General features: G+C 45.6%; 114 protein-coding genes (1 of these 114 running past the window's edge). 47 read left to right on the forward strand and 67 right to left on the reverse strand.

Annotated features, from left to right (window positions below):
- Positions 1-86 precede the first annotated feature (86 nt).
- From EDC63_RS07955 to EDC63_RS07975, 5 genes are all read right to left on the reverse strand, one after another.
- On the reverse strand, positions 87-314 hold the full coding sequence (locus EDC63_RS07955; RefSeq protein WP_124948070.1) for a hypothetical protein: 228 nt from the start codon (positions 312-314) through the stop codon (positions 87-89).
- A gap of 192 nt (positions 315-506) precedes the next feature.
- A complete protein-coding gene (locus EDC63_RS07960) occupies positions 507-914 on the reverse strand; it encodes a hypothetical protein (protein WP_124948071.1) in 408 nt (135 codons plus the stop codon).
- Positions 915-1,040: 126 nt separating this feature from the next.
- Positions 1,041-7,370 carry a DUF4011 domain-containing protein gene (locus EDC63_RS07965; RefSeq protein WP_165922943.1) on the reverse strand — a complete coding sequence of 2,110 codons (6,330 nt, stop codon included), beginning with the start codon at positions 7,368-7,370 and terminating at the stop codon, positions 1,041-1,043.
- A 180-nt stretch (positions 7,371-7,550) separates the two neighbouring features.
- Positions 7,551-8,813: a hypothetical protein gene (locus tag EDC63_RS07970; RefSeq protein ID WP_124948073.1), complete on the reverse strand. Its 1,263-nt coding sequence runs from the start codon at positions 8,811-8,813 to the stop codon at positions 7,551-7,553.
- 254 nt (positions 8,814-9,067) lie between these two features.
- Positions 9,068-10,171, reverse strand: a complete 1,104-nt coding sequence (locus EDC63_RS07975; RefSeq protein ID WP_165922944.1) for a DUF3466 family protein — start codon at positions 10,169-10,171, stop codon at positions 9,068-9,070.
- A gap of 305 nt (positions 10,172-10,476) precedes the next feature.
- Here EDC63_RS07975 and EDC63_RS07980 point away from each other — a divergent pair, with 305 nt between their 5' ends.
- The 8 genes from EDC63_RS07980 (at position 10,477) to EDC63_RS08010 (ending at position 14,478) form a co-directional block, all read left to right on the forward strand.
- Complete coding sequence (locus tag EDC63_RS07980; RefSeq protein ID WP_124948075.1) at positions 10,477-10,785, forward strand: hypothetical protein; 309 nt, start codon at positions 10,477-10,479, stop codon at positions 10,783-10,785.
- 183 nt (positions 10,786-10,968) lie between these two features.
- Entirely contained in the window at positions 10,969-11,385 is a 417-nt protein-coding gene (locus tag EDC63_RS07985; RefSeq protein WP_124948076.1) for a hypothetical protein, read from the forward strand.
- Positions 11,386-11,510: 125 nt separating this feature from the next.
- The gene (locus tag EDC63_RS07990) at positions 11,511-11,711 is read left to right on the forward strand and encodes a hypothetical protein (protein ID WP_124948077.1); all 201 of its coding nucleotides are present in this window, start codon (positions 11,511-11,513) and stop codon (positions 11,709-11,711) included.
- Between the two features lie 97 nt (positions 11,712-11,808).
- Positions 11,809-12,429 carry a hypothetical protein gene (locus EDC63_RS07995; protein ID WP_132920910.1) on the forward strand — a complete coding sequence of 207 codons (621 nt, stop codon included), beginning with the start codon at positions 11,809-11,811 and terminating at the stop codon, positions 12,427-12,429.
- Positions 12,430-12,811: 382 nt separating this feature from the next.
- Positions 12,812-12,967 (forward strand): hypothetical protein, encoded by a 156-nt coding sequence (locus EDC63_RS18540; RefSeq protein ID WP_165922945.1) that lies wholly within the window; start codon positions 12,812-12,814, stop codon positions 12,965-12,967.
- A gap of 196 nt (positions 12,968-13,163) precedes the next feature.
- The gene (locus tag EDC63_RS08000) at positions 13,164-13,595 is read left to right on the forward strand and encodes an antirestriction protein (protein WP_124948078.1); all 432 of its coding nucleotides are present in this window, start codon (positions 13,164-13,166) and stop codon (positions 13,593-13,595) included.
- A 157-nt stretch (positions 13,596-13,752) separates the two neighbouring features.
- On the forward strand, positions 13,753-14,061 hold the full coding sequence (locus EDC63_RS08005) for a phage holin family protein (RefSeq protein ID WP_124948079.1): 309 nt from the start codon (positions 13,753-13,755) through the stop codon (positions 14,059-14,061).
- Between the two features lie 135 nt (positions 14,062-14,196).
- Positions 14,197-14,478: a hypothetical protein gene (locus EDC63_RS08010; RefSeq protein ID WP_124948080.1), complete on the forward strand. Its 282-nt coding sequence runs from the start codon at positions 14,197-14,199 to the stop codon at positions 14,476-14,478.
- Positions 14,479-14,561: 83 nt separating this feature from the next.
- On the opposite strand, the gene EDC63_RS08015 is transcribed toward EDC63_RS08010, so the two are convergent.
- Positions 14,562-14,798, reverse strand: coding sequence for a hypothetical protein (locus tag EDC63_RS08015; RefSeq protein ID WP_124948081.1), 237 nt, complete (start codon positions 14,796-14,798; stop codon positions 14,562-14,564).
- A gap of 174 nt (positions 14,799-14,972) precedes the next feature.
- Here EDC63_RS08015 and EDC63_RS08020 point away from each other — a divergent pair, with 174 nt between their 5' ends.
- The 8 genes from EDC63_RS08020 (at position 14,973) to EDC63_RS08055 (ending at position 24,203) form a co-directional block, all read left to right on the forward strand.
- The gene (locus EDC63_RS08020) at positions 14,973-15,749 is read left to right on the forward strand and encodes a hypothetical protein (RefSeq protein ID WP_124948082.1); all 777 of its coding nucleotides are present in this window, start codon (positions 14,973-14,975) and stop codon (positions 15,747-15,749) included.
- Between the two features lie 90 nt (positions 15,750-15,839).
- A complete protein-coding gene (locus tag EDC63_RS08025; protein ID WP_124948083.1) occupies positions 15,840-17,039 on the forward strand; it encodes a hypothetical protein in 1,200 nt (399 codons plus the stop codon).
- On the forward strand, positions 17,036-18,640 hold the full coding sequence (locus tag EDC63_RS08030; RefSeq protein ID WP_124948084.1) for a DUF3631 domain-containing protein: 1,605 nt from the start codon (positions 17,036-17,038) through the stop codon (positions 18,638-18,640). Before EDC63_RS08025 ends, EDC63_RS08030 begins: the two co-directional genes overlap by 4 nt.
- A 110-nt stretch (positions 18,641-18,750) precedes the next feature.
- Positions 18,751-19,932, forward strand: a complete 1,182-nt coding sequence (locus EDC63_RS08035) for a site-specific integrase (RefSeq protein ID WP_124948085.1) — start codon at positions 18,751-18,753, stop codon at positions 19,930-19,932.
- Between the two features lie 344 nt (positions 19,933-20,276).
- A complete protein-coding gene (locus tag EDC63_RS08040) occupies positions 20,277-21,410 on the forward strand; it encodes a DUF3466 family protein (RefSeq protein ID WP_124948086.1) in 1,134 nt (377 codons plus the stop codon).
- Between the two features lie 158 nt (positions 21,411-21,568).
- Entirely contained in the window at positions 21,569-22,717 is a 1,149-nt protein-coding gene (locus EDC63_RS08045) for a hypothetical protein (protein ID WP_124948087.1), read from the forward strand.
- A 71-nt stretch (positions 22,718-22,788) separates the two neighbouring features.
- Positions 22,789-23,490, forward strand: coding sequence for a nuclease-related domain-containing protein (locus EDC63_RS08050; RefSeq protein WP_223248470.1), 702 nt, complete (start codon positions 22,789-22,791; stop codon positions 23,488-23,490).
- Positions 23,491-23,741: 251 nt separating this feature from the next.
- Entirely contained in the window at positions 23,742-24,203 is a 462-nt protein-coding gene (locus EDC63_RS08055; protein ID WP_124948089.1) for a hypothetical protein, read from the forward strand.
- Positions 24,204-24,310: 107 nt separating this feature from the next.
- Here EDC63_RS08055 and EDC63_RS08060 read toward each other — a convergent pair whose 3' ends face one another.
- A complete protein-coding gene (locus tag EDC63_RS08060) occupies positions 24,311-24,760 on the reverse strand; it encodes a hypothetical protein (protein ID WP_124948189.1) in 450 nt (149 codons plus the stop codon).
- Between the two features lie 750 nt (positions 24,761-25,510).
- Between EDC63_RS08060 and EDC63_RS08065 the strand changes: the two genes are divergently transcribed.
- The 10 genes from EDC63_RS08065 (at position 25,511) to EDC63_RS08110 (ending at position 33,002) form a co-directional block, all read left to right on the forward strand.
- On the forward strand, positions 25,511-25,849 hold the full coding sequence (locus EDC63_RS08065; RefSeq protein ID WP_124948090.1) for a zinc ribbon domain-containing protein YjdM: 339 nt from the start codon (positions 25,511-25,513) through the stop codon (positions 25,847-25,849).
- Positions 25,850-26,142: 293 nt separating this feature from the next.
- The gene (locus tag EDC63_RS08070; protein ID WP_124948091.1) at positions 26,143-26,418 is read left to right on the forward strand and encodes a hypothetical protein; all 276 of its coding nucleotides are present in this window, start codon (positions 26,143-26,145) and stop codon (positions 26,416-26,418) included.
- 186 nt (positions 26,419-26,604) lie between these two features.
- Positions 26,605-26,871, forward strand: coding sequence for a hypothetical protein (locus EDC63_RS08075; protein WP_124948092.1), 267 nt, complete (start codon positions 26,605-26,607; stop codon positions 26,869-26,871).
- A 128-nt stretch (positions 26,872-26,999) separates the two neighbouring features.
- Entirely contained in the window at positions 27,000-27,128 is a 129-nt protein-coding gene (locus tag EDC63_RS08080) for a PhnA domain-containing protein (protein ID WP_370685890.1), read from the forward strand.
- 472 nt (positions 27,129-27,600) lie between these two features.
- Positions 27,601-28,008, forward strand: coding sequence for a hypothetical protein (locus tag EDC63_RS08085; RefSeq protein ID WP_124948093.1), 408 nt, complete (start codon positions 27,601-27,603; stop codon positions 28,006-28,008).
- 99 nt (positions 28,009-28,107) lie between these two features.
- Positions 28,108-28,938: a class I SAM-dependent methyltransferase gene (locus EDC63_RS08090; protein ID WP_124948094.1), complete on the forward strand. Its 831-nt coding sequence runs from the start codon at positions 28,108-28,110 to the stop codon at positions 28,936-28,938.
- Positions 28,939-29,010: 72 nt separating this feature from the next.
- Positions 29,011-29,568 carry a YaeQ family protein gene (locus tag EDC63_RS08095; protein ID WP_124948095.1) on the forward strand — a complete coding sequence of 186 codons (558 nt, stop codon included), beginning with the start codon at positions 29,011-29,013 and terminating at the stop codon, positions 29,566-29,568.
- A 130-nt stretch (positions 29,569-29,698) separates the two neighbouring features.
- The gene (locus EDC63_RS08100; RefSeq protein WP_124948096.1) at positions 29,699-30,802 is read left to right on the forward strand and encodes an HD-GYP domain-containing protein; all 1,104 of its coding nucleotides are present in this window, start codon (positions 29,699-29,701) and stop codon (positions 30,800-30,802) included.
- A gap of 323 nt (positions 30,803-31,125) precedes the next feature.
- Positions 31,126-32,334, forward strand: a complete 1,209-nt coding sequence (locus EDC63_RS08105) for a GAF domain-containing sensor histidine kinase (protein WP_124948097.1) — start codon at positions 31,126-31,128, stop codon at positions 32,332-32,334.
- Positions 32,331-33,002, forward strand: coding sequence for a response regulator (locus EDC63_RS08110; RefSeq protein WP_124948098.1), 672 nt, complete (start codon positions 32,331-32,333; stop codon positions 33,000-33,002). Before EDC63_RS08105 ends, EDC63_RS08110 begins: the two co-directional genes overlap by 4 nt.
- Positions 33,003-33,025: 23 nt before the next feature.
- Here the strand turns inward: EDC63_RS08110 and cysG are convergent, their stop codons facing one another.
- The 16 genes from cysG to dsrA form a co-directional block, all read right to left on the reverse strand.
- Positions 33,026-34,456, reverse strand: a complete 1,431-nt coding sequence (gene cysG, locus EDC63_RS08115; RefSeq protein ID WP_124948099.1) for a siroheme synthase CysG — start codon at positions 34,454-34,456, stop codon at positions 33,026-33,028.
- Between the two features lie 33 nt (positions 34,457-34,489).
- Positions 34,490-35,947, reverse strand: coding sequence for a dihydrolipoyl dehydrogenase family protein (locus EDC63_RS08120; RefSeq protein ID WP_124948100.1), 1,458 nt, complete (start codon positions 35,945-35,947; stop codon positions 34,490-34,492).
- 33 nt (positions 35,948-35,980) lie between these two features.
- Positions 35,981-36,370 carry a HesB/IscA family protein gene (locus EDC63_RS08125; protein ID WP_124948101.1) on the reverse strand — a complete coding sequence of 130 codons (390 nt, stop codon included), beginning with the start codon at positions 36,368-36,370 and terminating at the stop codon, positions 35,981-35,983.
- A gap of 23 nt (positions 36,371-36,393) precedes the next feature.
- On the reverse strand, positions 36,394-37,800 hold the full coding sequence (locus EDC63_RS08130; RefSeq protein WP_124948102.1) for a cobyrinate a,c-diamide synthase: 1,407 nt from the start codon (positions 37,798-37,800) through the stop codon (positions 36,394-36,396).
- Between the two features lie 191 nt (positions 37,801-37,991).
- Entirely contained in the window at positions 37,992-39,215 is a 1,224-nt protein-coding gene (gene nrfD / locus EDC63_RS08135) for an NrfD/PsrC family molybdoenzyme membrane anchor subunit (protein ID WP_124948103.1), read from the reverse strand.
- Between the two features lie 5 nt (positions 39,216-39,220).
- Positions 39,221-39,955, reverse strand: a complete 735-nt coding sequence (gene dsrO, locus EDC63_RS08140; protein ID WP_132920911.1) for a sulfate reduction electron transfer complex DsrMKJOP subunit DsrO — start codon at positions 39,953-39,955, stop codon at positions 39,221-39,223.
- On the reverse strand, positions 39,952-40,512 hold the full coding sequence (locus EDC63_RS08145) for a hypothetical protein (protein ID WP_124948104.1): 561 nt from the start codon (positions 40,510-40,512) through the stop codon (positions 39,952-39,954). Before EDC63_RS08145 ends, dsrO begins: the two co-directional genes overlap by 4 nt.
- The gene (locus tag EDC63_RS08150) at positions 40,513-42,465 is read right to left on the reverse strand and encodes an NAD(P)-binding protein (RefSeq protein ID WP_124948105.1); all 1,953 of its coding nucleotides are present in this window, start codon (positions 42,463-42,465) and stop codon (positions 40,513-40,515) included.
- A gap of 48 nt (positions 42,466-42,513) precedes the next feature.
- The gene (gene dsrK, locus EDC63_RS08155; protein ID WP_124948106.1) at positions 42,514-44,052 is read right to left on the reverse strand and encodes a sulfate reduction electron transfer complex DsrMKJOP subunit DsrK; all 1,539 of its coding nucleotides are present in this window, start codon (positions 44,050-44,052) and stop codon (positions 42,514-42,516) included.
- Between the two features lie 17 nt (positions 44,053-44,069).
- Positions 44,070-44,798: a respiratory nitrate reductase subunit gamma gene (locus EDC63_RS08160; protein WP_124948107.1), complete on the reverse strand. Its 729-nt coding sequence runs from the start codon at positions 44,796-44,798 to the stop codon at positions 44,070-44,072.
- A 121-nt stretch (positions 44,799-44,919) separates the two neighbouring features.
- Complete coding sequence (locus EDC63_RS08165) at positions 44,920-45,252, reverse strand: TusE/DsrC/DsvC family sulfur relay protein (RefSeq protein ID WP_124948108.1); 333 nt, start codon at positions 45,250-45,252, stop codon at positions 44,920-44,922.
- A 34-nt stretch (positions 45,253-45,286) separates the two neighbouring features.
- Positions 45,287-45,592, reverse strand: a complete 306-nt coding sequence (gene tusB / locus EDC63_RS08170; RefSeq protein WP_124948109.1) for a sulfurtransferase complex subunit TusB — start codon at positions 45,590-45,592, stop codon at positions 45,287-45,289.
- Between the two features lie 15 nt (positions 45,593-45,607).
- Positions 45,608-46,015 (reverse strand): sulfurtransferase complex subunit TusC, encoded by a 408-nt coding sequence (gene tusC / locus EDC63_RS08175; protein WP_124948110.1) that lies wholly within the window; start codon positions 46,013-46,015, stop codon positions 45,608-45,610.
- 12 nt (positions 46,016-46,027) lie between these two features.
- Complete coding sequence (tusD, locus tag EDC63_RS08180) at positions 46,028-46,387, reverse strand: sulfurtransferase complex subunit TusD (RefSeq protein ID WP_124948111.1); 360 nt, start codon at positions 46,385-46,387, stop codon at positions 46,028-46,030.
- A gap of 80 nt (positions 46,388-46,467) precedes the next feature.
- Entirely contained in the window at positions 46,468-47,538 is a 1,071-nt protein-coding gene (dsrB, locus tag EDC63_RS08185) for a dissimilatory-type sulfite reductase subunit beta (protein WP_124948112.1), read from the reverse strand.
- 37 nt (positions 47,539-47,575) lie between these two features.
- On the reverse strand, positions 47,576-48,877 hold the full coding sequence (gene dsrA / locus EDC63_RS08190) for a dissimilatory-type sulfite reductase subunit alpha (RefSeq protein ID WP_124948113.1): 1,302 nt from the start codon (positions 48,875-48,877) through the stop codon (positions 47,576-47,578).
- 398 nt (positions 48,878-49,275) lie between these two features.
- On the opposite strand from dsrA, the gene EDC63_RS08195 reads away from it, so the two are divergent.
- From EDC63_RS08195 to EDC63_RS08235, 9 genes are all read left to right on the forward strand, one after another.
- Positions 49,276-49,500, forward strand: coding sequence for a DUF6967 family protein (locus EDC63_RS08195; RefSeq protein ID WP_124948114.1), 225 nt, complete (start codon positions 49,276-49,278; stop codon positions 49,498-49,500).
- Complete coding sequence (gene cas6, locus EDC63_RS08200) at positions 49,461-50,138, forward strand: type I-MYXAN CRISPR-associated protein Cas6/Cmx6 (RefSeq protein WP_124948115.1); 678 nt, start codon at positions 49,461-49,463, stop codon at positions 50,136-50,138. The genes EDC63_RS08195 and cas6 overlap by 40 nt, the downstream gene beginning before the upstream one ends.
- Positions 50,139-50,218: 80 nt before the next feature.
- Positions 50,219-50,548, forward strand: a complete 330-nt coding sequence (locus tag EDC63_RS08205; RefSeq protein WP_124948116.1) for a TusE/DsrC/DsvC family sulfur relay protein — start codon at positions 50,219-50,221, stop codon at positions 50,546-50,548.
- A gap of 87 nt (positions 50,549-50,635) precedes the next feature.
- Positions 50,636-51,481, forward strand: coding sequence for a sulfurtransferase (locus EDC63_RS08210; RefSeq protein WP_124948117.1), 846 nt, complete (start codon positions 50,636-50,638; stop codon positions 51,479-51,481).
- A gap of 3 nt (positions 51,482-51,484) precedes the next feature.
- A complete protein-coding gene (locus EDC63_RS08215) occupies positions 51,485-52,045 on the forward strand; it encodes a hypothetical protein (RefSeq protein ID WP_124948118.1) in 561 nt (186 codons plus the stop codon).
- A gap of 31 nt (positions 52,046-52,076) precedes the next feature.
- The gene (locus tag EDC63_RS08220; protein ID WP_223248473.1) at positions 52,077-53,003 is read left to right on the forward strand and encodes a TauD/TfdA family dioxygenase; all 927 of its coding nucleotides are present in this window, start codon (positions 52,077-52,079) and stop codon (positions 53,001-53,003) included.
- 39 nt (positions 53,004-53,042) lie between these two features.
- Positions 53,043-53,588 carry a hemerythrin domain-containing protein gene (locus tag EDC63_RS08225; RefSeq protein ID WP_124948119.1) on the forward strand — a complete coding sequence of 182 codons (546 nt, stop codon included), beginning with the start codon at positions 53,043-53,045 and terminating at the stop codon, positions 53,586-53,588.
- Between the two features lie 12 nt (positions 53,589-53,600).
- Positions 53,601-54,098, forward strand: a complete 498-nt coding sequence (locus EDC63_RS08230) for a hypothetical protein (protein ID WP_124948120.1) — start codon at positions 53,601-53,603, stop codon at positions 54,096-54,098.
- Between the two features lie 138 nt (positions 54,099-54,236).
- Positions 54,237-54,701 carry a YbhB/YbcL family Raf kinase inhibitor-like protein gene (locus EDC63_RS08235; RefSeq protein WP_124948121.1) on the forward strand — a complete coding sequence of 155 codons (465 nt, stop codon included), beginning with the start codon at positions 54,237-54,239 and terminating at the stop codon, positions 54,699-54,701.
- 12 nt (positions 54,702-54,713) lie between these two features.
- Here the strand turns inward: EDC63_RS08235 and EDC63_RS08240 are convergent, their stop codons facing one another.
- On the reverse strand, positions 54,714-55,145 hold the full coding sequence (locus tag EDC63_RS08240; RefSeq protein WP_124948122.1) for a GNAT family N-acetyltransferase: 432 nt from the start codon (positions 55,143-55,145) through the stop codon (positions 54,714-54,716).
- A gap of 145 nt (positions 55,146-55,290) precedes the next feature.
- Here EDC63_RS08240 and EDC63_RS08245 point away from each other — a divergent pair, with 145 nt between their 5' ends.
- The 3 genes from EDC63_RS08245 to EDC63_RS08255 are packed head-to-tail and all read left to right on the forward strand — an operon-like array spanning position 55,291 to position 58,138.
- Positions 55,291-55,743 (forward strand): hypothetical protein, encoded by a 453-nt coding sequence (locus EDC63_RS08245; protein WP_165922947.1) that lies wholly within the window; start codon positions 55,291-55,293, stop codon positions 55,741-55,743.
- Positions 55,740-57,416, forward strand: coding sequence for a response regulator (locus tag EDC63_RS08250; RefSeq protein WP_124948124.1), 1,677 nt, complete (start codon positions 55,740-55,742; stop codon positions 57,414-57,416). Before EDC63_RS08245 ends, EDC63_RS08250 begins: the two co-directional genes overlap by 4 nt.
- Positions 57,413-58,138: a sensor histidine kinase gene (locus EDC63_RS08255; protein WP_124948125.1), complete on the forward strand. Its 726-nt coding sequence runs from the start codon at positions 57,413-57,415 to the stop codon at positions 58,136-58,138. The genes EDC63_RS08250 and EDC63_RS08255 overlap by 4 nt, the downstream gene beginning before the upstream one ends.
- Before the next feature lie 32 nt (positions 58,139-58,170).
- Here the strand turns inward: EDC63_RS08255 and EDC63_RS08260 are convergent, their stop codons facing one another.
- From EDC63_RS08260 to guaB, 4 genes are all read right to left on the reverse strand, one after another.
- The gene (locus EDC63_RS08260; RefSeq protein ID WP_124948126.1) at positions 58,171-58,656 is read right to left on the reverse strand and encodes a L,D-transpeptidase; all 486 of its coding nucleotides are present in this window, start codon (positions 58,654-58,656) and stop codon (positions 58,171-58,173) included.
- Positions 58,637-59,122: a tRNA adenosine(34) deaminase TadA gene (gene tadA / locus EDC63_RS08265; RefSeq protein WP_124948127.1), complete on the reverse strand. Its 486-nt coding sequence runs from the start codon at positions 59,120-59,122 to the stop codon at positions 58,637-58,639. The genes EDC63_RS08260 and tadA overlap by 20 nt, the downstream gene beginning before the upstream one ends.
- Positions 59,123-59,164: 42 nt before the next feature.
- Complete coding sequence (guaA, locus tag EDC63_RS08270; protein ID WP_124948128.1) at positions 59,165-60,730, reverse strand: glutamine-hydrolyzing GMP synthase; 1,566 nt, start codon at positions 60,728-60,730, stop codon at positions 59,165-59,167.
- Between the two features lie 71 nt (positions 60,731-60,801).
- Positions 60,802-62,262 carry an IMP dehydrogenase gene (gene guaB / locus EDC63_RS08275; RefSeq protein WP_124948129.1) on the reverse strand — a complete coding sequence of 487 codons (1,461 nt, stop codon included), beginning with the start codon at positions 62,260-62,262 and terminating at the stop codon, positions 60,802-60,804.
- A 268-nt stretch (positions 62,263-62,530) separates the two neighbouring features.
- Between guaB and EDC63_RS08280 the strand changes: the two genes are divergently transcribed.
- The 5 genes from EDC63_RS08280 to EDC63_RS08300 are packed head-to-tail and all read left to right on the forward strand — an operon-like array spanning position 62,531 to position 65,433.
- Positions 62,531-63,298 (forward strand): hypothetical protein, encoded by a 768-nt coding sequence (locus tag EDC63_RS08280; protein WP_124948130.1) that lies wholly within the window; start codon positions 62,531-62,533, stop codon positions 63,296-63,298.
- Positions 63,299-63,315: 17 nt separating this feature from the next.
- On the forward strand, positions 63,316-63,921 hold the full coding sequence (locus EDC63_RS08285) for a septation protein A (protein ID WP_124948131.1): 606 nt from the start codon (positions 63,316-63,318) through the stop codon (positions 63,919-63,921).
- Between the two features lies 1 nt (position 63,922).
- Positions 63,923-64,225 (forward strand): YciI family protein, encoded by a 303-nt coding sequence (locus EDC63_RS08290; protein WP_124948132.1) that lies wholly within the window; start codon positions 63,923-63,925, stop codon positions 64,223-64,225.
- A complete protein-coding gene (locus EDC63_RS08295) occupies positions 64,222-64,494 on the forward strand; it encodes a BolA family protein (protein WP_124948133.1) in 273 nt (90 codons plus the stop codon). The genes EDC63_RS08290 and EDC63_RS08295 overlap by 4 nt, the downstream gene beginning before the upstream one ends.
- 39 nt (positions 64,495-64,533) lie before the next feature.
- Positions 64,534-65,433, forward strand: a complete 900-nt coding sequence (locus EDC63_RS08300; RefSeq protein ID WP_124948134.1) for a peptidylprolyl isomerase — start codon at positions 64,534-64,536, stop codon at positions 65,431-65,433.
- A 75-nt stretch (positions 65,434-65,508) separates the two neighbouring features.
- Here the strand turns inward: EDC63_RS08300 and EDC63_RS08305 are convergent, their stop codons facing one another.
- From EDC63_RS08305 to EDC63_RS08335, 7 genes are all read right to left on the reverse strand, one after another.
- Entirely contained in the window at positions 65,509-66,447 is a 939-nt protein-coding gene (locus tag EDC63_RS08305; protein ID WP_124948135.1) for a DnaJ C-terminal domain-containing protein, read from the reverse strand.
- A 110-nt stretch (positions 66,448-66,557) separates the two neighbouring features.
- Positions 66,558-66,767 carry a SlyX family protein gene (locus EDC63_RS08310; RefSeq protein ID WP_124948136.1) on the reverse strand — a complete coding sequence of 70 codons (210 nt, stop codon included), beginning with the start codon at positions 66,765-66,767 and terminating at the stop codon, positions 66,558-66,560.
- A gap of 204 nt (positions 66,768-66,971) precedes the next feature.
- Complete coding sequence (locus tag EDC63_RS08315) at positions 66,972-67,898, reverse strand: flagellar brake protein (protein ID WP_124948137.1); 927 nt, start codon at positions 67,896-67,898, stop codon at positions 66,972-66,974.
- A gap of 110 nt (positions 67,899-68,008) precedes the next feature.
- Positions 68,009-68,716: a tRNA (N6-threonylcarbamoyladenosine(37)-N6)-methyltransferase TrmO gene (gene tsaA / locus EDC63_RS08320; RefSeq protein ID WP_124948138.1), complete on the reverse strand. Its 708-nt coding sequence runs from the start codon at positions 68,714-68,716 to the stop codon at positions 68,009-68,011.
- Positions 68,717-68,721: 5 nt separating this feature from the next.
- Positions 68,722-69,195 (reverse strand): NifU family protein, encoded by a 474-nt coding sequence (locus tag EDC63_RS08325; RefSeq protein WP_223248474.1) that lies wholly within the window; start codon positions 69,193-69,195, stop codon positions 68,722-68,724.
- Between the two features lie 33 nt (positions 69,196-69,228).
- Entirely contained in the window at positions 69,229-73,206 is a 3,978-nt protein-coding gene (gene purL, locus EDC63_RS08330) for a phosphoribosylformylglycinamidine synthase (protein WP_124948139.1), read from the reverse strand.
- A 186-nt stretch (positions 73,207-73,392) separates the two neighbouring features.
- Positions 73,393-73,602, reverse strand: a complete 210-nt coding sequence (locus EDC63_RS08335) for a DUF3330 domain-containing protein (RefSeq protein ID WP_124948140.1) — start codon at positions 73,600-73,602, stop codon at positions 73,393-73,395.
- An 88-nt stretch (positions 73,603-73,690) separates the two neighbouring features.
- On the opposite strand from EDC63_RS08335, the gene EDC63_RS08340 reads away from it, so the two are divergent.
- Entirely contained in the window at positions 73,691-75,202 is a 1,512-nt protein-coding gene (locus EDC63_RS08340) for an NAD(P)H-hydrate dehydratase (RefSeq protein ID WP_124948141.1), read from the forward strand.
- Positions 75,203-75,227: 25 nt separating this feature from the next.
- Here EDC63_RS08340 and EDC63_RS08345 read toward each other — a convergent pair whose 3' ends face one another.
- From EDC63_RS08345 to EDC63_RS08365, 5 genes are all read right to left on the reverse strand, one after another.
- Positions 75,228-75,983 carry a sulfite exporter TauE/SafE family protein gene (locus EDC63_RS08345; protein WP_189836567.1) on the reverse strand — a complete coding sequence of 252 codons (756 nt, stop codon included), beginning with the start codon at positions 75,981-75,983 and terminating at the stop codon, positions 75,228-75,230.
- 78 nt (positions 75,984-76,061) lie between these two features.
- Complete coding sequence (locus EDC63_RS08350; RefSeq protein WP_124948142.1) at positions 76,062-76,379, reverse strand: DUF190 domain-containing protein; 318 nt, start codon at positions 76,377-76,379, stop codon at positions 76,062-76,064.
- 9 nt (positions 76,380-76,388) lie between these two features.
- The gene (crcB, locus tag EDC63_RS08355; RefSeq protein ID WP_124948143.1) at positions 76,389-76,772 is read right to left on the reverse strand and encodes a fluoride efflux transporter CrcB; all 384 of its coding nucleotides are present in this window, start codon (positions 76,770-76,772) and stop codon (positions 76,389-76,391) included.
- Positions 76,773-76,888: 116 nt separating this feature from the next.
- Positions 76,889-78,949, reverse strand: a complete 2,061-nt coding sequence (locus tag EDC63_RS08360) for an HD domain-containing phosphohydrolase (RefSeq protein ID WP_124948144.1) — start codon at positions 78,947-78,949, stop codon at positions 76,889-76,891.
- Positions 78,950-79,080: 131 nt separating this feature from the next.
- Positions 79,081-79,707 (reverse strand): transglutaminase-like cysteine peptidase, encoded by a 627-nt coding sequence (locus EDC63_RS08365; protein ID WP_223248475.1) that lies wholly within the window; start codon positions 79,705-79,707, stop codon positions 79,081-79,083.
- 430 nt (positions 79,708-80,137) lie between these two features.
- Between EDC63_RS08365 and EDC63_RS08370 the strand changes: the two genes are divergently transcribed.
- Entirely contained in the window at positions 80,138-81,526 is a 1,389-nt protein-coding gene (locus EDC63_RS08370) for a tetratricopeptide repeat protein (protein WP_124948146.1), read from the forward strand.
- Positions 81,527-81,627: 101 nt separating this feature from the next.
- On the opposite strand, the gene EDC63_RS08375 is transcribed toward EDC63_RS08370, so the two are convergent.
- Both EDC63_RS08375 and EDC63_RS18750 read right to left on the reverse strand, forming a co-directional pair.
- Positions 81,628-81,969, reverse strand: a complete 342-nt coding sequence (locus EDC63_RS08375; RefSeq protein WP_124948147.1) for a hypothetical protein — start codon at positions 81,967-81,969, stop codon at positions 81,628-81,630.
- 346 nt (positions 81,970-82,315) lie between these two features.
- Positions 82,316-82,972, reverse strand: a complete 657-nt coding sequence (locus EDC63_RS18750) for a VPLPA-CTERM sorting domain-containing protein (protein ID WP_223248476.1) — start codon at positions 82,970-82,972, stop codon at positions 82,316-82,318.
- 559 nt (positions 82,973-83,531) lie between these two features.
- Here EDC63_RS18750 and EDC63_RS08385 point away from each other — a divergent pair.
- Positions 83,532-84,671, forward strand: a complete 1,140-nt coding sequence (locus EDC63_RS08385) for a transferrin-binding protein-like solute binding protein (protein ID WP_124948148.1) — start codon at positions 83,532-83,534, stop codon at positions 84,669-84,671.
- A gap of 136 nt (positions 84,672-84,807) precedes the next feature.
- Here EDC63_RS08385 and EDC63_RS08390 read toward each other — a convergent pair whose 3' ends face one another.
- From EDC63_RS08390 to mobB, 9 genes are read right to left on the reverse strand one after another with little or no spacing between them, the layout of a single operon-like run.
- Positions 84,808-85,287, reverse strand: coding sequence for a DUF302 domain-containing protein (locus tag EDC63_RS08390; protein ID WP_124948149.1), 480 nt, complete (start codon positions 85,285-85,287; stop codon positions 84,808-84,810).
- A 52-nt stretch (positions 85,288-85,339) separates the two neighbouring features.
- A complete protein-coding gene (modC, locus tag EDC63_RS08395) occupies positions 85,340-86,416 on the reverse strand; it encodes a molybdenum ABC transporter ATP-binding protein (protein ID WP_124948150.1) in 1,077 nt (358 codons plus the stop codon).
- Complete coding sequence (gene modB, locus EDC63_RS08400) at positions 86,413-87,096, reverse strand: molybdate ABC transporter permease subunit (RefSeq protein WP_124948151.1); 684 nt, start codon at positions 87,094-87,096, stop codon at positions 86,413-86,415. The genes modC and modB overlap by 4 nt, the downstream gene beginning before the upstream one ends.
- On the reverse strand, positions 87,096-87,857 hold the full coding sequence (gene modA / locus EDC63_RS08405) for a molybdate ABC transporter substrate-binding protein (protein ID WP_223248477.1): 762 nt from the start codon (positions 87,855-87,857) through the stop codon (positions 87,096-87,098). The genes modB and modA overlap by 1 nt, the downstream gene beginning before the upstream one ends.
- A complete protein-coding gene (locus EDC63_RS08410; RefSeq protein ID WP_124948152.1) occupies positions 87,854-88,228 on the reverse strand; it encodes a winged helix-turn-helix domain-containing protein in 375 nt (124 codons plus the stop codon). Before EDC63_RS08410 ends, modA begins: the two co-directional genes overlap by 4 nt.
- Positions 88,229-88,696 (reverse strand): molybdopterin synthase catalytic subunit MoaE, encoded by a 468-nt coding sequence (moaE, locus tag EDC63_RS08415; protein ID WP_124948153.1) that lies wholly within the window; start codon positions 88,694-88,696, stop codon positions 88,229-88,231.
- Positions 88,697-88,701: 5 nt separating this feature from the next.
- Entirely contained in the window at positions 88,702-88,956 is a 255-nt protein-coding gene (gene moaD, locus EDC63_RS08420; protein ID WP_124948154.1) for a molybdopterin converting factor subunit 1, read from the reverse strand.
- Positions 88,956-90,197, reverse strand: coding sequence for a molybdopterin molybdotransferase MoeA (locus EDC63_RS08425; protein WP_262982243.1), 1,242 nt, complete (start codon positions 90,195-90,197; stop codon positions 88,956-88,958). Before EDC63_RS08425 ends, moaD begins: the two co-directional genes overlap by 1 nt.
- The gene (mobB, locus tag EDC63_RS08430; protein ID WP_124948155.1) at positions 90,194-90,688 is read right to left on the reverse strand and encodes a molybdopterin-guanine dinucleotide biosynthesis protein B; all 495 of its coding nucleotides are present in this window, start codon (positions 90,686-90,688) and stop codon (positions 90,194-90,196) included. Before mobB ends, EDC63_RS08425 begins: the two co-directional genes overlap by 4 nt.
- 349 nt (positions 90,689-91,037) lie before the next feature.
- Between mobB and moaA the strand changes: the two genes are divergently transcribed.
- Positions 91,038-92,027 carry a GTP 3',8-cyclase MoaA gene (gene moaA, locus EDC63_RS08435; protein ID WP_189836568.1) on the forward strand — a complete coding sequence of 330 codons (990 nt, stop codon included), beginning with the start codon at positions 91,038-91,040 and terminating at the stop codon, positions 92,025-92,027.
- A gap of 9 nt (positions 92,028-92,036) precedes the next feature.
- On the opposite strand, the gene EDC63_RS08440 is transcribed toward moaA, so the two are convergent.
- The 16 genes from EDC63_RS08440 to EDC63_RS18755 form a co-directional block, all read right to left on the reverse strand.
- Positions 92,037-93,062, reverse strand: a complete 1,026-nt coding sequence (locus EDC63_RS08440) for a glucokinase (RefSeq protein ID WP_124948156.1) — start codon at positions 93,060-93,062, stop codon at positions 92,037-92,039.
- Between the two features lie 66 nt (positions 93,063-93,128).
- The gene (locus tag EDC63_RS08445; protein ID WP_124948157.1) at positions 93,129-94,544 is read right to left on the reverse strand and encodes a DUF6519 domain-containing protein; all 1,416 of its coding nucleotides are present in this window, start codon (positions 94,542-94,544) and stop codon (positions 93,129-93,131) included.
- A 10-nt stretch (positions 94,545-94,554) separates the two neighbouring features.
- Positions 94,555-96,603, reverse strand: coding sequence for a hypothetical protein (locus EDC63_RS08450; protein ID WP_223248478.1), 2,049 nt, complete (start codon positions 96,601-96,603; stop codon positions 94,555-94,557).
- 278 nt (positions 96,604-96,881) lie between these two features.
- Positions 96,882-100,382, reverse strand: a complete 3,501-nt coding sequence (locus EDC63_RS08455) for a putative baseplate assembly protein (protein ID WP_124948159.1) — start codon at positions 100,380-100,382, stop codon at positions 96,882-96,884.
- 119 nt (positions 100,383-100,501) lie between these two features.
- Positions 100,502-103,159 carry a putative baseplate assembly protein gene (locus tag EDC63_RS08460; protein ID WP_223272280.1) on the reverse strand — a complete coding sequence of 886 codons (2,658 nt, stop codon included), beginning with the start codon at positions 103,157-103,159 and terminating at the stop codon, positions 100,502-100,504.
- On the reverse strand, positions 103,156-103,515 hold the full coding sequence (locus EDC63_RS08465; protein WP_124948160.1) for a GPW/gp25 family protein: 360 nt from the start codon (positions 103,513-103,515) through the stop codon (positions 103,156-103,158). The genes EDC63_RS08460 and EDC63_RS08465 overlap by 4 nt, the downstream gene beginning before the upstream one ends.
- A gap of 376 nt (positions 103,516-103,891) precedes the next feature.
- Positions 103,892-104,437: a phage baseplate assembly protein V gene (locus tag EDC63_RS08475; protein WP_124948162.1), complete on the reverse strand. Its 546-nt coding sequence runs from the start codon at positions 104,435-104,437 to the stop codon at positions 103,892-103,894.
- A complete protein-coding gene (locus EDC63_RS08480) occupies positions 104,434-105,558 on the reverse strand; it encodes a hypothetical protein (RefSeq protein ID WP_124948163.1) in 1,125 nt (374 codons plus the stop codon). The genes EDC63_RS08475 and EDC63_RS08480 overlap by 4 nt, the downstream gene beginning before the upstream one ends.
- Positions 105,551-105,874, reverse strand: a complete 324-nt coding sequence (locus EDC63_RS08485) for a LysM domain-containing protein (protein ID WP_124948164.1) — start codon at positions 105,872-105,874, stop codon at positions 105,551-105,553. The genes EDC63_RS08480 and EDC63_RS08485 overlap by 8 nt, the downstream gene beginning before the upstream one ends.
- Positions 105,871-106,527, reverse strand: a complete 657-nt coding sequence (locus EDC63_RS08490) for a hypothetical protein (RefSeq protein ID WP_124948165.1) — start codon at positions 106,525-106,527, stop codon at positions 105,871-105,873. The genes EDC63_RS08485 and EDC63_RS08490 overlap by 4 nt, the downstream gene beginning before the upstream one ends.
- A gap of 115 nt (positions 106,528-106,642) precedes the next feature.
- A complete protein-coding gene (locus EDC63_RS08495) occupies positions 106,643-108,817 on the reverse strand; it encodes an eCIS core domain-containing protein (RefSeq protein WP_223248481.1) in 2,175 nt (724 codons plus the stop codon).
- A gap of 215 nt (positions 108,818-109,032) precedes the next feature.
- Positions 109,033-110,799, reverse strand: coding sequence for an eCIS core domain-containing protein (locus tag EDC63_RS08500; protein WP_124948166.1), 1,767 nt, complete (start codon positions 110,797-110,799; stop codon positions 109,033-109,035).
- A gap of 102 nt (positions 110,800-110,901) precedes the next feature.
- Positions 110,902-112,827, reverse strand: coding sequence for an eCIS core domain-containing protein (locus tag EDC63_RS08505; protein ID WP_223248482.1), 1,926 nt, complete (start codon positions 112,825-112,827; stop codon positions 110,902-110,904).
- A gap of 461 nt (positions 112,828-113,288) precedes the next feature.
- Positions 113,289-114,920, reverse strand: a complete 1,632-nt coding sequence (locus EDC63_RS08510; RefSeq protein WP_223248483.1) for an eCIS core domain-containing protein — start codon at positions 114,918-114,920, stop codon at positions 113,289-113,291.
- Positions 114,917-115,180, reverse strand: coding sequence for a hypothetical protein (locus EDC63_RS08515; protein ID WP_124948167.1), 264 nt, complete (start codon positions 115,178-115,180; stop codon positions 114,917-114,919). Before EDC63_RS08515 ends, EDC63_RS08510 begins: the two co-directional genes overlap by 4 nt.
- Positions 115,177-115,343: the final stretch of an ATP-binding protein gene (locus EDC63_RS18755; protein WP_223272281.1), read on the reverse strand. It continues 1,060 nt past the right edge of the window; 167 of the gene's 1,227 nt are visible here — the last part of the coding sequence; its start codon lies beyond the right edge, outside the window — the gene reads right to left on this strand; its stop codon occupies positions 115,177-115,179. Before EDC63_RS18755 ends, EDC63_RS08515 begins: the two co-directional genes overlap by 4 nt.

Here is a 115,343-nt window from a genome sequence, read left to right on the forward strand (position 1 = left end):
AGCTTCGCTGATTCGAGAACGGCAATAATATCTATTTTTATTAATCATCTTAGGAAGTTAGCACACTTTAAAACGTGCTTAACTTCCTAAGACCCTAAGCTATTAACCTGTGAGCGACGCTGATCAGTCGATGCTATTCGAATTTTGAATTGTATTTCATCAGTAGTATGTTTTTTTGATTTTGGCTCCTGTTCTTGAATACACAGTTCTCTGAGCTTTTGAGGAGTCTCGAATGAAATGATGGAATTAGTCAAAGCATCATCCGCTCTTTGCCTCAATATATTCGCTTCATTTTTTTCTTCATCATTGCTCATGATGGACTTCCCCATAATATCGTAGCCATGTAGCAACCTCTGAATCTGCTTTTACCGGTTTCTAAACTCTGTGGTACTTCAAAGCAATATTGTGCGCTAATTTACGGCATTAATTAAATAACCTGTGATGCTGCTTAAACATAACTAAGTTTGGACCATGCGACTATTCAATTTGATAGATAGGCTGAAACTTTAGTTTTGAGCTTCAGCTGTTACCCAATATTCAAGTGCACAGTTTTTATTGTATGGAATAAGAGCTGTATCCTGAAGTACTGCTGTGCGGTACATATTCTCTTTTGCCATAGCAGCAACCGTCATTTGATAACCAGTTCCGGATATGCCTGAAAAATAAATACGCATAAGAATAGAACTTTGTGCCGCGTATTGGCTTTGACCTTGCCACTGCGTTCCAAGAACATTCATGCCTAGAAAGCGCGCTGACTTGTGGTAGCACTTAAGTGTTTCTCTTGCGAAATCAGCAGCACTGCTTTGCATTTGTTCCACCTTTATTTCCCCAGGCGTAGAAAAATTCTTTAAAGTGTCACTTGTTACTTGTGGATTCTTTAATGCAAGAGTCAATATCATTGTTATTGGATCCATATTCATCCTTATTTTTTTTGGGGCTATGCATTCAGAAAAACCACTATCCGATAGTATTTCAAGTATGTCTCCCTGTTCCGTTATTGGGGGGGGATATTCTAATTTTCCCGATATAAATGACATCAATTAGGTGGCAATTTCTATCTGGCGCTGTATTTTGATAACGCGAACCTTGTGACCTGCATTTCCAACCATCTCCTCTTCACCAACAGGTAAGTCGAGAAGAGCTTTTGCAAGAGCGGTCTCTTGATTAACGAGATGCAGCTTCGGGTTGCTTTCAGTATCAACAATCATCACAGTATGTCGCTCATCCGGCTTATCAACCAAGCAGTAGGTCACCAGGTCACCGACTTCAACACAAAGCTCGTCTCCGTATATAGGTGAGGAAACATTTGAAGATAAATCAACTTGGTTTTCCTTGCCAACTTCCTCACCCTCTGATTCAGCCCCAATACCTTCATAATCGTATTCGGGTGCAGGCTCCACTTGAGCAATTTTTCTTCGCTGCTCCAGAAAAGATAACAGCCTGTCTATTTCATTCCTAGCATTGTAGAACCAGTCTGTCGACCAAATTCTCCAAATACGATTCTCCCAGCCCAAAGATTCAAGGATTGACTGTCTAATCCTGTCACGATCTCTCGCTGAATTACTGGAGTGGTAGGTAGCCCCATCGCATTCCACTGCCGCAAGAAACTCACCTGGACGGTCCGGATTCCTAACTGCCAAATCAATAAAAAATCCTGCAACGCCCAGTTGCGGAACAACTTCGTACCCGTGATTTCTCAGTAAGTTGCCGACCGAAACTTCAAAGTCACTATCTGGGTCACGTCCAGTGAAATTAGTTGTCGTCAGAACACCACGACTGGCAAAATCCAGATAGTCCTTTAATGCCCTTGTACCAGCCGGTGTTTTCTCATCTGTCACGATGTCATCCGACTGCATTGAGGTGAAGAGTTCAACTTTTCTACGGGCGCGAGTAAAAAGAACATTCAATCGCCTCCACCCACCTTGGCGACTAATTGGCCCAAAATTCTGGCGGGGTTTCTCGGTACCTGGAGCTTTACCAAAAGTCGTCGAAATAAAGATTACGTCTCGCTCATCACCTTGAACATTCTCAAGGTTCTTAACAAAGAACGGCCAGCCATCTGCTTCCCATTTGGATATAAACTCATCAGCTTCATCGATATTGCGAAGACTTTTTTCAAGTAGGTCTTCAATGAGGTCCCGTTGTGTCTGATTGAGTGTAACAACACCCAAAGATTCTTCGGGATATTTCATCATATGCTCTAATACAGCAGCGACGACCCGTTGTGCTTCCGGCAAGTTTTGACGGTCTTTATAAATACCATCTTTTACATATCGATATCTGACACCTAATCGATTATTACGGCTATAGGGAGAGGGGAATACAACCAACCTACTTTCATAAAAATGATAGTTCGAGAACGCAATCAGGGATTCATGTTGAGAGCGGTAATGCCATCTCAAACTTCGAACTGGATGGAACAACTGCTGACAAATATCCAGAATACTTTCGGAACCAGACAAAACAGCTGGAGATTCATCTTCGTCATCATCGTCACCACCATCGACCAGACGATCAAAGAAGTTCGTCGGGGGCAGTTGTTTAGGATCGCCAACAACAACAAGTTGCGTACCTCTTGTAATCGCACCGAGAGCTTCCTCTGGCCGAAGCTGCGACGCTTCATCCATAACAATAATATCAAACTCGATGGCACCGTGCGCAAGGTATTGAGCAACTGAAAGTGGGCCCATCATGAAGCAAGGCTTAAGAGCCTGTATCGCACCACCAGCCCTTCTAATAAGCTGACGTATGGGCAAGTGCCTACGTGTCTTCCCTAATTCATGGCGAATCAGTTGCATTTCTGTTTTCTGTGAGGCCGTTATACCAGAGTCTCCAGGAGGTACTTTCTTTACCCTATCAATTTCATAAGCAAAGCTTTTTCCAGTAAGACTGATGATTTCCTCATCGAGAGTTACGAACTCATTACGCATCTTTTGGTGCTTTAGGCCAGAAAATCTTTCCAGTTCCGGATGGCTGCGATAAATACTCTTGCCAATAGAGCGGTATGCCACATATTCAAAAATCTCAGCGACAGCGGCGGCGGGAAATTTCTTGGCTTCCGCTCCGTTTATGAACTCCTTCAAGCCCGAACTTTCGCAATCTTTACGCTCTTGCATGTACTTGGACCAAGGGAGAACCTCGTTTAGATTTGCGCTGGCATTCTTAAGTCTGGCCAAGAGCTTGCCAGCATACTTGGTGTTTAATTCGGAAAGATTCCAAACCTCCCATTTATAAGCACCAAAATCTCGCAATTTTTCTAGGGCTGACTCCAAAGCTTCCCTTTGAAATGCAACATTTGCCAGTAACCCTTTGGCAGATTTTAATTTAAACGGAGCTTCTTCAGAAAGCAGGAGAGACCTAATTGGCATGCCCACTAACTGACGATCCTCCATGATCTTGGAGCACCATTCTGTGGTTGCCTGCAAAGTATCCAGGTCAGTTTTCAGTCCATCGAAATGTCCCTGTAGAATTGAAATTGCATCTTCATCGTTTTCCACAGAACTAATGAATCTATCCGCGCTATCGCGTGCTTCTAATCCTTCAATGACATTTTTGGCGGTTGATCCAGGCTTGCCCGCGGAAAGCAGTGTCGAAGTGAATTGCTCAGTTAGCACGACTTTTTCCCTGATGTTAGAAATATAACTGACCCAACTATCGAAAACAGCCTGATCCGGTATGGCTGAGAATTGCTCCAAGGCATTATCCAACTTGAATTTAGCTTCAAGCAAATCTTTGGTTTCAGCTGGTTTGATCTCGTCCCCTCCACAGGCAGAAACAATTTCAGCTAAGGCCGTAGTGGCGAGAACAAATACATCCAATTGATCAAGAAAACTTCCCCAGGAATTACAAGAAACTTGGGAAATACCGGGAAGAATATGCTCGGTATGCTCTTGAATGTATGCGACGCCTTGATTAAGTGCCGTAAAATCATCCTGTGCTGAATGTAGCTCGAGCTTGGCATTTAGAACATCAACAGCTCGTCGTGGTGATATGTCTGCAGTGACAAATCGCTCGAGATAGAGAATTGCCTTACCAATACCGTTTTTGATTTGTTGTAGCTTCTGATTAAACTCACCCCATCCGGTATTATTGACTGTTGATTCTAAATACTGCCCAACAGGTCCCACTAATTCTTTAGATTCGCCTAAGATTTGAGTCAGGGCAGTCGAATAGGCATGCAATTTTTCAACTGATGAGGCAAGCTTCGAAATTTTCCTTTCGTCAAAGGTAGATAGGTCAATAGTTTCACTCAGAGTGGTATGGTGAAGCAGCTCAGAGTTACTAGTAGAGTACCACTCCTGCAAGCGCCTGATTTTTGAAAAATCAGTATCGATGCCCCTAAACAGAGAACCAAATGAAGTCTTGTATTCCTCATTGTTGATAAATGCTGCAAGATGCTCCATCCAACTGATGAGATCTGAAATTTGTTCCGCATACCCAGCTGCTTTTAACTTCTGCTTATTTTTTGCCATACCAGAGAATAGCTTCTTGGCACGATGCCAATCTCCATTCAAAAAATTAAAGAAATTATCGCCCCGCCTAAATACTCTTAGGGCATTTTTTAGCTCTTCGGCAGTAGGTAGTGAGTCAAGATAGAACTTCGAATCGAGTTCGCTACGCATTTTCTCTTCGTGGATAAATGCGTTTTCTGAAGCTTCAATCAGCTCGAGTGCACGAGGGTGCCCAAAGGAGGAACTTCTATAATCGAGCAAATCTGTCGGCGCTCGGTTGAAAATGTTGCTCAACACTTCCAAATTTTCCAGCCCTTTTACGGAACCGTCAAAAACAATTCCACCTTGCTGTGCGATTTCGTTTACTTCGTCGAGTAGTTGCGTGGATTTTTGTAAGACTATGACCAACTTTGCATGTCGCAGACTCAATTCCTGCAAAGATTGTTCTGGCAGCAATAAGTCATTCGATTGACTTGCCCTGGCAATTTTCCCAATAGGCATGTCGAATAGCAAATACTCAGCAGTTTTTCTGGCGTTCGCGATAATTTCAGCGTCAACAGTCGTACCTTTCACAACCCCAGTAACACCATCTGGTTGTCCTAACAAGGAAACTGCAGATGGAGATCCATCAAACTCAATTCCACGGATTTTGGCAATATCTCTTACGCGGCCATAAGAAACACGTAGTCGTAAAACCTCTGAAGCAAGTACTTCAGCTCCAACTTTCAATGCATTGAGCGGCTGACCAAGTAGCTTCAGCGGCGCTGCTTCTTCGAGTCTACGATTCAAATTTTCTAGCATTGATACCCTTGCCTGAAAATATTGGCAGGGAGTGGAAGTAGCAGTTTTTTCCAATTCACTAAGAGCAATTTCAGCTGCTGAGATGCATTCCTTGATGGATTCAAGAGGCGAGGTGAAAAAAGCAGGCTTCAGCTCGGACGAACAACGCCTTGCCATCGGTGCAACTTGTGTAAGCGTTACATTGTTATCCGGCAAAAGTAATGAACAAGCTTTATCGTCAAGAATTTGTGCCTGCCTTAACTTTCCGAAGGCAGCCTCAAGCGTTCTAATGGGGTAATCAACACGCACTTCTGCGGCTAGCATCTTAGGAAGAAGCAAACTATCCAGATTTTCCGGAGGATCAGGCAAGAGGCGAATAGCTTTCTCTAAACTGAGAACTGTAGCAATTTCCGGCTCTTCAATAACACCCAGAAATTCAAAACAATTAACGACAGAATCAAATAGATCCTTTGCGATTTCAATTGCATTAGAGACTATTGTGTCGATAGCCTCCTCATCTCCTGGAATCAACGGACGCGGAAAAAATCCCCACCATGGATGACTTGTATCGTATGTACCGATAGCTAAATACATTTGCCCGAAAGCATCCAACTTGGATCGTCTCGACTCAATATCAGCGTAATTCCAGGACTCAACATTGGGTAACTCAATAGATTGGACTGATTGGGCCAAGTCGCCAATTTGTTGCCTTAGCCTTTCAGTCTTCCAGAAAATGTCGTAGACGGTGAGTTCAAGCTCATTACCAACTTTACTCCCCATGATGGTGGCGTAGCGGTTGAGTTCCTTCTTTCTTAGCTTAAGAGAGTCAATCTTGCTTTCAAGTTGATGTGGCGCATGAAACCTCTCTTGAATACGAGCTTCAATATCCTCTAACAGTTTCTTTTTCTGTGTCTTGTGACTGTGAAGTTCAAGGCAAAAATGACCAAGACTGGCTTTATTGAGCCGATACCTGACCACCTCAAGAGCAGCTAGTTTGTCTGATACAAACAAAACTTTTTTACCAGCTTTAAGTCCTGCAGCAATGATGTTGGTAATTGTTTGGGACTTGCCTGTGCCAGGAGGCCCATTAATAACCATATTCTTACCATTGAGTACGTCAATAATCGCGCTATGTTGAGAAGAATCCGCATCGTAAATCAGCGGAGTTTCTCCCATTGGATGACTATCAATGTCGTAATCAACGGGGAATAGTGCACCACCGTCCCCTGAGCCACCAGAAAATATCTGATTGAGGAGTGGGTGCTCAAGCAATCCTGGCCATTTTTCCGGGTCTAGGCCCTCCCATAGAGCTAGTTTTCCGAAAGATAGGAAACCCAAAGTGAGTTGGTGCCGGACTCTCCAGCGCTTCTGATTTTTAAACGCCTCTGCCAATTTATCAAAATAGGTTCCCGGCTCGTCATCCTCATCAAATGTCGGAAGTTGAAGAAGGAAATCTCGACTCAATTTTTCACGAAGAGTCTGATTCTCATGAATATCCTCATCCGAGTAATGGATGTTATATTGATAGGTTCTGGTTTTGTTGTCAGTTCCAGCACGCTCAAGTCTTATCGGCACGGATAGCAGCGGTGCTAACAACGGTTTATTAGAAGCGGGGTTTTCGTAGAATTCCAGGAATCCAAACACTAGATACAACATGTTGGTTCCGGTTTCTTCAATGACTGTACGAGCCTCAGAGGCAAGTTTGCGGCAAAGTTTATCCAACTCAGCAGGATAGTTTAGGGCCTGCAATTTCGGTGTGTGCTTATTAGCAGTCTCTCCGCATGCCAATGGAGAAAACTCAACGTCAGTATCAATCCCTTGGCTTTGTGCGTAAGTTTTTACATCTGGACGTCTTAGCTCATACGAGTCCGGAGGCGGATCAGAAACATAGATAATTTGTATGGATTTGCCATCAACTAGGCGATTGAACACCAGATTAAGATTTGGTTTATCAACAAACTGTATTGACCTACCTTTAGGGTGGCGGTAATTCAGTAGCCTATTTCTGGCTGAGAGGTCTAATAGGCGTGTTCTTAGCTTTTGCAGAGCCTGCTCAAGTGATAGTTTTCCTGAAAACAACTCGTTTACAGTACCTTCAACATTTTCCGCCTTGTACTGGTCTTGATTTTGATGTGCCACGATTTCCCCTGTGAAACGCAACATATGGCCGGTTATTTATTTCAGGCCAATAAATTAGTTCGTAATTCTCGCTAAACGGCATGAGCTAATTCAAACAGTACATATGCGAAACTTAATTACATGTTGCTTACGTTTCTTTCTAGTGATTTGTTTTCCTAGATATAGGAGTAAAGCCGACTCTTAGTTCAAGTCCCTTGTTTTAGCTAATAAAGGTATATCGGCGATTTTTCTAGCTATAATATCAATTAAATCTTGCCGCAGTTTTTCAACACCGCCATTATTCTGATTACTTCCAGAACACTTTGCCCTAACATCGTCATTAGCATAAAATTTTGCGCCTTGGACGCCGCCGAAAACATTCTGTACACGCATATTGCTACAAGAGTGATAGGTATTAGATAGCTTGTCTCGAATAAGCTCATCCGCCAGAACACCTCCTTTACGCGAAGCTTTTATTGCATACCCATATTCTAGGTTTGCGCCACCAGAAGTATAGTCATACAGATATGAAGCATTTCGTGGCATCAAAAGTGCAGCTTTAAGCAAATCAACTTCAGTATCTGAAACCGTAACAGTTTGCGTTCTCTCCGGGATTGCTCGTTCATCATGACGTAACTTCTCGACAACCACATCCACAGTATCTGAATCCAACTCCGGAACAATTATAAAGTTATTAGATAAACCTTTGAGCTTAGCTGCGATATCTTCCTGCAACAATCTATCCTGTGGTTGACAATGAAGTTTAATCTTTAGAGACAAGTTAGCTAACCTTTCTTGTGTAAAAGCCGGGAATATTCGGGAAAACTCATCAGTCAATTCACTTCGTTTAATGTTTAGCTGAGGTAGCGCATTAAAAACTTCTGTAAACTGCGACGAATTGCGCCCCTTTGATTCAACGAACTTTAATAATGCGTTAACCTGTCTGGGCACTCGTTTTGTGTCTTTTAAAATATTAAGTGTACGATGAAATATTAAGTCCTCTCCTTCAGTTGAGGAAAGCGAGGTGAATTTTGAATAGTCATCGCCGAGCATCCAGTCCAATGAATTGGTGACGTTGCTTTTCGAAATGCTTGCATTAAGCTCAGATACAATCGCATTGGACGAAGATGACCTCCAAATACCAGCATCCGATATTTCTCGAGTAGTATTTAGAACATCAAATGCTTCATATTTTGATGTCAGTGCACGTGCTCTATTAAGTAGCGAGTCCTCAAGTTGTTTGACATATATAGGATTTTTTGCCAAAAAGCTTTTAATTTGTGCTTTCCCGGATGGTTGAGCCAATGCAGAAGTCATGTTCAAACAGGCATCCAGTGGATTCCCACTTTTATATTGTTGTTCGATCTTATCTGCATAGTACATAGCCTGATCGTCAGGTGATTTAGGGAATGTTGCACATCCTGCTAGAGTCGATATCAATAACGCAAGAAACCAATTTTTCATTCGATCTTCCCTTAATTTTTTATTTATATTTAAGAACAATTCAGAACATGCAATAACGCATATCAACTATCGCCGACACTTTCACTATTTTTCCGATTATTCACCGTTCGCCTATCAGATGTTTTCCTACGATCGGAAAAAATCAAACCACCCATTACACCCCTTGCAAGCCATGGTGGCTTATTACCAAAAGGAAGTCCCGTTCGACGTTCCTTATTAAGTCTTATATCCATTACCTATATCCACTTATCTTATTATTTTCTAGTTTCCAAGCGTGTTGTACATTTTCTTACGAACCCAGCCATACCTAATAGACCAGAACCGAACAACCACGCAGCGGCAGGCACCGGAACGGCAGTCGGTGTCATGAGATAAGCGTGGCTCTGACCATTAATCGTCCCCATACCAACAATCTGGCCTAGGTCGTTGATGCCATTGGCTTCTAACAATGTCCAACCTGAACCCTGGTTCAGCAAGCTATTAAGGTCGCTCATCGCACCATTGCTGTAAAGGAAGGCGGTTCGAGCGGAATTGCCTACAGTGTCGGATTCACCCACCACCTGGCCATTGTTGTTGATGCTTATAGCAAAGCTGTTCGTGCCGCCCAATGTGCCAAGATTACTCATCGTACCGTTGCTGTAAAGAAAGGCATGATAAGCAGTATTATCCAAAGATTGTGCAATACCCACCACCTGACCGTTACTGTTAATACCAAAGGCTTCGCTACGCGTGCCGCCGAAGGTGCCGAGATCGCTCATTGCACCGTTGCTAAAGAGGAAAGCATGATAAGCAGTATTATCCGCAGTGAAGGCGCCGCCAACAATCTGACCGCTGTTGTTGATGCCAAAAGCGCGACTGTCGCTGCCGCCAAAAGTACCAAGATCGGTCATCACATTGTTGCTATAAAGGAAAGCGTGGGAAGTAAAACTGCAACAACTGTTGTAGACCGCAGTGTTAGCTTCACCGACCACCTGGCCATTGTTGTTGATGGAATAAGCAGCGCTGTTCGTGCCGCCCAATGTGCCAAGACTGCTCATTGTACCGTTACTGTATAGAAAGGCGGTTCGAGCGGCATTGCCTGCTGTGTAGGCTCCACCCACCACTTGACCACTTCCATTAATGCCATAGGCATCACTGTAGCCACCACCGAGGGTTCCAAGATCGCCTATCGATCCATTGCTGTAAAGGAATGCATGCGAAGCGTAATTGTGACCTACCACTTGGCCATTTTGGTTGATGCCAGAAGCCCAACTGAGAGTGCCATCGCCAATGGCACCGAGATCTTTGATCGTGTAAAAATTACCGACAGCGTATGCAGGCGTATGAGTTAGACAGGCAAGAGTAGCGACCAGAGCCATGATCGAGGTGATTTTGATACTCATTGTGCACCCCTCCCCGGGGCAATAATTATTATTTTTTGTATATTTCTTATTTATTTCCATTCACAAAGCAATAACTATACCGATATAAGATATATTTCTTAATCAATTGATAACAATAGAAAATATTAATAATAAATTTTAAGTAGCTAATGGCATGTAAAAAATTCCGACAAAATTGGATCAATAGTTGGCAATCTCTTAACTGCCACAACCCCATCCTTTATCTGCATTAAGTTCCTCGTAGCAGCCCAAGTAACCACAACACTAAAGGGAAATACAAAATGGCAAAACAAAATGGAAAGTTTGGTAACAAAGGAATACACAATCTGCGGTCGGCTGGATGGCAAGCTGCCAAGCTCACCGGACGAGCTACAGACAAAACAGCAACAAGCCTATTCCGCTGGGTGACCACCGATCACTCAGGCATAGGCAAAGCACTGCAGAACATGCCCTCAATGGGATTTTTCAATACCCTCCGGTACATCCTCATGAAATCCCTGATCGCCTTGACCTGTGCCGTTTTAACGGGAGTATTGGTATTTCTACTTATAGCTTATGGAATACCGTACCTTATTATGGGGCACTTTTAATAACCGCCCTGCCCCTGCCTCCCCCTACCACCTCATTTACCCCCATAAATCCCCCTTAGCTGTTTCACCCGTAATCATCCTCACCCATTAGTAACTAGCCTCACTCGAAATCTGCAACATCCTGTGCCTGCCAATCTTTTGATGCGTTGGCATTTTTTTTCGTCCATTAAAAAGGAGATATCTATGATTGTCCTACGCGGTCCCACTTTAGCAAGCAACATTCCCGATCCTGAAATTCGTAGTCTGGTCGAGCGACGCTTTACCGAAATCTGTGCAGGCGAAGAATATAACTACGATCTGCATGGATACATGATCGTTGTCGAACCTGGCGACAGTGTGGAATCGCTGGAGAAGGAAAGCAGTTGTCCTATCCTGAGTGACCTCTTCGATGATACCTGCTTCGGAGGCCCTGATTTCTCGCCTTCCTATGAAGCTCTGGAGGAACACTCAGGGTGCTACGAAATGGTCTTCATTCTGAATGATGACGGATTCGGTATCGATATCTTCATTCCCAAAACATCGGGAATCGATGCTGATCTACTGGCGATGTGTGCCATTTATGCAGTACCAGCACCTGACTTCACTGCTCAGGCAACATAGCCCCTCACCATCCACCCACTTCTTCCTAATATCTACCCAACCATCATTTCACTCCACCATCACTAGACCTATTTAAGGCTGGTTTGCGTGGTTTCCCCTTTGAAGTACCACTTCTGGAGACTGATATGAATATAACTTATCCAATCCCCCTGGATGCACTCGTTGCTGAAATGGTCACCCTGCTGGATGAAAGACAGCGTGAGGAATTTGAGGAGCGAGCCGGAATCATTGAGTACGACGCAAAGATTCCCCGCGCCCATGCCGAATGCCTTGCGCTACTGAATGTTCTTTATCGCCAGCCTGAGATTTTTACTGCGATCAAGTAACAAATGCTGTTGCGGCTTTTTAACCATCTTATATGAAACAGATGTTTGTCATTAACCCAACCACTAAACAAACCCATCACTACAAAGGAGTCCCATCATGAAAAAAGTTACAGCAATCAAGTCAGATGCTGCCATCCAAAAACCGGCAACTTCTGGAACTACAACTTCTGAAACTGTCATGCGTATCCTGAAGACTGGCACATGCCCTTCCTGCTCCGGGAAATCTAATCTGACCTACCACATCGGATGTGCAGTAAATGGTGAAAGTAATTGCACAGATGAATCCTCAATCCAGTTCCGTGTTTTTTCCAATACTGGGAATGGCTTTTTCAGTAAGGAATGGATACCGCTAGAAGTGATCCTGCAGGTGCTTTCCAAGGTACCCAGCGACAAGCCACTCATATCGTATGTTCTCTATCCGCTCTTTCGTGGCAAATCAATAAACACACCTGCCTTTCTGCTGGCTGCAATGAAACAAGAAGGATTGGTACAGCAGTCAACAGAGAAGCGTCGATGCTATGAACTCTTGGACCCAACTGAGTTTATGGCCGAAATCAGAAAGTTGATGGCGTCACCTGATACTGCTTCCAATGCTGCTGTGAAGGCCAAGGATAAACCTATGCGGAGCACAACTGGTAAAGAAGCAGTACCAACCAAGCAGGACAAGTCGGCATTACCCCCTAAAGGTAAAAAGCAGGCTGAATCTTCTCCGACGTAGTTGAAGTCCGCAGTTCTCTCAATATTCACACGCCTAACTCTAAGAAACCTAAGGAGTTTTCAGCTTCGCAATGAAGCACAGGCGCAATACCGACCTTATTCCGACCCTAATCAACCTTTTTCACTCAGTAAATGCATCTTTAGCAAATCCATTTACTTCTTTAACCAACCTGGAGCCTTGATGATCACCATTGCCATTACCTTGTTTTTTATCTCACTTATATGCCTCGCATTTGCCTCCACCCGATGGATCGGAGTTGTTAGTTTGGCATTGCTGTTCTTCTTATATCCCCTCGTATTCACGGTACTGCTTGTACTTGCAGGAATCGTTTTTTATTTCATTCACGTTCACAAAACCAAACACAACCAAAGGAGCAAACACCATGTACAACCAAAACTGCCTTCTAGCCGCGATTGATGTAGTGCTTACCTGGGATCTGCCAGATGAAGCCTTTACGGATGCAGTCAATGACCAAGTCAGGTTGATGGCTGCCATCGATCATGAAGATACCTGGGAATTCCATACTGACTTTTCTTAGTTTCATCTATCCCCTTCCCTCCCCCTAATTCCTTTTCTTAGCTTTATTTTTCCAGCTTCATGTTAATCAGGCAGACAGAACATCTATGTCATTGCAAAGGGTTGCGTTCGTCTGGAGGAAATAGGCATAGATAAAGGTTTGGGGGATTTTTACATACCTACACAACCGGTCATGCGACCATAACTGGAGTACAGAAATGATTACAACTATCACCCGCCAGCAAGTAACCAATCAACAACGCATCCACCATACCGCTGATTTATTCGGCATTCACTTCCCACTGCTACTTGAACCGCATGTGTATGCAATCACGGATAGCATAGCCCGTGAATACAACGGCGGTTACTGGGAGTTTTACACATTAAGCAACGGTGGTTTCTATATGGCTCCCGCTATAGCATCTACCACAGCAATTGACCATCAATACCATGTAGTCTGCGAGAACGGCTTTGAGGGCAGCCTATCAGCGGATGCCTTAGGTATTACTGCTTGCCTGTATACATATAGTCATATGTCGTTCAGCAACAATCAGAAGTTTGCAGCAACATGTGCCCAGCATTACCACTGGCTGCGGGAATACATGTTGGGACATCCTGAGGCTCAGCAAGTTTTGAGGGCAATCGACTGAGTCAGGGGTGGGGAGGGGGAAGCAAAAACTGAAATCCTGGATGAGGACATACAGGTTTGTTGATGCCAGTTAAAAATTTACCATATATACCGGTTAAGCGTTGACCAGGCGATAACACATTACAAGTTAGTTGTTGTTTATTGCTTTCGCTTAGTTCATGCTCAACCGTCAAATGGAAAAAAAAAAGTTCATTTTGTTGAATTTCCTCTACTGGCATCAAAATTTATCACTTTCACAGGAGAAGAAAATGAAGAACAAATTGTTTTGGCTGGCAATTGTTGCAGTTTCGATGCTTCCATTGCAGGCATTTGCGGTAAATAGTTATTACTATGTGGTTATGTCATCAACTGGTACTGCCACCTGGGGTCCGTTTCCAAGTTTGGGAGAATGCCAAGAAGCGTTGGCTAAGATGCAAGGCAAAGGACTCAGGAAGGATGCGAGCGCTTCAAGTTGTTTTGCCAAATAGAAAGCAGGATGGCGAAAGAATCAAAATGCAGCTAATCAAAGCACATGTAGCCTCGGCTCACCTTCCGCATGTTGGCTGAGCCGTTTGAAGGTTACTCTGAATGATTCGCTTTTTACTTCTACAATGGAGAAATGCATGAAACTTTTAGGTTATGTTCTACCCATAATATTACTTTCCGCTTGCGCCTCAACCTCTGGAGTCATTCCTATGGGGAGCGATACTTATATGATTTCAAGAACAAAGAAAGGATTTGAAACAGGATCAAAAGTGAAAGCTGATGCGATTAAAGAGGCTAACGAATTTTGTTCGTCAAAAGGCAAAGTAATTGAAATCGTAAAATCAACAGACAAGGATATGGTCCCATTTAGAACTGACGCACAAGCTGAAATTGAATTTAAGTGTGTTCCTGATAAATAAGTTTCAAAATGATCACCTCATGAGCACCTAATAAAGTTTTCCAAAAATTCTGTCGGGTCGCGCATCTGTTAGACCCAAGAAATTTACCGCACATCCACAACGATACGCCGAAAGCCAATAACTACGAAGTATGGCGCGTTGCAGGTAAAACGCAACACTTCCGCATCCATTTTCCACGTGGTATGCCTGTTCGGAGGCGTTTCGCAACCACATTTTATCCACATCGATTCCGCAACGCGCGAGAGCCATACCAGTACTTGAATGTTGCGTCGTTGCGGATAAAATGCCAACTTTTGGGGGCTGCTGCGCAATGAAGTCATCTCACTACTGCCAGAGTGGTGGCTGAAGCCCGTGTACCCCCAAAGCTGCAACCGTAGATAATTAACTTCGGCTTCTGGCCTTAAATCTACCTATCACCGCAAATTGGGATCTGTATAATTCCAGAGAAATTCCTTTTCTTGTTTCATAAATCAATAAGACGGAGCATAAATGTCATGATTAACCCTGATGATAAAAAGCATGACAATTATGTATCGGCACCCATCGTGCAAACAGAACATGCAGTAGCCAAAATGATAGGCTGGGAGTCTCCACTGTTGTCTTCGTCGGCGCCATCTCTAATGGAGCAACTGATGCAACATAAAGACGCAGCCATTCTAGAATTTATCCAAGCTGAATCAGTCAGGGATGCAGCTAAGAATACCGTAGAAACTGATGCCACAATAAAGGCGCTCGCTGAAAAAAAATCTGACGTACTTAAATATAAGGAACTAATCGATAAAGCTAAAACTTATTTTCGAGATATCCGTGAAGAGATCAGCAAAGGCGAAAACTCCGATATAAGAATCGATCAGGAATCTACAGATTGGACAGGTGATGAATTCCTCACACTAGCAAGTGTTGAGTGGTGGGCAAGAAATAAATATAACATTTCCATTACCTCCCCGGATTCATTGACTAGAAATTCTCCAGAGCCACAAAAGCTTCCATTAGCGACCATTGAAATTGAAATGGACATAAAGCAAAACCAGGATAAACAACCGAAATTACGGGCGCAAGAAAAAGCCATATTTGATGAAATTATAAGACTTGGATATATCCCGAAAAGCCTACCAAAAAATAAGGCAGGCAAGCCTGGCGTGAAATTTAAAGTAAGAACGTCACTAAAAGAAAATGACTTATTTACTGGCATAACAGTTTTCGATCGAGCCTGGGAAAGATTGCGTAAATTTGGTGACATAGTAGATGATGTACAAGTACCCTCCCCCTAAATAAATCATGAGGGACAGTTGCGGGGGAGGATAGTCAGCCTCCCACTATTGGCATCGTTATAACAACGGCAATGCCGATAGGAAACGACGATGCACAATAAACACCTGCAACATACCGGCGAAAGCCATTTCACTAAAGAGCCACACGGCCTAAATCAGGTCAATCCATCCCTTCAACCCCTGAAAAACCCGCTGCTAGAAGCATTCTGGCGCTCACCTGATCGAATCCACCAGATAAGTGAGATGGACAGGGATACAGGGCGGTTCAAAAACTTGCATGCCAAAGATGTAAGCACAGCGATTGCACGTGCACTGGCCATATCTGAGGTTGGTAAAGATGTATATTTTGCTTGCGCTGAATACCTGAGTGCAAATAGCCGAATGGCAGGCAATGCATCTGGTGCATGGGGATTCTGGATGGATATTGACTGCGGTGAAAATAAAGCTGCAGCCGGTAAGGGTTATCTGACGGAAGAAAAGGCACTTATAGCTGTAAATAAGTTTTGCGCAGACACGGTACTGCCCTACCCAACTCACATCGTGTCCAGTGGTGGCGGGCTACACATATATTGGGTGCTAGATAATGTGGCTGAGAGTGAAATGTGGCTGGCGTATGCGAGAAGGCTTAAGGCGATAACGAAGGCGCTAAAATTTTTAGTCGATGACTCGAGAACAGCGGATATAGCCAGCGTGCTGCGGATACCTGGCACGTTGAATTTCAAATACGATCCACCAAAACTTGTAACGCTAATTCACGCCTCAAATAAACATATAGAACAGAAAGGAATGTTCCACGCCATTGACAGCGCCTTCAAGCTTCTGTGTGGTGGGATGGATAGTCATTCCGCACAGTTTGTCTTCAAAACTGTTAATGCTGACCATACCCAATATGGCCCACCAGATCTAAAGAAATTAACATCTGCAATGAGCATACTTGACCCGGATTGTAACGATGAAACGTGGAAGCTAAGACGCCTTGCGCCTCTGGCAGGAGCGGCAAGAGCATATCCAGATTTTAGCGAGGCTTTATACATAATTGCCAAATCCTGGAGTAGCGGCAAACTTCGTGGAATTGAGTCGAAAGCATGGGTCAATCCAGGCAGTAATGGCTACACGGGCGAGGAGGTTTTTGATACCGTGTGGCAACGCTTTCTGAATTACAACTATGGCGGGATACCCGTAACCCTGGGCACGATCTACTTCGATGCTAAGGAAGCAGGGTGGGATAAAAGCATTGATTCGGCTGGGCAGTTTGAAATTATTAACAAAGAAATTGGGGAGAATGCATGATGACAAACATTCTTCCTTCATTGGTTGAAAAAATTTCGCCAATTGACATCAAGGCTGGAACGCAAGCTGTGCCCGAAACAGAAAACATTACAGGTATTACGCCAGCAGCACCCCAACAAGAGGACGATGAAGTCATTGCAAGATTGGCAACCATGAAGCCCATGGACTACGATCGCGTAAGGACAGAGCAAGCCAAGGCATTAGGGGTTCAAGTCAAAACACTAGATGGTATGGTTAAGGCGGCACGTAATGAAGAAAACGGACTCATGCTGCCATTCCTCGAAGTCGAGCCACACCCGGAACCGATAGATCCGGCGCAATTGCTAAATGATATATCAAACATCATTTGTCGTTTTATCGTGATGGATATTGAACAGGCTGACGCTGCGGCGCTTTGGGTGGCATTTACTTGGTTTATCGATGCAGCTGAAGTAGCGCCATTAGCCATAATCAATGCCCCAGAAAAGGCTTGCGGTAAGTCGCAGTTTTTGGACTTACTGGGGCGCATGGTGGCAAGACCATTATCTGCCGCAAATTCATCCACAGCATTTATGTTTCGCGCAGTGGAAATGTGGACTCCAACCATACTGATTGACGAAGCAGATACCTTCATACGAGAAAATGACGAAATCAAAGGACTCATTAATGCTGGTTACACTCGCGCGAATGCTTTTGTTGGTCGGGTAGTTGGCGATAACCACGAACCCAAACTTTTCAAGGTATGGGGTGCAAAGGCACTCGCAGGTATCTCGCTAGAAAAACACTTGCCAGATGCGACCATGAGTCGCGCTATTGTGTTTAATCTTCGACGGAAATTGCCACATGAATCGGTAGCGCGCTTGCGCCATGCAGAGTCTGACCTATTTAAGAATTATTCGTCTAAATTGGCTCGTTTTGCTGATGATTACTCGCAACAGATACGACTATCACACCCTGCCCTTCCGGATGAATTAGGCGACCGAGCCCAGGACAATTGGGAGCCTCTATTAGCAATTGCTGAATGTGCAGGTCCAGATTGGGTGCTACGTGCAACTACAGCAGCGTTAAAACTTTCCAGTACTGGTGAAGCATCAGTAAGTATTGGCAACGAATTGCTTGCCGATATCCAGTATGTATTTGAGTGCAAGCATGTCGAGAAAATAAGCACTGCGGATTTAATTGAGGCGCTTATGAAAGATGAAGAAAATTCATGGGCAACCTATAACCGGGGCAAGCCACTTACACCGCGTCAACTAGCAAAGCAACTTTCAGGGTATGGCATCAAGTCCAAAACAGTCCGCCTAGGGCCAAAAAATACACCCAAAGGTTTCGATAAAGCGCAGTTTGAAGATTCCTTTGCACGCTATCTCCTCTCCCCCACAAAATTGCCGCAACAGCGCAACGAATTGCCGGAATCCAATAACGGCGAGGCAGGGGTCGTTGCGGGTAACACACAACATTCAAGCAACGATACAGCCGGAAACGTTTTGGACTGTCCGCAACTATTCCGCAACGATTCCGCAACACCGGAAGCCATTTCAGGAATCAATTGTGGAGACGTTGCGGATAAAACGGCGAATTTAGGTGACAACACTGGGGCACCCACAGTTCCTGCCTTTTAACCTTTAACGATACAGCAAGTACAAATGATTGCGGTTCATACCCGACTGCAATCATTTCGTTCCATATAACCATTAAAAATTTAACAATTCGTTTTAAACAAGGAAATATTATGCCCATCGTAAAACTTGATTCAAATTTCATCAGTAACAATCTAAAAACCCCTGACAATGTATCTCGCATTGAGATGTGCTGTTCCGAACTGAAAGGATTTTACGTTGAAGTCCGTGCTACCAGCCAAGGCCAAGGCACGTTTTATTTACGTTCAAAAAATATCGCCGGAAAAACATGCCATCAGCATATTGGACGCACGACGGATATCAGCTTAACGGATGCACGCAAACAAGCCAAAATACTCAAGGCAGAAATTGCTCTGGGGGCTGACCCACGTGGTCAGGAAAAGGCTCGTAAAGAAATTCTGCTGTTCTCTGACTTCTTTGAAAATCACTACCTACCCTACGTAATACCACGCAAACGATCCTGGAAGCGCGATGAGGAGCTTTACAGATTGCGTATCAAGGGTGTTCTGGGAAGTAAACGACTGAATACCATTACGCGGTTGGCCATTCAAAATTTTCATTCTGCACTTAAGGCCGAAGGACTGGCAGCTGCGACCTGCAATCATCACGTTAAGCTGATCAAGCATTCACTTAATTTGGCCATAGATTGGGATATGCTGGAAATCAACCCAGCAGCGCGTATCCCGTTATTTTTTGAGGACAATAAAAAGGAAAACTATCTTGACGACGAACAATTACAAAGCTTGTTGGCTGTGTTGTATAGCGATCCGGACCACATGGCATCACGTATCGCCCTGTTTTTACTAAGCACTGGGTGCCGATTAAATGAAGCACTTTCAGCAAAATGGAGTGACGTTGACATGGTAAAGCGGATATTCATTGTGAGAGCAATCAACAGTAAAAGCAAAAGGCTCCGCTCTGTTCCGTTGAATGATAGTGCACTGGCTGTGCTATCTCAACTGGATACAGAGGAAACATTTGATTACTTGTTCATAAACCTAAAAACGGAGAAACCAATTACATCAATCAATCGAACATGGACCCGCCTTCGGAACAGAGCAGGATTGCCGCACCTTCGCATCCACGATCTGCGACATATGTATGCATCCTTCTTAGTGAACAGCGGAAGGCAAATATATGAAATAAAACAGATACTTGGACATGCAGACATAAAGACGACCGAGAGGTATGCACATCTAAGCACAAAGACGCTTCAGAATGCTGCTGACAGCGCTTCGCTCATGATAAGGAGGGGGATAAAACCTTCGGTTTAAAGGTAGTCACAACAAGTTCCGGGATGGGTGTAAGTCGGCTCACCTCGGGACTATTAAGCCACCCACATTTTCTTCATTTAACATTACCATCAGAAAGTCCTGAATTACCTATTCAAGATGCTTTTGTGGTTAATTTTGACACAAGAAAAGTAGAATTTCTCCAGGCTTTTACCGTAATTTATGTCGGTATATTTTACAATTTAATATTTCAAACAAAATCCCCAATAAATTAATCTATTACAATCATTACATTGGAAATGGTAATGAAAACGGCATGCTTATTGCTTGAACATTCTGAACAACATAATTTACAACAATAAACATAATCCAATCTGGAGTAGACATTGAAAATCCTTAGCTCATCCTTTGCCCTATCAATAAAAACCACGCGCAAACTTTCACACCTGATTCCCTTGCTACTAGTGGGTCTTGCTCTGAGCAGTCCGGCAGGGGCGGTGGGCTACACGATCACCGATCTGGGCACTTTTGGTGGCATCAACAACGGCGCCTATGGCATCAACCATAATGGCCAAGTGGCGGGCTACTCCTCTACAGGCAGCGCCAATCGCGCCTTCCTTTACAGCAACGCTACAATGAATGCTATCGGCACCTTAGGTGGCGCGGAAAGCTACGCCAGGGATATCAACGGAAATGGCCAGGTGGTGGGCTATGCCAATGTAGCGATTGGTGCTTATCACGCCTTCCTCTACAACAATGGTGCGATGAGCGATCTCGGTACCTTGGGTGGACTGTACAGCGCCGCCTTGGGCATCAACGACTACGGTCAAGTTGTGGGCTATGCCAACACCAACATGGGCGTCACCCCTAATCACGCCTTCCTCTACAGCAACGGTGTGATGAACGACATTGGTACATTGGGTGGCACGGACAGCGTTGCCCTTGGCATCAACAACAACGGTCAAGTTGTGGGCTATGCCTCTAAAGCGAATGGCGCTCAAAATGCCTTCCTCTACAACAACGGTGTGATGAGAGATCTCGGCACCTTAGGTGGCACCAGCAGCTCTGCCCAGGACATCAATAACAACGGCCAGGTAGTGGGCCAAGCCTACACCGCGAGCAATGCCACTTATCATGCCTTCCTCTACAGCAACGGTGCGATGAGTGACCTTGGCACCTTCGGTGGTACCTATGGCAGCACTGCCAATGGCATCAACGATAACGGTCAGGTGGTGGGCTATTCCTGGACAGCGGGCAATGCCTCCTTTCACGCCTTCCTCTATAACGGTGGTAGCCTGCTGGATCTCAACAGTCTGCTGCCGGATAATTCGGGTTGGACATTAAATGATGCCGAAGATATCAACGACCTCGGCCAGATCGTCGGCATTGGGACGATCAACGGTCAATATCGCTCTTTTCTCATGACACCAACTTCTGTACCTGTGCCCGCAGCTGCATGGCTACTCGGCTCTGGTCTCCTTGGGTTAATCAGCGTTGCTCATAAGCGCAAAACAGCTTAATAGCATTTTTTTCTCATTAAAACATTGGGTTTACATTTAAATCTGTAGGATAGAACCTGAATATTTTGGGCTCAGGAACACTGGCCTTAACTGGTCAGTTTTCATTTGTGCAAATTTAGGCTTGCCCTTCCCTGCTGATGAAAGGAGTACTGACAAGAGTGAGAAAACTACTATTATTTTTAGCGATAGCCATTGTTGTTTCTTTAGCTATTGCCCAATTTTCTAAGCCTGCGCCCTATTCAGAGCAGCTGATTCATATTCAGGCAGAACAGGAATTAGGGCATATTGATAAAGCTATTCTCAATGAAAAATTACCGATACAGGCTTTGTTGCTGGATTATTCTGGAGATAAAGAACTCACATTAAAAGCATGGATTGCTTTATCTAAATACCCTGAGAAAACCAGAAAAATTTTTTTACTATATGGTTCCGAGCCGCAATTCAAAGAGATTCTCCGGAAATATGGTGAATCAATTATCCCCGTCATTCAGTATTTTATTGAAAACGATGTTTGGTCTGTCAAAGCAAAAGATATAGTTAAGACAACCTTTGATGAAGTCAAAGCATACGGAATTGAAATATGGAGACATTTAACCGGAAACGGACAACAACCAGATAAGAAGCCAGTCGCTCATATTCAACCTCATAAAATTGGGTCGGAGGAACGTGGCTGGTATGCAGTCAATTTTATTAAACAAGAAGGCAATGACCTTTTGGGACAGTTTGTAGTTGGTAAAGATGAAAAAATTAAGAGGAATCAAACAGATCGAATTACTAAAGGACTAATTTCTTTCTTTACTAGCGGTATTCGCAATCTTGAAACAAAGCACGACCTTGGGGAGAACATAACAACAAGCGACATGTTCTGGGCAGGTGTCGATGTTGCAATGGTGGCTGCCCCTGTAAAGATTCTCGGAGCTGGTGGAAAGGTTGTTGGACGCACCGGCAAGGAATTGAACCTCACAACTAGAACTAAGATCTTTGCACCACGACTGTTATCAGAGGGGAAAATATTCCGGAAGTTGGGTAAATATGGTGCTGTGGCTGCTACTGCGTACATCATCATTAAACATCCCAGTTTAATAAACAGTGTATTTGCTGAATTAGCCCAGTTATTAGATTTAAACCCTTTGCTTGTTCAGATTGCAGGGTGGTCACTGATTATCTTCCTTGTGCTCTACCCTATTTCTTGGCTGCTCAAGCCTTTGGCGCAGTCTGTGCTTTTTGGTCTTTCATGGATTGAACGATCAAGGAAGAAAATCACTCCAAATGTGACTTCTGCAACTATGAATGCGAGTGGAGCTTAACCTTATGCATACAAAAACCTGAAAACTTACCAACCACATAACAAAATGGAATACATATGGGCTTGTTTTCGATGTTCAAAGGGCTTATTGGCGAGACGATGGGCTCTCTTGCTCACAAGATTATGTTGGACAAGACTGTTTACCATGAACTCAATAATGTAACTATTCCTACAACAGACGGTACTACGCAAATCGACCATATCATTGTTTCTCGCTTTGGCATTTTTGTGATTGAAGCAAAGAATATGAACGGTTGGATATTCGGTAATGAAAAATCAGCCGAGTGGACCCAGTCCTTCCCTGGAGGTAAATTCAAGTTTCAAAATCCACTTCGGCAGAACTATCGACACACAAAGTGCCTATCAGATTTTTTAGGCATTGAGCACAATAAGCTCCATTCAGTTGTGATGTTTTGGGGTGAAAGTACGTTTAAGACCTCTATGCCTGTGAATGTGTTGGATAAAGGCTATTCGTCATACATCAAAAGCAAATCGGAAGTGTTGTTCACAGATGATGAAGTTGAGCAGATAGTAACTGCCATCCAGACAGGAAAGCTACCAAGAATGTGGGCAACACATAAATTGCACGTAGCATCACTCAAGGAGCGCCATGCTTCTCCTGTTGCGTCAAATTCATTAAAATCAGGCGATCCCAGTTGCCCTCTTTGTGGCAAAACCATGCTGAAGCGTTTAGCTAAAAAGGGTTCCAACGCCGGAAATGAATTTTGGGGATGTTCTGGTTACCCTGGCTGCAAAGGTATCGTGAATATTTAGGGAATAGTATCACCATCCCTTGTCTTTTGTGCCAGGAAGGCACTTCTTCTACTTAATTTGTTATAGCTTCCCAAGCACTTCAATTTCTTTAATCTGTACTATCATTAAAATCCTAGAAGTAGATAGCCAATTACAGGGTATCTCAAAAAAAAAATCAGTCGGTTATTGCATAATGACGTTCATTGCGATTTTCAATTGTGCTGACCGATGGGTCTGGTGAATGACTATTATCCATCATAGGAGATAAGAAAATGCCTGAAACAATTAAAACGCTAAGTCTTGAAACAATTGAAACGTTAAGTGCTTTCCTTGCATCAATGATTGAACTGCTACAAGTGATTGAGCAATCTAGTCCAATCCTGTTTCGATCACAGTTCCAGATAAATTATCGAAATAGCTTAGAAGAAGCGTTGCCCATGTTGGAAAGTTTGATAGGGGAAACATGCATCCAATATCCAGATGAATGTCCGGAGATGAGTCAATCCGGCTTAAATGGAAATCAATTAAAACTCAAACTAGAATCATTTGAAAACAGTTATCTAGAATTGAAGCAAGGAGGCGGACTTGATAATTTAGAACAAGTTCTTGATAAGGGCAGCACCATATTAAATAGCCTTGCTGGTGCAATACCTGGATTTGGCTCTTTTGCACAAGAATTGATTGATTTTATTATCAAAGAGCTAAAACGACGTTTCAAGATTTGGAAGAGATAGCTAGAACTAAATTGCCTCCTAATGGACAAATTTGGCCTCCAGGTAGAACCAATGGAGAGAAAATTTTCACCTCATCCAAGGATTGCTAATATATTAGATTAAGCTTTTTATACGCCAATAATGTCACCAGTTGACTCATCAAACTCAATAAACTCTACATCTTCAGGAATAAGATGAAAATAAGTTCTTTTATAGTAGGAAACAAGCGTTTCTCCAGTAGTTTGTCTTTTGTCGTGAAGTGTAAAAAATACTTTTTTGAAATCTTTTGGCGAGAGATGAAAATATAGCATGGCTTCATTCCATTTAGTCATTTTGGCGCTAGGAACCTTACCTCCCGCAGTCCACCTATGCGATTTACATTCGATGATAATTTTTTGACTAGCTGAACCAAGATCAAAACAATGATTTTTCTTCTTTAGGGAAATGCCTATTTTTAGTGGAAAATTACGCGTAAGGTGCATTCCCTGCTTATTGAAAAACAATAAAGCTGCATTTTCAAAATCAGCACCTACATGAGCGTTACTAATCGCCCCAACTCTCTGATGTAGCTTATTCATCATTGGCCTAACAGTTATTCACATGAAAGAATTGCCAGGATATCTTGATATCACTAGTACCAAAATATTTTATTAACTTATTGATAATAGGTTATCTATTTTATAGGTGATTCACAAGCGCAATCATAAGGACACAATTCAACATCTGGGCCTGGATAACTGTTGTCGCTTGCTGAATTTCCCTTCGACAAACTGGCCCACAGTAGCACCCTCTGGCACCAGTTTCGGCGCGGGTTACCTACCCCCATCCGCCGCCAAAACGTGTCTCTCTGGGGCTCCCTCTGCCCCACTCTGGGCAATTTCGGGCCACCATGGGGATTCCGTTTCCCTCCCAGCCCTGCACCACTCATGAGGGTGGTGATTAGTGCCAATTCGCTTACAATACCTAGAGAAATGCTCAGTAAAAGTTCGGATAAAAAAAGTACAATATGTTGTTTTGTTTTATATTTTTTCAATTAAGTGATTGATATAAAAAAGTAAAGTTCGGTATAGGTTCGGTCCCACAGATAAAGCTAAACACCCTCAAAAAATTACCTTCCAATTCTTCAACATTTTAAGTATAGTGTAGCTCGTGGGTTGTTCTGTTAATCCGCAGGTCCCTGGTTCGAGTCCAGGTCGGGGAGCCACAGATATAAAGCCTTGCAGAAATGCAGGGCTTTTTTCTATTTCGGGGTCTGTATAGACTGCTTTGAGGCTCGATAACGAGCACAGCACTGAGCAATATACGTTCGCCAATACAGGAGACAACCCATGACTACACTACCCAAATGTCCAAAATGCAATTCGGAATTCACCTACGAAGACGGCACCATGTTCGTCTGCCCGGAATGTGCACACGAGTGGCCGAAAGAGGCAACAGAGAGCACTGATGACCAGCGCGTCGTGTGCGATGCCAATGGAAACGAACTTAAGAGCGGCGACACCGTGGTGGTGATCAAGGATCTGAAGGTCAAAGGATCGTCCTTGGTAGTGAAAGTTGGGACAAAGGTAAAGAACATCCGTCTGGTGGAAGGCGATCACGACATTGACTGCAAGATCGACGGAATTGGTGCGATGCAGCTGAAATCCGAATTCGTGAAGAAGGCGTAGGGTTACGCGTTACATCAGGAAGCCAAAATACTCTTCAAACAACAATGCCATCTTTCGGGGTGGCTTTTTGCTTTTCTGAAGCTCCGAATTGAGTGTCTGGGGGCTGTAAAAGTTCAGCCTTCTCCGGGGGAAATTTCTGTCCGATATTTGAGTTTCAATTTTAAAGCTAAGACTACTGATACACAAAAAAGAAAAGCAACCATAACCGAGTTAGTTTTCAATACATTTAGAATGGTTATTGCTATATAGTTTAGATATTGAAATAACCACTAAATTTTATTGTAGGAAAACTTATGGAAAACCATAAAAAGATCGGAATGATTGTGATGGTAGCATCTGTTGCGCTAGTTGCAGTTGCATTAGCAATGACTGAAAGTTATTGCCCTCGCTATGAAACATGGAGTAGCTTTGATTTTCTAATGAAATGTTGGTACGTAAATTTCTTTAGTGACAGCGACTTTTTTCTAAATTTTTACTTAAAATACGCTTTGGCATTTTGTGTTACTAGCTTTGGCACTGGGTTTCTTTGGTATCAAGGGGTATTCAAAGGTAATGAAAACAACAAATAGAAAAGGTAGTTAGGTACGGCAGAATTATATGTCACTAGAAGTAAACAGTCCGATGCACATTTATTTAACTCTCTATAAATAGAACTTGTTAGTTTTATTGTAAAACAGTATCCCTCGTTGAGTCCGCTGACCATCGAATCTAATATGGACCCTCAGCCGAATGAGAGGCTCAACAGGGAGAACAATATGTTTGACGAAAGAACCAGTTACAGCATCTTAAATGAAATTGGGAAGAAAACCACTATAACCCTAGAAAAACTAGTTGCTGATAGCCTTCAAGAATTACTTCCCAATGTTCACACATGGGTTCAAAACACCTACAACAAAGTTGCCATACAAAGTCCAGAACTAGGACGACGCAAAAAAGGCGATATTGTTCGCTTATTGTCGTTGAGAGAAGCGGAGAGTTCACCTCTCTACAAAAAATTGCTTGATAAACTCTTTGGGCTGTAACCCCTAACACTATTGGTGAAAAAAATTCACTGACTGACACCAATTAAGTTACCTCCGGCAAAGCCGGAGGTTTATCGTTTTGGCGCCTCAAAGGCGCTGGTAACCCATGAGCCACCTAAAAGGCAGCTATAGCCCTAATTTCATTTGGAACGAAGGAGAAGAACATCCGTCTAGTGGAAGGCGATCACGACATCGACTGTAAGATCGATGGAATTGGCGCGATGCAGCTGAAATCCGAATTTGTGAAGAAGGCTTAGACGGTTGGCGTTAGATCGGGAAGGAATAACTTTCATGCTACATGGCCATTATTAGAGCTCCAAGAGTGCCAAACAGCGTACAATATTTTCCACCAAACAGCGCGCATATTTGCCAGTAGTCTTTCAAAGAATCCACAAACTACAAGAGGTTATGAGTTCTTTCCACAGATGCTGAAATTCACAAAAAGTGGAAAATTCAACGCGCTGTTTGACAGGCGTAGACGGTTAGCGTTAGATCAGAGAACCAACTACTTGCACGCTACAAGATCATCTTTTGGGATGATTTTTGCTTACATGAAGCTTTCGAAGGGATACTGGAGCTATCTCCTTGGCTTTAACTCGGTTACGAGTGACAAAATTCCAGTTTGATCCCCCTCTCTGTAGATTTCCAATATAATGTTACAATACGATTTGCATATGTATGTACTTATATGCGCATTCCTATTTCAGCTAGTCAATTACCAAGGCAGATATGGCAAGAAAATCGATAACCAAGGCAACGCAACTGGATTTTTTATTTCCCGAAGATAATCAGGTAATAAAAGCTGCAAAGCCCACCAAGCGAACAACCACCAAGCCACGCCCACAAACGGGCAAGCAAAATACCAAGAAATCAATTGGTAAATCCTCAAATCCCAAACCAGTGAAGTCTGCACTCAGCAATAGCAAATCAGTTGCGGTTAGCAAGCCAAAAACCAAAGCGTTAAAACCTGTATTAAATAAACCCAAAAAACGCAGCCCTGGATTGGCACCTGAAGGGTTTGTAAGATTAACTATCAATATCCGCCATGATTTGCGCACTAAATTAAAAATCATTGCTGCAAAGCAAAATACAACCATAGGGAAGCTAATCGAAGACTTTACCAACTCGCATAGTTAGATTGCATTTGCTTGACTAATCAAATTCAAAAAAAATAGGTTTCGCCACTCTAAAGAGCACCATTAGATGAGTTCTGACGCAATTAGGATATTAAGTTAGATGAATGACAAGAACGAAATCAGACTAGGTCAATCCATAGAACTCTTAAAAGAACTACATATTCTCACCCGCGATGGCAAAATGAATCAGGATAGCCGTCGAAAGCTGAAACAGGTTTATCATCTTTATCAGTTCATTGAACCACTTCTGAAAGAAATTCAAAAAGATCATTTAGATATACAGCTGGTGGATCATGGCGCAGGTAAATCATATCTGGGTTTTATTATCTACGATTTATTTTTTAAAGGATTAAATAACGGCTCTCGTATTTACGGCATAGAAACACGGGATGAGTTGGTTAAAAAATCCCAGGAATTAGCTCAGAAACTTGATTTTCCGGGTATGTCTTTTCTAAATCTGTCCGTTGCAGACTCGATTGAATCCCATCTTTTACCCGCCAGAATCGACATTGTTACAGCATTGCATGCATGTAACACCGCTACTGACGATGCCATTCATTTTGCTTTGAAAAAACACGCAAAGTACATCGTTCTAGTTCCGTGTTGCCAGGCTGAAATCGCTTCAGTACTTAAAAAGAACAAAGGTAAGACTCTTGCCAAAAACACATTGACTGAAATTTGGCGTCACCCACTGCATACCAGAGAGTTTGGCAGCCACATTACCAATGTGTTGCGTTGCCTTCAGCTAGAGGCTCACGGTTATCAGGTCAACGTAACTGAACTTGTCGGATGGGAACATTCCATGAAAAATGAACTGATTATTGCCCAATTCAAAAATTTGCCGCGCAAACGCCCCACTGAACGCCTTAATGAAGTATTACAAGAATTGGGCCTTGAAGAAATGAGCACGCGTTTTTTCACCTCACTATGATGCGCTACTCATTTCATCCCTTAAACATTAATTAAAACAATACGTTAATCTATACGGACAAACAAAAACCTTATGGCGCTCAAATCAACCATTTTTAAAATTGATCTGCAAATTGCAGACATGGATCGTAATTATTACCAGGAACATTTACTCACCATTGCTCAACATCCATCCGAAACTGACGAGCGCATGATGGTTCGTGTATTGGCATTTGCTTTAAACGCCAGTGAATATTTAACTTTTGGAAATGGAATTAGCGCAGATGACGAGCCCGATCTCTGGCATAAAGACTTAACTGGTGCAATTGATCTGTGGATAGACGTTGGTTTGCCAGATGAAAAGCTAATTCGCAAAGCTTGTGGGCGATCAGGTCAGGTCATTCTTTACACTTATGGTGGTCGTGTCGCTGATATGTGGTGGGATCAAAGCAGCAGTAAGCTTGAAAAATCAAACAACTTATCAGTTATCAACTTGTCGCTAGAAACCACCAGAGAGCTAACTAAACTAGCTCAACGTAATATGAAGTTGCATTGTACTATTCAGGATGGCGATATTTGGTTGGCTGATAATGCCAGCACAATTGAAGTCCAGTTGTCGAAACTCAAAATCCCGAATGAATTTACCAATTAACCTATACGGCACTTTGCAAGCTCTTCCCATACAACAAGACAAATCAACTTTACTATTTGCCAATTCAGTTGCACCATGAGATGAATGCCAACTGAAATCGGCAACAACCTGTTTATTTGGAAAATCGCGGATGAGCAATTCCAATACTTATAACGAACCACAGATTATTGATAATGACTCACTAAAGGACTTCACTGAAGCCTTAGCCGACTACGCCCATAATATTGAAAGCGATATTGCACACCTGAAACGATTTCCTGAAGATCAAGCCGTTATCGCCAATCTTTTCCGTGCACTTCACAATATCAAAGGTGACGCTGCCTTATGCCGAGTTGATCTGGGTGTAGCGATAATTCATCCCATTGAAACCATTCTAGATCGTATCCGCTCGGGTAAACTACAATTTACGGAATTACTGGGTGAAACTATTTTGTTGGCTATAGACCGCCTGGAATTAGCAATGAATGCATTAGCCACAGGCAAATCTGTCTCAAGTTTAAAGCTTGGTATTCTTGCTGAAGAACTGGATGGGCTAAGCCAGGCAAGACAAGTGCAACTTGAAATTCTCACACATCAGTTGATTCAGTCTATAACGGGCTTTCGACCTTCCAGCACCCCTGTATCCAATAACGCCAGGAAACACGCTGTATCTCCCAGGTCTGAAAGCACTGCTACCCACTTAGCTTTTTTCCGGTCACTTGCACAGCAATATGAAAGCAGATCCCCCCACTTTGAAGGACGAACAGCTCGCTTGCTTCATTTGGCACTGGTTACAAACAAATTAGCTGGAGAACCAGTTGATCCCATTCAATTGGAAGCCGCTATATACATGCATGATGTAGGAATGATGTTTCTGCCTGAATCCATCTGGCTAAAACCGGATCGTTTAAATGAAATGGACAAAATTGCATTACATGCACACCCGGCATATGGTGCAGGACTTCTGGAACGCATGCCTGATTGGCAAGAAGCTGCCAAGATGGTGTTGCAACACCATGAAACGCCAGATGGCACAGGTTACCCCAAAGGATTAAAGCAGGACCAGATTTGCTCAGGAGCGAAAATACTGGCCATTATTGATGCCTTTGAAGCTGTTATGCTAAAACATAGCCACCGCGGCCACAGTCGTTCAATCCTTCGCGCTATTTCTGAAATCAATGCATGCAACAATCAGTTCGCGCAAGAATGGATCGAACCATTTAACCAAGTCATTCGCCACATGATTGAAAAATAGTCGGCTTGAACTTTCCGTGAAAATAAAATTACCGAGCCATATATCTCACTGGGTTGCGCTTTAATTTTTTATTTTTATATCAATATATTATAAAAATAAAAAGATTTACATTCACGAAAATAATGCCATATGGTTTTCATTTTAATTAGATTTCACGCAATATAATGCCATTAAATTATTTCCGACACTCACGCATAACCGCATATGATTGCAAGAAATTTTATGTCACTATAGAATGAAACGTTAGTTACATCATATTAATGTTGCCATAGATTGGCGCAAATTTCTGTGCATTAATTCGCGTCTTTGACCTATGGAAACAAATGACACCTTATCTTGAAATTTTGACTACGTCATCCAAAAAATCTTCATCTCAAGGTACCTACAAAATACCTGCGCTGCATGCGCTTTCTGAAATTACAGCCAGCTTAAGCAGTGACAACAACCTTGAAGAGTTGCTGGAGCGCTTTCTCAGCACCATGATAAGACTATCTGGTGCAGATGCGGGGGCAGTACGCATCATTACCAGCGATGGAAAACATCTGCGCCTGGTCGGATCAATCGGATTACCGCAAGATGTCATCGATAAAGAAGAATATGTCCCGTTAGAGTGCGGAATTTGCGGACACGCTGCACGTGAACACACCATACAATCTGACAATCACCCAAGCATGTGCAGAGAAGTCACTGCACTGAATTACTTTGGTGACGGGTGCAAAAATGTCATCGCCGTACCCTTACGCCATAAAGGCAAAGTGATGGGGGTGTACAACCTCTTCATGGCAACAGACTCTCCTATTCCGGAAGATTTGTCCCTGCTCTTCTTCTCTATCAGCGAACATCTCGGTATCGCTTTGGAAAATGCACGGCTAACCCGTGAAAATATGCGCATTAGCCTGACGAATGAAAGACAAATGCTCGCGAATGAAATACATGACTCACTCGCACAGACAATTGCTTACATGAAAATGCGCGTTGCCTTGCTCAGAGAAGCACTTATTGCTAGTGACGAAACAATGAGTAACAAATATTTAAATGACGTGGATGAAGCTGTAGAGTCTGCCTATTCAGGGTTAAGAGACTTATTGGGGCAGTTCCGTTATCGCATGGACCCCAGAGGCCTGGTACCAGCGCTAGAAGATGTGATGTTGAAATATTGCGACAAATCCTTGGTAAACATTGATTTCGTCAATTTTACCCAAGACCTGAATCTCACTCCGAATCAGGAAGTTCAGGTTTTTCACATCGTGCAGGAAGCATTGATCAATATTTGCAAACATGCACGTGCACAGCGTGTTAAATTAACAATGGAAATCAAAGAGGGGCAATATCTGATTACTGTTGAAGATGATGGCATTGGCCTTAAAAGCATTAATAATCAACAAAATGGATTGCATTTTGGACTTAACATCATGAGAGAGCGTGCTCAACGCTTAGGTGGAGACATCACGATTGACAGTCAAATTGGAGAAGGGACTCGCCTCCAGCTTAAATTTCCAGTCACATCAGACCGAAAGGATAAAAACGCATGACAGAGCATCTGAGAATTGTACTGGTTGATGACCACACGCTATTCCGGATGGGGCTTGCCGAGTTACTTGAGCATCGTGGTAACATCAAAGTTGTAGGCATAACGGGTAACGCTGCTGAAGCCCGCACATTATTAGCCGAACAGCAGCCTGATGTAGTGATTATGGACCTCAACATGCCCCCCATTGATGGCATCTCTCTGCTCACTCAACTCAGATCAGAGGGGGTTAATATCCCTATACTCATGTTGACAGTAAGCGACGCCCAGGAAGATTTGGCAAATGCATTGCGTGCAGGCGCCCGCGGATATCTGCTGAAAGATATTGAACCAGATGATCTTGTCGATGCAATTCAGCGTGCTGCCCGTGGGGAAACTGTCGTATCACCCACTATGACCATGAAATTAGTCAGCTTATTGCAAGATGGCTCCCCAAGTAACACGCAAGAAGATCTGCTTGCACATTTAACTCAAAGAGAACGAGAAATATTAATGCACCTGGCTCATGGTGAAAGCAACAAAACCATTGCTAGAGCACTAGACATTAGCCACGACACAGTCAAGTTGCATGTACGCCATATACTTGCAAAATTAAACCTGTCTTCACGTGTAGAAGCAGCCGTATTTGCCGTGGAACATCAACTTGTCCCTTCCAGAATATCCCACGGCTAATCTTGTAAAACTAACAGATTGAATTAAGCATCTTCAAGTGGTGCAGCACTTAGTGGATGCTCAGAATCCTCTGTTTTAAACCAGGAAAGTTTTTCATGCAAGCTAACGACATTACCAACAATAATCAAAGTTGGCGGCTTTAAGTTAGCATCCTTGGCCAGTCCAGGTAGTGTCTCAAGCGTTCCGGTTAATACCCGCTGATTAGGCGTTGTACCTTGCTGAACAATTGCTGCGGGTGTAGTTGTAGCAAGACCATGTACGATCAACTCCTTACACAACACTGGCAAACCCATCAACCCCATGTAAATAACCACCGTCTGATTGGGTCTGGCCAGACCATTCCAATCCAGATTCATAGTGTTATCTTTCAAATGCCCTGTAACAAATACGCATGACTGGGCATAATCCCGATGTGTCAGTGGAATGCCAGTATAAGCTGCCACACCCGAAGCAGCCGTAATACCTGGGACCACCTGGAAAGGCACATCATTTTCCGACAAAGTCTCAATTTCCTCACCACCGCGACCAAAGATAAAGGGGTCACCACCTTTCAAGCGCACAACGCGTTTACCCTCTTTAGCCAAGCGCACCAATAACTGATTAATTCCTTCCTGAGGCATTGCATGGTTATTAGCCTGTTTACCGACATAAATACGCTCAGCATCACGCCTTGACAGATCCAATACCGCAGCAGAAACAAGATTATCGTATACAACTACGTCTGCCTGCTGCATCAACCTGACTGCACGGAAGGTCAACAACTCGGGATTTCCAGGCCCGCCACCAACAAGATAAACCTCGCCACGCGGCAGCGCATCACCCGATTCAGACTGAAGCAATTTATCCAGTGCGACACTTGCATCTTGTTCACGGCCAGCAAATACCATCTCTGCCACTGGACCTTCAAGTGCCTTTTCCCAAAATATACGACGCTGAGCAGGAATCTTGAAACGCTCTTTGACCTTTTCACGAAAACTTCCCGCAAGCGCTGTCAAACGACCATAAGCCGCAGGTATCAATGCTTCCAGTCTTGCCCTCAACAACCTCGCCAGGACGGGCGAATCACCACCTGTTGAAATCGCAATCATCATCGGTGAGCGGTCGATAATCGAAGGGATAATAAAAGAACAATATTCAGGTCGATCCACTACGTTAACTGGAATCCGCTGTTTTTTAGCAGTTTCAGAAACCAGTTTATTAAGCGATTCATCTTCAGTAGCCGCAATGACCAGAAAAGCATCATCCAGCATTGCAGGAATAAAAGGATCTTTACAATGCGAAAGCATGTCCTGCTCAGGCAAATGACTAAAGTCATCGCACATTTCAGGCGCAACTACCGTCACTTTAGCGCCACATTTAAGTAAAAGAGCTGCTTTACGCGAAGCGGTTTCATCCCCGCCGATTACCAAGCATTTATTACCACGCATATCCAGAAAAGCTGGAAAAAAATTCATAAATCACACCTATTAATCAAAACTAACAACAAATCAAGGCTTATCAGCATAAATGCCGGGGAAAATCATTTTATCTGTTTTTGAGTACGCAGCAGTATAAGGATCAATCGCCGTTTCAAGCTCTTCACACCAAGAGGGGTGACTGTAGCTCATATCCTTAAAAAACCAAAGCCCTCTATTTGACTGGCAAGCAGCTTCAAGCATATGAATTTGTTCACCCGCTTCAGGGCCTACAATACAACCACCGAGCAACTGCCCAGTTTCTGTATCATGAACAACTTCAATAAAGCCTTCAAAATCGTGATGCGCTCTCGATTTACCCGAGCCACCAAAACTTGCCCGGGCCACATCTGATTCAAATCCTGCTTCGTCCGCCTGGTCTTCTGTTAAACCTACCGCAGCAATCTCTAGCGCTGAATTGATAACAACCGGCACCTTGAAATAATTCGAATGCAAACGATTACCCTTAATTGCATTTGCCGCTGCAATTTTGGCGTCATGAAGCGCCGCATTTGCAGTCATTGGACCAGGTTTAACATCGCCGATTGCGTAAATTCCTGGAACACTGGTTTCAAGATAATCCGAAGTCTGAATAAAGCCATCATCAGTTAAAGCAATACCCACATCCTCAAGACCAAGACCAGTAATAACAGGTTCCCTTCCAATCGCCACCAAAACACGTTCGTAAGAGGCAGTGTCACCATTCGTGAAAGTGACCGAAACCGAATCATCCATGACCTCACAACTCGCCACCGAAGCGTTTTTACGCACTTCAATACCGATACGCTTAAATTTGCGTTCCAGTATATTACTAGCTCGATCAGGTATCCGCGCTTGATTCAGCAAGCGTTCACCCTGCTCGACAATACATACTTTTGAGCCAAATTGGTGCATCAGAAAACCAAGTTCAGTGCCTATAGCCCCACCACCTACGAACAAAACAGACACAGGCAGATGATCCAGTGTAAACATGAAATCTTTGGAACTGATAATTCTAGAACCATCTGTTGGGCAAATATCAAACTCTTTCGGCTTAGATCCTGTAGCCAAAACAATGCGCGGCGCAGTCAGTTTAACCAATTCGTCAACTTGTTCATCCGCACTCAGATTTGCATTTTCCGCCAGCAAAACATCAACATTCTGAGCACCACTCAACTTAGCAGTCCCATAAAACACTTGTATCCCCAAGCGTTTAAGCCAGACAGAAAAATTGTCGCGAATACCCTTAACTACTGCGTTTTTATGCGCCATTGCAGCCGAGAAGTCACCCTTAACCTCCCCTACTAAACCCCTACCTTGAAGATCGTTGATATCCTCGATCAAAGTCGCAAGATGTAGCAATGTCGATTTCGGGATACAGCCTTGATTAAGACAAGTACCACCTGCCAAACCTTTTTCTACCAAAGCAACTTTAGCACCAAGATGTGCTGCTGTAATGGCAGCCTTATACCCACCGGGCCCGCTACCAATTACAATAAGATCGAAATTCATCTAACCCCCACTTTGTAGGGAAAACAGCAAGATTTAAGCGCAACCGCCACCACTGCTACTACTGCTTCCACAACTTCCAGTACCGCAGCCGCCACTACCACATCCACCACCTTGTTTCTTGGCAGGAGGAACACCAGTATCATTGGGGTTAATAAATATAAATTGAAACTCACCTGGATTGAGTTCAACAAAATCAACAACCGTTCCATTCAAAAGCATTTCACTGTTTGCTGACACTAAAAGCGAAACCCCTTCAGAAATAACCTGATGATCATTTTCTCTTATCTCATCAAAACCCATACCATATTGCATGGAACCATCAGCCAAATATTTGGCAGCAATACGTAACGGCAGACCAACTGCATCAGTTTGCTCAGATGCCAAACGAATCTGCTCAGCTGCTCCTGGTGTCACTGTAATCATTTCAGTTTCCTTTAATTAATTAACTATGCAACTGACTCACTGGCCAGTTTACGTTGCATTGCAATTTTACGAACCCATACTACAAAGCGTTCAGCCCAGTTAAATGCTTTCAGGCTACGCAAATGGCTATAGGAAGCAAACATATTATTGATCATAATACCATCATGTTCGCCATCCACACCGTAGCCACGTAATACCCTATAAGCGAACTTGATATCACCTTCAAGATTTTCCAGACTGGAATAATGAAATTCATGGGCAGGTATAACAACTTTAGCCTCGTCTTTATCACGGTGCCAAGGAGATAAACCAGTTTCTTCCAACCTGACATAGCCCCGACCAACCGGCTTGGGGTTCATAACAATATCCCCAGGTATGACTCCCACCATCTCGCAAGTACTGCCCTGCCAGGTCAAACTTCGAGAAAGATACATTAATCCACCACATTCTGCATAAACGGGCAAACCCTTAGCAATGGCTTCGCGAATCTGTACACGAAGAGTCGCATTAGCTTCAAGTTCCTTCATCATCATTTCAGGGAACCCACCGCCAATAAATAACCCATCAATATCAGGCAATACTTTGTCATTCAACGTATCAATGAAAACAATTTCTGCGCCTGCAGATTCCATTGCATCCAAATCATCCGCATAATAAAAACCAAAAGCTTTATCCTGAGCCAACCCTATCCGCACTCGCTTAACATCAGTATAGGCTGTATTGAATTCTGAAATGGATGGTTTAGGTTTGGAAGTTTTTCCGAGGGACACCAGCTGATCAAGATTCACTTGTTCACTTATGACTTTGCTGATATCAGCCACATAGTTAACAGCTTCCTCCGTCTCGTTACTTGGCATCAACCCAAGATGACGTTCCTTGATTTGCAAACCTTCGTCATGGTGAATAGCACCCAAAACTGGAACATCTGTATAGTGCTCAATCACTGCTCGCAATTTACCTTCATGGCGTGCACCACCCAAATGATTCAGTATCACGCCGGATATTTTAACCTCACGGTCAAATGCCTGATATCCAAGAATTAATGGTGCAATCCCTCTAGTCATACCACGCGCATCAATAACTAGCACAACTGGCACATCCAACAAGCGCGCTAAAGCAGAGTTACTGTTACTGCCATCAAGATCAAGACCATCATACAAACCTTTGTTACCCTCAATCAGGGTAACATCAGCTTTCTCTGAATATTGATGGTACATGGAAAGAATTTCCTCGTTATCCATCAAGTAGAAATCAAGATTACGACAACGTAAACCACTAGCCATGGTCAACCACATAGGGTCGATATAATCAGGCCCTTTTTTAAAGGGTTGTACAATTAAGCCGCGTTGCTTGAGCGCTGCACATAACCCGATGCTAATGGTCGTTTTACCAGAAGATTTATGTGCTGCAGAAATAAGAAATTGGGACATTGTATTCCGCCAAGTAGCAATACGCCACGTATTAGCTAGCCTTAAGAAGGCTGAAATTATGACTGAATAAATGAAGAGAATTCATTTTAAGTCTATGTGAAAAAACTTCACCTTTCTTGGAAGAAAAGTGAAGTTCTCATTCGTCTTTACTGCATTTAGCAACAGCAAAGACGTGAAACCAGTGACCAATATTACTTTGACAAGGCCTTTGAGCCATGATTAGCGTCTATCACCTTATCGTCCAGACTATCTGGTAAAAAACGAAGCACTTTGATACCAAAAGCAGCAATTACACCTGCAATAGCAATACCACCAATACCAAGCATAGTTTCGGGCAAGCTTGCATGATAACCATGTATAACACCATCATAAAAACTGCTAGATTCATGCATTCCAGGGAATAATTCCAGTGGAAATGCCTGTCCACCAATAATTGTTACATACATCTGAGCCAAACCACCCAGTATTACCATTACAGATGAAATAGCAATCCATGAACGGGATTTACCCAATGTAGGGTGAAACAAAATAACTAATGGCAAGATTCCACCAATGAGTATCTGACCAATCCAGAACAACTGGGTATAAATACCCCCGTTTACCAGAATAAAACTCTCAATTCCATGCTTTTTAGCAAAGTAAAGATTTGTCATATGGAAGACAGCAACAAAATAAAGCGATGCAGAAATAAAGACAGCTAGCAATTTCTTCAATCTCAGCACAACCTTATCGCCTAAAGGACGGTTTGTATGACTGTATGCTGCCATTAATACAAGCAGATATACCGCCAATCCATAAGCAAAAGACATGATGATAAACATCGGCGCAAGTAATGCCGAATCATAAGCTTGTCGTGCAACCAGGAAGCCAAAGATAGAACCAGTACCCGTAGTTAATAGCAAACGCCAAATAAATGCAGCCACACCCACAGATTTAGTAAATACATTCATACGGCGTTCCATCATCGTCCAGATATAAGCAGCAACGATAGTGAAAAAGCCAGTATAAAGGAACACATTCCAAGCAAAAACAGACTTGAAATTGTAGTAAGTCATGGCAATTATAACGCGATCAGGTCGGCCTAAATCCAGCATCAACACAGTCAAACCACCCGCTAACAAAGCGATTGCAAGCAATCCAGAAAGCGGTGCCAAAGGCTTATACATGGTTTTACCAAATACAGAACCAATAGAAGCAACATTCAATGCACCAGATGCTGCAACAATCAGAAATACTGCAAAAACATGCGGCATACCCCAAACAACCTGATTTGTCATCCCGGTTACTATGTGGCCATGTTCTTCCATGTAGTAGGCGGATCCCAAACCAAACAACACAAAAAGACCTAAAGCAGCAAGCAACATATAATAACCTGCGCTGCGACCTTCAATTTGACGAAAGGCTATTGAACTCATGTATTTCAAATCCCCTGATAACGAACGCCAGTATTCAATCCCAAATCAGCTCGCACTTGCTTGGTAGCAAATGTGCTTACACGCTTTGAAATTTCACTGTTCGCATCATTTAAATCACCGAATAAAATGGCATCGTGACCAGCCTTTGTACATGCCTCAGCACAGGCAGTAGTCTGACCTTTGTCAACGCGATGAACACACATGGTGCAGGATTCAACCACACCTTTCCCACGTGGCACATCAGGATTTTGATCAGCCAAGGCTTCGTGAATGAATGAGCGAGCCTTATATGGACAAGCCATTACACAATAACGGCAACCAATACAAATATGCTTGTCTACAAGTACAATTCCGTCAGCACGCTTAAAAGAAGCTCCCGTTGGACAAACATCAACACAAGGTGGCTCAGCACAATGCTGGCACATCATGGGCAAGGATGTAGCCTTGCCAGTACGCATATCTTTAAGCTCTACCTTACGAATCCATTGAGAACCTGTCTCACTTGTGTCACCTGAAAGACCGTTTTCAGTATTACAAGCAGTCACACAATCAGTACAACCAGAATCGCATTTATTCGTATCAACCAACATACCCCAACGAACACTGCTTGAAGCAGCTTCCTCTGGTGCACGTCCGTGAGCCATATCAATTAGCATTACCCCAGGAGCAACAGCTAAACTTGCTGTTGCAACTGCAGTCGTACCAAGGAACTCTCTCCGACTTTTATTCGCGCAGCTCATCTAGTTACTCCAGCATTGTTTTGCTCATTAACATTTGAACGCATTTGTTGCCTCATACTATATGACAGACCATGACTTTCTTTGTCTGTAGCCGCCACTCCTGGTGTAGCAGGTGGAACGATAGGGTGAAAAAACCCGGCTGATGGCTGCACTTTTGGTTTGCTGGCATGACATTCAAAGCAATCAATCTTAACAGCAGCATAGCTATGGCAACTTTGACAAAAGTTTTCATTGCTACCAAGCACACTATTATTTTTCTTGCTTGCGTGACATTCAATACAGTTTTGCAAACTGTATTTCTTTGTACGAATGCCTTTATGCATTGTTTCATCGCGCTTGTGCATCAAAAGTTTCATGTGATTACGACGCATGAAATCTTCATCTTCAACACATTTATCGCCCTTCTCAATTTCAATCTTGGGTTTCGGCACACGGCCTGAGTTAGACTCAGGCTCGCTAGAAGCAACCGAAACCGCGCTGATTGTGAGAAGAGCCGCAATTAATGCACCCATCTTCCAGTTCAGTAAAGTGCGGATCTTTGCCAGGCTTATCATCACTTAATCACCCATACCCATTTTGATGTAACCGGTTGGGCAAACATCTGCACAAATATGGCAGCCAATACATCTGCTGTAGTCAGTATCAACATAACGACCTGTTGTATTGACATCGCGCTTCACTTTAAACACCGCGATTTGTGGGCAATAAACAACGCAGTTATCACATTCAAAACATAATCCACAACTCATGCAACGCTTTGCTTCATCAATAACTTCTTTTTCAGACAAAACATCAAGACGATCTTCAAAGTTACCCAAAGCCTGTTCGGCATCCAGCATTGTCATGTTACGCACGTGACGAGGTACGAATGGGAAATGGCCCAAGAAAAGTTCATCTGAAGGAATAACATACTTCAGTGAGCGGTCTTCAAAGTTATGAACTGAGAATTTAGCTGAATCCGTTCCCCATACCTGCTTGTGATCATACTCTGTAGGCTGCAGACCTTTTTCTTCCAGTTTGCGCAGCAAATCGAAGTGGTGTACATCAACCTTTGGACGCTTTTCCTGTTCAGCACCCGCCAAGTAGCGATCAATACCATCAGCAGCAATTGCACCATGGCCAATTGCAGTTGTCAGCAAGTGAGGCTTAATAACGTCACCACCAACAAAGAAACCTGGTTTACCAGGAATTTGATAGTTCTTGTCTGACTTGATCAAGCCATTACCATTATTAAAAGTCTCAAGGCCGGTAAAATCAACAGCCTGTCCAATAGCAGAAACAATCAGATCAGCAGCAATATCTACTTCAGTACCTGGGCGAATGACAGTCTCATTCTTGACCATATCAAATTCAGCAACACGTAATGCAGTGGCGCGACCATCAGCACCTACAATCACGGCTACTGGTGTTACACCGCCACGAATATCAATACCTTCAGCTAAAGCGTGGTCAATTTCGTGCTTGTTAGCATTCATCTTGTCCATTGTGGCACGTGAAATCAAAACGACTTCCGCACCTTCGCGAGCAGATACCTGAGCAACGTCATGAGCAACCTGACCAGCAATTACATGCTCAGGGCGATCATTCTCATTAACCTTGGTAATATGACCAAGACGTCGAGCTACAGTGGCAACGTCGATGGATGTATCACCACCACCAATAACAACAACTCGCTTACCAACGTGCTGCAAACGGCCATCGTTAAATGCCTTAAGGAATGCCATAGCTGTAACACAGTTAGGCGCTTCGGCACCTTCAACTGGTAAAGGACGACCACTTTGAGCACCTAGACCCATAAACACAGCATCATATTCTTTTTCGATCTGTTCCATCGTAACATCACGACCAATATGGCAATTAAGCTTAACTTCAACGCCCAAGTCGATAATACGTTTAATTTCAGCATCCAATACTTCACGTGGAGTACGGAAACCTGGAATACCGTAACGCATCATGCCACCCAACTCAGCATGATCATCAAAAATTGTACAAGCATGGCCTTTAAGGGTCAGATGATAAGCTGCTGACAAACTTGCGCAACCACCACCAATTAACGCTACCTTCTTACCTGAGTTTTTCTCTGGTTTAGTAAAGCCTAAGTTATTAGCAATACCGTACTCACCAACATAATGCTCAACTGAATTGATACCAACATGGTCTTCAACTTCATTACGGTTACAACCGCTTTCACAAGGAGCAGGACAAACACGGCCCATTACTGACGGAAAAGGGTTCGCTGAAGTAATACGTTCGAAAGCATATTGCTGCCATGGCATTCCAGCTGGCGGTTTCTCAATTCCACGAACGATATTCAAATAACCACGAATATCTTCACCAGCAGGACAACTGCCTTGGCAAGGAGGAGTACTCAACACATACTCAGGACACTTATGAGTGTGATCAGCATCCATAATCCAATTGGCACCCTTTCTTTCGTTCCGGGTTTCACCATCTTTATAACGACGGAAGGTCAGGGGTTTCTTTTTCAAATCGTCTGAAGTGACTGACATCTCAATTTTCTCCTTAAACTCACAAGTATTAGGTGCCAATGGCCCCGATTATTTCTTTTCGCTCAATCGAATCGAAGTACTTACCAACTGATGAACACCACCTATCATGCTCATATCAAACTTATAATATGGCAATACCTTACTAAATTGAGCTTTACAAATTGCACAAATAGCTGCCATAAAATTTACCTGATGCTCGTCAACAACACACTGCAGAGCTTGCATCCTAGGCATTGCACCCTTAACACGTACTTCCATTAAATCATCTGTTAAAATACCGCCACCACCACCGCAGCAGAACGTACCTTCACCAATTGTTTCATCAGCCATGTCATGAAAGTTATTAGCAACAGCTTTAATAATTTCACGCGGAATAACAAATTGTCCACCAGGCATATTGCCCATTCTTGAACCACGAGCCACGTTACAAGAATCATGGAAAGTGATCGTGCGATGATCATTTTTTTCTTTGTCAAACTTCAATACACCTTGATTGATCAAATCCAATGTCATTTCACAAATATGCTGAGGAGCTGGATAACGTGGATCAAGCTGAGCTTGCAATGCGCGAGTAAACTCGTCTTCACCACCATGACCGACACCAGTCAGAGTGTTCCAGAAACTGTAAGCTACACGCCACGCATGACCACACTCACCAACAACAATACGTTTTACACCTAATTCAAGGGCGGCTTCACGAATACGCATCGCGGCTCTGCGCATGTTCTCGTAGCTACCAATAAACAATCCAAAATTTCCTGCCTCAGAGGCTAGAGAACTCAACGTCCAACTGATGCCAGCCTCATGGAAAACCTTGGCATATCCAATCAAACTTTCAACATGTGGTTCTGAGAAAAAGTCTGCTGAAGGTGTAATTAACAATACTTCAGCACCTTTAACGTCAATAGGCATTTTAACCGCCACACCAGTATCTTCAAGAATGTCTTCTTCTAGGCCTTCAAGTGTGTCAAGCAATGCTGGTCCAGGCAAACCAAGATTGTTACCTATACGATGTAATTTACCCAAAATTTCATTGGTATATTTCTGACCCATACCAACTGCGTCCATAATTTCTCTAGCAGCCATAGTGACTTCAGCTGTATCGATACCATAAGGACAATAAACTGAACAACGACGACACTCCGAACACTGATAAAAATAACTATACCAATCATTTAAAACATCTTCGGTCAAGTCAGCCGCACCAACCAATTTAGGAAAATACTTGCCCGCAAAAGTGAAATAACGACGATAAACCTTGCGCATTAATTCTTGGCGGGCAACAGGCATGTTTTTAGGGTCTGCTGTCCCTAAAAAGTAATGACATTTATCAGTGCAAGCGCCACAATGAACGCAAGCATCCATATAAACTGCAAGTGAACGATATCGATTAAGCAAATCGCCCATCTTATCGATTGCAACTTTGTGCCAGTTATCAACTAAAGGCCCTGGAAAACCAATCCCCTCCTGAATTTTCTCAGAAGCAGGAAAAGACTTTAAATGCACAGTAGCATCAGGTTTAATTTTTGGTATATCCACAAGTGGATATGGTTGTACTTTGGGTACTTCAAATTCCGCAACAGCCACAATTCAACCCCTTTAAATTATTTCTCTAGTTCAGCAGCCCAAGGGGCAAGATGTCTTTTATCACGAGAATTATCTACTTGATTACGCGATGGACTGAAGAACAAACCAGGCGCATGTAGCAATTTACTAATTGGAAAAATAATCATCAAGAACGATACCAAACCTAAATGAATAAGCAATATAGGATCAGCAGGCATAGGCTGAATATCAAAATACATTAAGCCCAGAATAAACTGCTTAACAGCAACAATATCTGTATGGGCTACAAACTTCATAGTTAAGCCGCTAATACCGATAAGGATTAGCAAGAGAAGCATTAAATGATCAGAAGGTGTGGAAATGTAGCGAATACGATCAACAAGTATACGACGTGCCCATAAACCGCCTAGACCAGCAACCATCGCAAAACCCGCGTACATGCCAAATGGCTGGATAAGCACAACCCAGGACCATACGGGTTCAGTGAAATAACGTAGGTGTCTTAAAAGGACTAGTAACAACCCAAAATGAAAGAGCCAACCGAAAATCCAAATCCATTTATTGGCTTTGAATAAGCTTTCAAATAAAACGACTTCACGCACAATACGAAATACAACACCAGACTGCGTAGTGGGAGCTGGAGTTGTAGGAATTTTTAGAGGAGCAGGAGTACGACTGTACGTATATATCTTAAAGGCAACACCCGTAACCATAATTACGGTAGCAGCATACATTAAGAATGCATAAATAAATGTTAAGGAAGACATCAACAAACCTCTTAAATAATTAGCTGAGTGAATTACCACTCAGCTAACCGTGACGGACTTATATTATTTTTTCGGAAAATAAAACAATTTATTCCGTGTTACTCCTCCACCCATCAACTACTTAGATACAGCCTGTTGGCTTTGGCAATCCAGCAATTTTACATGCTTGTTTAGCAGGACCATATGGGAACAATTCGTACAAGTACTTGCTGTTACCTTTCTCAGGCCCTAATTTCTTACCAATTGCTTTGGTCAATACACGTACTGCTGGGGCGATCTGGTAGTCGTTGTAATATTCACGAAGAAAATGAACAACTTCCCAATGACTGTCAGTCATGTCAACTTTTTCTTCAACAGCCAAATGGGCAGCAGCAGCTTCATCCCATTCGCTCAAATTAACCAAATAACCTTCTTCGTCAGTCTCGTATGTCTTACCGTTAATTTCGAAACCCATAATGAATCTCCTACGTAAATAAAGTTATAAACAATTAGAGCCAGGACTGAGCAGCATTGTGTTCAGCTACCAATTCCACAAAACCACTATAATCGACCAACTTAATACCTTCAATACAACCATCTTGCATACCACGTGCTTCTACATCTGGCCAAAGTGCATATATTTTAAGTGTAGCTGCCGCTTTCTTAATGAGCTCTTCCGCCGCACTACCTTTTGTAGCCGCATAAACGCCATCTTCAATAAGAATAAGCGCACTACCCTCAACACCGCTAGCCAATCGCACACAGCTTTCCAACGAGTTGCTCTCAAAAGGAGACTTATTAACAATGTGTAACATGCTCTTTTCCTTGTACTAGAAGCTGATAAGAACTTCTTGCTGACTCATCAATTCACCCATTTCAGCAGAAGTCAAAACTTCAACTGGCACTATCAGGTTATCAACTGTCAAACCTCTCCGCTCTAAAGATTCTTTTTCAACGTACAGCTTTTCAATATCGTAACCTTCTAATGCACGATATGTTGGAGAAAAATTCTTCATGCCGATTGCTTTGGTATGCTGACCTTTAACAATTTCGTAAACACCATCATCAAGAAAAGCCATGCTTACGTCTTGATCAAATGCAGCACTAATCAAAACCACTTCCAAACCCTCAAGCGCATAAATAGTACCATAAGGCGCTTTACGGTTTACAAACATAAACTTCTTGATTGCGCCGCCTGATTCTTCATCAAACTCAACGCCGCCTGTAGTTTCGCTCATATCAATCCCCATTTAATCGCCGAATACAACTAACCTATCCGACTGAATGCCCATCTCAACCAATTGGCCAAGACCCGAAATACGGAATCCTTTCGCAAGGTTGCCTTCTGTTATACCGCGACGCATTGCTGCAGCAACACAAACAACCAAATCTACATTGTGCTCTTCAGCCAACTTTGTCCAACGGTTAACTATGTGACGGTCATCCTGAGGAGGCTCAGTCAAACTACTGGAGTTATTAACACCATCATGATAGAAAAAAATGCGAGCAACTTCATGCCCTTTTTCTATAGCAGCTTTTGCAAAAAGAAAAGCTGTATCGGTCGCCTGGTGCGTATAGGGACCTTCATTCACCATAATTCCAAATTTCATTATTGTGTATCCCAATATCTTAATATGACGTTGAAATCCACCCGCACGATTTAAGTAACTTACGTGCGGGTAGAATTCTCTTAGAACCGGATATGAGCCGATGCGTTAAGAGTTGCTCTTGAACCACGCCAATCATCAATGTGATACTTGGTAAATGGCAAACCAGTTTTTTCAAAGAAACGCGGCCAGCCAATACGATCTATCCAATCAGCCATACGTTCCCAAGGTTGGGCATCAGCCTTGTAGACAGAAAGGATATTCTTAACTACAACAGCAACTTCCGGCCAACGTGGTGCGTTGTTTGGAAGGCCGGACACAACCAGCTTGTGGAAGGTTGGACGGCTACGTGCGTTTGAGTTTTTGCCGCCAACCCAAATAGCCAGTTTTGAATGCTCTGGATCATTGATTTGCATTGGTGGGCATGGTGGATAGCAAGCGCCACAGCAAATGCACTTCTTCTCATCAACTTCCAAAGAAGGCTTACCATTAACCAGCGCAGGACGAATAGCAGCAACTGGGCAACGAGCAACAACTGAAGGACGCTCACACACGTTTGCTACTAAATCATGGTTGATCTTAGGTGGTTTGGTGTGCTGCATGATAATCGCAATATCAGCCTGGCCGCCGCAGTTAATCTCGCAGCAAGAAGTTGACATTTTAACGCGGTTTGGCATTTCGCAATTGATAAACTCATCATAGAGTTCGTCCATCAATGCTTTGACAACACCTGATGCATCAGTACCCGGAATATCGCAATGCAGGAAACCCTGAGTATGCGAAATCATGGATACGGAGTTTGCCGTACCGCCGATTGGGAAACCATTATCATTTAATGCCTTGATCAATGGCTCTACTTTCGCTGGGTCTGATACCATGTATTCGATGTTACTACGTGCGGTAAAACGAACGTGTCCATCAGCAAACTTATCAGCGATATCACACAACAAACGAATTGTGTAGACATCCATCTGACGTTGGGTACCAGCTTTAACGGTCCAGATTTCATCGCCATTTTCAGCACGGTGACGCAAAACGCCCGGCTTCGGATGATCATGAAAAGCCCATTTACCATAGTTCTTTACCATAACCGGGTGCATGTACTGCATCGGGTCCGGTGCACCACTCTCAATTGGTGGACGCATTTCTGCCATAACTTACTACCTCCAAATAAACTAGTTCAGCGCAGTATTAACCCGCAGCTTTCTTTTTACGTTCTTCTGCTTTAGCTACTTCTTCATCCCAGCCATCCATACGTGCATATGGATTGCTACGAGGCTCAAGAATCATGTTAGCGTCGATATCAAGACCCACACCTTCCAGGAAGTTAACCAAACCAATACGGTCGATCATTTCACCAGTACGCTCATGCTCAAGGGCATTTTCAGCAAAGAAATCAAGAATGTTACGCGACAATTCACTCAATGCTTCGAAGTCTTCTTCAGACTCAAGCTTCATGAACGGAATTACAACGGTACCCATTGTTGCACCAATTTTCAGAACACTCTTACCGCCAACGAGGATAGTTGCACCCTTATCCATACCTGGAAGTAACGCACCTGGCATGACGTTCAAGCAGTGCATGCAACGTACGCAGTTGTGGTTATCAATTTCAAGTGACTGGGTGTCTGTTACAGCTACACTGCAGAAACCATCAGCTTTTGAAACATCGCTGGTGTTTTTCAAGGATAGAGCCTTGGTTGGGCAGCGGCTAATCACATCATTAACCAGCTTTTCCATTCCGTGGTGCGCCATGTAATCTTTAGCCAGAGCTTCGTTTACACGAATGTTGTCACGCCATGTACCGATAACGGCCATGTCTGAACGCTGAATTGCGTTTACACAATCATTAGCACATCCAGAGAATTTGAATTTGAACTTGTAAGGAAGCGCTGGACGATGCATATCATCAATATTGCTATTGATAACTGTACGCAAAGCTTTAGCTTCATCGTAGTTTGACATTTCGCAACGAGCTGCACCTACGCATGACATAGATGTACGCAATGCTGGACCAGCGCCACCCATATCAAAACCCATTTCATTCAACTCATCAAATGCTGGCTGAACGTTTGCAGTTGTAACACCCTGGAACATGATATCGCCACTTTGGCCATGGAATGCAATCAGGCCAGAACCGTGCTTTTCCCATGTATCGCAGAATTTGCGAAGAATATCTGTATTGTAGTGCATACCTGCAGGAGGCTGAATGCGCAGCGTGTGAAATTCTGCTGCTGCTGGGAAAACCGGCTTTTCATTTTCATCTTTCAGTTCGGTAAAGCGTGGAATAACACCACCGCCGTAACCAAACACACCAACCGTACCACCCTTCCAGTAACCTTTGGTATTTCTGTAGGATGTTTCCAGTTGACCCATCAGGTCAACCATCATGTCGTTGTCTTTTGCCAAACGCTTAAGGCCGGTAACAAAGCTAGGCCAGGGACCGCTTTCCAGTTGATCGAGCATCGGCGTATCGTGCATTTTCTTAGCCATAGTTCTCTCCAGTAATAAAATTTGTTAAAGATTTGCCTACACTTTACGTTAATAAAAGTAGACTCATTTTATAATCAGCAATCCCAAATCGGAACATACAGCATCATACATTCCGTCGTCCTGCCATGGAACCTCAATAATGAAACCACAACAATGAGAACAGTCCTCAGCCCAATGTCTGGGGTAATATGTTACATCTGTTCGCTTTTATTCCACCACTATTCTTTTTGATTAGTCCTTACCTACCCAAAAGAGTTACATAGAGACCACCCAAAAGTGTTGTTTTACTATTTTTTCTTGATTAAACATGATCAAATGTTGATACTTTCATCTAACTCTTGATAATGTAAGCAATCGAATTTCTTATTATAACTTTAAAATTTATAGGCACAAGTCCAGTGGATGAAATAACCAAGTTAGACAAGTTTGTCGTTTCGCCTTTCAAGCAAGAAATTGAACTGGAACAGGTTGATTATGAAGCAGGTTTTACTAGTTTACGTATAAAAATCCGTGAAAGAAGTCGTTTTACAATTTTTGATGTAGATACACAAACGGCCGAATATTGGGGTAATGCTCTGATAAATTGGGCCAACGATCAAAAACAGAAAGGAGATTCAAAATAGGCTGGCCTACTGACGACGGTGTAACGGCGCCAGACGTAGATGAATCTGCCGTTGTAGATGTCCATTTTGATATTATTGGTAACACGATTCCAATTGATCATGGATACACTTTATTTCTTGAGTTATCCAGGATTCTGCCCTGGATAGCGACCGAAGATCTGGTGGGTATTCACCCTATTCAAGGAGCGGATACAGGGCATGGTGAGTACATATTAAACCGACGCACCAAAATAGTTGTCCGTGTGCCTTCTAATCGCGCTGAAGAATTATTGACTTTAACTGGCAAAACCATTCATTTCGGTTCGAATAAAGTTGAAATTGGTAAAGGTAAAGTGAAACCATTAAGTCTTCACACGCCTCTTTATGCACATTGTGTAACCACTGGCAGCACTGATGAGCAGACTTTTGCTTCAGATGTCATCAAATTATTAGATGAAAAGAAACTCACAACACGTTTCATATGCGGCAGGCGTCAAACAATTTCGACTGCGGAAGGCGTTGTTTATGGTTACAGCTTAATGCTGCATGATTTGCCGATTGAACACGCTATTTTGTTGCAACAAACTGGTATCGGCAGCAATCGTAAACTGGGCTGCGGGATTTTTATTCCGCACAAATCTATTGCTGCGTTGACTTAGATTCATTATCATTTAGTCGCACGGCATTGGCTTCGGTTGATGCCATTTTTTTTTAATCACATTGTTAAAAGGAGTTAATTATGGGTTATGTAGTCGATGGCGTTGAGCTCGAAACAGATGATCAGGGATTCCTGCTGGAGCCCAACTACAGCGAAGAAATTGTCAGCCTTATTGCTGAAGCTGAAGGGATCAAATTGACTGATGACCATTGGTTAGTTGTAAACTATATGCGTGATCAATATAAAGAAAATGGACACACTCCTAATTTTCGAAATATGTTGAAAGGCTTTTCAGAAATTCGTCCTGGCACAGACAGCAAGTTTCTATATGATCTATTTCCATTAGGTCCAGCAAAACAAGCACCAAAGGTTGCTGGTTTACCTCAACCGTTAGGAAAAGGCGGTTACTAAGAATTCCCTTAGTTACGTAGCAAATGTGGCCTAGCGCTTTGTGGTGCTAGGCCACATTGTTTTATAATCCTCGTTAACGATTAATTGATGAAATTTCTTACCCTTATTAGTCCTGAACAGTTGGCAAATCATCTTGAAGACCCGAATTGGGTCATTTTTGATTGCCGTTTTACTTTGAAAAACCCTGAATCCGGGCGACAAAGTTATGATAAATCCCACATACCTGGTGCACGATATGCACATCTTAATGAAGATTTATCAGGTAAAATCACAGCAACAAGCGGACGCCACCCTTTACCTGACCCGTTATTGCTCGCCAAAAAGCTGGGCCAATGGGGGGTTAACAAGAATACTCAAGTTGTTGTTTATGATGACAGCTTCAGCACAATGGCTGTCAGAATGTGGTGGCTACTGAAATGGCTAGGTCATGATGCCGTTGCACTTCTAGATGGCGGTCTACCGCTTTGGATCAAAGAAGGACGTGAGATTTCTGCAGTTGCTCCGAAAATATTGCCCACTGAGTTTCATGCTACTGTTAATGACAGTATGTGGGTTGACAGTGTGGATGTGCAACAAGCTTTGCAGCAACATAAAATTGTTATTGATGCTCGTGCCGAAGAAAGATTTTTGGCCTATATAGAGCCTTTGGATAAAATTGCTGGCCATATCCCAGGTACGATTAATTCTCCTGTTGAGGACAACCTTGACAATTACGGAAAGCTACTCTCAGCTGATGAACTTCGTACTCAATATCAGCAACTTATTGGCGAATCCCCTCCCGAGCAAGTGATACATATGTGCGGCTCAGGTGTAACTGCCTGTCAGAATATTCTCGCCATGGAAATAGCTGGCTTGTCAGGTAGTAAATTATATGTTGGCTCATGGAGTGAGTGGATTACCGATCCATCACGCCCTGTTTCTCAAGGAGAGTAATGCATGCGCATTAAAACAGTCTGGTTTAGAAAAGATGGCGATACTAGAGGAGCTGAAGAAACCGCGGGTGCTATTGCATCTATTCTGTGGCGACTTTCCGATGCTGCTGTTATCAATTTATCCAAAGCTGAATTTGACATTATTACGCCGCAACGAGGTTTCGGTATCATGGCAGAATTACAGGCATTCATGGTGCACCTATGCGACAGAATGCTTTATGACCGTGTGGATGAAGACCAACGTGTGCCAATGATTCAAACTTTGGCTAAACGGTTGGCAACAATCATGGAAGACAATATTCATATGGTTGTCGGTGATCATGACTACCCATACCAAGCTGACTTTATCGCGATGGTCAATCGTCGTAGCGATGAATACGCAACGTATGATTTTATTCCTGAAAAACCCAGTTACTCCGTTCTCACCTTTCTTGGCAACCAGATCCGTGAAATCATGGGTGAGCGGGACCAGTCATGGGTGGTAGACCAGATCATCGAGATAGAAACCCCTGAAATTGTTGAAACAATCAGAAAGGCGATTGATGGCCTGCTTAATCAGCCATGATTAACTGGCAGTGTTAAGAGAGTAAATTATCTTGAGTCTATCCACAGTGTTGCCGAAAAATCCATTTGATATTAATGCGTCGGAAGCATACGCCAAATGGCGTGAACGCAAGCTGACAGATTATCCTGAGAATATTGAAGACCTTATTGTTGAAGTCCGTGATCCACGTGCTTTAACTTCCTCTGAACACAAAGCCATTTTACATCGCTGCCAAAAAGCGAATATGGCTATCTATGCCAGTCAGTGTGGCAGTGATCCTGATAAGGATATCCCGCGCCTTATTGGCAATCAATTTGGCATGTTTCACCTTGATTCCAATTTGTTAGCTGAAGAAGACGGCATTACTAAACTGGCCGTTTCTGAAGCCTCAGAGCGACAACTTTATATTCCCTATACTAACCGCCCTATCAAATGGCACACGGATGGCTATTACAATCCCGAGTCACGTCAGATAAGGGGAATGCTGCTCCATTGTGTTTCTAGCGCTATCGAGGGAGGTGAAAACGCATTGATGGACCAAGAAATGGTCTATCTTTTGATGCGGGATGCAAATCCAGATCTTGTCAGGGCTTTTATGCAGCCCGATGCGATGACTATTCCTGCCAGAATGGAAGAAGACAAAATCGCACGTGCTGCGGAAACTGGTCCAGTTTTCTCTACGCATCCTGTTACAGGTGATTTACATATGCGGTATACCGCCCGTACCCGCAGTATTGAATGGAAAAACAATTCGGTTACACTGGCCGCTGTATCATTTATTGAACAATTGCTGTCAAGCGACTCGAATTATATATTCCGTGGCATGCTTGAACCCGGTATGGGTCTTATTTGCAACAATGTATTACATGACCGTTCCAGTTTTAGTGACAGCCCAGTACACCCACGCGTTCTTTATCGTGCCCGGTATTATGACCGGATTTCAGCAACCTCTTTATCTGACACCTTTCCAGACACTTGAATTGCTGAGTATGTAACACTATGATTGTACAAATAAATCATGGCTATTGAATTAACTTCTGCTGCACCAAGCTTTGACGACCCACTGGGACTTCTTTCAGCTTGCCATAGCAGGATTTCAGCCCAATGCGCCACACTGATTCACTTATCAGATCATTTAAAGAAACATGGTTCTGACTCGCAAGCCAAACAGGCTTCGACCAAAATACTGAACTACTTCAACACGGCTGGTTCTCACCATCACCAAGATGAAGAGTTTGACCTGTTTCCGGTACTTACATCGATCGCAACAAGTGATGGTGATTCTACAATCATAGAAGCTATTCAAACGATACTTGAAGAGCACACCCAGCTCGAATCTCTTTGGCACCCCCTTGCTTCCAGGCTAACTCTAATTGCTAACAGTTACAAAACAAACCTTGAAAATTTGCCAGTGGAATCATTTGTTAATTTGCAACGTTCCCATATAATAAAAGAGGATGATTTAATTTTTACCTTTGCACGTCAAAAGCTCTCCCCTGCACAAATTGTCTTGCTTGGGATGAGAATGGCTAATCGACGGAACATTTCAATAACTAAAAAATAAATTGATCACTACATGTTGAAATTTTTTGAAGCAATTTTTTTTATTACATTACTGACTTTTTCATTCACTGCGGCTTCATTTGAAATTGATGATTTTCAAAGCGGTATGGATAAAAACATGGTTAAGGAACTGCTTAATAACTGGAAATTTGATCGTATTCAGGAGTTTTCTGGCAATGCCGTTATAGCCTATGATTTACCGGAAAAAGAAAGCTTCAGACAATTTACATTTGTTTTTTGTAACGATAAATTGGTTAGTTTTGAACAAGCGATCAAACCGGAAGTTAAAAACTTTATTCTGATGTCCAGCAATTACAATAAACTTTATGGGCAACCTGCCAAAGTTGAAGCAACCAATAATGTCATCAGTATTGGAGAAAAAAATCAGCTGGCGATGTACTGGCGCAAATCTGGCGATCTGATCGGTTTGAAAATTGTTTTATTACCACCCAACGACCAGATTATTGCCACGTATGAATCACCCAACACCTGCTGGAAGATTCCTCGTTAAAAAAAAATTGAATATTACCCGTTATTGTAAAACGATAACAACATGATTTAATGATTTATTTTTTTGTTTTTATCATCATAAATATTTTGACAACCCAAGTCTTGCCAGAAATTATATCTGTCCGGAAGGAGTACTGTCATGGCATTCTTGCTTACCAGCCCGGCTTTTAACGCGGAGCAACCCATCCCTAAAAGATTTAGCTGCGATGGTGTAAATATATCCCCCCCATTACATTGGAAAGGCGCTCCTGCTGAGGCAAAAAGCTTTGCATTAATTGCTGATGATCCTGATGCACCGAAGGCTACATGGATACACTGGGTTATTTATAATCTCCCAGCAACCTGCAACAACCTGTCGGAAGACATTCCTGGCAACTTGCATCTGCCTGAAGGAGGAGTCCATGGGAATAATAGCTGGTCAAAATTGGGTTATGGCGGCCCCTGCCCTCCTAGTGGTACCCACCGATATTATTTCAAATTATACGCACTTGACAGGGTATTACAGATAGCACCTGGCGCAACAAAAGCAGCATTACTGGCTGCTATGGAGGGCCATATATTGGACCAGGCAGAATTGATGGGTACTTATAACAGAAACATGTAGTTATCCATCTTTTTAAAGTTCACGCAGCATTTTGTAATGGGGAATACCTGCATCCAAAAACTCATTCCCTTCGGCACGAAATCCGAATTTCTCATAAAATCCTCGGGCAGTGGTTTGCGCATTCAGCATAGCGACCTTTATACCCTGAATACGGGCGACTTCCATAATCCTGAGCAGTAATGCCTTCCCCACACCTTTATTACGCCATGTTCTTTTCACCGCCATGCGCCCGATATGTCCGTCCGCGAGCAAACGTACTGTTCCAACCGGGATATTATCCGGTGTAATCGCCAAAAGGTGAGTACAGCCATTATCCAAGCCATCCCACTCAAGTGCTTCTGGAACACCTTGCTCCATTATGAATACTTCAGAACGAATTTCTCGTAAGGATAGGCTCGCAAATTGCCATGACACTTCTTTAATTTGAATTTCATTTAAGACCATTTATCTGTTCCATAAGCTATTTTAAGCACACAATAACAAATAATGAGGAAAATTCAAGATTAGTGTCATACAACCGATAAAGATAATACTTAACAGCATTTATATCATTGTGCATAAATTAGTATTTTATATTGTTCTTGCAAGCATGGTTATGCTACCCGGCCAAGTGTTAGCGGCACCGACCAGCTTTCCACACGTTATTGGTAACGCATTACTATGCCTAGACCAAGTCGACTCAACTTATTTCAAAAAATACTTGACCGACAATTTCCAAACGCCATATAAAATCGAAGGAGGAGCATACTGGTTTAAAATTGATTCATTTTTATATGGTGGGAAAATTACAGAAATATTTATTAACACCGAAAGCAGTGAATATGTATTTCTTGGTGCTGTAATGGAAGGGCCACAGGACTCATTGAAGATAAAAATTGAAGAACTGACGGGTATCAAATTTTTCCAGGATCAGAATATCGAAACTTTAAGGTCACCTCCGGGCAGTTTCCTTATTCCATACGGCTCTGGCAAGAGCAAAATTTTTTGCGTTAAACGTCGAATTTATGGCATGTCAACCAATAATAAAATGAGAATAACGTGAGTATTTTTAAAGCTGATAATGCAAACTCGAATCCATTATCCGAAAGCGCACTGGAAATTGAATTTGAAAAAAAGACATTCCTGGTCGTGGATGACATAACAAGTATGCGTGCATCTATGCGCATTACCATCAGCACATTTGGCGGCGTACGGATTGATATGGCCGGTAGTGCCAATGATGCCATCTATAAAATTGAACGCAAAGCCTACGACATCATTTTGTGTGACTATGACCTTGGTGAAGGTAAAGACGGCCAACAATTACTGGAAGAAATAAAGCGCCGCAAGCTGATTAAAAACTCAGTCATTTTCATGATGGTAACAGCAGAACAGCGCTATGAAAAAGTTGTGAGTGCCGTTGAAATGGCCCCTGATGATTACCTGATTAAACCGTTCACCGGGGAAACTCTGCGTACCCGTTTAATGCGTTTAGTGTACAAAAAAGCCTTTTTTGCTCCCGTTTACGATCTTATGGACAAGCAGGAATTTCGCAAAGCAATATTAGTTTGCGATGAACTGCTGGTGCTGAATAATCAGCACTTGATTGATTTATTGAGATTAAAAGGCGAAATTTATCTGATGTTGGGTGAATTCGACAATTCAAAAAATATTTATGAACAGATCCTTGCAATCAGAGACATCCCTTGGGCCAGAATGGGGCTAGCCAAGTCACTATTTAATATGGAAAATTTTGGAGAAGCTGCAGAAATTTTTCTCCAGGTTACCCAGGAAAATCCAAATTACATGGACGCGTATGACTGGTTGGCAAAAAGTTATACTGCAATCGGGGATGATGTGTCTGCCCAAAAGGTGTTAATGAAAGTGACGGCAAAATCTCCCCGTATTTTGCCGCGCCAAAAATCACTTGGTGAAGCCGCATATAGTAATGGAGATCTGGATACCGCACTTGCTTCCTTTGGCTCAGTTTTAAAATTTGGCAAACACTCGACTTTTACTGCCCCGGAAGATTTTGCAAACATGAGCCGTATTTACATGGACAAAGGGGAATATGATCAAGCGCTTAGCACCATGAGCGATGCGCGAAAAAACTTCAAAAACTCACCTGAAGTTGAGTTGCATGCAGCTGTAATGGACAGTTTGGTTTACCATAAATCGGGAGATACTGAGGCTGCAAAAAAAGCTTTTGAATCGGCTAAATTTCTTTATGAAACCTCTGAATCTACAACAGGGAATGCTACGTTGGACCTTGCTAACGCCTGTTTTCTGAATGGGGATGATGTGACCGGCGGTGAAATAATTAAAAAATTGATCATCAATAACCACGATAATAAACAAGTGCTGAAACAAACAGAAAGCATGTTCAAAAAACTGGGTATGGAAGCGAAAGGTAAAGCGATTATCCAGAGTTCTTCACGCGAGCTAATCACACTGAATAACCGTGCTGTTAAGCTTGCGCAGGAAGGTGACATCAAGGGTGCTGTAGACTTGTTAATTGAGGCCGTCAATACTTATCATGCGAATACATTCATCACCTTGAATGCTGCTCACGCTATTCTGGTTTACATGCAAAAAGAAGGTTGGGACGATGATTTGAGTCAAACAGCAAAAAAATATCTGCAAAAAGTGAAAGAACGTGATCCGGCAAACAAAAAACTGTTACTTCTTTCTGAATTGATGAAAGAAATTGCACATAAATTCGGTATAAAAACATGAGTACCGAAAAACCCGTTACTGCCGGGCACCATGATTTAACTGAAATCGACTTTACCACTTTGTTTGCATCCAGCATTCACGACATCAAAAACCTGTTGTTTATGCTGTTAAACTCACTTGATGAAACGATTTGTACAGTTTCTACAAATGATGGCGATTCAAATAACACCTCTTCAAAACTTTCCTTGTTGAAATACAATGGACAACGTATTAATGACAAGTTAATACAAATGCTTGCCCTTTTCAGCATTGCGCAGGAACGCTACCAGATCAATATTGCCTACAACTCAGTAGAAGACTTTATCGAAGATATGGTCATTGAGGCAAAACCGTTGCTTAACGCCAGATCCATCACAATAACAGGGATTGTTGAAGATGGACTATGCTGGTTTTTCGACAAGGGGATTGTGGCAGGAATTATTTCAAACGCGGTACACAATGCACTTAACTACGCTAAATCTGAAATCAGGATTAATGCCTACGCTAAAAACGAGTATCTGGTCGTCGATGTGGAAGATGATGGGGAGGGATTCCCGCAGCACATACTACAAAATGGCGGTACGCTCACAGCCATCAATGACGCCAATGGAAAAACCGGTTTAGGACTATATTTCGCCTCGGTTTCTGCCAGTCTGCATAGTAACAAGCGTAAATCAGGCCAGATTGAACTACATAACGGGGGGAAACTAGATGGGGCAGTTTTTACCTTATTACTGCCTTGATTGATTGGCGATCAACCTGATCACGTAATAGTTTAAGTTTCGACTATTTCTACAGGAGTTCCTGCCTCTACACGGTTGAATAAATCCACCATATCTTCATTTTGCAAACGTATACAGCCGTGAGAACCCGGGGCACCGATTTTCGCCTGATCAGGACTACCATGTATATAGATATAACGCCGCATAGTGTCTACATTGCCATTACGGTTAAAACCTGGCTCACACCCACAAAGCCATAGAATACGTGTCAGAATCCAGTCTCGATCAGGAAAGGCTGCGCCTAATTCTGCGTTAAAAACCTCACCTGTAGGACGACGACCTACAAAAACAGCATTCACAGGTTGGTCTGCACCAATTTTTGCCCGGATATAGTGCTTTCCTCTGGGTGTTTGATAACTCCCCTTCATTTCTCCAACGCCATTTTTAGCTGTAGAAACAGGATAGCGTTTTATTAAAACACCTTGTTCATCAAGTAACTCCAGAGATTGTGATGCAATGCTAATCTTGATTTGTTGCATTTTTCATCTCGGACTGAATTCTGCGTCGCTCAGCAAAAAACTTACTGAGGGTTTCACCACACTCTTGAGACAAAACACCTGAAACCACTGTGGCATGGTGATTCAATTTTTTTTCAGCAAATAAATTAATCACACTGCCACACACACCTGTTTTAAGATCCGAGGCACCATATACCACTCTTGCAATCCTGGCATGCATAATTGCACCGGCACACATAGCGCAAGGCTCAATCGTGACATAAAGGGAACAATCAGCCAAACGGTAATTTCCCAAGTGATTTGCTGCATCCCGCAAAGCTTGAATTTCTGCATGCGCGGAGGGATCGTGGCTGGATATCGGCGCATTAAAGCCACGACCAATCACTTCACCATCTTTTACAACAACTGCTCCTACAGGCACTTCCCCGATTTTCCAGGCCTGATTGGCGAGTTCAAGTGCCTGATGCATGAAAAATTCGTCGCTCATAAAGTACAAAATCTCACTTACTTCACAGGCAATGGCACAAACTTATTCCCACTCGATTGTTGCAGGCGGTTTGCCTGAGATATCGTAAACTACCCGGTTGATACCGCGTATTTCATTGATTATCCTATTTGAAACTTTACCAAGTAAGCTATAAGGCAATTCAGCCCAATGTGCGGTCATAAAATCCTGGGTTTGCACTGCACGCAACGCCACAACATAATCGTAAGTACGACCGTCACCCATGACGCCAACCGATTTGACAGGTAAAAATACAGCAAAAGCTTGGGAGGTCTTCTCGTACCAGCCGGACAAACGTAATTCTTCGATAAAAATCGCATCCGCCTTTCGCAATAACTCTGCATATTCCTGTTTCACTTCACCCAAGATACGCACACCCAAACCTGGGCCCGGGAACGGATGACGATAAACCATATCATGGGGCAATCCCAGTGAGATACCCAACTCCCGCACTTCATCCTTGAACAGTTCGCGCAAGGGTTCCAGTAACTTCAAATGTAGCGATTCTGGCAATCCACCCACGTTGTGGTGGGATTTTATGGCGTGAGCCTTATTATTTTTCGCGCCGGCAGATTCAATCACATCCGGGTAAATCGTTCCCTGAGCCAGCCATTTGGCGTTTGGCAATTTTTGGGATTCACTCTGAAATACTTCGACAAATTCACGACCAATTATTTTGCGCTTCTTTTCCGGATCAGTCACACCAGCCAAATGACCCATGAATATCTCACCAGCATCCACATGAATCACTTTCACGCCAAGATTTTTGGCAAATGTTTCCATTACCTGCGTGGCTTCGTTCAAGCGTAATAAGCCGTTATCAACAAATACACAGGTAAGCTGATCACCTATGGCACGATGAAGTAAAGCAGCCACTACTGAAGAGTCTACTCCGCCAGAAAGCCCTAAAATCACTTCATCAGAGCCAACTAGTGAGCGGACTTTTCCAATCGCTTCTTCAACATAATCGGGCATATTCCAGTCAAAACCGCAGCCGCAAATTTCATGAACAAAACGATCAATAATTGCCTTGCCCTGAAGCGTATGCGTTACTTCTGCATGGAACTGAAGCGCATAGAACTTTCGAACTTCATCTGCCATTCCTGCGATTGGTGTAGCAGCATTACTAGCGATCACCTTAAACCCTGCAGGCAATTCAGTTACTTTGTCACCATGACTCATCCAGACATCCAGCAGACCATGCTTTTCTTCGTTAATTCGGTCCTGAATGTCACGTAACAGCGCTGAATGACCACGCGCCCGCACTTCAGCATAACCAAACTCGCGATGCAACGCATTTTCAACAGCACCACCAAGTTGTGAAGCCATGGTTTGCATCCCATAGCAAATCCCCAGTACAGGTACGCCCAGTTCAAATACGATTTGTGGTGCACGTGGTGTTTCTTCTTCTGTGACTGACGAAGGACCACCAGAGAGGATAATGCCTTGTGGGTTAAATTCACGAATAAAACTATCGGTGACGTCGTAAGGATGCAATTCACAATAAACGCTGGATTCACGAACACGTCGTGCAATAAGTTGGGTGTACTGGGAACCGAAGTCCAGGATCAGAATTTTTTGATGAGCCATTTTATCGAATCGGGATAAAGAGTGATCTGTAAGATGCAAGAGCTAAATAACTCAGCTCTTGCTCCGGTGACTTAATCTACGTGGTAATTAGGCGCTTCTTTTGTAATTTGCACATCATGAACATGAGATTCACGCACACCTGCCGTTGTGATTTCCACAAATTCAGCCTTACTGTGCATATCAGCAATATTGGCTGCGCCAATATAACCCATACTGGAACGCAAACCGCCCATCAGTTGGTGAATCACCGTCAACACGCTACCTTTATAGGGTACGCGTCCTTCAATACCTTCTGGCACTAATTTGTCTGCGTTTGCTTCATTTTCCTGGAAATAACGATCTTTTGAGCCTTCCTGCATTGCCCCCAAAGATCCCATACCTCGATAAGATTTGTATGAACGCCCCTGAAACAACTCGATTTCGCCAGGTGCCTCTTCCGTACCAGCAAACAAACCACCCAGCATAATGCAATTTGCGCCTGCCGCTATGGCCTTGGCAATATCGCCAGAATAACGCACACCCCCATCCGCAATCATCGGAACGCCAGTATTTTTGAGTGCCTCTGACACATTATGAATAGCGGTAATTTGAGGAACACCCACACCGGCAACTATACGGGTTGTACAAATAGAACCTGGCCCGATACCGACTTTAACAGCATCTGCACCATGATCTACCAATGCCATAGCTGCGCTGGCAGTAGCAATATTACCGCCTATCACCTGAACATCAGGAAAATTGGTTTTAACCCATTTGACACGATCCAGCACGCCTTTAGAATGCCCATGAGCCGTATCTACCACGATAACGTCAACACCTGCATCCACCAAAGCAGCTACGCGTTCTTCAGTTCCCTCGCCTACACCAACGGCAGCGCCAACACGCAAGCGTCCAAGTGCATCCTTACAAGCAAAAGGATGCTCACTGGATTTTTGAATATCTTTTACCGTAATCAGGCCGCACAATTCAAACTCATCATTCACCACCAACACGCGCTCTAAACGGTGCTGGTGCATCAGGTTCATTGCTTCTTCTCGTGAGGCGCCTTCCTTAACGACAACCAGCTTTTCACGGTTAGTCATAATGTTCTTAACAGGCTGATCCAGATTACTTTCAAAACGCAAATCACGGTTAGTCACAATACCAACAACCTTGCCGCCATCCACTACAGGCAAACCGGAAATTTTGTGGTGACGTGTAATGTCCAGCACATCGCGCACAGTCATATTCGGCGAAATGGTTACGGGGTCTTTGACCACGCCACTTTCAAAGCGCTTAACTTTTAAAACCTGAGCGGCCTGGGCGGCAGTTTGCATATTCTTATGAATAATGCCAATACCTCCCTCTTGTGCCAGCGCAATAGCCAGCCGTGCTTCTGTCACGGTATCCATTGCAGCAGAGATCAGAGGAATATTTAAGGAGATGTTACGCGTCAGTTGCGTTTTAAGGGTCACATCGCGCGGCAAAACGGCTGAATAAGAAGGCACCAGCAAGACATCATCGAATGTGAGCGCTTTTTGAAGTACACGCATATTGTTATTCCCTTGCTTACAAATAAACATTATACGAAATTCAGGCAAACTCGGTAAACTACTTCGTGCGTTTTATATCTATATTTGTGAAAAAATAGATAAAAGTGAACCTATTTCCATCAGATTTGACTAACATAAAGAGCTAATTTTCACCTGCATGCTTTTACTTGCCAGGTTAAACAGCTAAAAACAACCATTCTTCAAACACCGTAGCATGTTTCTTAGATTGATTATTGAGGAAGTAAAGAGAGAAATACTTGTAGTGTAGATGCAAATCATAGCAAAATGCACAATTAGTCATACCCTAATGGAAATTATGTCAACGACCAGCGAGTTCAAAAAGGTCTTTAATCAAATCAGCGAAAAAATGCTGGCTTCATTTGATATCAGTGGAATTAATTCTGGAGAACAAGTTACTCCCCCGCAATTAATAGATGCAATGAACCAGTTTTTCATCATTTTTGAAAAACTGGATAACGATCAAAGTTCCCACGATCATATCAGTAAAGATGAAATCAGCCAGATGGGAGAACATGCTATTGGCTGCCTGATGGACCTGAGTGTTTGGGCTGACCGCCTTAAACTGCCTAAAGAAAAGGCCGGTATTGACCAAGTTGCATTGGGCACTGCCCACTGGCTGATTCAACATCGCGGTGAAATTCGAATTCTTGAACCAATCGTTAATGCGCTTGCTATTAAAGCAAACACAACAGAAAACAAAGAAGCCCTGATCGCATTATTTCATGTCATTAGCGATGTAATCGAGCATTCATCTTCTGCAATTAAAAGCGATCTGGAAAAATCCGACCCTACCCGCCCATGGAGAATTCTCAATCTTAACTTTGCAATTGTTGCCACACGATCGCAAAATACCGACTTAATGGTAAAAGCATTCGATAGGCTTGGACACAATTTACCGGAAGATTGCCCCAGTTTCTTTGAAGAAGGATTGAAGCAAGCAGAGAAACCCAGCTTCGGGCCAGAAATTAAGACCATTATGAAAGATTACTTTTCTAAATGGACAACTCGTCATTAACCCGTCATAATTTTCAAATGAAATTTCTATTCGATCTCTTCCCCATTATTCTGTTTTTCGTCGCATTCAAGCTGGCTGGAAGCAACCCTGAACATGCCGCAGCATTGGCAGCATCCGTTGGATATAGTGTAGATATAAAACAACTACCCATCCTTATTGCCACTGCGGTTGCTATTGTTGCCACCTTTGGCCAAATTGGATGGGTATATTTTCGTCATAGAAAAGTAGATACCATGCTATGGGTCAGTCTTGCCATTATTGTTGTATTTGGTGGAGCAACCTTGCTTTTGCATGATGAGACATTTATTAAATGGAAACCAACTGTTCTATACTGGTTGTTTGCCGCCACACTTACCATCAGTGCAACGCTATTTAAAAAGAACCTGATTAGAACCATGATGGAAAAACAAGTTTCACTTCCAGAACCTTTATGGGGAAAGCTAAACCTGAGCTGGACTTTGTTCTTTGCCATAATGGGCTTCGCCAACCTGTACGTAGCCTTTAATTTTTCCACCGATACGTGGGTAAATTTCAAACTTTTTGGCACTATGGGACTCATGCTGGTTTTTGTTTTACTGCAAAGTCTGATGTTAGCAAAACATATGGAAGACAAGGAACCGTAACATGCTCTATTGCATTATTGGTGATGATGTACCCAACAGTCTGGATAAACGACTGTCTGTCAGACCTGCACATTTAGAGCGCCTGACCAAGCTTCAGGAGGCAGGTCGCCTGATTTTGGCTGGCCCAAACCCTGCAATTGACAGCATAGACCCTGGACCAGCAGGCTTTTCCGGTAGTCTGATCGTCGCTGAATTTGATTCACTTGAAGACGCCAAATCCTGGGCGAACGCAGATCCCTATATAGGTGCTGGTGTCTATTCAAACGTTTTAGTTAAACCTTTTAAGAAAGTCTTTCCCACATGAGCACAACAATTGAACTAATGCAGCAAAAACTCGCTACACTCTCACCGGCTAACATTCAAATTATTGATGACAGTGCCAAACATGCTGGCCACGCAGGTGCTAAAAGTGGTGGTGGGCATTACCAGCTACGTATTGTTTCCAGTGCTTTTGCAGGCGAGAATACGGTTGCAAGACATCGAATGATTTATGACGCATTGGGTGATATGATGCGCCAACAGATTCACGCGCTTAGCATTACGGCGCAAACACCAGAAGAAGTTAAAAACTGATTTTATCATTTATCAACTAAACACTAAAAGGACTAGACAATGCCTTCAAAAACTTCACGCTTAGCACTTTTGCTAATCTCCAGCATGCTGACGCTTTCTGCTTGTAATGCTCAGGAGCCAGCAAAAAACACTGCAAAAGAAGCGACAGCTGCGGTTAAAACTGCTTCAAAAGCAGTAGTATCCGTTAATGGCATAGCCATTCCCCAGGATAGAATCGATTTCTTTGTGAAGCAGACTGTTTCACGTGGTCAGGCTGATAGCCCTGAATTGCGTAAAGCAGTTACCAACGAGTTGATCAGCCGTGAATTGATGTCACAGGAAGCTACAAAAAAAGGATTGGATAAAGACGCTGAAGTAGCTGCGCAAATTGATCTTGCAAAGCAAACTGTCCTTGTCGGCGCTTATATTCAGGATTATTTGAAAGCCAACCCTGTTTCAGATGATTTGATCAAAGCTGAATACGACAAACTGAAAGCGCAGATTGGCAGCAAAGAATACAAAGTGCGCCACATTCTGGTTGAAAAAGAAGCAGAGGCAAAAGACATTATTGCTCAGCTCAAGAAAGGTGCTAAATTCGACAAGCTTGCTACAGAAAAATCTAAAGACACAGGTTCTAAAGCTAAAGGTGGCGACCTGAACTGGATGACTCCAAGCAATGTAGTCAAACCATTCGGCGATGCAATGATGAAGCTTAAGAAAGGCCAGTACACACAAGAGCCAGTTCAATCACAATTTGGCTGGCATGTGATTAAACTGGATGATGAGCGTGATCTGAAAGCACCAACTTTTGAAGAGGTTAAACCTCAGTTGGCACAACGCTTGCAACAAGAGCAAATTCAGAAGGGTATCACTGAGCTGCGTACAAAATCTAAGATTGAAATACCTGAAGAAGCAGCTCCTGCAGCAGCTCCGGCTGAAGCACCAGCAGAAAAGAAATAACCGTTACTTTTTCACTGTATTGACCAAAGGATGGCAATAACAATTGCCATCCTTTTTTGTCTACAGTCATGAATATCAAACCAGATGGCTACGGGGGTTGAAAGCTGAGATCTTTGCCAACTCCTCAAACAGCTTTGTTTCCTCATCTGTCAGGGTGGTTGGAACAACAATCTGTAAAACCGCAAAAAAATCGCCATGACCACCTCCCCTCTTTGGCAGTCCCTTTCCAGTCAACCGTAATTTCTGACCACTTTTCGCCCCTGGACTTACCTTTAACCGTACTTTTCCTTCCATGGTAGGCACTTCTACACTGGTACCAAGTGCAGCTTCCCACGGCGTAACAGGTAAATCCAGATATAAGTCATGTACAACGGCTTTAAACAAAGTGTGGGGTTGAATATGCAGCGTCAAAATCAAATCGCCATTGGGGCCTCCATTAGCACCTGCACCACCCTTCCCTGGCAGCCGCATTTTTTGGCCGTCAATAGCACCTTTTGGTATGCGCATTTTAATTGATTTTGGGATGCGCCTCATTTGTCCATCAGGCGATCTCTCTGGCACTTCGATATCCAGTGTACGTTCTACGCCATGATATGCATCATCCAGCGAAATTTGGAGTGCCATAGTAAAATCTTGTCCAGCTCTGGCGAATCCACCTCGACCTTGCCTGCCACTTTGACGCCCCATCCCAAACAGGTCAGCAAAATCACCAAACCCGCCCGCTCCGAAACCACCAAATCCATTGCTCTGGCCAAATTGCTGCTCCCAATCTGGTGGTGGCCTGAATTCCTGCCCAGCTTGATAGCTGCCTAATTGGTCATATGAAGCGCGTTTTTCAGTATCTTTCAACACTTCATAAGCCTCGCCCAGCTCTTTGAATTTATCTTCCGCGTCCTTTTCTTTAGAGACATCCGGGTGAAATTTACGCGCAAGCTTTTTGTACGATTTTTTGATTTCATCTTGGGTAGCTGTTTTGTCTACACCCAGTATTTTGTAATAGTCTTTATATTTCATGTTGAAGATATTGTTATTAATCAGGGTAATTCAAGTCAAAACGCAAAAAATGAAAATTCAGTTTAACTCAAAAATTATAGTAAATTCCTTGCTAATGCAGGATACCAATACTAGTAATGCGGAGGCCGCTCGTTGGATACTTTATTCTCTGAAGCCGTATCAGAAAGGTCTTTAACCTGGCTCAGCAAAAATCGGCAAGTTGCTTCCAATTGATCAAGCATTTTTTGTTGCTGACAAACAACCTTATTTAGTTCCTGAACAGTGTCTTCCTGAAAGGATATTTTCACTTCCATTTGTATGAATCGATCCTCAATAGTCATCAATTAAATCCTCATCTTACGATATATAAACATGCTATGAATTAGTTTGAGCCATACATTTGAAATTAACGAACTGAAATGACTTCAGGTCCGTATTTTTGGATACACGCTGACAGACAATTCTACGAGAAGAATTATTCAAAACCGTGTTAAATGAATAAATTTAATACTTCCCAAACGATTCGCTTTAAATTTATAGCGATTCTACTTCTTCTCCAGCATTTTTTGATAAACCATACTCTGCAGGATTAATAATTCTTGTGTAGGCAGATCTTTAAACTGTATACCAAAGCGATATTTTTCCACTCCACTTTCACTGCTTTCCAATGTTGAGGAACGGACTATACAATTCAATACAGGATAAACTTCAATGTCTTTGATTTTAGCTTTAAACGTCAGGCGCAATTCATCATCTTTTTCTGCAACTTTTTTATTGGTTACAAAAGCTGCGCCAGTAGTGCTGACATCCACTACCGAAACTGGAAATCCCGGGCTATTTTCACCAACATTCAGATTTGTTACCGTACCAATTATATTAAAAGAAATACGGGCTGATTCTCTGACAGAAACTTTTTGTACCGTTTTAGGATAAACAAGGTGCAGATAGGAAATTGGGGTATTGCATACCTTCCGAATAGAAGAAGAAAAGCCAAAGGCAGCGGTTCCTGAGAATGATCTCACAATCACATTCTGATTTTCTCTGCAAAGCACTAAATGACCGTCAAATTCGGGGGCGCTCACCATTACAGTTCCATTGGGAAGATACCCGAGCAACTTCACTGAATATCGCTCGTCACCAAATGAAGTTGAAACCTGTATCTGAAATGGGTCGCCCACATTAGGTTTCATTTCCACAAATGTACCCTGTAAATTTTCAGTTGTCGCTAACTTGGCTTTATCTTTTTCTTCCTGTTCCTGCTTTGAGTTTGTACCGATATTAATAGCCGATTTTTTCCACCCAGGATTTCTGAAAAGCCCATTCTCACTCAACAGTTCAATCTGCCGTTGATTTTCTATAATAAACCCTTCCCGAAGGAGCAGGTTTCTATCGCTATCATAAACTGGCCATGGCAATGGTTTTCCAATATTAATATCGGATATTTTCAGTGGAACAAGTCCTTCGGATCCCATATTTTCCTGTCTGTAAATGGCTATCAGTAATGAAACAATTTAATATACTTTGATATTACATACTGCAACTAACTAAAAAGCAAGTAATTTCATGATGATAGATTGATAAATTAATGTATCTTCAGGATATCAGTTACCAGGATGTTTTTACCTTCCACCCCCCATTTCACATCATAATCGAGCAGTTTCATTGCAAAGTTATGGCTTCCAAGCATATCCGCAGTGTAGGCAGGACGCGGATCAAAGGAAAGAATCTGATTGATTAGTACTGCGAGATTTAAATCCGGGGAGTAAGTTTGTTGACACACTTGCCTGGCCTGTTCAGAAAAAGTCACTTCAAATTCTGAGCTAGGTGCATCTGGTGCAAAGCCACCTTTAGCATTGGAGATACTATCCACATAGGGAAGATAAGGTTTAATATCCAGAACAGGCGTCTGGTCCAGCAAATCCGCCCCTTTAAGATGTAACACTACACTCCCTTTTTCAATCACCACCTTTTCCAGTTCAACGACGGACAAACCAATGGGGTTAGGACGATATGTAGAACGCGTAGCAAAAACACCAACTCGTTTATTTCCACCCAGTCTGGGTGGACGCACAGTGGGCTTCCATCCTTCTGTAAGGCATCCATGAAAAATGAATGTGATCCAGATGTGCGAAAAATCTTCTAACCCTCGCACAGCTTCTTCTCGGTTGTAGGGTGACAGTAACTCAAGGGTAGCTTTTGCCTCAGTCACCAGACCGGGCTGGCGCGGAATACCGAATTTCTCTTTATAACAGGAATGAATGATTCCGACTGAATTAAGCGTAAACGACATAACGCTTAAAATGTGTTCTGAACTTCAGTTACTTGAGGAAAATGCCTCATGACGATTTTTTCCACTACATTTTTAAGATCCAGTACAGCATTGGGGCAACCGACACAGTTACCCTTCATGCGGACTCGCACAACAGATCCTTTGACTTCCATCAGTTCCAGATCACCCCCATCCTTTAGTAGAATTTGTCGCGCTTCTTGCAGCACCTCGATTAATGCATCCCGATCAGGAGGCGGCGCATTGGGATCAGGTTTACGTGCGGCATTGAGCTTACGCTTGGCCATTTCCTGATCGCGAGAAATCCTTGTAGCAGTCAAAGGGTCCTGCTCGTATAACTCGTCCAGTTCATCTTCACTATAAAAGCGCATGGGCTGAGACAATGTTGCTTCTTCAAGCCCCATTAAGCGATTTCGTTCTGCCAATTCTTCCACAGAAAAACGGTTATGTTTCACGGGAATTTTATCAAGGCGATCTGACATATTAGCGGTTACAGTTTGATTATCAGCAAAAAACTACCCAACCCACTTACGTGCATTTCGGAACATTCTCATCCACGGACCATCTTCCAGCCAGTTATCAGGGTGCCATGAATGCTGCACGGTGCGGAATACCCTCTCAGGATGTGGCATCATGATTGTAAAACGGCCATCCGGTGTCGTCAGACCTGTTATGCCATCCGCTGCACCATTCGGGTTTAGCGGATAGGTCTCAGCAGTCTTGTCATAGTTATCCACATAACGCATAGCAACCATTGCTTGTTTCATTTGATCCGCACTGCTGAATTCGGGATAACCTTCACCATGGGCAACAACAATCGGCATGCGACTGCCCGCCATGCCATCGAAAAACAATGACGGACTTTGCGGTATTTCTACCATGACATAACGGGCTTCGAACTGCTCCGATTTATTGCGTACAAAATGTGGCCAGCTCTCTGCACCAGGAATTATCTCATGCAAGTTGCTCATCATTTGACAACCATTACATACGCCCAGGGCAAACGAATCATTCCGCTTGAAAAATGCTTCAAATTCCACGCGAGCTTTAGCATTGAACAGAATGGATTTTGCCCATCCTTCTCCAGCACCCAAAACATCCCCATAAGAGAAGCCGCCACAAGCCACAAACCCTTTAAAATCCTTCAATGTGACGCGTCCCGCAATAATATCGCTCATATGCACATCCACCGCTTCGAAACCAGCGCGATCAAATGCGGCAGCCATTTCAACTTGGCCATTGACACCCTGCTCCCGCAGGATTGCCATACGCGGGCGTATTGCCGAATGAATAAAAGGGGCTGCAATGTCTTCATTGATGTCAAAACTCAAATTTGCATGTAAACCTGGATCAGTTGCATCTAAAATCCGGTCATATTCTTGTTGTGCGCATTCCGGATTATCACGGAGTTTCTGCATTTGATAAGTGGTTTCAGACCAGGCGCGTTGCAAGTCAACCCGATTTCCTGAAAGAATCTCGGATTCATTGCGCATTACCTTGATCTTGTCCTCTTTATTCAGCGACCCAAATACATGAAGTTCGCTGCGTAGATCAGCGCTAAAGAATGCTTCCATTACTGTGGGTGTATCGCTACGCTTTACTTGTAAGACTGCACCCAGTTCTTCGTTAAATAAAACATCGAAAATATGTTCCGAGTATTTACCCGCCGGCACGCTAATTTCGGCCTTGCCACGTCGTTCAACATCTGTACGAAGCTGCTCATAGCAGAGTTCATCCACATCTACAGTCAACCCCACATGCCCGGCAAATGCCATTTCACATAATGTGACGAACAAACCGCCATCCGAACGATCATGATAAGCCAGAATTTTGCCATCGCGATTCAGTTGCTGGACTGCACTGAAAAACGCTTTGAGTTTTTCCGGGCTGGTGACATCTGGAGCGATGTTTCCAGTTTGTTTGTATACCTGAGCAAACGCAGAGCCACCAAGACGATTCCGTCCGGATCCCAGATCAATCAGAATTAAATCGGTATCTCCCAAATCAGTACGCAATTGAGGGGTCAGTGTTTTGCGTGCGTCCGTCGTTGGCGCAAATGCGGAAATAATCAAGGAGAGTGGCGCGGTCACTTCTTTTTTGGTGTCACCTTCATTCCAGGCGGTTTTCATGGACATGGAATCTTTACCCACGGGTATACTGATACCCAGTTTCGGACACAACTCCATCCCCACTGCTTTAACCGTGTCGAACAAAGCCGCATCTTCGCCGGGATGCCCCGCCGGCGCCATCCAGTTAGCCGAAAGTTTAATGTCGCTGATGTCATCTATCAGTGCCGCAGCGATATTGGTGATCGCTTCGCCAATCGCCATACGTCCGGATGCAGCCGGGTTAATCAGCGCTACTGGGGCGCGTTCACCCATTGCAAAGACCTCACCCTGATTGGTGTGGTAACCCATAGTAGTGACAGCAACATCCGCTACCGGAATTTGCCATGGCCCCACCATTTGGTCTCGGGCCGTCATACCCCCCACAGTGCGATCACCGATACTGATCAAAAAGGTTTTGTTAGCCACGACAGGCAGCATCATGACGCGATAAACAGCCTCAACCAGATCTATCCCGGCAAAACTGACAGGTGCAATACCTCTTCGAACATGAGTCACATTACGGGTCATTTTCGGTGGTTTGCCTAATAGTACGGACAAATCCATTGCAACAGGGTTGTTACCATAATGGCTATCTGCAACGACCAGCTGATTATCATCCGTGGCATGCCCGATCACGGCAAAAGGGCAGCGTTCGCGTTCGCACATCTGTTTAAACAGATCGAGACTTTCAGGCGCTATTGCCAGTACATATCGCTCTTGTGATTCATTGCTCCAAATTTGCATGGGCGACATGCCGGGCTCTTCATTCGGCACATCGCGCAACTGAAAATGACCACCCTTGCCTGCGCCATGCACCAATTCAGGTAGTGCATTGGAAATACCGCCCGCACCGACATCGTGAATAGAAAGAATAGGGTTTGCTTCTGCCATCTGCCAGCAACGGTCAATCACTTCCTGGGCTCTGCGTTGCATTTCAGGATTGCCGCGCTGAACTGAATCAAAATCCAGATTTTCGGCATTGGAACCGGTATCCATACTTGAAGCCGCCCCACCACCCAAACCAATCAGCATGCCCGGCCCACCCAACTGAATCAGCAAGGTACCAGCAGCAAATTCATATTTGAATGCATGCCCGTCAGAAATATTCCCTACACCCCCCGCCAGCATGATGGGCTTGTGGTAGCCACGCATTTCTCCGGCCACTTCCTCTTCGTAGGTTCTGAAATAGCCTGCTAAATTGGGGCGGCCAAATTCATTATTGAATGCAGCAGCACCAATTGGCCCTTCCAGCATGATTTGCAATGCAGAAGCAATACGTGAAGGCTTTCCATATGCGCTACCCAATTTATCCTGATAGGCTTCCCAAGGTTGTTGAAAATCCGGAATATTAAGGTTAGAAACAGAAAAACCACCCAACCCTGCTTTTGGCTTTGAGCCAGTGCCTGTCGCACCCTCGTCACGAATCTCTCCTCCCGAACCGGTTGCCGCTCCTGGAAATGGCGAAATGGCCGTAGGATGATTATGCGTTTCCACTTTCATCAGAATATGAGTCATGTCTTTCACATAACCATATTTATGATCTACAGATGCAGGGTAAAAACGGTCTATTTCCGCCCCTTCAATCACTGAAGAGTTATCAGAATAAGCGACTACCGTACCTTTCGGATGCAAGGCATGGGTATTGCGGATCATACCGAACAGGGAATGTTCCTGCTGCTCACCATCGATTACCCAATCAGCATTAAATATCTTATGGCGGCAATGTTCTGAATTGGCCTGAGCAAACATCATGAGCTCTACATCAGTAGGATTACGGCTAATGCGAGTGAAATTTTGTACCAGATAATCTATTTCATCTTGCGATAATGCAAGGCCCAGCTCTTTGTTTGCTTCGACCAAGGCTTCTGTTCCACCACCCAGAATATCAACCGTGTTCAGCGGTACTGGCTGACAATGCTCAAACAAACGACTAATTTCATCCATATCGCTCAAGGCGATTTCTGTCATACGATCATGGATCAGCGGCAACAACACGGCCTTGTCTTGAGCGGAAAGAGGTTGGCCATTTCCGGTTTGCACATAAAAAGCCACACCCCGCTCAATACGTTCAATGGCTTCCAAACCGCAGTGCCGCGCAATGTCTGTCGCTTTACTAGACCAGGGAGAAATAGTACCAAATCGGGGAACAACAAGAATATGCTCTCCAGCTGGCTCTTCAACTTGATCTGCAGGCCCATAAGTCAGTATCTTTTCAAGGGTCAAACGCTCACTTTGGCTTAAGCTTCGCTCAACCGAAGCAAAATACCAATATTCTGCATGTACACGAGAGATGTTGGGTGCGTTGAGAGAAAGCACTGACATCAATTTTTCAAGACGAAAAGAAGATAAGGCATTGCGGCCGCGAAGTTTGATCAACTGAGACATGAGATACCCGGATGAGGAACCGAAAAAAGTAGAATTTTACCCTAAAAACCTGTTCAATTGGGAGGCAACCTGATAATGCCTGTTGCAATTATCAGATGGTATTTTAAGGGTAAGGCAGACTCATGATGGTAAAGCATGAAGCCATTTAATTTAACACGAACCTGAAATAAAATATTATTTCCGATTTTAAGCCATGTTTTCCTTGACCTGCTTTCTCCATTTATCCAGACAATCCAGTCCGCAAAAATGATGTACATAATCAGGGCCTTCAAAGCTTGCAGAGATATCTGCCGGCACCTCGATTAAACATACCTCGCAGGAAAGCACTTCACAAACTTCATCACTATCACAAGAAGTGATGGGTGAACCAGAAGGATTAACGCGATCGGTTAACATTTCACACCCCCTTTCTACAGGTTATGGATTTACACTATCATTATAGTCTACTAACCCGATATTCGTTTCAATGGAACCCATTTAAAACATGAACACATTATCCTCACTGCTCCCTTCCCCAATCTACCGTGCACAAGAAATCAAATTAATCGAAGAAACTTTAGCCAAACAACCCACGCCGCTTGGCCTGATGGAAAAAGCAGGTTTAGCTGCAGCCGAGTTTGGACTTGAATTATTTATTGATAAACCGGTTGTTTTGATTCTGGTCGGGCCGGGGAACAACGGTGGAGATGCACTGGTTGCTGCCAGGTATCTTAAATCCTGGTTTTATCAGGTAACTGTTGTATTCACCGGCAACGCAGAGAAACTCCCTCCAGATGCGGCAAAATCCCTTCAATCATGGAAAGATGCTGGTGGTACGATTCACGATTCCATTCCTGACAACGTTCAATGGGATTGGGTCGTTGATGGCCTGTTTGGTATCGGACTTGCGCGGGATCTGGATAAACGCTATCTGGATCTGGTAAAAAGAGTCAATCAGATGCAGTTACCCGTTCTGGCACTAGACATACCCAGCGGTTTGGACAGCGATTCTGGCCAGCCATTTCGCGCTGCAATACGCGCAACTCACACGCTTACTTTCTTAGCATTAAAGCCTGGACTATTGACCGCTTACGGTCCGGATTATTGCGGAGAAATTCACCTGGACCAACTGGGCATTGAGCCAGAAACCTTACCACCATCAAAAGGAAACTTACTGACCCAGAAGCAGGTCATTTCCGCACTGAAACCGCGCCCTCTCAACAGCCACAAAGGCATGCTCGGTAGTGTAGGCATTTTGGGAGGAGCCAACACGATGACAGGAGCGGCTTTGCTAGCAGGAAGAGCCGCTCTGAAATGTGGTGCAGGCCTTGTTTATATTGGCATGCTGGCTGATTCAGCTCCTGCTGTCGATATTCAACAACCTGAACTAATGCTGTGCGCCCCTGAGCAACTATTGGAGATCGAAGGCATTTCCTGTCTGGTTGCGGGGCCGGGACTGGGCCAGTCTGATAGGGCTTTGGCACTGCTACAGAATGCCATCTCCAGCGACTTACCACTTATTCTGGATGCTGATGCGCTGAATTTAATCGCCGTACACCCGGATTTAGCCAGCCAATTGCAAAATAGAAAGAGTGCGAGCATTCTCACTCCCCATCCCGCAGAGGCCGGCAGGCTGCTCGGCTGCAGCAATCACGAAATTCAGCAAGACCGTATTGGTTCTGCCTTGGTTATCGCCAGCCGACAAAATAGTATTGTTGTTCTAAAAGGGGCTGGCAGTATTTGCGCTTTCACTGACGAGACTTGGTACATCAATCCCACAGGGAACCCAGGATTAAGCAGCGCTGGAATGGGAGACGTATTATCTGGCATGATTGGAGCCCTGATTGCTCAAAAACTCAAACCAAAACAGGCTACTTTACTCAGCGTATACCTGCATGGTGCTGCCGCAGATAAACTAGTCAGTCGTGGATTTGGACCAATCGGGCTAACCGCCTCAGAAGTCATTGATGAAGCAAAACACCTCTTGAATAATTGGGTCTACGGTAAGAATAGCTAAATCACTATTCATATTCACTTCACTGCTAAGCAATAATCAGCTTCAGTCCAATCAAGATGGTAATAATTTCAAATGCCCTCTTAATAAACTGATTACCCTTCGTGATAGCAAAATGGCTACCTAAATACCCTCCAGTCACCGAACCCAGCAAGAGTGCAGGCATCCAGTCCCACGCGATTTTCCCAATCATGCCAAGCACAATCGCGCCCGTACCATTCCAGAATAACCCGCATAAAATCAGTGTATAGGCAACAGCACGCTTATAGTCCAAACCAAAACGATGAATCAGCCACATCGTCAAAAAAAGGCCGGTACCGGAAGTAATCGAGCCATTCAAAAAACCGATAAAAAACAACCCTGCTATACCGCCAATCAGCGCCCTGCCTTCTCTGTTCCTGGGTGAATGCTCCAAGCCCAATTGTGGCTTGAACACTGAATAAATACCCAACCCCATGGTGAGTACCCCCAAGGCAAACTGGGCATAGCTGGGAGGGATTTTCAGTATCACGCTTGCCCCAAGCACAACACCGGGAAGACCTGCACCAAGAATAATCAGGGAAAATCGCCTGTCCAGCGTATTCTCATTCAAATGCCTTACAGTCGCACCCAAGCCCAGTGCTACGCTCGCCACTTTATGGGTAGCAAGGGCGACACCAAATGGCAACCCCAGAAAAATCAGCATAGGAAACTGGATCAACCCTGCTCCGCCACCCGATAATGCAGAAAACCAATTGGCCAGAAAAGAGGCCACAAACAGCAGCAATTGATCAGAAATATTCATATAACAAACGGAAAAACGACGCAGGGGAGTGGACAAGATTCAAGATGCAATGTGACGGCAGACAACGGTTTCAACAGCTTATTTGCCTGTCACGCCATACTCAGCATTTACTTTCACATAAAACAACGTAAGACTTTCTGAATTCAGTTTTGCAATCAGCTGATCTGCCTCACTTTCGGAAAGAGCAAATTTCACCTCTACAGGCTGTTTACCTGCCAACTCAAAAAAGCCCTCCTCATGCAAAATACCATGGCGACCAAAACCTGAAATTGCACGAAAAGCAGACCCACCCTGAATGCCCATTTTCTTCGCCAGTTCCAAAAGCCATTCATAAAGCAATTCTCCATCATGCTTTTGGTTTTCAGACATATAGATTTTAAGAAAAATGCCTTCCATGATGCACCCTTACAATTTAAGGAGCTTAACGCTCCAAATACCCAGTGCAGTCATACTGAGCGATCCAAATAAATGCGCCGAAGCGGCAAGCACAGCCCAGGCCAATTGCTCACGGCTGATCAACGTGACTATCTCGGCAGAAAAGGTAGAAAAAGTAGTCAGTCCACCCAGAAAACCGGTAATGATAAATAATCTTACCTCTGGAGGCAGACTTGTGTGATGACTGAAATAGGCAATTGCCATGCCCACCAGATACCCTCCCAGCAAATTTGCTGCCAACGTCCCTAAGGGCATAGTGGGAAACAACGGATTAAACAGCATACCCAGCCACCATCTAAGCCAAGCTCCGAAAGCCGCACCTATCCCTACCGCCAGTAAAGCGTACAACCCCATTCAGAAGCCTCAGTAAACGTTCAGACTACAACCAAGTCGAGCCTGGAAACCGCATCAGAACAAAAAAACTATTATCTCAAAATGTTACCGTAATTCACATACAACAATTCGAGTACTTACGATATCCACTCGGGATGATTTTCTGCCACATTAAAAAGCGCAGCAACAACCTGACGATCATAACGGGATTTAGATTCAGACAACAATTGATCCAACACTTCTTCCACACCCATGCCTTCACGGTACGCACGGGCATTAAGCATCGCCACAAAAGCATTTGCAACTCCGAGAATTTTTGCAGTTAGTAACATGTGTTCACCATTCAAGCCTTTGGGATAACCACTGCCATCAATATATTCCTGTTTTTGCGCAATCGTTTCCAGTACCGGCCCGGGAAATTCCATACCTGATAAAATTTCAACCGAATATTGAACGTGCTTTTGCAGCGCCTGCTGTTCTTCGTCCGTCAGGGAATCTGTTTTAGTCAAAACCTCTTTAGCTACAAACAGCTTTCCGACGTTTGCAAGATTGGCAGCCATCTCAAGGGTTTCCAGATCAGCCTTTTCGAGATTCATCCCTTTGCCAATAGCCAATGCAACTTGCGTCGTTTTACTTGAGTGATTAGCCGTAAATGGATCATGCAGATCCACTGCTCTCATTAAAGTGGTCAGCAATTGACGCATCAACAGTTCATGACGTGCCTGGTCTGCCTGAAGAGCCGTAATATCATGAGAAACAACCAACGCATTTTTTGAATTTTGCAAACCAGTCTGCAATGGAATTGCGACGGAATGATAAATACCGGATGCACCTTTTCGCAATTCAAGTCTCTCTGCGGCCTGCTTAGGGGTATTCTCGGAAAGCGCACCATCTGCCAGCGTCCAAATGGTCTGAGCAACATTGGGACCTAATACGCTGGAAAGCGTCTTGCCTATAAAATCTTTAGGCGTCAGTCCCCAAGCCGCTGTCAGCGTCTTATTTGCATATGCAAATTGTTGATCCTTATCCACAATGTAAATAAAATCTTCAATATTATCGGTAATTGTGTGCAAAAGTGCCGACTGTGCTTTTAATTCATGGGACTTCTGGCGAAGTTGAGCAGCTGTGTGGCGCTCCCTTAAACTGCTCCCATGCCGCCACGCAGCGACGAGCGCTGCCGCAATAAATAACATTGCCAGCATGAATCCCGTCAACAAAAATCGCTGGTGCGCATCGGACTCTTTTAGCGCTTCCTTGGCATCCACTTTCTGCACCAAAACCCACGGTGTCTGAGCAAAAGCACGACTGGTCACTAACACCTCAACACCACGGTAATCTCTTAATTGACCAAATTCTCCGGGATGTTTAATAGCAAAGGCTGCGGCCAGGCCGGGGCTATCCAAAGACAGTCTTTTTTTAAGTGGTGCACTATTATCCGAAAGTGGCGACAAATAAACAGCGGTATCCCCTTCACGACGCACCAGTAGCGTTTCATCGGTTTGCGTCGTTCGAATCTGTCGGGTGAGCAATGGATATAACACTTCATCTGCCCGTTTCACCCCTACCAACACTGCTATTGGTTTAGCGTCACCCTTTGCAACCTGCAGAGGGAATACTGGCATTAAAAAACCTATAATAGGCTGATTAGATGCACCAAGATACAAATCCTGAACTGCTGGTTGTTTTGATTTAAGTACCTTTGCAGCCTGGTTTGCCAAAACCGGATCAAGCCTGGCACCAGCTGTTGCCAGCAGCAACTTGCCATCCTGATCCAACAACATTAGTCCCACATCTGCCTGACTTGGCAAATTTGCACGAATGCTATCCAGATTGGATTTCGCGACAAAACCAGTTCGTTCAGCGGTAGCAAATAACAAATTACGTATGTAAGAAAGTTGAGCTGGTTCGACGCCATTTTGACTTTGCTGCTCACGGGAAGAAAGCTGCATCAAATACAATTGAAGAGAGCCGTTTTCCGATAACTCTCGCAAAGCACCCGACTGCCCCTCTAACCATTTATCCACAGCATCATAACGGCTGTCTGCTATAAGCCCTAAATATACTTGCCACTGCTGCAGATCACGACCGCGCTCCTTTGCCGCATAAGCGAAAATGAGCCAAATACCCATAGCCAGCAACAGTGCCAGCAGAATGCTGGCGACCAGAGAAGGAGATTTTTTAAAAATGGAAGATTTCATCAATGATAAGAGTATTTTGTTGTTTTCAATAAAGCGACTGACATCTAAAAAATTCGTAAAGCTAACAAGACTACTGGCAATAATAGAACCTTACAGCACACCTTACAATCCCGAATCTGCAAAGTAGATACTCACGGCGTATGCATCCACCAATGTTTTTCATTTACCGAGTAAATAGGAATGTAGTGCGCAATCTGTTTCTGTGAAATAACTTCCTGTGCCTGATTATCCAAAACCAGCGCATCTCCATTAAGATATACTGCCAGAATGGCATGAGGAATTCTCAAGTTTGTATCCTGCAACACCACAACACGAATAGTATCCGCACTAAAACCCAGTTGGCGCAAAGACATATATTTGAAAATAGCAAAGTCTTCACAATCACCATTGTTGTAGAGGAATTCCCGAGGTATTGCCCAGTAATCATTTACCCCATAATTGTCGATATCAAGTACATAACTCTTATTATTCCCATACTTATTCACCGCAACAATTTGCTCCATTGGGGATTTCCCATTCAATCCCGACAAGAAATGTTGCCACTCACGCATATGACAAAGATTAAACTTGGGGCTATCACAATCTTTATCTTTCAAATCATCTGCTGCATGTCGTTTAAGCACACTAACCCATTGGGGAAATAAACCAAGATTTACATGCTCCGATTCTTTATAACCAAAAAGCAAAGTACCTGCCTTACTTTGGCCAACAAACTCTTGCGCAAATAACAACTGAGCATTCCATAACAGAATACTCAAAATTAAAAAGGAGTTAATGACTCCTTTCACAACAGAACAAACCAAACAAGAGGAAAAAGCCTATAAATATTGTTCATTTTTAAAATAAAAGTGTCTGACCATTACCAAGAAATTATAAAAAACTAACCATCCATAAATGAGTTAAAAGCAGAGACAATATTAACAATGATGTAAAATGTCGGGAAATTTTACACAACTTATGCCACTCAATCTGCCAGGATAGTAAATTAATAATCAACATTTATATAGGGCCATGACACACATGGCTATAATTTTCACAAAATAAATACGGAAAAAATATCGGGGTACTCAAAAAATTTTGTCGGAAATTCTTACAAAACCACCAACCTTAAATTTAAATTCTTAAAATTCTAATTTCTTTCAATATGTTGAGTCTTATGGCACAATAAATTCACAAATTTTTTGATGATTGATTAAAAAAGCTATATTAAATAAGATCATCTCTTTATGGCACTATAAATCTCAAGAGGACACGGCTTTGCATACAAATAATCAAATACAATCTGAATTCCCTTTTAAAAAATCACTAATTTCGATTGCATTGCTTTGTGTTACCGCATCTGTTTCGACAACCGCCTCATCTGCCGATGTCGACCAAGAACAGGACAAATTATTTAAAGAAGGCATCTATCAACGACTTCAAGGTAATTTATTTACTTCGATAGAAGCATTCCAAACCGTACTAAGCAATCAACCCACCCTGAACCGTGTTCGCCTTGAGCTTGCCCTGTCTTACTACAAAACACTCAATTTTGAAGAAGCTACACGTCAGGCACAAATGGTGCTGGATGACCCTAAAACACCTGAAAACGTCAGACTAGCGGTGCTTTCATTTTTAACGCAAGTCAAAGCAGATCAACAAGATTTCACTGCTAAACGTAACATTTGGGAACAATCTGTTTCCCTTGGTCTGATGCGCGACACGAATGTCAACGCAGGACCTTCCAGCGACGTGTTGCCTGGCGGGCTTGTGTTAACTGATCAATCACGCACTAGAAGTGACGATGCCTATGTATTAACAGCTGGCATATCACACCGATATCAATCACCTACGCCTGTTCAATTAGGCGAAAAAGCCGCCCGTTTTATCTGGCAAACTCAAGCAAACATTTACCGTAAAGATTATTTTAAAGAGAATCCATACGATCTGGATATTGCTTCCCTATCAACTGGCCCAGGTTGGCTTGTGCCTGGATATTTTCGGACAGCCATCACCGGTCAGTTCGATTACATACGATACGGCAATGAGCACCTTGCAAACTTTACCTCTCTAGCACCTACTTTTACTTGGGAGATAAAGGATGGTGAAGTTACCGCGGATGCGTTAATACAAAATCGTGAATTTTTCAGAGCGGTAGATAGCGAAAGAAACAGCATCTACTACTCATTAGGTGGCAGCGTTGGCAAGGTTTTCAGTGCTGGTAAGCTAGCATTACAAGGGGGGTTGCACTTATTTACTGAACATGCAAAAAACAACCCAGATGGCAGATTCAGCAACCATGGAAACGAGGTATTTATCGGCGCCAACAGAGTTGCTTGGGAAAATGGTTCCGTTTACGGTCGAATTAGCCAGAGAAATAGTACCTATGATGGCTATGAACCCATTTACAATCTGAAACGTGATGAAACTGAAGATCGCTACGAAATCGGGTTTAACCATCTCTACAAAACTGGTGTTATGGCGAACTGGAAGCTAAATGGTAGCTATACATTCATCAGAAACAATTCAAACTCCCATATTGATATTTACACCTATAAACGTGATATTGCACAAATTAATCTTGCACGTACGTTTTAAGCTTTCTTGATCTTCAATTAAAAAAGGCATCTTAAAGATGCCTTTTTTATGCTTTGCTGAGCCATATTATGCCAAATTAACTCACGTACACCTCTGCAGTTTCATGCACAAAAGCTACTCATAGCCTGTACAACAGCAGAACTTAATCCCTCATTAAAAGCAGGATGCTGCTTCAACCAGTCCACCACATCATGGGTCAGATTGTTAATATCTTTGCTTTGCAGACATTTCACTACCGCATCGTGATTAGCAATGTGATGACCATAAGTTACATAAGTAAAACCGTCCATCACACCTGCCACATACAATTTTTGAGCATCTTGCTGCATCTGAAGAAAGGAGTTTGCTGCAACACTGGTCAGTGGACGCGCTTGAGAAGTGTTAGCAGAAGCAACATTTGCTACGAATAACAAACCAATAGCTATAAACAGTAATTTCTGCATAATAAACATCCCTTAATCAATGAGCGTTATGCTGTTATCGGCAACTACAGAAAATTCTGTAGCTGATAACCCACCTTTAATTTAGAAAACTAAAACTATGCCAATTAAGAAATGTGTAATGTCGTGATACCAGAAAGGATTGGGACCAATGGAGAGTATAGGAGCAAAATAAATTGAATTCCAATTACCCTTTTTTAATAAATTATATAAGCGTCTGCTATAACTGGTTTTCACCTTCCCCGAAATCAAAAAAACCGGACAATTATCCTTTTCATTTTATCCAACAAAAAAGGATAATTGCCCCGGTTAAGATCAAGCACAAAACTTCTGGAATACAACTATTAAACTAAGAAGATTTTCTGGCAAACCCTGCCATCCCCAACAATCCAGATCCAAGCAGCCAAACTGCTGCTGGCACAGGTACTGCGCTTACCGTATCTGTATCTTGAGCAAAGGTCCAGTTACCAGCAATACCAGATGCGAAATTAACATTTAACTTATGATAAATATCGCCTACTGGTGCTGCGCCGCCAATGCCAACCGCGTTAGCATAAGAATAAGTATAGCCGCTAGTAACAGACCAAAAGTCTCCACCAAATGACGAGTTTGAAGTACCCACCAAACCACCAAAATCAGTATCAAAAACTGTAGAACCGTTTGTGCCATCCAACTCCAGTTTTGTCAATTTTGAACCTGTCGTATTGGTGAACGACCATTCATTGACATAAGTATCTCCAGTTACTGAAAGACCCCATGATGTACCAGCTACGCCTCCTGACGTACCTCCATAGCTACTCCATGCTTGCAACTGATCTATACCATTTTCAAAATAAGCATGCACGGTCATACCAGTCATATCCGCACCAGTAGTAACAAAAGTAGTTAAGCCTGCAACTTGATCAACTATCGCTGCATTAGCTGACGTCGATCCTAGCAACACGATTGCCATTACTAGATATTTCATTTTTGGCAGACAGCATCTCTTAATTTGAGCATCTATCATCACATTCAACTCCTCTTAATAATTATTTTACTTTTCATCATGTCCGTACATTTTTATTAATTATATACGCCTTTCCGCAATCAGAATTAAAAGCAAAAATCATACCAAGCATTCAACTTGTACACTTAATATTCATAATAACAATCACATATAATTTGTATTAGGCATAGATCATTTAACAATTAATTTCAAAAGTTAAAATATTCGACAAATTTCATTATTTGTTCAACATGGGTCAATGAAAACCCATTAGAAGTAAATGCATATTTTTGATAAATTTTAATCATAAACTTATTGCTTAAATCAATTACCTTTATGATTTGTTATAATAAAATGATAATGTTAACAAACTGAAATTTTATTTTTAAATGGAATATTAGCTTTATTGAAGATCAAACAAATTGTCGAAAAATTTTACAAAATAAAAGAAATTGAAATCCTGTTATTTCAATTTCAACAAGTTACAAATTGGCACATTTTTTGCTTAATGAACAATATAGTGAATCATTGTCTATAATTAGAATAAGATATTTTAAACATATTTATTAAGAGGCTCACCATGAAAAACCGGCTTACAACTATGGCGCTTGGCATCGCAATTTCTTTTATTGCAAATGTCTCATCGGCGGCTAACAAGAATGATTGGGAACTCCATGAGAAGAACTGGGAAGACACTGTTTCTTATAGTGAAATTCATATAGCTGATGATTCGGCAGGAGAATGGGGTCCTTGGTCAGAATTTGCCCAACCGGCAGCTGGTTCAGTCGTTGGATTTCTGCCTCAAACCATTACAGACCCATACACCCCCACCCCTACTCCAATTAATCCTGATCAGCCAAAGCTTGTGGCATTTGGCATTTACAGCAATGGAAGTCAATATTCAGAATCACAAGACAGTAGTATTACACCGTTCTACCCCGGAACAATCGGTGTAAACTCAAGCTTTGGACCGCTAGTAAATAATGAGGGGCAATGGAATGTAAGTTGGCATATTGACCCGGACACAGGTAAACCGGTACCTAATTTCCCTGACTCAGGGCCTCTGAGTGGAACTTATTTCACTGGCGTCCCTACACCCGGCACGCCTTATCAAGGTTCCGCATATACCAATACAAAAAGTGCATGGATAGAAGTATCTCCAAAGCTATCTGAATATGTATCCGTTGCCAAACTTGGCAAAAACGAATATACACCGGCAACAGGTTACTTTGTAGGTAAAGATGAGTTAGGCAATCCTTATGTGCTCAGCAAAACTGAAGTTACCGCTGACTCCACACAACCTACCGTTTGCAGAGGCAAATGTACTTGGGTAATGGAGACGCCAGCAAAATCCAGCCAAACGCTCGGATATTATATAACGGGTTATTCAACACCCGTTTCCACGATCGATACTTTACGTACCGCTAACTTGACTGCTAATTATGCTGGCAGTTCAGTTCTTGGTTCCAATGTGAATGTTGCAGTGAACTTTGGAAGCAGTTCATGGAGTGGACAATGGACTGGAGGTAGTGGAATTGCGTTTAATGCCAGCGGCTCAATTTCTGGTGCCAGTATTCAAGGTGCATCTACTACTGCAGGTGTAACGGGAACCGTTAATGGCTCATTTTTTGGACCGGCTGCAAATGCGCTAGCCGGTAGAACCGACATGACTCAAGGAGCGCGCCAAACAGCTGATTTGTTTGTTACTACAAAACAATAGCCATCAAACGGTTTGGCCAACAAAATAAAGCTTTACTGATTAACATGACTGTATACCCCAGCCTCTCAAAAATGGTGGGGGTACTCCTCCAAATTAATCAAAAATAGCTAAATGAAAATTCTACTGCCCCTTCATTTTACTTCAACGCTTCACTCACAATACCTTTCAAAAGCTGATCCACAGCTTTCAGTGCTTTTTTAGATTGGGGAGACCCAACAATTTCAGGCTTGCGGTACGCAATGTAAACTTTCTCAGGCTCTTTAGGCAACACGTAAATGGTGATAATAAAGGGACAAAAAACAATATTTTTGGGATCTGCTTCCATCATATTTCTGGATATAGTCGCACTACAGAACTCCAGTGCTTCCGCTTTGAGATAAATAGGTTCACCTATGCCCAAGTCCTTTCCTGTTCTTTCCAGCATTTCACCCACGTGGGAAGTGTTATTGATTACCAGGCCAAGGCCGTTAATCGCAAATACCACATTGTCTTTCACATCTTCAAAAGTACCCTTAGTAGAATAGAGGGCCATGTGAGCATCCGCAGCGTGTGCGTTCTGGATCAAAAACACAGAAGCAATAAAAAAACCTGTTCTAAATAGACGCAATAAATTCATTTTTCACCTGAAATTTTAATATTTAAAAAATTGTTACAAAATCTATCTGGATTTATGAGAGTAAAGCCACGCTTTTAACTTGTGCAAAAATTTTCTGGCCGGGGCTTAATCCCAACAATATTAAAGATTTTCTGGTTATTCTTGCAAGCAACAGATCTTTTCCAACTGTTAACTTTATCAACACTTTTGACGAATTATCGTCAGAAATTTCTATAATACACGCTTCAAATACATTCAAGATACTCGTTTGTTGTGGTTTAACCATCGTCAAACTGACATCTTTTGCCAAAATTTGAACTCGTACGGAGTCCCCTGTTTTTTTAGTCAGTCTAGATACGCTGATAGTTCCTCCTGAAAATTCAACATTGGTCAAATTATAGGTCTCATCGTGCCCCACAACCGTGGTATTAATAGATGCGCAAGCTTCATCAAGATGCGATAAAGGAAGATCCAATCGAGTCATGACTTCCGTGGTTTTACCTGAGGCTATAAGTTTTCCACTTTTCAATAACAGCATGAAATCCGCTAACCTAGCCACTTCCTCCAGTGAATGGCTGACATAAAGCACCGGTATGGAAAGTGTTTGATGCAATTTTTCCAGATAGGGCAAAATTTCCGCCTTTGCTACACTATCCAGCGAAGCCAGAGGTTCGTCCATAATCAATAACTGGGGGCTGGTTAATAACGCTCTGGCAATGGAAACACGCTGTTTTTCACCACCCGATAGTTTTTCAGGTGTACGTTTAAGCAAATGTTCCAGCCCTAACCATTCCACAACATTTTTGTAAATAACCCTTCGCTGCCCAGGCAAGATTCTTTTCCAGCCATATTCGAGGTTCCGTTGCACATTCAAATGAGGAAACAATCGCGCATCCTGAAATACATATCCCAGTGAACGTTGATAAATAGGCAGAAACAGCTTATTTGATTCATCCTGCCAGCATTCCCCGTTAACCACCACCAAACCGTCTTTTGCTCTCTCCAATCCTGCAAGGCAACGTAACAGGGTGGTTTTACCTGAGCCTGATTGACCAAATAGTGCTGTTACGCCTTTACCAGGGATTTCAAAATCAGTTTCCAGACAGAATTCACTGCGTGACAAAGTGAACCGTGCGCGTATTGAACTCATGTACGCGCTAACCGGTAATGTTTATTTACTGCATACACTGCCAGCAATACCACAAACGCAAATACCAGTAATATGCCCGCAAGCAAATGGGCTTGTGGGTATTCAATGGCTTCGACGTGATCAAAAATAGCAATGGAGATCACTTTGGTTTTATTGGGTATGTTGCCGCCTATCATCAGCACCACACCAAACTCACCCACTGTATGAGCAAATCCGAGGGTGATTGCAGTTAAAAATCCGGGTCTGGTCAATGGCAGGACAACCGAAAAAAATCGATCAATCGGCCCAGCACGGAGACTGGCTGCAGCTTCGAGCACACCATTTCCAAGGCTATCAAATGCGCTTTGGAGTGGTTGCACTACAAAAGGCAGGGAATAAATAGCCGAGCCAATCACCAGACCCGTGAAGCTGAATACCAGTGGCGTACCACCCACATTCTGCCAAAAAGCCCCAATGGGCCCATTGGGGCCTAACGCGATCAACAGGTAAAACCCGAGTACGGTTGGCGGCAGAATAAGAGGTAAAGCAACAACAGCTTCGATGACCACTTTGAAACGGCAATTTGTGCGGGCCAGCCACCATGCCAATGGTGTTCCCACAATCAGCAGCAGAATCGTCGTCACTGATGCAAGACGGAGCGTCAGCCATAACGGACCCAAATCAGCTGATTCAATGAACATTACTTATAGCCGAAACTTTCAATGACTGCCTGCGCCGGCTTTCCCTTTAAAAAACCTAGAAAAGCAATTGCAGCATCATTATTTCGCCCTCGATCAAGCAACACTGCTTGTTGGGTAATAGGCTGGTAAAATGTATCAGGGACCAACCAATATGAACCTGGATATTTTGACTCAGCTGATTTAACCTGAGCCAGAGAAACAAATCCTAACTCCGCATTCCCCGTCACCACAAACTGAAAAGCCTGACCGATATCTTCACCTTGCACCAGACGTGGCTGTATCTTTTCCCAAAGACCCATTTTTTCCAGTACTTGCCGCGCTGCAGTGCCGTAGGGGGCTGTCTTAGGGTTACCTATTGCTAAGTGACGGTACGTATCCTGGCTTAAGACTCTCCCCTCTTTATCCACTTTATCGGGCTGCACACTCCATAGGACCAATCGGCCGGTTGCATAGGTAAAACGGCTACCTGCAACAGCCAGATTTTCTGCCTCCATACGTTGAGGTCTTTCGCTATCTGCAGCGAGCATGACATCGAAAGGCGCACCCAATTTAATCTGGGCATACAGTTTTCCTGTAGAACCTGAACTGATCAGTACTTTGTGCCCACTTTCCGCCTCGAATATTTTAGTCAGCTTTTCAAGCGTTGTTGCGAAATTAGCTGCCACAGCCACATTCACTTCCCCTGCCTGTGCGGAAGCAAAAAAAACCGATAGTGCAAATCCTGCAAAAAACTTTCTCAAGCCTTGCTTTATGTATATCAATTACCACTCCCTGAATCAGGTATTTGTTCTGTCATTAGTAATGAAAGTTCAGACAATTCTTTTGCTACGCATTTTGTCGCTTTTGCTTCCATTTCGAGATAGCTTCGTATGATACGTTTACCCAATTCCGTTACCTTTGCACCTCCGCCTTTTTTGCCGCCCGTAGCTGCATCAACCAACGGTTCTCTAAAACAATGATTCATCGCATCTACCAGTAACCAGGCTCGACGATAAGACATACCCATCTCCCTTGCAGCAGCTGAAATGGAACCGGTGTGTTCAATAGCGTGTAGCAGACTGATTTTACCTGGCCCGATAGAAATGGCATCTCCAAACAAAATGCGTATAGTCGGTTTAAGTATTTTACTCATTTATTTTGATTCAATTTTCGTTTCCCAGCGTTGCGCTGCTTTGTCATCGCTTTCACGGGAATCCACCCAGCGTGAACCTGAAGTTGTCTGTTCTTTTTTCCAGAATGGTGCCTGAGTTTTTAAATAATCCATGATGAACTCACAGGCGGCAAAGGCTTCTCCTCTGTGCGAACTGGTTACGGCAACCAGCACAATCTGATCAGTTGGGACAAGTTTACCTACCCGATGTATCACTAACGCATCATAGATATCCCAGCGGTTTTTAGCCTCTGCGACTATCCCTTCAAGGGATTTTTGTGTCATAGCAGGATAGTGTTCCAGAATCATTTCGGACACTTCCGCATTTTCGTTCAGGTCGCGCACCAATCCGACAAAACTGGCAATCGCGCCTATTTTCGGGTTGCCGGCGCGCAATTGAGCGAGTTCAGCACCCACGTCAAAGTCTTCTGTTTGTACCCGGATACGCATGCTGCTTACCCTCCGGTGACAGGCGGAAAGAAAGCGATTTCATCACCATCACGAATGATAGTGCCTGGCCCTACCATTTCCTGATTCACTGCAACGCGATAAGGTTTTCCAGATGCCAACCCTACTTCCCAAACTTCTCCACGCTGACGTAATAGCTCAGTTAAGGTTTGAACGTTAATGACCTGCGCTGGCAATTCCAGCTCTTCTTCTGCCAAGCCGAATGTCTCGCGTAATCTGGCGAAATATAATAACTTAAGCATTAGTAGAGCATCTCCGAAAATGAAATAAACTTGACCCTATCCCCACGCGCGACTGTTTTACCTGATGGGATATCCAGCACGCCATCCGCCCAGACTGTTGAGGTAAGCACACCCGAGCCCTGATGAGGATAAATAGTGGCGGTGGTTTCACCATCTTCAGCCTGTGATAGCTGAGCCCGTAGAAATTCGCGACGCCTATCTGGCTTAGGCCATTCAAAATCCGCACGTACCATACAGCTTCTGGGCATGACATTTTTCACACCCTGGCAACTCAGGATAAATGGCCGCACAAACAGGCAAAATGTGACTAATGCAGAAACAGGATTGCCAGGCAACCCAATAAAGGAAGCCTTATTGACGTTTCCGTATGCAAGTGGCTTACCCGGTTTCATGGCAATACGCCACATTTCAAGTTTACCCAAGCGCTCCACCGCTGCTTTGACGTAATCTTCTTCTCCAACCGACACGCCACCACTGGTCACTACCAGATCGGCATTTTGGCTGGCTTGCTGCAAGACTTCTACCGTGGCCTCCAAATTATCCGGAACAATGCCTAAATCTGTTACCTCGCATCCCAGTGCCTGCAAAAGCCCGGTAAGACTAAAGCGATTGGAATTATATATTTGGCCGGGTGCCAGTGATTCACCTGGCATGACGATCTCGTCTCCGGTAAAGAACATGGCCACTCGCAATTTTCGAAATACTGGCAATTTGGCAATACCAACAGAAGCCGCCAACCCCATTTCCTGTGGGCGGATGCGCGTACCAGGGGCCAATATTTCTGCACCCGTTGCAATATCTTCCCCTGCGCGCCGTATGTTCTGACCCGCGACTGGCTTTACGTTAATCGTGACTGTATCCCCTTCAGCAGTGCACTCTTCCTGCATCACTACGGCATCTGCACCAAGCGGAATGGGCGCGCCGGTAAAAATGCGCGCTGCTGTGCCTGCTTTTAAGGTTTCGCCTACCGTGCCAGCTGGAATACGTTGAGAAATTGGGAGGGATTTTCCACCATCCATTACTAAATCAGTACAGGCAATGGCATAACCATCCATGGCGCTATTATCCAGCGGGGGAACATGTAAACTGGAAATTTGTGCCTGCGCCAGCACACGCCCCAAAGTTGCTCTGGTTTCAAGGTGCTCAATTTCGGTAACAGGGCGCGCTTGCGCCAGCAAATAGCTTAATGCCTCGTCCATACTTAACATGGCAGGTCTTTTAGTAGGGATACTCTCGCTCATTTCAATTCCAAATAATTCAAAATAAAATCGGCCACAATGTGTGGTTGGTTTATATCTAATATGGGCAAATCAGTAACGACTTCACTATCAGTAGCAATCGCTACAATGTGTGAATCTTCAGGGTAAAGTAGCGGCTTATTGTTCTCTGCACGATATATTTCCAGTTTTGGTATCGGTTCTTTTTTAAAACCTTCTACCAGAACCAGGTCGCATTTTGAAAAATGGGTAAGCAGTTCATCCAAAGAAGGTTCAGCTTCATCTCTCAATTCATGCATCAACGCCCAACGGTTCCCAGATGCAACAAGCACCTCGGCACACCCTGCTTTTCTGTGTCGGTAGGAATCTTTACCAGGCTGATCAATATCAAAATCATGATGAGCATGCTTGATGAGCGAAACACGCAACCCTTTTGAAAGCAATACGGGAATCAATTGCTCAATCAAGGTCGTCTTGCCGCTGCCGGAAAAACCGGCAAATCCAAATATTTTCATTTTTCTGCTTCCATTAAATAAGCAGAGAGCAATCTATTGGCTATTCCAAACATGCTCGTTAAAAAATTAAACTCATCACTCATAGAGATATCATTTTAAGAAGAAATAAAAAAATGAACTGCACCTTTCAATGTATTGCCAGAAAACAATTTCCGCTACTACCCCTCTGGTCTACCTACTTAGAGATATAGGCAATTCTGATCTGATCAACTAGACTTCAAACACAACGAAAGCCGCATCACCATTTACTAATATTTGGAACGAATCATAATTAGTGTTATATTCTGACGTATATAACGCTTAATTTCCAGTCAAACAAGCAAAAGGCCAGTATGTTGGTGTTAACCACATGACTATTAACAACAAAGATCTGATAGACCGCTTTGGAAGACGCATTGAATACCTGCGTTTATCAGTGACGGATCGTTGTGATCTGCGCTGCACTTATTGCATGCCGGAAGGTTTTACTGACTTTGAAGAACCTGAACATTGGCTGACTTTTGACGAAATTGAGAGACTGGTATCTATATTTGCCAAACTCGGTTTGAAACGTCTCCGTCTTACAGGTGGCGAACCCCTGCTTCGACGTAATCTGACAGAACTGACTAGCCGTTTGAGCTCCCTGCCTGGCATTGAAGATCTCTCTCTGAGTACCAACGCTACACAACTAAATAAACATGCTGTCGCCCTGAAGGAATCCGGAGTAACCCGCCTTAATATCAGCCTGGATTCTTTGCGCCCCGAACGAGTTGAACAAATCAGCGGACGTCCGGTACTGGATAAAGTGATCAAAGGGATAATGGCGGGCAAGGATGCAGGATTTTCGCCCATCAAGATCAACATGGTGGCAATGAAAGGCACTAACGACGATGAAATAGACGACATGGTGGCGTTTTGCATCGAGCATGGTTTTACCCTGCGCATGATCGAAGCCATGCCGATGGGTGATACAGGACGTAACACGCAGTTTCTGGATTTGCAGCCCATTAAACAGCGCTTGCAAGAACGCTTTGGTTTGATTGACGGGGTATTCCCCGGCGGCGGGCCAGCACGCTACCTGAAATCTCCTGATGGAAAATTCAGCATTGGATTCATTACGCCCATTTCCCAACACTTCTGTGAAACTTGCAACCGGGTGAGACTATCAGTCGATGGCACGCTATATATGTGCCTGGGTCAGGAAGAAAAATTTGATTTCCGGACATTACTGCGTGGTGGAGCAAGTGATCAGGAAATTACAGAAGCCATTCTTACTGCGATTAATTTAAAACCGGAAAAACATGAATTCCGTGAACAACCTCAGAAACTGGTGCGTTTCATGTCCATGACGGGCGGCTAAATCCGAGCGTTATAAACGACTCGCCACCAAAGCGGCACCCAGCAATCCCACTTTTTCATTCACAATCACATTCACTGGTATATTGGAAAGCATTTGCTTATAGCGTCCTTTATCCAGAAATGTCTGCATAAAACCGCCTGACTTTATCCTGTCAATAATCTTTGGCGCAATACCGCCCGCTACGTAGACGCCGCCTTTCGTCAACAGTGTCAACGCCAAATTTCCGGCCTGAGCACCATAAATCTTCACAAACAGATCCAAAGCTTCAGATGCCAGCGGGTCCTTTCCTGAGAGTGCAAACGCAGCAATCGCAGCGGCTGCATCACCTGCTTGCATGGCCTGTTTCAACTCAAGTGGTGGCTGGCTCACATTGTTTTGAAGTAAAAATTCATAAATAGCCACCAAACCCGAGCCTGACAAAATACGCTCATAGGAAACATGTCCGAAAATATTGCGCAAATAGCGTAACAAGGTGGACTCAAGTTCATCAGCTGGCGCAAAATCCACGTGACCGCCTTCTGAAGGAAAAACCTGATAGTGATCACCGCACAAGGTTAAAAAACACACTCCCAAACCTGTGCCTGCCCCAAGTACAACACGCGGCCCTTGGGCTTCCAGATGTCCTTGTTGAAGCGTTACAAAATCATGCACATCCAATGCTTCAATGCCATAACCAACCGCTTCAAAGTCATTGATCAACTTTACATTAGTAAACTCACAGGCTTTAGCGATCTCATCCGCATCCAGAGACCAGGTTAGATTGGTTAATTTGGCAAAGCGACCATTGATCGGGCCAGCCACACCAAAACAAGCTGAGTCAATTTTTCGTTGGGGATTTTCTACTGAAGAAAGAGCTTGCATTAGCTCCTGCACCATGGGAACAATACTAGAATAAGCTGCACTACTAAACCGTTGCTCATGCACCACACGAACCTGATTACCTGTGACTTCCGCCACCAAAAGTAACGTTTTAGTACCGCCGATATCACCGGCCAGAATTAATTTACCAGCTTGATTAGAGTGTTGTACTGTCATGCTTACGATTATGCCACAGCAATTCCTCTATATGAAAGATTACATACTTGTAAATCCTTCTTGCATTTAAGAAGAGGGAATACACTGAAGCGAATTAATTTCGCAGCGGCAATCCCGCCCTGGCTGGCCTTCGCCAAGTTCCAGAAACAGTGGCGCGTAGTAATGCCGCGGCCCATGTGGTTCAATGGCTACCGGCAAGCTATTTGCACCTGGTTCTTTCGGCCACTCGACATCACCAGTGGCAACGCGAGCAGGTATGAGCCAGTAGTCTCCTGTGCGGTATTCCCCTCCTTCTTTACTAAACCAGATCTGTACCCCATCTTCCAGATTAATCCAGCCAATACCGAGTCCTGCGTTGCTGTTATCCTGATCGTTGATCTCCAACGCACCACCCAAATCCGGGTCGCCTTGATGATCCCAGCGGCGGAGCAACGGGTGGCTGGTTAAGCTGTCTGTCTCGACATAGGTCGGCCCGTGTGACACAGCCCATTTAAGGGTAACGGTAAGCGTATCCCGATCGACAGACTCCACTTGAGCAAGGGGTCCCGACTGACCACCCATGACCACATTATCGTCAATGGCTTCTACCCAGTCTCCCTGTTTGAGCCCAAGGCAGTTATCCCGGCCCAGGTTTTCAAGAGTTGCTGTGGTATCGGAGAGCGTAAGAATCGGGAATGTCACTGAGCCATTTTCTCGCGACCATTTGAATGTCGCTGAGGTGGCAGGGTTATCGGTAGCAAAACCTCCACGATGCACTTCTACGCGATAAAGCTGATTTTCGGCACCGCGGTAGCGTGATTCGGGAGATATCACGCACAAATCTGTAACGGGTTTTTCCTGGAGGGCGCGTGCCCTAAGCTTTGGAAGTTGGCGTGAGAGCAGTGTATCCAGTGATTGGCAATCGAAGGCCTGATCGAAGTTTTCGGGCCGCAGCAGGGCTTTTACCTGCCACACAACCTGAGCACGTGTGCACGTGTCTGGCCCACCCAAGGCTACTTCACGAATATGGTCGTCCTCGACGTAGGTAATGTGTCTTTCCCACACATCAAGGTAAGCGAGCAAAGCTTTGTTCTTGAGATTTTCTAATTTGATCTCTTCAGGAAAGTACAGGTAGCCTGTTTGCTCTGTGTAAAGAATGGCCTGGAGGTTCTCTACCAACACACCCTGCACGTAATATCGGCCCGTGCCGATTGCTGCATCCCCTTCTTCCACCTTTTTTCTCAGGGCTTCGCGCCGGACAGGATCCGGTTCCATGGCATCTATTTTAGCAATATTGTCTTTGGTAATGAGGTCGAAGCCCATGGCATTTGCCGGCCCGGCATAGGGCCCCAGAATGTCTTTTGCCAGCGTGTGAAGATAGTGCAGCAGTATAGAAGTCTGCTCGTTCCAGTCAGCATCTACCTGGACTCTGCCCTGTTGCATGAGCACACGACTGAAGTGCTTGGCAGCATCAAAGGTATCGCGCGTGAAATCGCCTTTCATCATATTTCTCCTAATTTACAAACAGAATGCCGGCTTCCATTCCCGCCGGTGTGTATTCCTCAAGTCGCACACGAAGATTTGCCTCTCGTTGCGGCTGATAAAGATCGTGAAACGCGCCCATCTCCGATTCATCATCGGCACCACGTTTGATTTCAGTGGCACAGTCGCAAGCCAACTGACAATAAGCCGGAGTGCCGTATCGCGTGCTGGTGAATCGCGGTCGCACGCGGGTGCGCGTCAGTTGCCGGGCATCTGCTATCATCGCGTCTGTGAGCGGTGGGTCGGTAACTTGACGTGGCGCAGTGAGCAGCATTTCCTCGGCGGCCTGTTCAGCAGTTTCAGACTGACATCGATGTCGGCGCGGCGTGCGGGAACCTTGGGTAACGTAGCAATAGCGTATGCAGCCGAGCTGACGCCGCCCGACCATCAGGTGGCTCATGAAAATGGTATTCTCAGCCAATAGGATCGCATGGGTGTTCACCTCGCCGATCACTGTGCTGCGTAAAATACTTATCTGTGCAAACGCGAGTGGCAGATTGGCGGCTCCGATTGCTGTGCGGCTTTCGCTTGTGGCATCGACGATACTGTCGGAGATAGCAATTTCCACCGGGTCGGTTTGCGCTTCATCAGCTACCACTTCGATAGAACCGATGATGCTGTGCTCGATGGTGATCTTCGCGCCAGTGTAAAGTAGCTCCAGACTGGGTTCATTGGGTCTGCGTGGTTCGCAGTCGCACTCGATACCCCAGCCGGGGACAAGCGTCACATGGCGTAAAGTGACGTCGCATAAATCACCTTCAGCAAAACGTTCCGGCTCATTGCGGTCGGGACCCACAACCTGCATTCCCCGGCCCGTTACCAAAATTCCATCCAGTGTGAAACGGCTTGCTCGCTTGCCGGAAACCGTAAAGGCGTCAGGATGCTCAGTCATGTAATCAAGCAGACGAATTACTGGCCGTGTGCGATTAGCAGCGCGTAGTTGAAGGCTTTCCCCGGCTTCGAGTTCAATCGCAATCGGCTCGCTGTACGCACCGCTGTCCTGGATCTCGATCACCGCGGCACGCAGTCGTTCTTTGTCTTCAAGCCATTTTTCCAATTCCGTCGGGTCACCGGGTTCAGGCCCCAGATCCTGTTGGTCCTGACGCCATTTCTTGAATGCAGCGTTGATAGTCGCGAATGTGCCAGCCTCTGGTTTGTCCTTGGTCACTGAATAGAGGCTGAATGCCACCGGCCGTGAAAGCGGCCGGTCGTACTCACCCCCACCCATATTGGCGCTAAAAGCATAATGATAGGTCACCCACACGCCGCGCTTGGGCAACTGACCAGTAGGAAAGGCAATGCGACCGCGCACGGGATCAACTGCAATTTGCCCACGATGTGCTCGGTAGCGCCAATCGGAAAGATCAGCAGGAATTACATATTGGGCTGGCACCGGTTGTGGCGCGTTCTTGGTCGGCCAATCCGGTGCATAGATGACGAGACTTTCGCTCTCGCCATAGAATATACCCGATACCTGAGTCTTGAGCGGACGCAGGCTGATACGTTGCTCTAAACTGCGCCGCCGGATCGGTATAGGCAGGTTGATTTCATCTGCAATATGCTTGGGCTCGGTTTCCGGCTCTGCTTTCGTATAAAGCGGCGTATCATGGCCCAATACGCTGAAAGTGAAACATTGCGGCCCCGCAGTTTCCAGACAATATGCGGGTGCGTGCGTGACAGAATAAACTTTCAGCCGCCAGATGAAAACACCCACGCTGGGAATATTGTAACGACCAAGACTGCGATGGGAGATTGTCCGGCGCACGTCCACAGAGTGCGCGAGTGGATCAAACGGCCCATCCACCAGGTCAAGCTTGAGCCCGTTGCGCAAGTTGACTGTACGTGCCTGGCTAAGCCGCTGGTGGTTGAGATGCTGCTGCCAACCAAGCAATGCATAGAACCCCACCGCGCGCGCCGGCCAACCGGCAACATCGTTCGCCAACACCTCCAATAGTGAGAGCGTGCCTTTTCGCCGACGAAAACCTAATGTATTGGCCACTTCGCGCCGTGGTATCAGCATGTGATTGCGACTGCGTCCTTGCGGCGAATCTGCTTCTACGGAGGAATCGCCGGCTTCGTGAACCGGGCGATAGCCAATAAGGTCGCCTATGTAAGGAACAACCCAGTCTTCACACGTTTCAATAAACCAGTTCTCATACAGTTGTGCAATATCGTCCTCGACAACATTGACTTGTTCATTGATGACCCTGAGCAGTGCGCGCAGCGGGTAATTTCGTTCAGCATCACGCATGCGATGCACGACGGGTAGCAGTTCATAGAGGCGGTCGAGAGAGAGGCTCATTGCTTGATCTCCTGCAAAATCAGCGTGTCGGGCACTTCGGGTGAGAGATAAGCAACTTGCGCCGGCAGCAGCACCCCCTGGTCGAACCGGGCGACCTCGATGAAGATACGGTCTTTCAGCGTGAGTCCGCTTGCCGTAGGGATAGTGAAACCTGCAAGAATAGTTGCTTCTGAAATGGTGTCAAATACGTCCACATCCACATAAACGACACCAGGCACTGCCTGGATAGTTTTGATTGCATCGGCCAGTAACAGGTCCTGCCCGAGATCAACATTATTGAAACTGAAGGCATCGATTAACGCGCCGCGCACCTTGGGCTCCAGCGTCTCCCATTGATAGTCAGGATGGACGCGTATATTTGCGCTGATCACCAGCGCCAGCCGCTCCCGTACTGCAAGCGTGATGGGCAGATATTGATCGCCAAAGCGATGCAGGGCGTCGAACAGGTTACGATAGAGGTCCGAGGTTTCATCGATGGGAATATCGTCCACCCCGGCAATGGTGACGTGCACACGCTCCTGCCGGCCATTGGTAAGGCGTGCGGACGTGGCTTTACCAACACCGCCGAATGTGCGGGAAAAGTCGGCATAGTCTGGTGTTGATACCAGACGGTCGAGCGCCATGAGCGCGAGGGGAATATTTTTGCGTGCCTGATCACGCGGTTCTTTGTCTGCACCGCCGGATGAACGGATGGGGTTGTTCACCTCGATTACGCCCAGGGGTCGCGTATTGAGCAACGCGATCTGTCCAGCCTTAACGTTGCCGGGCTTACCGATACCATTTCGGAAAACAGCTTTGATAGACTCTTGTCCCGAAGGCAACCTCGAACCATGTACACCATTGCCAAACACGACGGTGGTCTTTCCCGCGTCGTCGGTGCTGGTGATGAAATTACGGTCATTTGGGCCGATGGCGGCAAGGCTATCCACTTCGTGCCACTCCACATCATTTACACGCACCTGAAGCGTGCTAGCAATACCGGAGGTGGTAGCTGCAGAGGTGTAAGTCAAAGGCGATTGCTTCAACGTGAACTGCTGCAACGAAAGTGTCGCATCACCTGCACCCAGTGTTTCCTGACGGGTCTCTCCGTGCGTGGCTTTAGCCACATTCCCATATATGCGCACCGTGTCGCGCTTGTAGCAATAGGCAATCTGTGCAGACAACTGGATAAACGTATGCGTCGTGTCGCCAGGCCTGGGGATAGAAATATCTCCATCAAAACTACGAGATTGGCTCACATCCTGCCGCACTGCGGACAGCATGACCCTCTCCACGGCCTGCACGCCAGGCACTACTTCGCCGTTAGCATCCAGAATGTCACTGCGTTCACCTGCAATAATAAGCCAGCGCCCTGCATCCAACCCATCGTAGAGTCCATCCAGCTCGATCTCCACTCCGCAGATGGGGTCGCTGATGGGTTCGTCAGCCAATGCCAATCCTTCACTCAGCACATGGACAGCAGTGGCGCGGAACACCGAGAGCAGCACATCGTTGGCAGTAAGCCAGTTATCCTGCAACGTCAGTAAAGTGGACTTGCCCGTCAGACCATAATCTGCCTTCGCAATGGTCTGGACCTGGATAACACGTGTAACTAGCGAAGTGTTTTGGTCTGCTCGCTCGATCAGCACCCAACTACCCGGTATGATCTGTTCGTAGGCAGTATCCAGCGGGACAACGTTAAGTGGCGGCGGCTGCAGCGAAGCGGCGTTGACGGTTACAACATCACTGTCCAATCGTCGGCTGGTGATCCAGTCGATGGAAAGTCGATCTGTGTCCGTGTCTTCCTGGATGCGTTGATCGCGTTGCATGTCAAACTTGTTATTTCCAACAGTCAATGCAAGCTGGTCTGTGCTAAGCTCGATAGCCGTATTATGCGTTGTAAGGGCCGTAAATTCGACAGACATGCTAATGAAAACAGTATTCCCCAGGTCTACAAACTTGGCGCTAACTACAACCTCTGTGAATTGGGCCCATTGAATGGTTTGCTTAAAATCATTCCCCTTAAGCTGTAATAACCATGTATAACGCTCGGAACCACGTTGGCCGGACACATGCAAGGTATTCGACACCCTTATGAACTGAATGCTGGTAGCCACTGAACCGTCAAGGGGCCATTCTTCCTGCCCAATCACGCGACCGTCTTCATCCACTATGGCTTTCAATGGAGCATTGTAGCCAAAAGGTGCCACTTTGAGACGCAGCGCATAGACTTCGCTAGGATCGACAGGGGCAACAGCGACGTTGTTCCAGGCAGCATATAGCGTTGACGCGGCCGACGGTACTAGACTGGCAATCAAGCGCGGCAGGGTATCGCTGCTGGGAGCGAAGGATCGACTCACGTTGCGCGCCAGGTTCGTAGCGTTTGGAGGCGGTAATGAGGGCGCTTTGCCTAGATCTACAAGCATGCTCCCTAACTGCGTGCCGGGTAAAACGATATTTCCTAGAGTATCAGATGTGCCCGTACTTGCTGCTGAAGGCACTGCCATTGCCTTGGCTCTGGCGAATGGTACGACTTTACTCTCTAGTTCCATTATGAAAGCGCTAATCCAAGGTTCAAGCCGGTTATACCCTCCCTCCTTCGCAATTTTCTGTTGCTCGCGTAGCCGAGGCAGAAAATTTTTATGCATTTCCGCCAGTAACTGCTGCCCGGAACTCCCTGCTTTTATCGCATCAATCATTTCGCTCATCAGCGCCTGCACATAGCGCGCCATCTCGCTATCGGCCGTCACTTTGAACTTTTCAAGGTTTGAAAACTCAGTGGCGATATTTTTCGTACGTGCCAGAATCTGGCCCGATTCCAACGCGAATATTTGAGTCGGCATGAGCGGTACAATCGAAACGCGGGTGCGATCCTTGCCGGTGATCGGATTCGCCGCAGGCATCGGATTCACCTCAAGCACGCGGAATGGCGCGATCGCTGCGGCGACAGCATCCATTACCAGCAAGAGTCGGTCATTTGGTTTGAGCCCGGTAGCGATACCAGCCAGGTAGACGTCATTCAGGCTTTGGGTGTCCTTTCCCAAGAAAAGCTGCGGACGTTCCAACCGTGGCTTCAGCACGTTCCACTCCCACCGTGCAAGAATCGGTTCGATGGTCTCGAATGCTTGCATCTGCTCGTCGGCACCAACAGGAATGCTGTTGGCGCGCGCGCCTTTGGGAATCGTCACTGGGTCCGAATCCCTTGCCATGGAATAGGCAAGATAAACGCTGGATGCGACACCCGGCCGCAATGCGTAGCCAACAAGCCGCGCAAGTTCCAGTACTGAACGCCTCTCAGTGGCGGTACGCAGATAGCCTTCATTGGCGATACGCTCCTGGTAAAAAGTCAGCACATCGCCTACCATGGACCAGGCATCCAGCAGTGCTATGGATGCGTCGTTTTTCTCGCGGGTTTTAAGCGCCGCCAGTTCGGAATATTCCTGACCGGAAAGGCGGGCCTGCATGGTTTCGAAAAATGACCCATGGGTACCCACGCGATAGCGTAATTTGCTTAACATGGGCCGGTTGTATGTGGACAACGGCGTCAATATATGCGGGCCTTCACAGCAATCACAGGGCTGTGGCCCGGTACAGCCCTGATTGGTTAAGCAGCTTTGATTTGTCGCATGGCTATGGCTCATAGTCCACCTCTGAGGATCAGTTCCAGTTTCCCGTTTTCGGGGAAGCTGGGGTCGTTATCAAGCTGGGCAATTTCCATTACAGCCATGGGCAGCACACCACTGGTTGGAACACAGGTATTGCCCCCGCTGATAGGGACGATGCAGGATGTGCTAGCATCGAGCCGCGCCAGCCTCAGGAGGCGTACGGCATCCACGCCGTCCACACCTTTGACCGCTGCAATCAGGCGCGAAACGTAGATACCTTCGCCAAAACTGAGATTGTCTGGATTGAAGAAACCCAGCTTGCCATCGGCGAGTTGTCCCCGGCCTAATACCTTCAGCAATTCAGCTTTAACTGTGGCGCGTTCAAAGTGCGGCAACACGCAGATTTCCATTTTCATGTCGATAGGCACATAACGTGCCGGTACCACTGCCAGATCGTGACCCATACGGCGATAGGTGTACAGATAATCTTCAACTTCCTTCAGCAATGCCGCGTCCGCGATTTCAGTATAGAGCGGATCAATTGCCACATGCGCTTCGTACCAGCTCCCCATCCAGCGTAGTTCAGCTGCAGCCCGCTGCAGCTTCGGATTGTTCTGCGCCAGTTCGGAGTAGTCTTCGGCAGTGATAGCACGTTCGCGCCGGGCGCGGAATGCCTGCGGTGCAAACAGTTTCACCTCAGCCATAGGTTCCGGCGCGGCACCGCCTTTGGCAGGCAGCGGATTACGTGGTTCTATACTGTCCGCGCTGAGCGACCCTTCGCGTAAAACGAGATAGGTCAGCGTGTCACGACCTACGTTTCCTGTCGTACCATTGCCAACGCGGTAGCATGCCTGAAAATAGGTGCCGGCCGAAGGAATACGCCCCAGGTTTCCGTCACCGAAGCGCAGATGCGAGCGTCCGTCGTCATCCACCTCGGCGACAAAGTGACGCTGGTCGCCAATACTGTCCAGGAGGTCATATTGCGCTTGCCACTTCTCACCGTCAGCTGTCGCACCAGCGTATTCCTGTAACGAAACGTAGGGCAATGCCAGACGCTGATCCTGAACGATGCTCGCGGACGCAGATCCAGTATCGGCAAGGGGTTGACCGAAAGTAAGTGGCGTCTGTGACAATGTGGGACGAAAAGGTTCTGGCGTGATGCTGCTCTCAAGCACACTGCCGTCGCACGCACACTCGCCGATGGTCTCTTTAGGTGGAACGGGGCCGATCGGCTCGCACACGCGCCGGCCGTGGTCAACGAGCACAACATTGCCGTGAGCCACACTGATGTCGTCGATGCGAGTGCAGTCCGGTGCGGGCATCCGTGCCGAGAGACAAAGCGAAAACGGCAGCGCATCCTCCGGGTCCCATTCTATTTCCAGTACGAGACGGCCAAGCAGGCCATCCAGCGATGGCGTGACTTTAGTCAGGCGCACCGCGTGGCGATGAGCAAAGTCTGCATCCGCTGGATTACGAGTCGTTGGCCCGAGGATTTCTTCGAAGATCAACACGTCGCCGACATGCAGGTCCAATATACGTACCGGCTGGGGCAACACAGCCACCTGGCTGAGAACACCCTCTGGATTAGCACCACCGCCTGCATCGCTAACGGGGTCAGGGGGCAAGACTTGATCCAGCAATGTCGCCTGTGTCGCGCCTTTAGCCAGACAGCACTGCAGGTCACCCCAGGTGTAAAAATGCATGTTGCAATGGGCCGCGCGAAATTGATATTTGGTTGCGGGGTCGGTTACCAATGGCTCGAACACTTCATACCAATTGGTTGGCACACCTTCCAGATCAACTGCTTTGACCACCCTGCCGCTGGCAGCCTTGATGCCTGGGAAGCTGGTAATAAAGTAGAGATTACTCGCGGCGATAGGGTCCAGATCAGTCTTGGTGCACACGGTGACCCAGGTACGCGCATTATTCCCCTCATGCATGCGGTAATCCACCAGCCGCGCGTGGCGCCGCACGGATATACGGCGGCGAGCAGTTTCGAGGTAGGCTTCCGTCGCTACTGCATCCTGGTAATAGCTTAGATAGTCGCCTGCATAGGCTAGCAGTTCAACCAGCGTCACACCGAGATCTGGAACGTGGCGCTCCTGCCAGTCGGGCATAATCAGTGCCAGCCGGTCGTAGATCAGCTGGCGAAAGCTTGCATAATCTTTGGCGAGATAATTAATTTCCGGCGTGGGGAAAACTTCAGGTGGGCACGTTTGCTCCTGCTTGCAGTCCAGATCGTTTGAGCAATCCACCTTGAAACTGAAACATACGCAGGCATAACGCGGATCAAGACCAGGCAATGGCTGGTACTGCGGTTCCCCAGCTGCGGCTGAATTTGCCAAGGCCTTCACTTCGACACTCGTGGATATCTTTTTCACCAGGCACAAGCGATAAATAGAGAAATCGCCTAATTTGTCGAGCGTAATCCGCAAGCAGTCATCCAGTTCAGGATCGTCGGCGCGTTCGATTTCCACCTTGATCGCTTTAATATCCAGAATTCGCCGACCGCCTTCAATGCAGATATTGTCAACGGTCACATTTTCGGGCACATGACCGAAAAAATGCACGCACAGCGAGCGCTGGTCCTCGGAGACTTCAACAAAATCCATGCCATTCCAATCCGGGTTGCCAAATAGTTTCTTGCGCCGCTCGGCGATACGACAAGCCAATGTGGGAGAGTCCATCATGCAATACCTCGTTCAAAAGTATCGGTGCGCGTTTCCCCTGTTTTGCGCAGGGCGTAGGTGAGATCCACCTTCAGGCGAGAATCCTCGCTTGACACCTCCAGCCCCCGCACTTCGACGACATCACCCAGCCAGCGGTCAAGCGCTGCCTGCAAGGTAAACTGCAACGCTGCCGCCAATTCCGGACTGTTTGGCGCAAACACCATTTGCATCAAGCCGCTGCCAAAATCGGGGCGATTCACGCGCTCGCCGGCGCTGGTAAATAGAAGCTCTTCGATCATGTCACGCACGTGATCGCTATCGTCCGTGGAAGCGGTGCGGCCACGGCTGTCGAATTGATATGGAAAATCAATTTGCATGTTTACCCTCCTAAATTGCAAAAACACGTGGCTGCACAGCACTCACCACGGGTGGCCCCTGCGGGATCTGCTCGGCACTCTGGCACACGCCTGCTCCTGGCCCCGGCGAAACCTGCAGCAGGACCGGCTGGCCCATGACCGCAACACGCGAGGATAAGTTGACCCATTTGACAGTGATACAAGGCTGTGGCTTGGTGCCCACACCCACAGGAATCTGGAATGGGCAACCGGGCCCGACGTTAATAATATTGGTTGCAATCGCCACCGGCTGCCCGCTTACGAGAACCCGCGGTTGCACAGGCGCAGTCATGCATGGGATGCCATGCGTGCACTGCATGCCAAAGTTGCTATGAAGGATTAAGCCAGGCATCGCGGGTTACATCGCCGGGGCCGGTCCGGAGACCGTAAGCGCGCCGCCGTTCACGTCCACTAACGTTGCGCCGTTGACCCTGACCGTGGCGCCGAAAATGGTAACGCCGGTTTTGTCGAGCCGGATGTAGGAGGTTCCTGTAGACAACAAAATACCTCCAGCAGGCAGCAGCGGCGGCAACGGAGAGTCGCTGATCATCACCATCTGCTGTCCCATTGACTGTATGATCACAGGCGGACTAACCGGATTACCCAACTGGGCGAGTACGGGAATGTCCGCGGCGGAAGTCGCGCGGCAGCCATTCCAGATCGGATAATTCAAGTCACCCTGCTCGAACTGCACCCACACCCCTGCGCCGATGGCCGGAACGATGTATGTACCTGAAGGCGCGCCAACAGGTCCTGCCAGTGTTACAACGGGTTCTGCCCAGGTGGAAGGAAGAAGCTTGAGAACATCCGGAACGCTGACGATCAGGCGGCCACGGCGCTCAGGGTCGATATTCACTAGTACCGTACCGCGATATAATCCAAAATATTTCTCACATTCACTCATGTCACTACCCTTGGTGTGTTAGAAATCAATCCGTCCCGTGCAAGCGTGAAGCTTTGCTTGTATTCGCCTCGCTTGATGTTGCTTGTAACCGTTTCCACGTAATAAAGCCCATCATAGGCAAGACCTGCACCGCGAACGCCTACCAGCAGCCGAGCGCGGAGCACGTGGCCATAGCGCAACACATCCAGCGTTCCATTAGCGCTGATGGCATCGGCATTGTTTATTACAAAACCGAGAATATCCCGCGCTGCCTTATCAGGAGAAAGGCCGGCGCCGCGGCACGCAAAATCAATCTTTGAAGGCGGTGTTGGACGCAGCCCGAGCGGCGGTTTGAATATATTCACGTTTGGCACCGGAATGGGGATGGAAACCCTGCCGGTTATCGGATCAAGTATCATAAATACACGCACCTTTTTCGCGAGTCCATCGAGCGAAAAACTCAAGGATTCGACATTTGTGTGAGCGTCCATATTGACGTTCAGCGCAGGTTGCGGAATGGGAATGCGGATGTCCGGGCCGAAGTAGGCAATGCTCTGCCCCGGCAACGGACCTGGCTCCACATAAAAAACGTAACCACACCGTTGGGCCAACATCTTGACGTAGGAAAGGTCCGTTCCTACCTGCGTCTGGTGCCGAGATGTCGGTATCTCCACCGTGGGAATGAATGGTGGTATTGCCAGGGGCACGATACCAAAGAGCGCGTAAGGCGCAAGCGTCGCATATACCTGGGCAATATCCGGCATGGCCGGATAAGGTTTGGTGAGTTCCACCACATCCATCAGCACGCTGAGGTCCTCACCGGTGACTGTGAACGTTGACTGCCCTGGCTCATTACTGGACTGCAGTTCCTGACGCGTAACAATGCCATCCATGAGAACATTGGGCATACCCCCCAACGTAACGATAATAATCACGCGGGTAATCATCGGATCAAAATAGCCTGCGGGCAACATTGTGGTAATCAAGGCTGACTTTTTGCTCACCGCAAACGTGAGCTGAAACCCGCTGCGGTCCTTGCCACTGGTCACCTGTACGCTGGTTACCGCGTCCACGACCGATTGCGGCGCCGGTATCGGTACTGCGGGCCCGATCATGAGCGTGAGGTGAATACCTTTAAGCATTGGGGGTTCCCGGTATACCTTCGGGCAGCGTAATGCGCAACGAGCTACCCGTGCGCTCGGTTAGCTCGTCCGGGTGCAGCGCTCGGTTGGCGTCGCATATGCGCCAAAATTGTTCCGGATCGTCGAGATATTGCGCGGTGATATTGTCCAGCCGCTCACCCTGGAGAACCGTATGCTCCAGCAACAGGGCAAAACGCTCTGGCGCCGGCACAAAGCGGCGCTGGAGATAAACAATCTTGACGTCGTTTTCGATCTCAAGCGTAGACGTTTCAATATTATAATAGCGGCTGGTCATCGGAAACTGAAAGTTGCTCATGGGACCCCCGTTAACCCTAATGTGGAAAGTGCACCGCCCGGCCCAAGTCGCGCCAGCAGCTCCTTGTTTTTCAAATAAGTCATGAAAAGATTCCCGCCTTTATGGCTAAATCCCAGATCGTTCACCGACAGCACACGCATGCCCAGGCTGACCTTGGCGCGGATCGGATTCAGTGCAACATCGAATGCCTCCTCTGTAATGCTGAAGTCAGTCAGCCGCACGGGCAGAATGCGTGTCTTGCTCCAGATAAAGAGCGTAAGCGGCGATTCGGCCGGGGAAATTTCCAGCGTTCCTGCCTGTGCCAGGCTGTTGGTGGATTCGAGTTGGCCACTGGTGGGATAGACAATGGTCTCCAGCGCAGCAAGCTGAGGGAAAATACCCAGTTGAGTCGTGGTGCGATTTTCATCCGGAAACTCAAGCTGATCGGTTGCATCGATTTCTGCATCCAGCTTGATGGTTTCGTTCGGTGGACCCTTCAAGCGCAGCGCTTCCAGCCTGTCGCCTTCGCCGCCTACGGCCTGCATCTGGAGCGTGCGCGTGAGCGTGTCCGGGTTGTATTGCAGGGCAATAATGCGCAACACGGCCGCCGTAGTGGGATCAAGCAAGATAATGCCGCCTTTGATGATGCGTGGCGTGTTAGGAAAAGTGCTCATTGTTTACGTACCATCCTCAATGATCCTTGAAACCACCGTTGAACGCTCAACAAAAAAATTTCACCAAATAATTCAAAACTTCTATTTCATACTTCACCACTTGTGCTCCTGCGCGCTAAAATGAAACGCCACCCGTGAACAGCACCGTAGTGGGAACCATCGTCTTGACAGTCGGACCCATCCGATCAAGCCGCGATTCGGGAATACTGCCTGCGCCGGTCATGACATTGACGCCGCCAAATACAGGACCGACGTTTACCTTTGCCTGCCCACCCCAAAGCAGTGGTGAATCGGGGTTCCACCAGTCCAGGCGGCTCACTGATCCGGTCAAATCCAGTTTGAAAGCCGGAAGTTTGTCAGGTGCCGAGTCACCCATATAGGTATAGGACAAGCCGAGAGAAACATCCGAAAAACCACTTCTGCTGGTTTCTCCCACCCTTCCGGTAACAAATGAGATTGCAACGCTGGCATCCAGAGTTTTCTTCTTTCCAACATTAAACCGAGTACTGGCGAAAGGCGTCGTTTTTAGTCCCCATCCACCCGCCGGTACGCCACTTGTACCAAGAGGGGCGAGGACATCTTGTTCTTTCCAGTCCAGATACGTCGCGGTAAAGCCTATTTTCTTCAGTCCTGTCGCTTTTTCTCCTGCCACATAGCCATAACCGCCGCGCACAAACCATGATGTCAGTTCTTTTCCCGTCTCTCCGCCATACTGCACGCCGGCCTCCAATTCGGCCAGATGCCCGGCAGAGCCGAAAATCGTCCCACCTTTGAATTTGTAGCCGGGCTGCTTATCCGGGGTCAGGGTGAGGGGCTTGTTCGCCTCGTATGTAAACCACGCACTCCCCTGCCAGCCGCGATATTTCGAAGGGTCGGCGATGTCTGATACGGTAGCGCCTCCCGGCTTGATAAGCGCAGGCAGATTTAACGTCAACCCGTATTTCTGCTGGCGGACCTCCCCGCTGATATCCTGATTGCGCTCAAAAGTTGCTCCTGACGGCACCCCGCCGCCTGCAAAAGGTGCGGCGGAAAAGGCCGGATGGGTTGCCAACTGCATGGGACCAACATCGAAAAAATCCGGTGCTTTCAACTGTTTCTTGAAGATCGCGTTCACCAGCGCTTTGATCAGGCCTGTCTGCTGAGTCCATGCATCCCCTTCCAGCGCCGTCGGGTCTTCATTTTTCTTTTTCACACCTTGAATCAATGAGTATGTACCCTGCACCGCCAGAAATAGCGCTGCGAGAGTTGCCGTATGCGTTTTCACGCGCGTCAAAAACAGGTCTGAAGAGAGGTAATCGTCCACACGCAGGCCCACAATGCGGCTCAGTGGGTCAAAGATCGCGTCTTTGGCTGGGGTCAAGCCAGTCAGCGGGTCCGCATATTTGGATAGATTTTTCAAATAATCACCGGCATCCTTCGACTTATCCCCGCCGGCAAATCCACCCGGCATCAGACCCACCGCCATTGCCCAAGCATAAAAGGCAGCGCCTTCCGTTCCCTTCAATGCGAGCAGCTTGCGGTCTCCCGGTGTCAATTCCTTTAGCACCAGGTCTTTCCAGATATCCACAAGCAGCGGATAAACCGCCAAATCTTTCCAGGTCCATTTGAGTGGTACCTTATCTGCATTGGTCGGCGCAGGTTCCGGTTGAGCAGAAGTGGGCGTTTTTGTCGCCGGTTCTCGGTTCAAAAGATTATGTTCTGAAGTGGGTCGACCGTGGTTTTGCACCACATGCGCCAATTCATGGGCCAACAAGCGCCTCCCCGCCTGCACTCCCGGAGCGAACCGTCCGCTGCCAAACACAATATCTTGCCCCACGGTGTAGGCATTGGCGTTCACGTCACGCGCAGACTGCTCCGCAGCACCACCGGAATGCACGCGCACCTGCGAGAAATCGTGGCTGAAACGCTTCTCCATGTCTTGCCTTAGCGCCGGTTCGAGCGGCATACCAGAGCCGGCCAGGACGTTGCCTACGCTTGCCGGTGCGGTATCCGCACCTTTGGTCACCAGCTCTCCATAACGCTGTATGCGTGGCGGGGCATGGCTGACAGCTGAATGCACTCGCGTATTCAACACCTGATCGGCAATCTTGTCTGCTTCTAGTTCCAGCGGATCATTACTAGCGCCTATAGCAATTTTGCGTTGCATCACGTTATTTTTTTTCGTACATTCCGCACATTGACCACCTGCTACCGTGTGGTTGCCACACTCACACTTGCGCTGAAGCATGCCTTGCGCTGATGGCAACAGGCTTGCTGCTGAGACTTGCGGCGCAACTGTGGCTTTATTCATGGCCAATGCCTCCTAACGAAGGTTTTGAACAAGTCCGTCCGTGATGAGCATGCCGACCTACAAACGGATGCAATTTTTTCTGCGATCCTTTCAGTCCTTTGGATACATCGTAAAAACAGGTCATGGTTTATACCTCACCCTTGGTCATTACTTGGCAACTGTCTGTTGTGCTGCCCTAAACAGGTTCTTTCTTCTTGCGTACAATAGTGGACTACCTACTGAAATTGCAGCACGACGCTCAAACCACTCTGAAACCACTCAAAACGCTGGTTATTCTGTGTATCAAATCCAATACCACCTCCGACCTCGCCAAGGATCTGGAGCGCAGTCTGCCGGCCTATGTGAAAATTCACCCCGCCCGAAATACCTGCGGCACCGTAAGGGTGCCTCTTGTCGCCGGTCGTGCCCACCGGCACATTTACGCCGCCTCCCTCAACGTATGCACCAATCTGCGAGCCAAAACGCCAAGGGCGATAACGGAATGCAAGAGCTGCGCGCACGCCGAGCAAATAGGCATCGCGATTGTTCGAGTCAATCGGTGCGAATCGCAGATACCGTGCACCTACCCCAAGCTCCCAGTCGTGCATACGCGTGAGCGGGAAAAGAAAATCGAGACCAGCGCCGCCAGTTCCGTAGTGGTGCGATCCGGGCAACCCATAGGCGTATCCTCCGACTGCGGAGAGGTTAAGGAACACATTTGAGCAACCCACATGGAGACGCCCCTGATCGAGAGCTGGTAGCACACGCGTATTGGGAACACAATTGGTGTCCTCAGGTCCAGTGATCGGTTGGCCCGCGAACTCGGACGCGAATGCGTTATAACACTCAGCGGTGTCGAAACCGCCAGGAAGCTCGTCATTCAGCCCTCGCGTGGAGAAAACGTAATGCGCCCATTCGTGCAGCAACGTGATGGCCTGCTGATCGGGTGCTACCGCCCAAAACCGGGAGCAAAGGTCAATTTTCTGGCCGCCGAACATGCCAATATGCGTTACACCCAGTGCGGTACTGCATTCGCTGGATGGCTCACCTGTTGCGGTACATTGGTAAGTACAGTCTGTGCCGCGAATCTCCCTCGCTATTTTGGCAAACCGGTCGCCGATCTCGGGTAGAAACCGGCAGCGGGTAAGCGAGTCGTTGTAATCGAGGCGAAAGCGCTTCCAGACGAGTGCGCGTGTGGGCTCGGCCAGCGGGTTCGCACGGACCGCCGCTGCGGCACTATCGGCTAGAGCCGCTGCTTCGTTTTCACGTGCAGTCAAATATGCGGCGTTGCGGCCCGCCACGGCCCGGCATGGCAGGTGGTTGTTATCGTCAACAACCTTGCGCTGAATGACATTAGGAATCCCAGTAGAATCAGATGACAGAGAACGTTTTCCATCACTTTGGCCTGCACTAACTCCCTCTGCACCTTGTTGCTGTATTACATGCGTTAACTCATGGGCAATCAAGCGCTGCCCGTCGCGTGTCCCAGGCGTAAACCGGCCCGCACCGAACACTACATCGTGTCCGACAGTATAGGCATGAGCATGCACGTCCCGAGCCGATTGCTCGGCAGCAGCGTCAGAATGTACCCGTACCTGAGAAAAATCGTAACCAAGGCGTTGTTCCATGTCTTGCCTAAATGCTGGTTCAAGTGGTCTGCCTGTGCTGGCTAAAACGTGGTCTACGCTGGAAGGTGCCATATCTGCATCACCAGCCGTTTGCCCAGCGTAGCGCTGGATACGCACTGGCGTATTGCCGAGGGTGGAATGCGCCGATGTAGTCATGGCCTGATCGGCCACCTGATCGGCTTCCCGTTCCAGTGGATCATTACTTGCACCAATAGCAAGCTTCCTTTGCAGACCATTTGTTTTCTTCGCGCACTCCGTACACGCCCCGCCTGCAACTGTGTGATTACCACACGCGCACTTGCGCTGGATCAAGCCTTGCGCGAGCGGAAAAAAACTTGCCGTTTTGGCTTGCTGTGCAACGCTCGATTTATTCATGGCCGATACCTCGGTTTGAAAACCCCGGGTTGAGTCTGCAACACACTCGCCGAACCAGGAATCGACTCTTGCCACACAGTTGAGTAAGCCTCAGCGTGCACATCAGAACTGTCCTCCAATTGTCAGACCGAGACGGAACCACCGAGACCGCGCCGGATCGGTTTCAATATCCCGGGTGATTGGGCCAATAACGCCAGGTGCACCAATCGTAGATCCGGCAGCACCCTCGACACGAAAATCGAAGCGGGCCGAGGAGCCGGAGAGCAACGGAGTCCGATAGCCGGCACCCAGACCTAATTCGCCGTACGCCGCAGTGGCGCTGCGACTACCGGCACCACCGGGTCCATAGTCCGATGACTTAAACCAGCCGTGGCCCGCTTCGCCGAAGGCACCGGCGGTAAAACCATGCCCGGCTTCACCCGTACTCCTTTCCAGCCCGAGCCGCGCGCCGAGGAGGAATGCACTCGCGTAGCGCTGGCCTCCTGAGGTTGAAAACATATTGATCTGCGGGCCCAGAACGAATTCCCAGCGGCGCAAACGATCCAGCGGAATACCAACTCTCAACCCCGCCTCGAAGAAAGATCCGGACGTTCCACTCAACGATGCATAACCGCCGCCCAGAACTATTCGATAATCAGGAATGACTGGCCGGGGCTGCGCCTGCAAATTCGCGCTGCAATTCGGAAAAGCGTTTTCCAGAAATATCTTGACCGCATTGAAATGCCGCTCCTGAAACATCGCAAAACGTGAGTGTTCATCCGGCCCCATCGCAGAGTAATCACGCCGTACGCGTTCCGGGCGGAACCATTGCGGTGCCGTGGCACGCAAACTTTCATCCGCTTCAGGATACTCGTCGCCCACACCCAGAGCCTGATGACCGCCCTCATGCACTGCGGTCGAGCTGTTCCAGGATTTGGCGCAGATAGTACCGGAATTGGCACGACCACCACGATTCACAACGGTAATCGTCGTGTCCGGATGTGCCGTTTCTTCTCGTGCCACTACATTGATCGGCAACAACCGACCGGCACAACTTCCGGGGCAGCCAGCGCCGGACAACCTCACGTTAAACCAGCCATTCAGACCACGGTTGACGTTAGCCAGAACACTGGTCTTGATAGAATTGAATGAGGTGGCGGAGAGGGGTGGAACTGCGGTGCTAGCCGGCGGTTCATCGCAAAATCCCGCACTCGCTGCTTGCGCAGCCTGCACGAAATTGTATCCAAATGGGATGATAACTGAACAGTCCGAGGGGTTAAATCGCACGTTCATTTCACCGCGATGGATTACCTGTCGAGGCTGAGAGCCGCTTGCCGGTGCCGTTTCGGTCCTGGTAACGGTACCTTCGACCAGGCCAGGACCACTGGTCGGCTGAATCAGCGTTGTCACCTTATCTTCAAACTCGGTTGACCCTCCACCGGCGGTGTCGCGTTGTATCACTCCGTCCGCACCCGCCTGCTGCACCACATGTGTCAATTCATGCGCGATTAGCCGCCGCCCCTCATGTGTCCCCGGTGCGAACCGCCCAGCTCCAAACACAACATTGTGCCCAACCGTATAAGCGTTAGCATTCACGTCTCGCGCCGATTCTTCGGCAGCCGCATCGGAATGCACCCGCACGCTCGAAAAGTCGTGGCCAAAGCGCTGCTCCATATCCTGCCTCAACGCAGGATCGAACGGCCTGCCGACACTCGCGAGAACGCGGTCCACGCTGGCCGGCACCGATTCAGTTTGGCCGCCAGCACTCCTGGCGTAGCGTTGGACGCGAGGTGACGCTCTACTGATACCGTGATGCTCTGGCTCAGACAAAAGCTGATTCGCAACTCGATCGGCTTCCAGTTCCAGCGGATCATTACTCGCGCCAATGGCTAGTTTTCGTTGCAACCCGGTTGTTTTCTTCGAACACGCTGCGCACGCTTTGCCCTCAGCCATATGATTACCACACGCACATTTGCGTTGGAACATGTCATGCGCATGCAGTAAATGCGTACCTGTTTTAGCTTTCTGAACAACACTTGTTTTATTCATCGCCGATGCCTCCAAGCACCGATCGTCCTCTTTGCTGGCCGATTTGCGTCGATTTGTTATAAGTTAATTGCATCAAAAAATCTCAGTTGACTGCTTGTCTATATTGTTAACAGAATGGCTACAATAAGCGTTGTCTTCAATTCCAAGTCCTCCGGTGGGTGAATCCACTTAGGGGTGGATTGCACGATTTTTTTTCTGCGCAAGGCAAGGCGCAACCACAGCTCATTTCTTGCGTGCGCTAGCCATCCCAATACCTGTTTTAAAATTACCACTGCCTTTCATACATATCTAAATCACATACATATCCAAATCAGGCGATGCATACGGCGGAATCACCATGCTCACCGGTATAAAGGCGTAATGCGGCGCAAGCCTTACGGTTCCCTATTGATCGGCCACGGCGACGCAGATAGCCTGTTCTGACTAAGTTCTGCCAAAATCTGTTCAGCCGCCCATCCAGGCTAGCTGCGACGAATATCCCAAGCACCACGATCTGTGTCAGAGGTTCCACGCCCCCAACGACCGACCAGATTCCGCTCTCCTCTCGAATCCAGGAACCCCTTGCCTGAATTGGAATCCAGCGTCCAATCAAAACTTATATGTATGCCTGATATGGGAGAGAGACTCGTATTTCCGAGCACGGGATTTTCTCCCTTTACAGTTGTCGTGTTGTAACCAATGACGCCATTTCTGATATTCCCAAGATTACGACCTCCAACCGAAAACCTTCCGGTAACTGCACCAGTCGTCGTAGCGTTCAGTTCACCCATCCAGACCTCGTTAAAGGATTTTGCGGGAGCTACGGACGTGTCCAGGGACTGGCCTGTCCAATATCCTGACAGGGTATTCGCCCATACCTGATGTCCGACGCTTTCCTCGTAAAAATTAGGATTTTCGACTTCGCTCCATCGCGAAGAAATATAGCGCGCAATTGAAAAACTCATGGTTGGAGTAGCAATAAGTTCGCTATAAAATCTCCCGCCCTGGCGATTCGCTTCCTGATCCGCATTCGAGAATACACCGGTCGAAAACAAACCGTACCCACCTCCCTCCGAGCGCTCGCTTTCCTCTTCAGCCGCAGCCCTGCCCGACGAAGCTTGCGTAGTCAAATAGGTCATGCCCTGCTGGAAAAAATGCCCCAGTTTGTCGCTGCCAACGCAAATGCCGTTAATTTTCATCGTCGGGTTCAGGATAGGAAAGGAAGTTTGCGACCAGAGCCGGTACGTGACGCCAGCATATTTGGTCGCGCTCTGCGCAGGTTGGGACGCCTTTGCGGTAGGCAAAGTACTTGCCCAGACCTCTATGGCGCTTCGTCCGGGCTGGGTATTGGTGGCAAGGGCAGTCACGACGCCTTGGGCTACGCTTAGTCCCGCCGGGGGTACACGTGCAGTCGCACGCGCGCTGGCCAAAGTAGCGTTGACTTTCGTATCAACATCCGATTGCGTATCCGTCAATACTGCACAGCCCGGTACCGTGTCATTCTCCGCCCGCTGCAGCAGCGCCGGATTAGCCGACTGTTGCACTACATGGGTCAGTTCATGGGCAATCAGTCGCCGTCCTTCCTGTGTCCCCGGCACAAACTGCCCCGCGCCAAACACAATATTATTTCCCACCGTGTAAGCTTTGGCGTTTACGTCACGCGTCGATTGTTCAGCATCTGTACTGGAATGCACTCGCACCTGTGAAAAGTCGTGGCCGAAACGCCGCCCCATATCCTGTTGTAAGGCAGGCTCAAGCGGCCTGCCAGGGTTAGCAAGAGCTCGATCCACACTGGCAGGTGCAGTACCCGCGTCACCTGCCGCTGGGCCTGCGTAGCGTTGAATGCGAAGTGGTGCGACGCTAATATTGGCATGACTGGGGGCTGCCATCACCTTATCAGCGACCCGATCTGCTTCCAGTTCCAGCGGATCGTTACTGGAACCGATAGTAAGCTTCCTTTGCATACCGCTCTTTATTTTCGAACACGTCGCGCATTCCCCACCGCCTACTATGTGGATGCCGCACGTGCATTGGCGCTGCATCAAAGCGTTACGACTTGCGTTAAATGCGGATGATGGGGCCTTAGGCTGCACTGCAATGGTACGTTCGCTCATGGCTTGGCTCCAAAACCCTCATACACAGCACCCGCAATCTGTCGCCCCAGCCCTTTCGGATTTGCGCACTCCGCCAACTGAACAGAACCGCCTTTGACAGAAGCCAACTTATCCCCTGAACTTAACTGTGAACCCAAGCTACCTTCTGCAAGCAAGCGGGTTAGCTCCAGCTCAACTGCTGCCTGCAAATGCGCTCCTTGCCGCTGCTCCACTGGCAAACCCTCCAGCACCAGCCTCTCAATGTGCACGTTGATATTCATGCATTCCCCCCCGCTGACTCAAGCCAGCGGAAATCAGCCTCGTTGACAGGCTTATCCAGTTTACGAAACTCGTTGCGCGAGGCTTCCAGTACGAACGGCATGGTCACGCGCGTCTTGGACTGTGCAGCGAGAAATGCCGCGTTTACCGCAATATTGATGATGC

This window comes from Sulfurirhabdus autotrophica (genome assembly GCF_004346685.1).
Lineage (GTDB): Bacteria > Pseudomonadota > Gammaproteobacteria > Burkholderiales > SMCO01 > Sulfurirhabdus > Sulfurirhabdus autotrophica.

What these genes read in the sequence shown, in the direction of transcription:
- EDC63_RS08255 (WP_124948125.1), top strand. Translation starts at nt 57,413, where the DNA reads ATGAGTACCGAAAAACCCGTTACTGCCGGGCACCATGATTTAACTGAA.
- EDC63_RS08345 (WP_189836567.1), bottom strand. Translation starts at nt 75,983, where the DNA reads ATGAATATTTCTGATCAATTGCTGCTGTTTGTGGCCTCTTTTCTGGCC.
- EDC63_RS08445 (WP_124948157.1), bottom strand. Translation starts at nt 94,544, where the DNA reads ATGAAAGGCGATTTCACGCGCGATACCTTTGATGCTGCCAAGCACTTC.
- EDC63_RS08230 (WP_124948120.1), top strand. Translation starts at nt 53,601, where the DNA reads ATGTTGAAATTTTTTGAAGCAATTTTTTTTATTACATTACTGACTTTT.
- tusC (WP_124948110.1), bottom strand. Translation starts at nt 46,015, where the DNA reads ATGAGCGAAACTACAGGCGGCGTTGAGTTTGATGAAGAATCAGGCGGC.
- modC (WP_124948150.1), bottom strand. Translation starts at nt 86,416, where the DNA reads ATGAGTTCAATACGCGCACGGTTCACTTTGTCACGCAGTGAATTCTGT.
- EDC63_RS08015 (WP_124948081.1), bottom strand. Translation starts at nt 14,798, where the DNA reads ATGACTTCATTGCGCAGCAGCCCCCAAAAGTTGGCATTTTATCCGCAA.
- EDC63_RS08350 (WP_124948142.1), bottom strand. Translation starts at nt 76,379, where the DNA reads ATGGAAGGCATTTTTCTTAAAATCTATATGTCTGAAAACCAAAAGCAT.
- EDC63_RS08100 (WP_124948096.1), top strand. Translation starts at nt 29,699, where the DNA reads ATGAGCAATTCCAATACTTATAACGAACCACAGATTATTGATAATGAC.
- EDC63_RS07955 (WP_124948070.1), bottom strand. Translation starts at nt 314, where the DNA reads ATGAGCAATGATGAAGAAAAAAATGAAGCGAATATATTGAGGCAAAGA.
- EDC63_RS08010 (WP_124948080.1), top strand. Translation starts at nt 14,197, where the DNA reads ATGAAACTTTTAGGTTATGTTCTACCCATAATATTACTTTCCGCTTGC.
- moaD (WP_124948154.1), bottom strand. Translation starts at nt 88,956, where the DNA reads ATGCTTAAGTTATTATATTTCGCCAGATTACGCGAGACATTCGGCTTG.
- dsrB (WP_124948112.1), bottom strand. Translation starts at nt 47,538, where the DNA reads ATGGCAGAAATGCGTCCACCAATTGAGAGTGGTGCACCGGACCCGATG.
- EDC63_RS08210 (WP_124948117.1), top strand. Translation starts at nt 50,636, where the DNA reads ATGAAATTTCTTACCCTTATTAGTCCTGAACAGTTGGCAAATCATCTT.
- tusD (WP_124948111.1), bottom strand. Translation starts at nt 46,387, where the DNA reads ATGAAATTTGGAATTATGGTGAATGAAGGTCCCTATACGCACCAGGCG.
- EDC63_RS08500 (WP_124948166.1), bottom strand. Translation starts at nt 110,799, where the DNA reads ATGAATAAATCGAGCGTTGCACAGCAAGCCAAAACGGCAAGTTTTTTT.
- EDC63_RS08495 (WP_223248481.1), bottom strand. Translation starts at nt 108,817, where the DNA reads ATGAATAAAGCCACAGTTGCGCCGCAAGTCTCAGCAGCAAGCCTGTTG.
- EDC63_RS08315 (WP_124948137.1), bottom strand. Translation starts at nt 67,898, where the DNA reads ATGGGATCCGAAGGACTTGTTCCACTGAAAATATCCGATATTAATATT.
- EDC63_RS08025 (WP_124948083.1), top strand. Translation starts at nt 15,840, where the DNA reads ATGCACAATAAACACCTGCAACATACCGGCGAAAGCCATTTCACTAAA.
- EDC63_RS07990 (WP_124948077.1), top strand. Translation starts at nt 11,511, where the DNA reads ATGAATATAACTTATCCAATCCCCCTGGATGCACTCGTTGCTGAAATG.
- EDC63_RS08480 (WP_124948163.1), bottom strand. Translation starts at nt 105,558, where the DNA reads ATGCTTAAAGGTATTCACCTCACGCTCATGATCGGGCCCGCAGTACCG.
- EDC63_RS07995 (WP_132920910.1), top strand. Translation starts at nt 11,809, where the DNA reads ATGAAAAAAGTTACAGCAATCAAGTCAGATGCTGCCATCCAAAAACCG.
- EDC63_RS08385 (WP_124948148.1), top strand. Translation starts at nt 83,532, where the DNA reads ATGAAAAACCGGCTTACAACTATGGCGCTTGGCATCGCAATTTCTTTT.
- EDC63_RS08110 (WP_124948098.1), top strand. Translation starts at nt 32,331, where the DNA reads ATGACAGAGCATCTGAGAATTGTACTGGTTGATGACCACACGCTATTC.
- modB (WP_124948151.1), bottom strand. Translation starts at nt 87,096, where the DNA reads ATGTTCATTGAATCAGCTGATTTGGGTCCGTTATGGCTGACGCTCCGT.
- cysG (WP_124948099.1), bottom strand. Translation starts at nt 34,456, where the DNA reads ATGAATTTTTTTCCAGCTTTTCTGGATATGCGTGGTAATAAATGCTTG.
- EDC63_RS08260 (WP_124948126.1), bottom strand. Translation starts at nt 58,656, where the DNA reads ATGCAACAAATCAAGATTAGCATTGCATCACAATCTCTGGAGTTACTT.
- EDC63_RS08485 (WP_124948164.1), bottom strand. Translation starts at nt 105,874, where the DNA reads ATGAGCAACTTTCAGTTTCCGATGACCAGCCGCTATTATAATATTGAA.
- EDC63_RS08055 (WP_124948089.1), top strand. Translation starts at nt 23,742, where the DNA reads ATGCCTGAAACAATTAAAACGCTAAGTCTTGAAACAATTGAAACGTTA.
- EDC63_RS08120 (WP_124948100.1), bottom strand. Translation starts at nt 35,947, where the DNA reads ATGAATTTCGATCTTATTGTAATTGGTAGCGGGCCCGGTGGGTATAAG.
- EDC63_RS08150 (WP_124948105.1), bottom strand. Translation starts at nt 42,465, where the DNA reads ATGTCAGTCACTTCAGACGATTTGAAAAAGAAACCCCTGACCTTCCGT.
- EDC63_RS08290 (WP_124948132.1), top strand. Translation starts at nt 63,923, where the DNA reads ATGCTCTATTGCATTATTGGTGATGATGTACCCAACAGTCTGGATAAA.
- EDC63_RS08125 (WP_124948101.1), bottom strand. Translation starts at nt 36,370, where the DNA reads ATGATTACAGTGACACCAGGAGCAGCTGAGCAGATTCGTTTGGCATCT.
- EDC63_RS08105 (WP_124948097.1), top strand. Translation starts at nt 31,126, where the DNA reads ATGACACCTTATCTTGAAATTTTGACTACGTCATCCAAAAAATCTTCA.
- EDC63_RS18540 (WP_165922945.1), top strand. Translation starts at nt 12,812, where the DNA reads ATGTACAACCAAAACTGCCTTCTAGCCGCGATTGATGTAGTGCTTACC.
- crcB (WP_124948143.1), bottom strand. Translation starts at nt 76,772, where the DNA reads ATGGGGTTGTACGCTTTACTGGCGGTAGGGATAGGTGCGGCTTTCGGA.
- EDC63_RS08390 (WP_124948149.1), bottom strand. Translation starts at nt 85,287, where the DNA reads ATGAATTTATTGCGTCTATTTAGAACAGGTTTTTTTATTGCTTCTGTG.
- EDC63_RS08305 (WP_124948135.1), bottom strand. Translation starts at nt 66,447, where the DNA reads ATGAAATATAAAGACTATTACAAAATACTGGGTGTAGACAAAACAGCT.
- EDC63_RS08285 (WP_124948131.1), top strand. Translation starts at nt 63,316, where the DNA reads ATGAAATTTCTATTCGATCTCTTCCCCATTATTCTGTTTTTCGTCGCA.
- EDC63_RS08005 (WP_124948079.1), top strand. Translation starts at nt 13,753, where the DNA reads ATGCTCAACCGTCAAATGGAAAAAAAAAAGTTCATTTTGTTGAATTTC.
- EDC63_RS08030 (WP_124948084.1), top strand. Translation starts at nt 17,036, where the DNA reads ATGATGACAAACATTCTTCCTTCATTGGTTGAAAAAATTTCGCCAATT.
- EDC63_RS08245 (WP_165922947.1), top strand. Translation starts at nt 55,291, where the DNA reads ATGGTTATGCTACCCGGCCAAGTGTTAGCGGCACCGACCAGCTTTCCA.
- moaE (WP_124948153.1), bottom strand. Translation starts at nt 88,696, where the DNA reads ATGCGTATCCGGGTACAAACAGAAGACTTTGACGTGGGTGCTGAACTC.
- EDC63_RS08515 (WP_124948167.1), bottom strand. Translation starts at nt 115,180, where the DNA reads ATGAATATCAACGTGCACATTGAGAGGCTGGTGCTGGAGGGTTTGCCA.
- tsaA (WP_124948138.1), bottom strand. Translation starts at nt 68,716, where the DNA reads ATGTCGTTTACGCTTAATTCAGTCGGAATCATTCATTCCTGTTATAAA.
- EDC63_RS08325 (WP_223248474.1), bottom strand. Translation starts at nt 69,195, where the DNA reads ATGTCAGATCGCCTTGATAAAATTCCCGTGAAACATAACCGTTTTTCT.
- tusB (WP_124948109.1), bottom strand. Translation starts at nt 45,592, where the DNA reads ATGTTACACATTGTTAATAAGTCTCCTTTTGAGAGCAACTCGTTGGAA.
- EDC63_RS08340 (WP_124948141.1), top strand. Translation starts at nt 73,691, where the DNA reads ATGAACACATTATCCTCACTGCTCCCTTCCCCAATCTACCGTGCACAA.
- EDC63_RS08235 (WP_124948121.1), top strand. Translation starts at nt 54,237, where the DNA reads ATGGCATTCTTGCTTACCAGCCCGGCTTTTAACGCGGAGCAACCCATC.
- EDC63_RS08295 (WP_124948133.1), top strand. Translation starts at nt 64,222, where the DNA reads ATGAGCACAACAATTGAACTAATGCAGCAAAAACTCGCTACACTCTCA.
- EDC63_RS08490 (WP_124948165.1), bottom strand. Translation starts at nt 106,527, where the DNA reads ATGAGCACTTTTCCTAACACGCCACGCATCATCAAAGGCGGCATTATC.
- EDC63_RS08165 (WP_124948108.1), bottom strand. Translation starts at nt 45,252, where the DNA reads ATGGGTTTCGAAATTAACGGTAAGACATACGAGACTGACGAAGAAGGT.
- EDC63_RS08065 (WP_124948090.1), top strand. Translation starts at nt 25,511, where the DNA reads ATGACTACACTACCCAAATGTCCAAAATGCAATTCGGAATTCACCTAC.
- EDC63_RS08160 (WP_124948107.1), bottom strand. Translation starts at nt 44,798, where the DNA reads ATGTCTTCCTTAACATTTATTTATGCATTCTTAATGTATGCTGCTACC.
- EDC63_RS08240 (WP_124948122.1), bottom strand. Translation starts at nt 55,145, where the DNA reads ATGGTCTTAAATGAAATTCAAATTAAAGAAGTGTCATGGCAATTTGCG.
- moaA (WP_189836568.1), top strand. Translation starts at nt 91,038, where the DNA reads ATGACTATTAACAACAAAGATCTGATAGACCGCTTTGGAAGACGCATT.
- EDC63_RS08280 (WP_124948130.1), top strand. Translation starts at nt 62,531, where the DNA reads ATGCAAATCATAGCAAAATGCACAATTAGTCATACCCTAATGGAAATT.
- EDC63_RS08050 (WP_223248470.1), top strand. Translation starts at nt 22,789, where the DNA reads ATGTTCAAAGGGCTTATTGGCGAGACGATGGGCTCTCTTGCTCACAAG.
- EDC63_RS08310 (WP_124948136.1), bottom strand. Translation starts at nt 66,767, where the DNA reads ATGACTATTGAGGATCGATTCATACAAATGGAAGTGAAAATATCCTTT.
- EDC63_RS08035 (WP_124948085.1), top strand. Translation starts at nt 18,751, where the DNA reads ATGCCCATCGTAAAACTTGATTCAAATTTCATCAGTAACAATCTAAAA.
- EDC63_RS08335 (WP_124948140.1), bottom strand. Translation starts at nt 73,602, where the DNA reads ATGTTAACCGATCGCGTTAATCCTTCTGGTTCACCCATCACTTCTTGT.
- tadA (WP_124948127.1), bottom strand. Translation starts at nt 59,122, where the DNA reads ATGAGCGACGAATTTTTCATGCATCAGGCACTTGAACTCGCCAATCAG.
- EDC63_RS08215 (WP_124948118.1), top strand. Translation starts at nt 51,485, where the DNA reads ATGCGCATTAAAACAGTCTGGTTTAGAAAAGATGGCGATACTAGAGGA.
- EDC63_RS08095 (WP_124948095.1), top strand. Translation starts at nt 29,011, where the DNA reads ATGGCGCTCAAATCAACCATTTTTAAAATTGATCTGCAAATTGCAGAC.
- EDC63_RS08465 (WP_124948160.1), bottom strand. Translation starts at nt 103,515, where the DNA reads ATGCAAATTGATTTTCCATATCAATTCGACAGCCGTGGCCGCACCGCT.
- dsrO (WP_132920911.1), bottom strand. Translation starts at nt 39,955, where the DNA reads ATGAGCTGCGCGAATAAAAGTCGGAGAGAGTTCCTTGGTACGACTGCA.
- nrfD (WP_124948103.1), bottom strand. Translation starts at nt 39,215, where the DNA reads ATGAGTTCAATAGCCTTTCGTCAAATTGAAGGTCGCAGCGCAGGTTAT.
- EDC63_RS08475 (WP_124948162.1), bottom strand. Translation starts at nt 104,437, where the DNA reads ATGAGTGAATGTGAGAAATATTTTGGATTATATCGCGGTACGGTACTA.
- EDC63_RS07980 (WP_124948075.1), top strand. Translation starts at nt 10,477, where the DNA reads ATGGCAAAACAAAATGGAAAGTTTGGTAACAAAGGAATACACAATCTG.
- EDC63_RS08090 (WP_124948094.1), top strand. Translation starts at nt 28,108, where the DNA reads ATGAATGACAAGAACGAAATCAGACTAGGTCAATCCATAGAACTCTTA.
- EDC63_RS08410 (WP_124948152.1), bottom strand. Translation starts at nt 88,228, where the DNA reads ATGAGTAAAATACTTAAACCGACTATACGCATTTTGTTTGGAGATGCC.
- EDC63_RS08505 (WP_223248482.1), bottom strand. Translation starts at nt 112,827, where the DNA reads ATGAATAAAACAAGTGTTGTTCAGAAAGCTAAAACAGGTACGCATTTA.
- EDC63_RS08425 (WP_262982243.1), bottom strand. Translation starts at nt 90,197, where the DNA reads ATGAGCGAGAGTATCCCTACTAAAAGACCTGCCATGTTAAGTATGGAC.
- EDC63_RS08375 (WP_124948147.1), bottom strand. Translation starts at nt 81,969, where the DNA reads ATGCAGAAATTACTGTTTATAGCTATTGGTTTGTTATTCGTAGCAAAT.
- EDC63_RS18750 (WP_223248476.1), bottom strand. Translation starts at nt 82,972, where the DNA reads ATGATAGATGCTCAAATTAAGAGATGCTGTCTGCCAAAAATGAAATAT.
- EDC63_RS08070 (WP_124948091.1), top strand. Translation starts at nt 26,143, where the DNA reads ATGGAAAACCATAAAAAGATCGGAATGATTGTGATGGTAGCATCTGTT.
- EDC63_RS08205 (WP_124948116.1), top strand. Translation starts at nt 50,219, where the DNA reads ATGGGTTATGTAGTCGATGGCGTTGAGCTCGAAACAGATGATCAGGGA.
- EDC63_RS08085 (WP_124948093.1), top strand. Translation starts at nt 27,601, where the DNA reads ATGGCAAGAAAATCGATAACCAAGGCAACGCAACTGGATTTTTTATTT.
- EDC63_RS07975 (WP_165922944.1), bottom strand. Translation starts at nt 10,171, where the DNA reads ATGGCTCTGGTCGCTACTCTTGCCTGTCTAACTCATACGCCTGCATAC.
- EDC63_RS08460 (WP_223272280.1), bottom strand. Translation starts at nt 103,159, where the DNA reads ATGATGGACTCTCCCACATTGGCTTGTCGTATCGCCGAGCGGCGCAAG.
- EDC63_RS08000 (WP_124948078.1), top strand. Translation starts at nt 13,164, where the DNA reads ATGATTACAACTATCACCCGCCAGCAAGTAACCAATCAACAACGCATC.
- EDC63_RS08510 (WP_223248483.1), bottom strand. Translation starts at nt 114,920, where the DNA reads ATGAGCGAACGTACCATTGCAGTGCAGCCTAAGGCCCCATCATCCGCA.
- EDC63_RS08130 (WP_124948102.1), bottom strand. Translation starts at nt 37,800, where the DNA reads ATGTCCCAATTTCTTATTTCTGCAGCACATAAATCTTCTGGTAAAACG.
- guaB (WP_124948129.1), bottom strand. Translation starts at nt 62,262, where the DNA reads ATGCGTGTACTTCAAAAAGCGCTCACATTCGATGATGTCTTGCTGGTG.
- guaA (WP_124948128.1), bottom strand. Translation starts at nt 60,730, where the DNA reads ATGGCTCATCAAAAAATTCTGATCCTGGACTTCGGTTCCCAGTACACC.
- mobB (WP_124948155.1), bottom strand. Translation starts at nt 90,688, where the DNA reads ATGAAAATATTTGGATTTGCCGGTTTTTCCGGCAGCGGCAAGACGACC.
- EDC63_RS08300 (WP_124948134.1), top strand. Translation starts at nt 64,534, where the DNA reads ATGCCTTCAAAAACTTCACGCTTAGCACTTTTGCTAATCTCCAGCATG.
- EDC63_RS08360 (WP_124948144.1), bottom strand. Translation starts at nt 78,949, where the DNA reads ATGAAATCTTCCATTTTTAAAAAATCTCCTTCTCTGGTCGCCAGCATT.
- EDC63_RS08075 (WP_124948092.1), top strand. Translation starts at nt 26,605, where the DNA reads ATGTTTGACGAAAGAACCAGTTACAGCATCTTAAATGAAATTGGGAAG.
- EDC63_RS07970 (WP_124948073.1), bottom strand. Translation starts at nt 8,813, where the DNA reads ATGAAAAATTGGTTTCTTGCGTTATTGATATCGACTCTAGCAGGATGT.
- purL (WP_124948139.1), bottom strand. Translation starts at nt 73,206, where the DNA reads ATGTCTCAGTTGATCAAACTTCGCGGCCGCAATGCCTTATCTTCTTTT.
- EDC63_RS08225 (WP_124948119.1), top strand. Translation starts at nt 53,043, where the DNA reads ATGGCTATTGAATTAACTTCTGCTGCACCAAGCTTTGACGACCCACTG.
- dsrA (WP_124948113.1), bottom strand. Translation starts at nt 48,877, where the DNA reads ATGGCTAAGAAAATGCACGATACGCCGATGCTCGATCAACTGGAAAGC.
- EDC63_RS08450 (WP_223248478.1), bottom strand. Translation starts at nt 96,603, where the DNA reads ATGCTGATACCACGGCGCGAAGTGGCCAATACATTAGGTTTTCGTCGG.
- EDC63_RS08440 (WP_124948156.1), bottom strand. Translation starts at nt 93,062, where the DNA reads ATGACAGTACAACACTCTAATCAAGCTGGTAAATTAATTCTGGCCGGT.
- EDC63_RS08060 (WP_124948189.1), bottom strand. Translation starts at nt 24,760, where the DNA reads ATGAATAAGCTACATCAGAGAGTTGGGGCGATTAGTAACGCTCATGTA.
- EDC63_RS08455 (WP_124948159.1), bottom strand. Translation starts at nt 100,382, where the DNA reads ATGTTAAGCAAATTACGCTATCGCGTGGGTACCCATGGGTCATTTTTC.
- EDC63_RS07985 (WP_124948076.1), top strand. Translation starts at nt 10,969, where the DNA reads ATGATTGTCCTACGCGGTCCCACTTTAGCAAGCAACATTCCCGATCCT.
- EDC63_RS08020 (WP_124948082.1), top strand. Translation starts at nt 14,973, where the DNA reads ATGATTAACCCTGATGATAAAAAGCATGACAATTATGTATCGGCACCC.
- EDC63_RS07960 (WP_124948071.1), bottom strand. Translation starts at nt 914, where the DNA reads ATGGATCCAATAACAATGATATTGACTCTTGCATTAAAGAATCCACAA.